The following is a 112,456-nucleotide window of genomic DNA, read 5'->3' on the forward strand; positions in this document are numbered from 1 at the left end:
CAGGCCGGCCGCCGTCCACGGACGCCGGACGGGCTGGAAGGGGTACAGGCCGGCCGCCGTCCTCGGACGCCGGACGGGCTGGAGGGGGTGCAGGACGGGGCTCGTCCGGTGCGAGTGGCTGTTGCCGGTGGGGCCGCGTTCACGTTCTCCTATGCCGAGCACGCCGAGTTGCTTACCGCTGCCGGGGCCGAAGTCGTCGTGTTCGATCCGCTTCGGGATGAGCAACTGCCCGACGGGACGCGCGGGTTGGTGATCGGGGGTGGGTTTCCCGAGGTGTACGGGGGTGAGTTGTCGGCCAATGAGGCGCTACGGAAGGACGTCGCCGCCCTCGCGGAGCGCGGCGCTCCCGTCGCCGCCGAGTGTGCCGGGCTGCTGTATCTGGGGCGGGAGCTGGACGGGCTGCCCATGTGCGGGGTGCTGGACGTGCGGGCGCAGATGTCGGAGCGGCTCACTCTCGGCTACCGGGATGCCGTCGCCGTGAGCGACAGTGTGCTGGCCGTCGCCGGTACGCGTATGCGGGGGCACGAGTTTCACCGGACCGTGGTGGAGCCGGGGGCGGGGGCGGCTCCCGCGTGGGGTGTGCGTACGCCACGGCCGCGGGTCGAAGGTTTTGTACAGCGGGGTGTGCACGCCAGTTATCTGCACACGCACTGGGCGTCCGAGCCCGGTGTGGCCCGAAGGTTCGTGGAGAGGTGCCGGACGTCATGAGCAGCAGCAGGTTGATCGGAGTCGGTGTCGGGCCCGGCGATCCCGAGCTGGTGACCGTCAAGGGGGTCAACGCCCTGCGCGCGGCCGATGTCGTCGTGGTGCCCGTCATGGACAGCGGCGAGCGGGGGCGGGCCGAGGCCACCGTGCTGCACTACGTCGGCGAGGAGAAGGTCGTACGGGTCGTCTTCGCGCTGAACGAGCGCAGTGACCGGGGGCGGCGGGAGGCCGCCTGGGACGCGGCGGGGGCCAGGGTGGCCGAGTTGCTGCGCGGGCACGGGACGGTCGCCTTCGCCACCATCGGGGATCCGAATGTCTATTCGACGTTCACGTATCTCGCGCAGACCATCGCCGAGCTGGTGCCGGGGGTGGCCGTGGAGACGGTGCCCGGGATCACCGCCATGCAGGACCTCGCCGCCCGCTCCGGGGCGGTGCTCACCGAGGGGACCGAGCCACTGACGCTGGTGCCGGTGACGGCGGGGGCCGAGGTGCTCAAGGACGCGCTGGGCGGGCCGGGGACGGTCGTGGCGTACAAGTTCGGGCGGCAGGCCGGGGCGGTCGTGGCGGCGCTGCGGGAGACCGGGCGGCTCGACGATGCCGTGTGGGGGTCGGCGCTGGGACTGGACGAGGAGTCCATCCGGCCCGCCGCCGAGCTGGACGGCTCGCCACTGCCGTACCTCTCCACGCTCATCGCGCCCCCGCGCCGGGACGGTGGCAGAGGCGGGAAGCTGTGAGCGGTCGGGGGTCAGCTGGACATGCCCACCACCAGCCAGATGAACGCCGCGCCCGCCACCGTGCACAGCAGCGTCGAGCGGGCCGGGTGCTCGTGGTGGGCCTCGGGGAGGATCTCGGCGGCGGCCAGGTAGAGCAGGACGCCGCCGAAGAGACCGAGATAGCCGCCGAGCAGGGCCTCCGGGATGGTGAAGAAGACCGTGGAGAGGGCGCCCAGGACCGGTGCGCAGGCGTCGGCGACGAGCATCGCTATGGCCCGGCGGCGCGCGTTGCCGTACAGGCTCGTGATCGTGAACGTGTTGAAGCCGTCCGCGAAGTCGTGGGCGATGACCGCGAGCGCGACCGCCGTGCCCATGCCGCCGCCCACCTGGAAGGCCGCGCCGATCGCCACGCCGTCCATCGCGCTGTGGCCGACCATCGCCCCGGCCGCCGTCAGGCCCACCTCGGGCGCCCGGTGACCGTGCTCCTCGCCGCCGTGCGCGGCCTGGCGGAGGGCCAGGGTGCGCTCCACCAGATGGGCCAGCAGGAATCCGGCCACGAACAGGAGCAGGGCGGCCGGTACGCCGAAGACCTCGCGGCCGGCCGCGCGCAGCGCCTCCGGCAGCAGGTCGAGGCCGACCACCCCGAGCATCAGACCGCCGGCCAGGCCCAGGACCAGGTGGCGACGGTCGGTCACGCGCTGTGCCGTCCAGCCGCCGGCCAGCGTCATCAGGAACGCGCCGAGCGCGACGAAGACCGCCATGTGCCCTTGCTATCCGATCGACCCGCCTCAGCGCACATCCAGCAGCACCCGTAACACCCTTTGTCCAGAGAGGACCGAATTTCCATGGCCGATGCCGCCGCCTCTGCCACCGCCGCCGCCACTGGCGCCGCCACCGCCTTCGGCGCCGCTCCCACCGGCAAGGTGACCTTCGTCGGTGCCGGTCCCGGTGCCGCCGATCTGCTGACGTTCCGGGCCGCGCGCGCGATCGCCGAGGCCGATGTCGTGATCTGGGCCGCGAGCCTGGTCCAGGCGGAGGTCCTCCAGCACGCCCGCGAGGACGCGGAGGTTCTCGATTCCGCGACGATGTCCCTCGAAGACGTCGTCGCCGTGTACGAGCGGGCCCGTGCGGAGGGGCTGCGGGTGGCCCGCATCCACTCCGGGGACCCGGCCCTCTGGGGCGGTACACAGGAGCAGGTCGACCGGTGTGCCGGGATCGGCATCGAGGTCGAGATCGTGCCGGGCGTCTCCTCCTTCTCGGCCGTGGCCGCGCTGGCCCAGCGTGAGCTGACCATTCCCGAGGTGGCGCAGTCCGTCGTGCTCACCCGGCTCGGCGGCGGCAAGACGCCGATGCCGCCCGGGGAGGAGGTGCGGGAGTTCGCCCGGCACGGGACCACCATGGCGATCTTCCTCTCCGCCGCGCGCAGCGGGCAGCTGGTGCGCGAGCTGCTGGAGGGCGGCTACCCGACCTCCACCCCGGTCGTCGTCGCCTATCAGGCGACCTGGCCGGAGGAGCTGGTCGTGCGGTGCACGATCGAGACGCTGGAGGAGACGGTCAAGGAGCACAAGCTCTGGAAGCACACACTCTTCCTGGTCGGCCCGGCCCTGGACGCCCAGGGCACCCGCTCGCACCTCTACCACCCCGGCCACTTCCACGGCTTCCGCAAGGCCGACCCGGAGGCCCGGCGGGCGCTGCGCGAGCGGGGGGCCAGTACATGATCACGGTGGTCGGTACGGGGACGGGAGCGTCCCCGGCACCGGAGACGCCGGCCGATGCCGAGCTGGTCGTCGGCGGGCGGCGGCACCTGGATGCCGTACGGCTGCCGGAGGGCGCCGAGCGAATCGTCCTCGGGCCGCTCGCGCCGGCCCTCGACACCATCGGGGAGTACGTCGGCAAGGACCGGCCCGTGACCGTGCTGGCCTCGGGCGATCCCGGGTTCTTCGGGATCGTGCGGGTGCTGGCCGAACGGTTCGGGGCGGAGGCGCTGGACGTCCGCCCCGGTGTGTCCTCCGTCGCCACCGCCTTCGCGCGGATCGGGCTGCCCTGGGACGACGCGGTGGTCGTCAGCGCGCACGGGCGGGAGCCGCGCACGGCGGTGAACGTGTGCCGGGCGCATCCGAAGGTCGCGGTGCTGACCGGGCCGGGCGCCGGGCCCGCCGAGCTGGGCGCCGCGGTGCCCGCGGACCGGCTGCTCGTCGTGGCGAGCGCGCTCGGTGATCCGGGACGGGAGCGGGTGGAGCGGGTCACCCCGGCCGAGGCCGCCGCGCGCGACTGGGGTACGGCCGTGAGCGTCGTCCTCTGCCTCGACGAGGCACGGGCGCTCGGTGCCGTGCGGACCGTGGCGGGCGGCCGGGCGGCACCCGCCGGGTGGGCCCTCGGCGAGGACGAGTTCGCGCACCGCGACTCGATGATCACCAAGTTCGAGGTACGGGCGCTGGCCCTGGCCCGGCTCGGTCCCCGGCTGGGCGACCTGGTCTGGGACGTCGGCGCGGGGTCCGGGTCGGTGGCCGTGGAGTGCGCACGCCTGGGCGCCGCCGCCGTCGCCGTGGAGAAGGCGGCGGACGGGGTGGAGCGGATCGCCGCCAACGCGCGGGCGCACGGGGTGTACGTGGATGTGGTGTGTGACATGGCACCGGATGCCCTGGCCGCACTCCCCGACCCCGACGCCGTGTTCATCGGCGGGGGCGGTGCCGAGCTCCCCGCCGTCGTCACCGCCTGCGCGGCCCGCGCCCGGCGCACGGTGGTGGTCGCGATGGCCGCCCTGGACCGGGTACCTGCGGCGCGTGCGGCGCTCACCGGTGCCGGGTTCGCCTGCGACGGCGTGCTGCTCCAGTCGTCGCGCCTTGCTCCGCTGCCGGGTGACGTGACCCGGCTGGCGGCGACCAATCCCGTGTTCCTGCTGTGGGGGTCCAGAATCCCCGTTTCCGAAGAAGGATCCGAAGAAGGAGTTGCTCAGTGATCGGCCTGATTTCCGCCACCGCGGCGGGGGCGGCGGCGCGCGACCGGCTGGCCGCGGCGTGGCCGGACCGCACGCGGGTGTACGACGGTCCCGTCAAGGACGCCGTACGGTCCGCGTTCGCGGAGTGCGAGCAGCTGGTGTGTTTCCTGGCCACGGGCGCGGTGGTACGGCTGATCGCCCCGCTGCTGGGCGGGAAGGCCACCGACCCGGGTGTGGTGTGCGTCGACGAGGGCGGGCGGTTCGCCGTGTCGCTGGTCGGCGGGCACGGCGGCGGTGCGAACGAACTCGCCGGGGAGGTGGGTGAGTTGCTGGCCGCGCAGCCGGTGGTGACCACCGCGACCGACTCGGTCGGGCTGCCCGGACTCGACACCCTCGGCTTCCCGGTCGAGGGCTCGGTGGCCGCCGTGTCGCGGGCCCTGCTGGACGGCGAACCGGTGGCGCTGCACGCCGAGTCGGCGTGGCCGCTGCCGCCGCTGCCGCTGGCGGAGGAGGGCGCCCACTCCGTCCGGCTGACCGACCGCGCGGTCGAACCAGCCGAGAACGAGGTGCTGTTGCGGCCGCCGTCCCTGGTCGTCGGCGTCGGTGCCGCCAAGGGCGCCCCCGTCGACGAGGTACTCGACCTCGTCGGCACGGCCTTGCGGGACGCGGGGCTGTCGCCTCGCAGCATCGCCGAACTCGCCACCGTCGACGCCAAGGCCGAGGAGCCCGGGATCGTCGCGGCGGCCGCGCGGCTCGGGGTCCCGCTGGTGACGTACTCCGCCGAGGAGCTGGCCGGAGTCCAGGTCCCCAACCCCTCGGACGCTCCGCTCGCCGCCGTCGGCACCCCCTCTGTCGCCGAGGCGGCGGCCCTCGCGCGGGGTGGCGAACTCCTCGTCCCCAAGCGGAAGTCGGCGCGGGCGGACGGCCGGCCCGCGATGGCGACCTGTGCCGTCGTACGGCGTCCTGCGCGCGGGCGGCTCGCGGTCGTCGGACTCGGCCCGGGTGCCCGGGACCTGCTCACCCCGCGGGCGAAGGCCGAACTCCGCCGTGCCGCCGTGCTCGTCGGCCTCGACCAGTACGTCGACCAGATCCGGGACCTGCTGCGGCCCGGCACCCGGATCCTGGAGTCGGGGCTCGGCGCCGAGGAGGAGCGGGCGCGTACCGCGGTCGCCGAGGCGCGCGCCGGGCATGCCGTCGCACTGATCGGCAGCGGGGACGCCGGCGTGTACGCGATGGCCTCCCCCGCGCTCGCCGAGGCCTCCGACGACATCGACGTGATCGGCGTGCCGGGGGTCACCGCGGCGCTCGCGGCCGGGGCGATCCTGGGTGCTCCGCTGGGCCACGACCATGTCTCGATCAGCCTGTCCGACCTGCACACGCCGTGGGAGGTCATCGAACGCCGGGTGCGCGCGGCGGCCGAGGCCGACATCGTCGTGACGTTCTACAACCCGCGCTCCCGGGGCCGCGACTGGCAGCTGCCCAAGGCGCTCGCGATCCTCGCCGGGCACCGCGAACCGACCACGCCCGTCGGTGTCGTACGCAACGCCTCGCGCCCCGACGAGTCGAGCAGGCTGACCACCCTGGGCGCTCTGGACCCCGCGTGGGTCGACATGATGACCGTCGTGACCGTGGGCAACACGGCGACCCGGAACATCGCCGGGCGCATGGTCACCCCGCGCGGCTACCGCTGGCAGGAGAGCGCTCAGGAGGAGGGCAAGTGAACCGGACCGTCCATCCCATCGAGCTGGAGTCCTACCGGCGGCTGCGCGCCCGCCTGGACACCTCGCACTTCCCGCCGCTGACCCGGGCCGTGGTGGAGCGGGTCGTCCACTCCGCCGCCGACCTGGAGTACGCGGCCGACCTGGTGACCGACGAGGACGACCTGGCGAAGGCGCATGCCGCGCTGCACGCCGGGGCGCCGGTCGTCGTGGACGTGGAGATGGTCGGCGCCGGGATCACCCGCCGGGAGACGGTGTGCCGGCTGCGGGACGCCGAGGCCGGGCCCGGCCTGACCCGTTCGGCACACGCGATCCGGCTCGCCTACGAGGAGGTCGGACCCGGCGCCCTGTGGGTGATCGGCAACGCGCCGACCGCCCTGGAGGAGCTGCTGAGGCTGGACGCCTCCCCCGTGCTCGTCATCGGTCTGCCCGTCGGCTTCGTCGGCGCCGTCGAGTCCAAGGCCGCGTTGCGCGAGAGCGGGCTGCCCGCCGTCAGCAACGTGTCCGAGAAGGGCGGCTCGGCGGTCGCCGCCGCCGCGCTCAACGCCCTGCTGTACCACCCCACTTCCGAGGAGACGCTGTGACCACCCCGCCCGCCCTGCTCATCGCCGGCCACGGCACCCGGGACGACGCCGGGGCCGAGGCGTTCCGCGACTTCGTACGGGAGCTGGGGCGCCGTCACCCCGAACTGCCCGTCGCGGGCGGCTTCATCGAGCTGTCCCCGCCGCCGCTCGGCGATGCCGTCGCCGAGCTGGTGGAGCAGGGCGTGCGGCGGTTCGCCGCGGTACCGCTGATGCTGGTCTCCGCCGGGCACGCCAAGGGCGACATCCCGGCCGCGCTGGCCCGGGAGAAGGAGCGGCACCCGGGGATCTCGTACACCTACGGCCGTCCGCTCGGGCCGCACCCTGCCCTGCTGTCGGTCCTTGAGCGGCGCCTGGACGAGGCGCTGGGCGGTTCCTCGCGGGCCGCGCTGGACCGCGCCGACGTGACCGTGCTGCTGGTGGGCCGCGGTTCGACGGACCCCGACGCCAACGCCGAGGTGCACAAGGCGGCCCGGCTGCTCTGGGAGGGGCGCGGGTACGCCGGTGTGGAGACGGCGTTCGTGTCGCTGGCGGCACCGGACGTGCCGAGCGGGCTCGACCGGTGTCTGAAACTGGGGGCGCGCCGGATCGTCGTCCTGCCGTACTTTCTCTTCACCGGGATCCTGCCGGACCGGGTGCGGCAGCAGACCGAGGGCTGGGCGGCCGCGCACCCGGAGATCGAGGTGCGTTCGGCGGACGTCGTCGGGCCCGAGCCGGAACTGCTCGACCTGGTGATGGAGCGGTACCGGGAGGCGGTCGAGGGTGATCTGCGGATGAACTGCGACTCGTGCGTGTACCGGATCGCGCTGCCCGGCTTCGAGGACAAGGTCGGGCTGCCGCAGCAGCCGCACTTCCACCCGGACGACGACGGCCACCACCCTCACGGACACGGACACCACCACCATGGCGGACACGCGCATGCGCACTGAGGACGGTTCCGGCGGCCCCGGAGGCGACAGAGGCTCCGAAGGGGCCGAAGCCTCCGAAGGCGGGCACGATCTGCGCCACCACGGCGACGCCGAGGTCCGGGACGGCGGTACGGCGCTCGTCGACCTCGCGGTCAACGTGCGCACCGGCACTCCCCCGGTCTGGCTGCGGGAGCGGATAGCCGAATCCCTGGGCGGGCTGGCGGCCTACCCGGACGGGCGGGCGGCGCGGGCGGCGGTCGCGGCGCGGCACGGGCTGCCGGCGGAGCGGGTGCTGCTGACGGCGGGCGCGGCGGAGGCGTTCGTCCTGCTGGCGCGGGCGCTGAAGGTGCGCCGGCCGGTGGTGGTGCACCCGCAGTTCACCGAGCCGGAGGCGGCGCTGCGGGACGCCGGGCACACCGTGGACCGGGTGCTGCTGCGGGAGTCGGACGGGTTCCGGCTGCATCCGGCGGCCGTCCCGGAGGACGCCGACCTGGTGGTGATCGGCAATCCGACCAATCCGACGTCGGTGCTGCATCCTGCGGAGGCGATCGCCCGACTCGCGCGTCCCGGGCGGACGTTGGTGGTCGACGAGGCGTTCATGGACTCGGTGCCGGGCGAGCGGGAGGCGCTGGCCGGGCGGACCGACGTGCCGGGTCTGGTGGTGCTGCGCAGTCTCACGAAGACGTGGGGGCTGGCCGGGCTGCGGATCGGGTACGTGCTGGCCGCGCCGGAGACCATCGCCGAACTGGAGCGGGCGCAGCCGTTGTGGCCGGTGTCCACGCCGGCGCTGGCGGCGGCCGAGGCGTGCGTGGCGCCGCGCGCGCTGGCGGAGGCGGCCCATGCGGCGCACCGCGTCGCCGCCGACCGGGCCCATCTGGTGGCGGGGCTCGAGGAGTTCGCGCCGGAGGGGGTGCGGGTGGCGGGACCCGCGGAGGGGCCGTTCGTGCTCGTCCGGATGGCGGAGGCGGCGGCCGTGCGGCGGCAGCTGCGGGTGCTGGGGTACGCCGTGCGGCGGGGGGACACGTTTCCCGGCCTTGACGAGGAGTGGGTGCGGATCGCGGTGCGGGACCGGGTGACGGTGAACCGGTTCCTGCAGGCGCTTGATCAGGCGTTGATGTTGATACGAGCGTGAGGGGAAGGGCCGGGGAACTGCGGGCCGTCGCGCGACTGCGGGTGCGTCGTGGCTGGTCGCGCCCGCGCGGCGGTAGCCGCAAATCGACTACCGCCCCGCGCCCCTTTGGGGCGCGTCAGTGGACGCCTCTAAGAACGCCTGCGGCGCGCCAGGAGAACCGCTCCCCCGCCCGCCGCCAGGAGCGCGAGCGCGCCGCCCACCGCATACGGCGTCACCGAACTCCCGCCCGTCTCAGCCAGCTTCGTCTCCTTCGCCGGGGCGCCCTGGACCTTCACATCGGACACCGGGTCGGCCGGATCGGCGGGATCGGCCGGGGCCGCCGCGGGGTCCGGCGGCGTCTCGCAGGTCGCCTTCGCCAGGGTCAGCGTTCCTTCCACGTCGGCCACGTTGAGCTTGAGCGGGTTGACGGAGACCTTGAGTTCGAGCGCGCTGGCCGCCGCCGAGGTCGACGTCGTCTCGCGCTTGGACAGGTCGAGGCGGACCTCGCCGACGCCGGGGACCTTGACGTCGGTGGGGCCGCCCGCGCTCAGCGTCACACGCTTGCCGAGCACGGTGACGGCGCCGAGCACGTTGGCGTCGGCCTCGGGCCGCCTGCCGGTCTCGCAGACGGCCTTGGACGTGACCGTGTCGAGTTCCACGAGGGACAGCAGGGGCAGGCCCGGCAGGTGCAGCCGGGCATGGGCGAGGTGGACCGAGGCCTCGGCGCGGTCGGCGGAGACCGTCGCCTTCGCCGCGGCGACGTCCGCGCCGAGGACGTGGAACGGCTTGCCGCCGTCCACTCCGTCGAGCGTGGCGGTCAGCGCGGTCCGGTAGGCGCTCTGCGGCGCCCGGACCTCGTTCAGGGAGACCGCGAGCGGGACGTTCACGGTCTTGTCGAGGAGGGAGACGTCGAGGCCGGTGCGCAGGACGACCGCGCTCGCGCGACCTTGGTCGGTGGTCGCGTGTGCGGTGCCCGCGCCGGCCAGGGCCGCGGGACCTGCGGCCAGGGCCGTGGCCGTCGCGAGGGTCGCGAGACGGCGTGCGGGCATACGGAATGTGTCGCTGTTCAAGGTGGTGGGACCCCCAGAGGAAACTTGCTCGGGACCCGCCAAGAATTACGCACTGTGGGTGAACGGGCAGCAATCCTGCGTTACTTCACTCAATAGTGGACTTTCCGTGCGCGTATTCGAGTCTGCAGGCACAGGCGTTCCTTTACTCGACGACCTGCCCGTTCAGCATCACCCGGCGGGGGGACGCGAGGACGCGTACGTCGGCGCGCGGGTCGCTCTCGTACACCACGAGGTCCGCCGGTGCGCCCTCCTCCAGGCCGGGCCTGCCGAGCCAGGCGCGGGCCGCCCAGCTGGTCGCCGCGAGCGCGTCGAGGGGCGGGATCCCGGCGGTGACCAGTTCGGCGACCTCGCCCGCGACCAGGCCGTGGGCGAGGGAGCCGCCTGCATCGGTGCCGACGTAGACCGGGATACCGGCGTCGTAGGCGCCCCGGACGGTGTCGTAGCGGCGTTCGTGGAGCCGGCGCATATGGGCCGACCAGCGCGGGAACCTGGTGTCGCCGCCCGCCGCGAGCTGCGGGAAGGTGGCGATGTTGACGAGGGTCGGGACGATCGCAACGCCGCGGGAGGCGAAGAGGGGGATCAGGTCCTCCGTCAGTCCCGTCGCGTGCTCGATGCAGTCGATGCCGGCCTCGACCAGGTCCTGGAGCGAGCTCTCGGCGAAGCAGTGGGCGGTGACCCGGGCGCCCAGCCGGTGGGCCTCGGCGATGGCCGCCTCGACGGCGTCGCGGGGCCAGCTGGGGGCCAGGTCGCCGAGGTCACGGTCGATCCAGTCGCCGACCAGCTTGACCCAGCCGTCGCCGCGCCGGGCCTCCTGGGCGACGTACGCGACCAGGTCCGCCGGCTCGATCTCGTGGGCGAAGTTCCTTATGTAGCGGCGGGTGCGGGCGATGTGCCGGCCGGCCCGGATGATCTTCGGGAGGTCGTCGCGGTCGTCGACCCAGCGGGTGTCCGAGGGCGAGCCGGCGTCCCGGATGAGGAGGGTGCCGGCCTCGCGGTCGGTGAGGGCCTGTTTCTCGGCGGTCGCCGCGTCCACCGGGCCGTGCGGGCCGAGGCCGACGTGGCAGTGGGCGTCGACGAGGCCGGGGAGGGCCCAGCCTTCGACGGTGCGGATGTCCTGGGTGCCGAAGGGGCGGGCGTAGGAAATACGTCCGCCGAGGACCCACAGTTCGTCGCGAACGTCGTCTGGTCCGACGAGGATCCGTCCCTTTACGTGCAGCACCGCCTGATCGCTCATGGGACGCACGATAGTTCGTCGGGTGCCGGTGCGTCGTGGCTGGTCGCGCCCACGCGGCGGAGCCGCATATTGATACAGCCCCGCGCCCCCTACGGGGCGCTGTCCTGGCCCTCCTCCACATCCGCCATCGCCGGATCCAGCAGCCGTGACAGGAAATGGCGGGTGCGCTCGTGCTGCGGGTTGGCGATGACCCGGTCCGGGGCGCCCTCCTCCACGATCACCCCGCCGTCCATGAAGACCACCCGGTCGGCGACCTCGCGGGCGAAGGTCATCTCGTGGGTGACCACCATCATGGTCATGCCCTCCTGCGCCAGCATCCGCATCACCGCGAGGACGTCCCCGACCAGTTCCGGGTCGAGGGCCGACGTCGGCTCGTCGAAGAGCATCACCTCGGGGCCCATGGACAGCGCGCGGGCGATCGCCACCCGCTGCTGCTGGCCGCCGGAGAGGGAGGCGGGGTAGGCGTCCGCCTTCTCCGACAGGCCCACGCGGGAGAGGTTCTCGGCGGCCACGCGCGCGGCCTGCGCCTTGTCCCGCCGGAGCACCCGGCGCTGCGGCAGCGTGAGGTTCTCGGTCACCGTCAGGTGCGGGAACAGGTTGAACTGCTGGAAGACCATGCCGATACGGCGGCGCACGGCGTCGATGTCGACGTCCGGGTCCGTCAACTCGGTGCCGCCGACGAACACCTGCCCTTGGGTGGGCTCTTCGAGGAGGTTGACGCAGCGCAGCAGGGTCGACTTGCCGGAGCCGGACGGGCCGATCACGCAGACGACCTCGCCCCGGCCGATCCCCAGGTCGATGCCGCGCAGCACCTCGTTGTCGCCGAAGGACTTGTGGAGGCCCTTCACCTCGATCTCGGGTCGGCTCATCGGACGGCCTCCCGGGCCTTCGCCTCCATGCGGCGGACGACGAAACCGAGCGGGATCGTGACCAGCAGGTAGCACAGGCCGGCGACGAGGATCGGCGTGGAGTTGGCGGTCGTACTGGCCAGGTCGCGGCCGTACTTGGACAGTTCGCGCTCCTCCAGGGTGACGCCGAGGAGCAGGACCAGCGAGGAGTCCTTGAAGAGGATCACGAACTCGTTGGTCAGCGGCGGGAGGATGATCCGGAAGGCCTGCGGGATGATGATCGAGATCATGGCGCGGGCGGGCGAGAAGCCGAGCGAACGCGCCGCCTCCCCCTGGCCCTTGGGCACCGCCTGGATGCCGGCGCGGAACGTCTCCGCCAGGTACGCGGCCCCGACCAGGCCGAGGGCGATGGCGGCCTTGCCGTAGGTGCCACCGACGATCTCCGTGCCCGGGAAGGCCAGCGGGACCGCGACGCCGATGAAGATGAAGATCAGCAGGGCGGGCAGGCCGCGGAAGATCTCGATGTAGACGCCGGCGACCCAGCGGTAGGGCGCGACGGACGACAGCCGCATCAGCGCGACCACCAGGCCGAGCACCAGGGCGAAGACGAACCCGGACACGGTGTAGAGCACGGTGTTCTTCAGCGCCAGCGTGATGACGTCCGGGAACATCTGCTTTGCGATGTCCCACTGGGCGAACTGGTTCTGCAGCCGTCCCCAGTCGGCGCCGACGGCGAAGGCGACCACGGCGGCGACGAAGACGACGTACTGCGCACCGCGCGACAGCCGGCACTTCTGCGTCCGGGTCGGGCCCTTCCGGCGGGGCTGGAGTCCGGTGTCCGTGCCGACGGTCATGAGGCGGCGGGGGACGCGGCCGAGGCGTCGTAGGGACCGATCCACTTCTCGTACAGCTTCTTGTACGTGCCGTCGGCCTTGGCGTCGGCGATCGCCTTGTTGACGGCGGCGAGGAGCCTGGTGTTGCCCTTCTTCACCGTGAAGCCGTACTGCTCACCGGTGTTGATGTTGCCCGCGACCTGGAAGGCGTTCGCGTTGGCCTTGTCCTTCAGCCAGCCCTGGACCACCGGGTAGTCGATGACGACGGCCTTGACCTGGCCGGTGCGCAGGCCGTTGAGGACGGCGTCGGAGGACTCGAAGGAGACCGGGTCGAAGCCCTGCTTCTTGACGTAGTCCTCGCCGGTGGTCTGCGCCTGGGCGCCCAGCTGGACCTTCTTGGCCTTGGCGTCGGCGAGCGAGGTGATGCCGCTGTTCCTGTCGACGAGGAGGGCCTGGGTGGCGTCGAAGTAGGGGTCGGAGAAGTCGACGTTCTTCTTGCGCTCGGCGGTGATGGTCATGCCGGCCGCGGCCAGGTCGCACTCGCCGGAGTTGAGGAAGGCGCCGGTCTTGAAGTTCTCGAACGGCGTGTCGAGGATCTGCTGCTTCACGCCGAGGTTCTTGGCGACCAGGTCGATCATCGAGACGTCGAAGCCCTGCACCTTGCCGTCGATCTCCGACTGGAACGGCGGGTACGGCAGGTGGGTGCAGGTGGTGAGCTGCCCGGCCTTGACGAGTACGACCCCGCCGGCGGCCGTCCTGGAGGCGCTGGAGCCGTTGCCGCTCGACGTGCAGCCGGCCACGAGGGCCAGCCCGGCCGCGGCGGTGACGGCGGCCAGTGCGCGAGCCCGGCGGCGCCCGAAGAGCGTGGTCACGAGACCTCCCGTGGGTCTGTGGAGGCTCCCCGCGAAGCTGTGAGGGAGCTTTGGATTCCGATTCTGCGGCTTCCGATTATAAGGAGATGTTTGGGTTCCTCAAACCAAACCCATGGCGGTGAAGCCGTCCGGCCTAAGAAGTCGCCGGTCGGGGGCGTGGACGGGTGCCGGTTACGCTCGCCTTGATCCACCTGTCCGTGACTGAGGAGAGCACCGCCGTGACCCACCCCTTCCTCGATCTGCCCCCGCTGACCGCCGCCCGCTTCGCCGCGATCGAGGACCGGGTGGCCCGCCTGCTGGACACCCGGCAGGACGTCGTGATCACACAGGGCGAGGCGCTGCTGCCGCTGGAGGGCGCGATCAGGGCGGCGGCCGGGCCCGGCACCACCGCGCTGAACGTGATCACCGGCCCGTACGGGCAGACGTTCGGGAACTGGCTGCGGGACTGCGGCGCGACGGTGGTCGACCTCGCGGTGCCGTTCCACACGGCGGTGACGGCCGGTCAGATCCGGGAGGCGTTCGCCGCGCACCCCGAGATCGACTTCGTCTCCCTGGTGCACGCGGAGGCGGCGACCGGCAACACCAACCCGGTCGCGGAGATCGGCGAGGCGGTACGGGCCCACGGCGCCCTCTTCTACCTGGACGCGGTCGCCTCGGTGGGGGCCGAGCCGGTGCTGCCGGACGCGTGGGACGTGGACCTGTGCGTGATCGGGGCCCAGAAGGCGATGGGCGGTCCGGCGGGCGTCTCGGCGGTCTCGGTGAGCGCGCGGGCGTGGGCCCGGATGGCGGCGAACCCGCAGGCCCCGCGCCGTTCCTACCTCTCCCTGCTGGACTGGAAGGAGCGCTGGGTCGACGGCGGCCGCAAGGTGCTGCTGCACGCTCCGGCACAGCTGGAGATGCTGGCGCTGGAGGCGTGCCTGGAGCGGATCGAGGCGGACGGCCTGGACGCCGTGATGGCCCGGCACCGCTCGGCCGCGCTGGCCACCCGGGCCGGTGCGGCGGCCCTGGGCGGCGGCCTGGAGCCGTACGTGTACGCGGAGTCCGACGCGGCACCGGTGGCCACGACGCTTCGGGTCCCGTCGGGTGCGGTGGCGTCGGAACTGGTCGCCGAGGCCCTGGCGGGCGACGGCACCCTGCCGCTGGCCGCGGGCGGGGGCTCGCTGGCCAAGGAGATGATCCGGGTCAACCACTACGGGGTGGACGCGACGGCCGACGCCGTCCGGTCGAGCCTGGCGGCGCTCGGCGCGGGGCTGGCGCGGCGGGGGCTGACGGTGGACCCGGAGGGGGCCCGGCAGGCGGTGGAGTCCGCCTGGCGGCACCCGAATTCAAAGTAATTTGAAATTCCATTTCGGTCGACGGCTTTCCCGAGTTCTCCTGCCCGCTTTTTGCAGAGCTAAACAGAGGGAATTTCATCCGGATTTCAACCCTGTGACGCACTCCACATAGCAGGGCTTTTTGCCCGCTTTGCGGTGGTACATATCGCCAGATACAGGCACGGCAGGTCGAACCACCGATTCCACCTGCCGTGCGTTTTTGCATTTGCCTCGCTAAATTCAATCCGCATGACTGCCCCACAAGCAGACCTGATCGTCGACCGCCCGCTGGTGACCGATGGTGCCGCTCTCTGGCGTATGGCCAAGGATTCCGGAAGCCTCGATCTGAACTCCTCCTACAGCTATCTGCTGTGGTGCCGGGACTTCGCCGGCACCTCGGTGGTGGCGCGCGGCGCGGACGGCGAGCCCGTCGGGTTCGTGACCGGATACACCCGGCCGGACCGGCCGGACACGCTGCTCGTCTGGCAGGTGGCCGTGGACGCCGCTCAGCGCGGGCGCGGGATCGCGGCCCGGCTGCTGGACGGGCTCACGGCCCAGGTGGCCGCCGACCGGCCGCTCACCGCCGTCGAGACCACCATCACGCCCGGCAACACCGCCTCCGAGCGCCTGTTCACCTCGTACGCCGCCCGGCACGGCGCCACCGTCGAGCGCTCGGTGCTGTTCGAGGCCGGTGAGTTCCCCGACGGTCCGCACGACCCCGAAGTCCTGTACCGCATCGGCCCCTTGACCCCCACATCGCACTGAGGAGCCCCCCGTGACCATCACCCCGCCCGACCTCAGCGTCTTCGAGACCCTGGAGTCCGAGGTCCGCAGCTACTGCCGCGGCTGGCCGACCGTGTTCGACCGGGCCCGGGGCAGCCGCATGCACGACGAGGACGGCCACGAGTACCTCGACTTCTTCGCCGGCGCCGGATCACTCAACTACGGCCACAACAACCCCGTGCTGAAACGGGCGTTGCTCGACTACCTGGAACGGGACGGGGTCACCCACGGCCTCGACATGTCGACGGTGGCCAAGCGGTCGTTCCTGCAGACCTTCCAGGACCTGGTGCTGCGGCCGCGCGAGCTGCCGTACAAGGTCATGTTCCCGGGGCCGACGGGGACCAACGCCGTCGAGTCGGCTCTCAAGCTCGCCCGGAAGGTGAAGGGGCGCGAGGCGATCGTGTCGTTCACCAACGCCTTCCACGGGATGTCCCTCGGGTCCCTCGCGGTCACCGGCAACGCCTTCAAGCGGGCCGGGGCCGGGATCCCGCTGGTGCACGGGACGCCGATGCCGTTCGACAACTACTTCGACGGGACCGTGCCGGACTTCCTCTGGTTCGAGCGGCTGCTGGAGGACCGGGGTTCCGGGCTCAACAAGCCGGCCGCGGTGATCGTGGAGACCGTGCAGGGCGAGGGCGGCATCAACGTCGCCCGGCCCGAATGGCTGAGCGCCCTCAAGGTGCTCTGCGAGCGGCAGGACATGCTGCTGATCGTCGACGACATCCAGATGGGCTGCGGGCGGACCGGCGCCTTCTTCTCCTTCGAGGAGGCGGGGATCGTCCCCGACATCGTCACCGTCTCGAAGTCCATCAGCGGCTACGGACTGCCCATGTCCCTGTGCCTGTTCCGGCCCGAGCTGGACGTGTGGGAGCCGGGCGAGCACAACGGCACCTTCCGCGGCAACAACCCCGCCTTCGTCACCGCGACCGCCGCCCTGGAGACCTACTGGACCGACGGCCCCGCGATGGAGAAGCAGACCCGGGCCAAGGGCGAGCAGGTCGAACAGGGGCTCATCGCGATCGTCGAGGAGAATCTGGCCGACGTGCGGGAGTACCGGGGGCGGGGCCTGGTGTGGGGCCTGGAGTTCCACGAGAAGGAGCGGGCCGGGCAAATCGCCGGCCGCGCCTTCGAACTCGGGCTGCTCATCGAGACGTCGGGGCCGCAGGGCGAGGTCGTCAAGCTGCTGCCCGCCCTGACCGTCACCCCGGACGAGCTGGACGAGGGGCTGAGCATCCTCGCCCGGGCCGTCCGCGAAACCGTCTGACCGGAACGGAACAAGCCGTACGGAACAGGCCGGCTCGGCACAGGCCGGCTCGGAACAGGCCGGCTCGGAACAAGGAGGCTGTACACCACCGTGATCGTCCGTTCGTTCAAGGAGATCGAAGGCACCGACCGCCATGTGAGGTCCGCGTCCGGGACCTGGGAGAGCAAACGCATCGTCCTCGCGAAGGAGCGGGTCGGCTTCTCGCTGCACGAGACGGTCCTGTACGCGGGCACGGAGACGTCGATGTGGTACGCCAACCACGTCGAGGCCGTCGTCTGCGTCGAGGGCGAGGCCGAGCTGACCGACCACGAGACCGGGACGTCGTACCGGATCACCCCCGGGACCATGTACCTCCTCGACGGGCACGAACGCCACACGCTGCGCGTCAAGGAGGACTTCCGCTGCATCTGCGTGTTCAACCCGCCGGTCACCGGCCGGGAGGACCACGACGAGAACGGCGTCTATCCCCTGCTGACGGAGGCGGGCTGACCATGGCCACGACCACCGACCTGTACCCGAGCCGCGGCCCCGCCGAGGTCGCCGTCCCCCGCAGGGACCCGGTCGTCTGGTCGGCGCCCGGCGCGCCCGGCCCGATCACCGCGGACCGGCTGGAGGCCTTCGAACGCGACGGCTTCCTCACCGTCGAGCAGCTCATCGGAGACGACGAAGTAGCCGTCTATCAGGGGGAGTTGGAGCGGCTGCTCGCCGATCCGGCGATCCGGACCGATGAACGCTCCATAGTGGAGCCGAAGTCCGAGGAGATCCGGTCCGTCTTCGAAGTGCACCGGATCAGCGCGGTGTTCGCGAACCTGGTGCGCGACGAGCGGGTGGTCGGCCGGGCCCGGCAGATCCTCGGCTCGGACGTGTACGTCCACCAGTCCCGGATCAACGTCAAGCCCGGGTTCGGGGCCGGCGGCTTCTACTGGCACTCGGACTTCGAGACCTGGCACGCCGAGGACGGCCTGCCGAACATGCGCACGGTGTCCGTCTCGATCGCCCTGACCGAGAACCACGACACCAACGGCGGCCTGATGATCATGCCGGGCTCGCACCGGACGTTCCTGGGCTGCGCCGGCGCCACGCCCGAGGACAACTACAAGAAGTCGCTGCAGATGCAGGACGCGGGCACGCCGTCGGACAAGGCGCTGACCGAGATGGCGGCCGAGTACGGCATCAGGCTGTTCACCGGCAGGGCCGGTTCGGCGACCTGGTTCGACTGCAACTGCATGCACGGCTCCACCGAGAACATCACCCCGTTCCCCCGCAGCAACGTCTTCATCGTGTTCAACAGCGTGGAGAACACGACGGTGGAACCGTTCGCGGCGCCGGTAAGGCGACCGGAGTTCATCGGGGCGCGGGACTTCACACCCGTGCGATGAGCTCGCACCTGTTCTGCCCCGACGGAACTGCTGGAGGTCCGGCCGGGCGGGACCGCGCTCGACGTGGGATGCGTCCCGGGCACGGGCCTGCCCACCCGGCCACGTCCCCGGGCTCGGGCTCGGGCTCGGGCTCGGGCTCGGGCTCGGGCTCGGGCTCGGGCTCGGGCTCAGTAGCCGACGGTGAAACGCTCGCCGATGTGCTGAGGTCGTTCGATCTCATCGAGCAGGGCGACCGCGTAGTCCTCGGCGGAGATACGACTGCTGCCGTCCTGGGCGACGATCAGATCCTCCGTGGCGGTGCGGTAGGTGCCGGTACGCTCCCCCGGCTCGATCGTCGCGGCAGGGCTGAGGCTGGTCCACTTCACGTCGCTGACGGTGCGGCAGAAGTCCAGGGCGTCCCCGTGGGCGTGCATGATCTGGAGCAGAGGCTCCGGCAGACCCTCCGCGTCCCAGACCTGCTTGCCGTCCGGCGTGTACAGGGAACCTGCGCCGCCGACCAGGACGAGGCGGGGTTCGTCGCCCTCCAGGGTGCGGATGCCGGCGACCAGGGCTTCGGCGCTGGGCCTGATGGTGGCGATGTGGCCCGGCCCGTCGCCTCCGCCGACCGCGCTGATGACGACGTCCTGGCCCTTGGCCACCCCGGCGACGGCCGCGGGGTCCAGGACGTCACCGGTGACCACCGTCAGGTTGGCGTTGTCCCGGGCGAGCTTCGCCGGGTCGCGTACGACCGCTGTGACCGTGTGGCCACGACGGAGTGCCTCGTCCAGAACGCGGGACCCGATGGTGCCGGTGGCGCCGAACAGGATGATCTTGGACATGCCGGTCTCCAGTTCCCGTTGATCGTCTCAGGGTCCGCAGATTAAGTGAGACCTCCCGTGACGGACATGGGGCATCGGGCCGCTCCAGGTGAACATGACCCGTTCAGGCGACACCGTGTCCTGCGCCGGGTACTTCTCCGGGGTCACCGGCGTGCGCGCCATCCACGCACTCTCCGAGGTGGACTCTGCTGGACGGTTCGTCGGCGCCGGGGCCCCTGCACGGCCTCGCGGGACCGAGCAGGGGCGTGTCCGCGCGCCTCGGGCAGCCGCCTTGACGCCGCGGCGCGGGTGCGGCGGTCCGAGTTCGTCGGGGCGCGGGACCTCAGGCCCGTGCGCCGTGGCGGCCCCCGAGCCGTGTCACAGTGCCGGGTAGTCCGTGTATCCCTCGGCCCCGCCGCCGTAGAACGTCGCCGGGTTCGCGGTGTTGAACGGGCCGCCGGCCTTGAGCCGGGCCGGGAGGTCCGGGTTGGCGAGGAAGAGCTGTCCGAAGGAGACGAGGTCGGCCGTGCCGTCCTCGACGAGGTCGAGGGCCGCCGGACCGGTGGGGCCCTCGGTCGCCGGGTTGAGGACGAACACCCCGCTGAACCGCTTGCGCAGCGCGCTGGTCAGCTCCCGGGTGCCCGGCACCTCCATCACGTGCAGATACGCCAGGCCCAGCGGCTCCACCGCGTCGACCAGCGCCGCGTACGCCGGCTCCGGCTCGGGTTCGTCGATGTCGTTGAACGGGTTGCCCGGGGACAGCCGCAGGGCGGTGCGCTCGGCGCCGACGGCCTCCGCCACCGCCTTGACGGCCGCCACCGCGAACCGGATGCGGGCGGCCGGGGAGCCGCCCCACTCGTCGGTGCGCCGGTTGCTGCCCGGGGCCAGGAACTGGTGGATCAGGTAACCGTTGGCGCCGTGCAGCTCGACGCCGTCGAAGCCGGCCTCGACGGCGGCCCGGGCGGCGGCCGCGTACTCGGCGACGGTGGCGTGGACCTCGCCGTCGGTCAGCGCGCGCGGCTCGACGAACTCCTTCGGGCCCTCGTGGGTGTACACCTGACCGCGGGCGGTGACCGCGGAGGGCGCGACGTTGACCAGCCCGTCCGGCAGCAGGTCGGGGTGGCCGATCCGGCCGGTGTGCATGAGCTGGGCGAAGATCAGGCCGCCGGCGGCGTGCACGGCGTCGGTGACGGTGCGCCAGGCGGCGATCTGCTCGGCGGTGTGCAGTCCGGGGGTGTCGGGGTAGCCCTGGCCGACCGCCGAGGGCTGGATGCCCTCGGTCACGATCAGGCCCGCGGAGGCGCGCTGGGTGTAGTACTCCGCCGTGAGCGCGGTGGGCAGACCGCCCTGCGCGGCACGGCTGCGCGTCATCGGAGCCATCGCGATGCGGTTGGCCAGGCGGTGCCCGGGGAGGTCGATCGGATCGAAGGCAGTGGTCACGGCGTCTCCAGGGGTACTTTAATTGGTCGGCCAAGTAAAACGGCGCCGCCCACTCTACCCCAATCATTGGCCGACCAATTAATTTCCCCGGAGCGGGTCTGAGTAGGCTTCGAGGACGGTTACCCGGAAGTCGGAGAGGTACGGGAGCGACGATGGACGCCACCAAGGAACCGGCGGCGCACGCGGCCGGATGCGGCTGTGTGCTGCCCGCGGCCGCCCAGGGCGGTCCGGTCAGCCACGCGCTGAGCCGGGTGGCGCGGTTGCACCGCACCGCCGCCGCCGGGCTGCTGCGCGGGCTCGGCCTCTACCCGGGCCAGGAGCTGGTGATGATGCACCTGTGGGAGAACGGCCCGGCCCGGCAGGCGGACCTGATAAAGATGCTCGGTCTGGACCCCTCCACGGTGACCAAGATGCTCCAGCGGCTGGAGCAGGCCGGCCAGGTGCGGCGGCTGCCGGACCCTGCGGACCGGCGTGCGGTACTGGTGGAGGCCACCGAGTCCGGGGCCCGGCTGCTGACCGAGGTGGAGCGGGTGTGGACCGCGCTGGAGGAGGAGAGCCTCGCCGGTCTGGACCCGGCCGAGCGCGAGCAGCTGCTCACCCTGCTCGGACGGGTCGAGGCCAACCTGTGGACCCGCAACGCGGCACGGGCCTGACCGGCCGGAACAGGCCGGACCCACCGACCCGCCGACCCACGGACCCGCCCGCCCAGCCCGGTCAGCCCGCGAGGGCGTCGAGCAGGCGGTCCACGTCGGCGGGCGAGTTGAAGAGGTGGAAGGCCGCGCGCAGGTTGCCCGCGCGGTTGGAGACCTCGATGCCGGCCCGGCTCAGCTCGGGCTGACGGCCGCCGAGCCCGGGGACCGAGACGATCGCCGAGCCGGGGGCGGGCACCGGCTCGTGCCCGAGGGCCGCGAGCCCGGTGCGGAACCGGTCGGCGAGGCCTACGTCGTGGGCGTGCACGGCGGCCACGCCGAGTTCCTCGATCAGGTCGAGCGAGCGGCGCAGGCCGGCGAACGTGAACAGGGCGTGGGTGAGGTCGAACCGCCGGGCGGAGTGGGCGAGTTCGGCGACCGGGCCGTAGCAGCTGTCCCACGGCTCCTCGCCCGCGACCCAGCCCGCGAGGACCGGGGTCAGCCCGCCGAAGTCCTCGGGGACCACGAGGAAGGCCGCGCCGTGCGGGCCGAGCAGCCACTTGAAGGAGACGGACGCGGTGAAGTCGTACGCGTCGGCGTCCATCGGCAGCCAGCCGGCGGCCTGGGAGAAGTCGACGTAGGTGCGGGCCCCGTGCGCGCGGGCGGCCTCGCGCAGCGCGGGCAGGTCGGCGATCCGCCCGTCCGCCGACTGGGCCGCGCTGACCGCGACGAGGGCGGTGCCCGGACGGACGGACTCGGCGACGCGCTCCAGCGGTACCGCGCGGACCTTGAGGTCGCCGCGGACGTGGAAGGGGTTCAGTACGGAGGTGAAGTCGTCCTCGGCGGTGAGGACTTCGGCGCCGGCCGGCAGCGAGGCGGCGATCACGCCGGAGTGCGCGGCGACCGAGGCGCCCGCCGCGACCCGGGTGGCCGGGACGCCGGCGAGCCGGGCGTAGCCGGCCCGGCACGCCTCCACGTCCTCGTACAGCGAGGTCAGGGGCCGGCCCTCGGCCCGCAGCAGCGCCGCCTCGTGCAGGGCGGCCACGGTACGGGCCGGCAGCAGGCCGTTGCTGGCGGTGTTGAGGTAGGTGCTCTTCGGGGTGAACTCGGCGCGGACGAGGCTCTCGAACGTCTCCGTGGTCTCCATGCGTCCACTCTGCGGCCCGCAGAACCCTCCGTCCATTGCGGATTTCTACGTGGTTCCGCCAAGCAACGCTTATACGACGGCCCTGACCTGGACTTTCACAACGCCTGCCGCAGCCGCTTGCTCAGTGCTGCGGCACCGCGCACCCGTCCGGCCCGCAGGCCTCGGCGCCGCCCTCGTCGATGAGCTGCAGCGGGGAACGCGCGCCCCAGGCCTGGCTGAGCGCCTGTGTGAACACCTCGGCGGGCTGGGCTCCCGAGACCCCGTACTTCCGGTCGAGGACGAAGAACGGCACCCCGTTGGCACCGAGCTCGGCGGCCTCGCGCTCGTCGGCGCGGACCTCGTCGGCGTAGCGGGACGGGTCGGCGAGCACCTCGCGCACGGCCGCCGCGTCCAGCCCGGCCTCCACGGCCAGCTCCACGAGCCGCTCTTCGCCCTCGCCGAAGACGGACCGCTCCTCGGCGAAGTTCGCCCGGTACAGGATCTGGATCAGCTCGTCCTGACGGCCCTGCTCCTTGGCGAAGTGCAGCAGCCGGTGCAGGTCGAAGGTGTTGCCGTGGTCGCGGCCACGGGTGCGGTACGAAAGGCCCTCGGCGGCGGCCTGTGCGCCCAGGTTGTCCTCGCCGGCCTGGGCCTGCGCCTCGCTCATGCCGTACTTCTTGGTGAGCATGGCGAGCACGGGCTGGACGTCGCCCTTGGCCCGGCCGGGGTCCAGCTCGAAGGAGCGGTGCACGACCTCGACGTCGTCGCGGTGCGGGAAGGCGGCCAGCGCCTTCTCGAAACGCGCTTTTCCGACATAGCACCAGGGGCAAGCGATATCGGACCAGATCTCGACGCGCATGTTGTCGGCTCTCCAGGTAGTAACAAGAAGTCTGTCAACTACCTGAACCTTCAAACAGCCCGCGTCATTCCCCGCCGACCGCGTACCGCAGGTACACGTGGTGATCGCCTTCGGCCGGCGGGTTCTCCGGGTCCGGCACCCAGCCCTGGCGGGCGTAGAAGGCCTGGGCCCGCCGGTTGTCGACGTGCACGTCCAGCACGGCGGTCCGCCTGCCGTCGGCCCGCCACTGCTCCAGACAGGCGGCGTGCAGGGCGGTGCCGACACCGGCACGCCAGTGGCCGGGGTCGACATGGAACTGGAACAGCTTGACCGTTTCAGCAGCGGCGCCCTCCGGCGGGCGGAAGGAGGCGATCCCGATGATCTCGCCCGCTTCCACCACGCACAGCACCTGCCCGTCGGGCCGCTCCACGGCGCCGCGCCAGGCGGCCGTCCAGTCGACGCCGTCGTCCGGGAGGCCGTCCGGGTAGTACGTCGACCGGGCCCGGTGGTGCAGCGCGGCGATCGTGCCCGCCTCCGCGGACAGGGCCGTACGGATCACGCGGAGCCCTTTCGCACTGTCACTGATCATGCAACGGAGGACGCGACCGCGCCTTCGCCGGTTCCGTGCCGGCTGAACTGGGCCCGGTACGCGCTCGGGGTGAGCCCGGTGCGGCGGACCAGGTGGGCGCGGAGCGAGTCGGCGGTGCCGAGGCCGCAGGCGGCGGCCACCTGGTCCATGGGGAGCGTGCTGGTCTCCAGCAACTCCTTGGCCCTTTCGACGCGCTGGTGCAGCAGCCACTGCAGCGGGCTGACCCCGCTCTCGGCATGGAAACGACGGGTGAGGGTGCGCACGGAGACCCCGGCATGCCGGGCCAGGTCGGTGAGGGTGAGCGGCTTGTCGAGGTTGCGCATGGCCCAGCCGCGGGTGTCGGCGCAGGCGGTGCCGCGCTCGGGCGGCAGCGGGGTGTGGGTGAACTGGGTCTGCCCGCCCGGCCGTACGGGCGCGACCAGGGCGAGGCGGGCGACCTCGTTGGCGACGGCGGCGCCGTAGTCGGTGCGGATGAGGTGCAGGCACAGGTCGATGCCGGCGGCGTAGCCGGAGGAGGTGAGGAACGGGCCGTCCTGGGCGTAGAGGACGTCGCCCTGGACCTCGATGTCGGGGTGGCGGCGGCGCAGTTCCTCGGCATGCGTCCAATAGGTGGTCGCCCTGCGGCCCTTGAGCAGTCCGGCCTCGGCGAGCGAGAAGGCGCCGGTGCAGATGGAGGCGATGCGCACCCCCGCGTCGGCGGCCTCGCGCAGCGCCGCCAGCACCCGGGGGTCCGGCGAGTAGAGCTTGCCGGTGCCGGCCACGATCACGGTGTCCGCCTGGCGCAACGCCTCCAGCCCGTGCGGGACGTGCAGGTCGAGGCCGCCCGTCGTGGGCACCGGGCCGGGGTCGGGCGCGCAGATCACCACTGCGTACCCGGGCCCCCCGTCGACCTCGACCTTGTCGAACAGCAGCTCCGGGATGGCGAGGTTGAACATCGACACGGGCGGCGACGCGACGACCGCTACTCGCAGCATGGCCAGAACCTCCGGATGTATGGCGTTCGGGCCACTACTGTACGCCGCGGCCGATCAGCAGCATGGATCCATGCCAACCGACCAGACCCGACGGCCCGCCCGACCCGACGCCCGGAAAGGCGAGTTGAAGGGGAAGGGGCAGGGGTACACCCCCGCCCTCGCCCTGACCGCCGCCCTGCTGGGCTTCGCGCTCATCACCCTCGACGCGTCCGTGGTGAACGTGGCCCTGCCCGCGATCGGCTCGGCGCTCGGCGCCGGCCTGTCCGGACTCCAGTGGACGGTGGACGCCTACACGCTGGCCTTCGCCGCCCTGATGCTCTCCACCGGGGCCTTCGCGGACCGGGCCGGGGCGAGCCGCGCGTACGGCATCGGCATCGCCGTCTTCACCCTCGCCTCGGCTGCCTGCGGCCTGGCCCCGACCCTCCCGGTACTGATCGGCGCGCGCGTGATGCAGGGCGCCGCGGCGGCCGTCGTACTCCCGGCGTCGCTCTCCCTGGTACGACATGCGTACGCGGACCCCGCGCAGCGCACCAAGGCGGTGGCGCTGTGGGGAGCCGGCGGCTCGGTCGCGCTGGCGCTCGGTCCGGTGGCGGGCGGCGCGCTGACCGCGGCCTGGAACTGGCGCGGGATCTTCTTCATCAACCTGCCGCTCGGGGCGGTCGCCCTGCTCCTGCTGGTGCGCGCCCCGCGCTCGGAGCGCCGCCCGGCCCCACTGGACCTGCCCGGCCAGCTCACCGCCGTGGTCACCCTCACCGCCCTCACCTTCGCGGTCATCGAGGGCGGTACGCCGGGACTCGCGGCCTTCGCCGTGGCGCTGGCGGCCGCCGCCCTGTTCGTCCGCGTCGAGCGACGGCAGGCGCACCCGGTCGTCCCGCTGGAGCTGTTCCGGGACGGAGCGGTACGGGTGTCCGTGGCGGCGGGGGTGGCGTGCAGCGTGGCCTTCTACGGCGTGGTGTTCGTCTTCTCGCTCTTCTTCCAGCAGGTACAGGGCCGTTCGGCGCTGTACACCGGGCTGCTGTTCCTGCCGATGTCCGGGCTGATCGGGCTGACCAACGTGGTGTCCGGAAAGCTGACCGCCCGCCACGGCCCGCGGCTGCCGATGCTGATCGGCCAGGCACTGGCCGTGGCCGGCCTGCTGGGCCTGCTGTCCGTCGGCTCCGGCACGCCCGCCGCCGTGGTGGCCGTCCTGCTGGTCCCGATGGCGCTCGGCTGCGCGCTGACCGTGCCGCCGCTGACCGTCGTGATGATGGAGGCCGTACCGGCCGAGCGGGCGGGGCTGGCGGCCGGGGTGCTCAACGCGGCACGGCAGGTGGCCGGCGGACTCGGGATCGCGGTGTTCGGCGCCCTGGTCGGCGGCGGCTTCGCCGCGGGAATGCGGGCGAGTCTGACGTTGGCCGCGGCCCTGTTCGCCGTGACCTTCGTCCTCAGCTTCCGTCGCGCAGGTCGGCCGGCCAGTCGGGCCTGAACTCGATGTGGTCGTACGTCACCACGCACCCCTCCCCCATCGGCGACTGGGTCATGAAGCCGACCAGGGCGTCCTCCGTCTCCTTCTCGCCGCCCAGGGTGAACAGCCGCACGAAGACCCACTTCTTGCCGTCGCGGGAGGCGTGGAAGGCGAGCGCCCGCCCGGTCCGGCTGATCCGCAGCCAGACCGAACTCCCCTCCACGGTGAAGGAGTTGGCGTCGTCGGAGTGTCCCCGGGTGACCACCGTGCAGACGGTGGGCACGTCCGGGGAGTTCTCCAGGCAGAGCTTGGCCCAGGCCCGGTCGCCGACGTGGACGTACAGCACACCGGCGTCGAAGGCGGCACCGAACCCGACGGTGACCCGGGCGATCAGCTGGAAGTCCCCTTCGGGCGCCCCGAGCAGCCGGGGCGCGTCCGAGGCGGGATCCAGCGCCTCCCCGGTGGGCGACACGAACCGGTCCTGCCGGGCCCCGGCCCACCCGGTGAGCACCCCGTCCTCATAGAACCAGTGCCCGTCGGGCCCGTAGGTACGGAGGGAGAAAGGAAGTTCGGGAAGTTCGACGTCCATGGTCGGATTGTGTCAGCAGAACCATTCGACATGCGCACGGCCAACCAACCCCGAAGCCGAGCCTGAGAACCGGGGCAAGCGCAGCCAACCCAAAGGGGCGCGGGGAACTGCGCGACCAGCCACATCGAACCGGCACCCCGCGACGCACCCCGCACCCCCACGGCGCTACCGCTCCAGAACCCCGTTGAACCGCCGAGGAAGCCCCAGGGGATTGTCATCCTTCAACTCCGCCGGCAGCAGAGCAGCAGGCGCCCCCTGATAGGCCACCGGCCGCAGCCACCGCTCAATGGCCGTACCGCCCACGGAAGTAGACGTGGAGGTGGTGGCCGGGTACGGCCCGCCGTGATGCTGGGCCGGGGCCACAGCGACCCCCGTCGGCCAGCCGTTCACCAGCACGCGCCCGGCCAGCGGCGTCAGCTCCGCGAGGATCTCCGCCCCCAGCCCCTCCCCCGCGGCCTCCTCGGCGGAGACGTGCACCGTCGCCGTGAGGTTCCCCGGCAGCCGCGACAGCACCGCCGTCGCCTCGCCCCGGTCCTCGTAGCGGACCACCACGGTCACCGGCCCGAAGCACTCCTCCAGGAGCAGGTCATGGCCCCCCTCCTCGGCCAGGCTGGCCGCCGGCACCGTCAGGAACCCGGCACTCACGGTGTGCTCGCCGCCCGCCCCGGGTGTCACCGGGGTCTCCACGTCGGGGAGTCCGGCGCGCTCGGCGACCCCGGCGACGAAGTTGTCCCGCATCCGGTGGTCGAGCAGCACGCCCGCGTCGGTGTTGCTGACCGCGTCCGTGAGGGACTTGACCAGACCGTCGCCGGCGGCGCCGGCCGGCACCAGCACCAGGCCCGGCTTCACGCAGAACTGCCCGACGCCCAGCGTCATCGACCCGGCGAGCCCGGTACCGATCTCCTCGGCCCGCTCGGTGGCCGCGGCCTCCGTGACGAGGACCGGGTTCAGGGAGCCCAGCTCGCCGTGGAAGGGGATCGGCACCGGACGCGCGGCGGCCGCGTCGAAGAGCGCACGCCCGCCCCGGATGGAACCGGTGAAGCCCGCGGCGGCGACCAGCGGGTGCTTGATCAGCTCGATGCCGGCCTGGAAGCCGTGCACGAGACCGACGACGGCCTCCGGGATGCCGTGCTCGGCCGCGGCCAGCCGCAGCACCTTGGCGACCAGCTCGGACAGGGCCGGGTGGTCGGGGTGGGCCTTGACGACGACCGGGTTGCCGGCGGCCAGCGCGCTCGCGGTGTCGCCGCCGGCGACGGAGAAGGCGAAGGGGAAGTTGGAGGCCGAGTAGACGGCGACGACACCCAGCGGGACCTTGTAGCGGCGCAGGTCCGGGACGGGCGGGGTCGCGGTGGCGTCGGGGTGGTTGATGATGACGTCGAGGAAGGCGCCCTCGTCGACGATGCCGGCGAAGGCCCGCAGCTGGTAGACGGTACGGGCGAGTTCCCCGGTCAGCCGGACGGGGCCGAGCGCGGTCTCCGCGTCGGCGGCCTCGACCAGCCGGTCCTTGGCCGAGTCGAGTCCGGCGGCGGCCGAGCGCAGGAAGGCGGCGCGGACCGTGCGGTCGGCGAGGGAGCCGCGGGCGGCGTGCGCGGCCGTGACGACGGCGTCGACCTCCTCGGCTGTGGCCTCCACCGCAACCTGTTCACGCTGCTTCCCGGTGCGCGGGTCGACACTCCAGACTGGTGCTGCTGCCACCGCGGGTCCCTCCATGATTGCGTCCTGCCGCGATATCCGGGTCATATCCGGGTCATTCACCAGGGACGTTCGATATACTGAACGCTGTCTCTGATGATGAATACACTGTTGGAGACTATAACCTCGGTTTCTCGTCCAACGAAGGGGTCAAGGGCGATGTCGGCAGGCGAGACAGGCGGCGGGGCACAGGTCAAGTCCGCGGTACGGACCGTGGAGTTGCTGGAGTACTTCGCCGGCCGGCCCGGTATGCACTCCCTCGCGGCCGTCCAGGAGGCCGTCGGATATCCCAAGTCCAGCCTCTACATGCTGCTGCGCACACTGGTGGAGCTGGGCTGGGTGGAGACGGACGCGACCGGCACCCGGTACGGCATCGGGGTACGGGCCCTGCTGGTCGGCACGTCGTACATCGACGGCGACGAGGTGGTCGCGGCGGCCCGCCCGACCCTGGACCGGCTCTCCGACGACACCACGGAGACCATCCACCTCGCGCGTCTCGACGGCACGAACGTCGTCTACCTGGCCACCCGCCAGTCCCAGCACTACCTGCGCCCCTTCACCCGGGTCGGCCGCCGCCTGCCCGCGCACTCCACCTCGCTCGGCAAGGCGCTGCTCGCCACCCACACCGACGAGCAGGTCCGCAAACTGCTGCCGGAGACGCTGCCCGCGCTCACCGAGCACACCATCACGGACCGCGAGAAGCTCATCGAGGAGCTCCACCAGATCCGCGAGCAGGGCTTCGCGATCGACCGCGAGGAGAACACGCTCGGGCTGCGCTGCTTCGGCGTGGCGATCCCCTACCGCACCCCGGCCCGCGACGCGATCAGCTGCTCGGTCCCGGTGGCCCGCCTCACCCCGGCCCACGAGCAGATGATCAAGGACGCCCTCTTCGACGCGCGGGACCGCCTGACGCTGGCGACGCGCCGGCTCTGACCCGGCGGGGTTCGCATGAGCGGACGATGAGAAATCCGGCCGCAGGGAACGGACACCCCGTCTTCGCTCGTCTGTCTGAGCGGGATGAACAAGACGATCAGGCGGGCGTCCGTCTTCGCGCTGCTGCTCGTGCTCACTCTGCTGGTCAGGGCGACATGGGTGCAGTTCTACGACGGCCAGGCCCTCGCGGACGACACGGACAACCGGCGCAACGCCATCGAGACGTACTCACAGCCGCTCGGGAACATCATCGTGGCCGGTGACTCGATCACCGGCTCGGCCAGGGCGTCGGGCAGCAGCGACCTCAAGTACAAACGCACGTACACGAACGGCAAGCTGTACGCGGCGGTGACGGGCTATGCCTCGCAGAGCTATGCCCCGACCCAGCTGGAGGGCATCTACCAGGACCTGCTCAACGGCACCGACAGCCGGCTCAAGACGGTCATGGACACGGTCACCGGCGAGCGCGCCGAGCCGGGCAACGTGATCACGACGATCGACCCGGCCGTCCAGAAGGCGGCGTACCGGGCGCTCGGCGGCAAGAAGGGCGCGGCGGTCGCCGTCGACCCGGAGACCGGCAAGATCCTGGCGGTCGTGTCGACCCCGTCGTACGACCCCTCCTCGCTCACCGACGCCAACACCGCCGGCACGGCCTGGAAGAAGCTGACCGCCGACGGCGACAAGCCGCTCACCAACCGGGCGCTGCGCCAGCCGCTGCCGCCTGGCTCGACGTTCAAGCTGGTGGTCGCGGCGGCCGCCCTGGAGGACGGTCTCTACGCGAACGTCGACACGAAGACCGACAGCCCGGACCCGTACACCCTGCCCGGCACGACGACCCCGCTGAAGAACGAGAACACCTCGGCGCCCTGCGAGAACGCCTCGATCCGCACGGCCCTGCGCTACTCCTGCAACAACGTCTTCGGGAAGATGGCCGTCGACCTGGGCCAGGACAAGGTCAGGGCGATGGCCGAGAAGTTCGGCTTCAACGACGACAAGCTGGACGTGCCGGTGCGGGCCTACGCCAGCGTGTACCCGTCGAACATGGACAAGGCCCAGACCGGCCTCTCCGGCATCGGCCAGTTCGACGTCACGGCGACCCCGCTCCAGATGGCCATGGTGTCGGCCGCCATAGCCAACGGCGGCAAGCTGGTCTCCCCGCATATGGTCTCGCAGATCACCGACAGCGGCGGTGACGTGCTGAAGGACTACGACGACGAGGCGGGCGGCAAGCAGATCGTCAGCTCCTCGACCGCGGAGCAGTTGCAGTCCGCGATGGAGACGGTCGTCAAGGACGGCACGGGCACGAACGCGCTGATCGACGGCGTGACGGTGGGCGGCAAGACGGGCACGGCCCAGCACGGCGAGAACAACAGCAAGACGCCGTACGCCTGGTTCACGTCGTACGGCAAGTCCGACAGCACGGGCAAGGAGGTCGCCGTGGCGGTGGTGGTCGAGCAGTCGGACGCGGCACGGTCGGAAGTGAGCGGCAACGGGCTGGCGGCGCCGGTGGCGAAGGCCATGATGGAAGCGGCGTTGAAGAACTAGGGGGTTCTCTGCGCGATCGGCCGCGGGTTTCGTCGTGGCTGGTCGCGCAGTTCCCCGCGCCCCTTACGGGGCGCTTCACTCACGGTGTTACTTCACACCCAGCACCTGCTCCACCGGATCAATCGCGAAGTACACCAGGAACAACGCCGAAACGGCCCACAGCAGCCAGTTGACCTCCTTCGCCTTCCCCAGCACCGCCTTGATCACGACGTACGCCAGGAACCCCGCCCCGATGCCGTCCGTGATGGAGTAGGTGAACGGCATCGCGGCGATCGTCAGGAACGCCGGGATCGCGATCTCGTACTTGTCCCAGTCGATGTGCTTGACGTGGGTCATCATCAGGAAGCCCACGGCGATCAGCGCGGGCGCAGCCGCCTGGAGCGGGACGATGGTGAGCAGCGGTGTGAGGAACAGGGCCAGGCCGAACAGGCCGCCGGTGACGAGGTTGGCGAACCCGGTGCGCGCGCCCTCCCCCACCCCCGCCGCCGACTCGATGTACGCCGTGTTCGAGGAGGCCGAGCCGAGGCCGCCGGCCACCGCCGCCGCGCCGTCGATGAACAGCACCCGCCCGATGCCCGGCACCTGCCCCTGGTCGTCGAGCAGCCCGGCCTCCGCGCTGATGCCGACGATCGTGCCCATGGCGTCGAAGAAGTCGGACAGGATCAGGGTGAAGACCAGCAGTACGGCCGTCAGCACACCGGCCTTGCCGAAGCCGCCGAACAGGCTGAAGTGACCGACGAGCCCGAAGTCGGGCGTGCCCACGATCTTGTCGGGGATCTTCGGCGTGGTCAGGCCCCAGCTCTTGACGTCGGCGGCGGAGTTGATGACGATCGCCACGACGGTCATCGTGACGATGCTGATCAGGATCGCCCCCTTCACCTTGCGCGCGACCAGCGCGATGGTCAGGAGCACGCCAACACAGAAGACGAGCACGGGCCAGCCGGTGAGCCGGCCGACGGCACCCAGCTGCACCGGCACGGTGGTGTCCGCGGCGTCCGGGATCCGGCTGACGAAACCCGCGTCGACGAAGCCGATGAACGCGATGAACAGGCCGATGCCGACGCCGATCGCCTGCTTCAGCTGTTGCGGGATGGCGTTCATGATCGCCTTGCGCAGGCCGGTCAGGACGAGCACACAGATCAGCAGGCCTTCGAGGACGACCAGGCCCATCGCGTCGGACCAGCTCATCAGCGGCGCCAACTGGAAGGCCACGACCGCGTTGAGGCCGAGTCCGGCGGCGATGGCGAGGGGCAGGTTGCCGCCGACACCCATGATGACCGTCATCACACAGGCCACCAGCGCGGTGGCGGTGACGAGTTGGCCGGTGTCGAGGGTGTGGCCGAACTTGTCCTTGGCGCTGCCGAGGATGATGGGGTTCAGGACAAGGATGTAGGCCATGGTGAAGAACGTGGCGAAGCCGCCGCGTATCTCACGGCCGAAGGTGGATCCTCGTTCGGAGATCTTGAAGAACCGGTCGACGCCGTTCCCGGCAGGTGGCGCGGCCCCCTGCGGCCGGGCCGCCTTCTGCGTCTCGGACATGGTCGTACTCCTCGTCCCCTGAGCGTGCGTGTGCGGATGCTGGCTGGATTGTTCCCGCGCTGAACCTGTTTCAGGTTTTTCCCGTGTTACGGAATCACCCTCGGTGTGGTTCGGTGGACCACACCGCGTCCGGCCCCTCGCACGAAACACATCGAACCCCCGTACGACGCACACGAAATGATCACTGCTACGCTCCGGATCTCGCCGGAACGTTCCTCCGGATACTCACAAGCCACCGCATGTCATCTACATGACACAGAATCCCTGACAGAAGAGGTCACCCGTGGGCTCAGTCGTCGACGACGCCGCCTCCGTGGAGTTCCATGCCTTCTTCGAACGCCACTACGCCGAACTCTCCCGTCTCGCCCATCTGCTGACCGGTGAGGCGGACGCCGCCGACGACCTGGCCGCCGACGCCCTGCTGGCGCTGTGGCACCGCTGGGACCGGGTGCGGGCCGCCGACCACCCGGTCGCCTACGCCCGGGGGGTCGTCGCCAACCTGGCCCGCACCCGTATCCGCAGTGCCGTGCGCGAGCGGCGCCGGATCGCCCTGTTCTGGTCGCACCGCGAGGAGACCGCCGAGAACCCGGACGTCGCCGGAGTGGTCGACGTGCAGGGGGCGCTGCGCCGGCTGCCGTTCCGCAAGCGGGCGTGTGTGGTGCTCCGGCACGCGTTCGACCTGTCGGAGAAGGACACCGCGCTCGCCCTGGGGATCTCGGTGGGTACCGTTAAGAGCCAGACGTCGAAGGGCATGGCGGAGCTGCAGCGGCTGCTCGGCGACTCGCGGGGTGTTCCGCAGAGGGTGCACGCCGCGATGGCGCCGCGGACCGGTGAGAGCGGAGGAAGGAACCGATGAGGCAGCAGGACGTGCACGACGAGCTGCGCGCCCGGCTGCACGAGGCGGCCGAGGCGCACGAACCCGACCGCGCCCGCATCCTGGCCCGGGTCGAGCGGGGCATGGCCGCGCAGGCCCGCCCGAACCATCGCGCCACCCTTCCGCCCGTGTTCGGCTGGGTCCGGGTGGTCTCCGCCACGGCCGCGGTCGCCGCGGTCCTCGGGGTCGGCGGCTACGCGGTCGCCTCGGCCGTGAAGGAAACGCCCACCGAGAAGACGGTCGCGGTCTCGCCGACGCCCTTGTCGTCCCCGGACGCGACCAGCCGCCCGCCGTCCCGCACAGCCACCCCGCCGGCTTCCGGGGTGCCCTCGAAGAACACGTCTCCCAGGGCGAGTTCGACGCCGTCGTCGACCCCGGAGGCCTCCGCCACCCCCGCGGCACCCGTCGCGAAGGGCGAGGAGGACGGCCCGCTCTGGTCGGACGGCTCGGTGGACCCGCACAGCAACGACTTCTGGGCACAGTCCAACGTGACCCTGAAGACCTCCGGGCAGCTGACGGCACTCACCGTCCAGCTGAAGGTGGCCCAGACAGGCGGGGTGTCCGACGCCGGAGCCTGGCGCTCGCTGCCGGAGACCGACTTCACGCAGTCGGTCACCGAGCAGGACGGCTTCCTCGTCTACACGTGGACGCTCAAGCCGGGCAGCAAGGTAGCGGTCGGCGAGTGGGTGTTCGCGGGCCAGTACAACCACAAGCAGGGCGGCCGCGACGCGAAGAACGACACCTACACGATCACCGGCACGGTGGCCGGCAAGCAGTACGCGGTGACGGGCGACTTCGCGACGCACACGACAGCCGACGGCGACTCATAGGGAAACGGCGCCACTCCGCGCCCCGTCAGGGGCGCTGGGGGTACCCCCGGCCGAAGGTTGGGGGAGGAACTGCGCGACCAGCCACAACGAACCCGCGGCCTCAGTTCATGGTCGCCCCGATGGCGGTGGAGCCCGTAGTCAGGAACGTGGTCGCCGGCAGCGAGCCGTCGGAGCCACGCGCCCCGTACGCACTACTCGCGTCGGTGGACTTGAACGCGGGCGTGCCCACCCCGCCGTCCCAGCTGTTCGCCGCGGACACCGCCCTGGACCCCAGCTTGTCCGCCCCGCCCTTGTCGCCCACCGCGAGGTTCCGTGCCAGCCGGGCCTTGCCGGTCTCGAAGAAGAACCCGGCCTGGGCGTTCGCGTAGGCCGTGTTGCGGTTCAGGACGATCGCCCCGGTGTTGGAGTTCTCGGTGAACCCGTTCAGCGTGTTGTCCCAGGCCGCGTTGTCGTTGACGACGTGCGCGACGGCGACGCCCCCGCCGCCCAGCTTGAACCCGTTGCCGTTGCCCTCGAACGCGGAGTCGTTCCAGCGGTTCTTGCCGTTGCCGAAGGCCCAGCTGTGCTCGATCCGGACGGGGGACGAGAACTGCCACAGGTCAAGACCGTCGTCCGAGTTGTCGTACAGACGCGCGCCGGTCACCTTGTTGCCCGTGCCCGAGCCGAACTTGATGGCGATGCCGTCGGCGTTCTGCCCGTGCCCGGCCTTGTCGTAGTTGCCGTAACTGTCCAGGTTCTGGACGAGGTTGTTCACCGTGTTGTCGCCGCGCAGCGTGAACCCGGAGTCGCCGTTGTCCGCGGTGACGAGGTTCCTGAAGATCCCGCCCGTGGACGAGGTGGCGACGAAGCCCTGGGCCGGGGAGTTCTGGAAGGTGAGGTCCTGGACGGTCCAGTAGCTGCCGTAGATCCCGGTGAGCCACTGGCCGGCGGGCAGCTTGGAGCCGTCGATCCTGACCTTCTCGCCGCTGTATGCCTTGAGCGTGATGCGGTTGGAACTCGTGCCGCTGACGGTCGACTTGAGGGTGACCGTCGGGTAGTAGGTGCCCGCACGCACCTGGATGACGGCACCGGCGGTGGCGTTCGCGACGGCCGACTGCAGTTGCGCCGTGGTGGAGACGGTGACCGTGCTGGTGGCGGCCTGGGCACCGCCGTTCGACAGGCCGAGGTAGACGCCTCCCGCCCCCGCGGCGACGGCCACCGCCGCGGCGATCGAGAGGGTACGCGTCCTGCGGTGGCGTCCGGTGCTGAAGCGCACTGGCCGTTCCTTTCCTTGGCGTCCTTGACGTGCAGGACGTGTTCGACGAGGGAGCGAAACGGGCCGGAGGGGCCGCCCCGGCCCGTTTCTGTCTCCCAGTCGCCGCCGCGGCCGGAAAGGGTTGCCGACTTTCTCGGCTACGACACGAAGTACGTCGGGTTCGGCAGCTTGTACGTGCGGTTCGCGTAACCGCCGTCCAGGTCCGAGTACTGGTCGCCGAAGTTGGCGACGACGTCGTACCCGAGGTCGTCCTCGATGTGCTTGCGCGTACCGGACTTGTACTGCACGGTCGTGCAGGTCCAGGTGCCAGGGGTGGCGCAGGCGCTCAGGTAGGACGGCGGGTTGGCCTTGTCCTTGAGGAACATGTGGGCCGCGTCGAGGTTGACGTCGGCGCCGATCTTCTTCAGGTTCTCGACGGCGGCGGTGCGCTGCGCCTCACTGAGCCCGGAGTTGTAGAAGACCTCGACGCCCTGGCTCTTCGCGTACTGGACCAGCTCGGCGCTGCCGAACACGCCAGGCCGGTCGGCCTTGTTGACGTAGTCGGCCCACGTGGTCGAGTTGTACGTGTAGTTGTAGCGCTTCTCGTAGTCGAGGCTGAGCAGCAGCGTGTCGTCGATGTCGAAGACGACCGCGGGCTTCTTGCCGTGGCGGTGCGCCTTGCGCGCGGCCCGGTCGATGTAGGTCTTGGCGTCCGCGTCGATGCGGGCCAGGTCCTTGGCGTAGGGGCTGGTCGGCGAGGCCTGGTAGACGCCGTTGGCGTCGGCGGCGGTGCCGTAGTAGGTGTCGATGTCCTTCACCAGGAGCCCGATGTTGTACGGCTCGTGGGTGGAGTTCGCGGTCGACTGGCCGGCCGTGGCGGCACCGGCGCCGTAGAGGGCACCGCCGGCGACCGCACACACGGTGGCGATCGCGGCGAGACGAAGTGACTTATGCATGACAGGGTTTCTACGCGCGTCACCCGGGTGGGCGCGAGACCCGTTGCCTGATCGATATCTCATCGGCGGGCAAAAAACAGGTCAAGCGCCCTGGAGGGAGTCCTTCCGTTTCTCCGGTTCAGTTCATGGTGGCCCCGATGGTCGTGCTCCCCGTCGTCAGGAATGTGGTGGCCGGCAACGAGCCGTCCGACTGGCGGGAGTTGTACGTCGTCGAGGCGTCCGTCGACTTGAAGGCCGGGGTGCTGATGCCGCTGTCCCAGTTGTTGCCGGCGGACACCACCGAGGAGCCCTTGCTGACCAGCCCGCTGCCGTTGCCCACCGCGAGGTTCTTGCCGAGGCGAGCCGCGCTGGTGGCGAAGTAGTAGCCCCAGTTGCCGTTGGCGTAGGCGGTGGTGCGGTTGATGACGAGCGCGCCGGTGTTGGAGTTCTCGGTGAACCCGTTGCCGGCGTTGCCCCAGGCGGCCGAGTTGTTGACGACGTGCGCGACCACCTCGCCGTCGCCGCCCAGCTTGTAGCCGTTGCCGTCCCCGGCGAACGCCGAGTCGCTCCAGCGGTTGACGCCGTTGCCGAAGGCCCAGGTGTGCTCGACGGTGACCGGCGAGGAGAAGGACCAGAAGTCGATCCCGTCGTCCGAGTTGTTGTACGTCCGTGCCCCGGTGATCAGGTTCCCGGTCCCGGAGCCGAACTTGACTGCGATCCCGTCGGCGTTCTCCCCGTGGGTGGCCGCGTCGTAGTTGCCGTACGAGTCGATGTTCCTGACGGTGTTGTTGACCGTCCCGTCCCCGGTGAGCGTGAAGCCGGAGTCGCCGCCGTTGATGGTCTTGATGTTGCTCCAGTCGGTGCCGGTGCAGGACTGGCAGACCACCGCGCTGTCCGGGGAGTTCTGGAAGGTGATGTCGGAGACGTTCCAGTAGTCCGCGGTCAGTTTGAAGATCCAGGAGCCGGAGGGCAGCGAGGAGCCGTCGATCTTGACCGTCTCCGAGCCGTACGCGGTGAGCGTGACCGGCGCGGCGGAGGTGCCGTTGACCGTGGACTGGAGGGTGGCCGTCGGGTAGTACGTGCCGCCGCGGACCTGGATGACCTCACCGGCGGTGGCGTTGAGGATGGCGTTGGACAGGTCGGTGGAGTTGCTGACCACGACGGTGGCCGCGTGCGCCGGGGTGGCGATCACGGCGAGTCCCAGCGATGCCGTGGTCACCGCGAGCGCGGTGAGGGTGCTGATTCGACGCATGACGTGCGGGTCCTTTCGTCGATCAGGAGAAGCGGACGGGATTCCAGTCGCCGAGGTAGGTCGCGGGGGTGTGCGACGCGGCCTCGGCGTCGGTGAGCTGGGGCCGGTTCTCTGGGACGGTGATCACCGCGCCCGGCCCGGAGTTGCGGTACTCGGCGAACCGCATGGACTGCCAGGGGTAGGCGTCCCGCATGTTCGTGTAGGGCGCGACGGGGTCGATCCCGGGGCCGATGAGACTGTTCCGCACGACCAGCGAGGGCCAGGCGGTGGTCTCGTACGTCGGCACCCAGGGCCGCGCCAGCTTGTACGCCCCGTCCTCCGCGCCGGAGGAGAACCGGCAGCGGACGGCGAGGAACCCGTGCGGGTTGGCACGGGCGGTCGAGGGGGCGAACACCATGCCCTTGGGGGTGAAGGTCACGTCCCGTTGCAGGGTGCGGAAGTGGCAGTGGGCGTACACCGCGGTGGCCCGCCCGAAGACGAAGTCGACGTCGCCCTCGATATGGCAGCGGTGGAAGAACTGCCGGCCGAAGGTGCCGAGTTCGGTGGTGTCGGCGAACAGGGTGTCCTGGTGGGCGAGGAACCGTACGTTCTCGACATGGGTGCGGTCCCCGGTCAGGTAGGCGGCGACGGCCTGGGTCCCGGTGATGTCCGGGTGGTCGGCGCGCAGCCAGTCGTTGGCGAGGGTGAGGTCGCGCACCCGGAGCCCGGCGGCGGCCGAGGTGAAGGTGGCCGAGCCGGCCGTGCCGTAGGTCCCCGAACCGTCCGGTCGCCGCGTCCCGTTGGCGTTGTCGTGGACGATGACCGCGGCCCGGGGATCGCGGCTCGCGCCCCGCAGCGTCAGCTCCTCCCTGTCGGCGGGCACGTTGACGACTTCGCGGTACGTCCCCGGGTGGACGACGATCGTCCAGCCGGGGCCGGGCACCGCGTCCACGGCCGCCTGGACGGAGTCACCGGGCCGGACGTGCAGGGTGCGGCGCTCGCCGGTGAAGGCCGAGGCCGATCCCATGGCCAGCGCGGCCGCTCCGGCGGCGAGGAGTGCGCGTCGGGTCGGCACGTCAGCACTCCTTCCACGGGGTCCAGTCGCCGAGATAGGTCTCCCGGGTCGCGGACCGGGCCTGTTCGGCGGTGAGCTGGGGCCGGCTCCCGGGGACGGTGATCGCCGCGCCGGGCCCGGAGTTGCGGTACTCGGCGAAGCGCTGGCCCTGCCAGGGGAAGGCGTCCGACATGTTGGTGTAGGGGGCGACGGCGTCGATGCCCGGGCCGAGCCAGGAGTCGCGGACGACGAGCGAGGGTCGGGCCGTGGTGTCGGAGCTGGGCACCCAGGGGCGGGCCAGCTTGTAGGCGGCCTGCGGGACCGCGCCGCTGATCCGGCTCCGGCTGACCAGGTAGCCGTACGGGTTGGCGTTCGCCGTCGAGGGGGCGAGGACGAACCCGTAGGGGGCGGCCGCCAGGTCGGTACGGTCCAGGGTGCGGAAGTGGCACCCCTCGTACACCGCCGTGGCCCGCCCGAAGACGAAGTCGACGTCGCCCTCGGCATAGCAGTGCGCGAAGTACTGCCGGGCGAAGACGCCGAGGGCCGTCGAGTCGGCGTACAGGGTGTCCTGGTGGCCGAGGAACCGGCAGTGGTGGAAGGCACTGCGATCGCCCTGCACCTTGAGGGCCACCGCCTGGGTGCCGGTGATGTCGGGGTGGTCGGCGCGCAGCCAGTCGTTGGCGAAGGTGATCCAGCGGGCGGTGAAGCCGTCGGCCTGCACGGTGGTGGTGGCGGAGCCGGTGGTGCCGTACGTCCCGCCGCCGGGCCTGGGGGTGCCGGCCGCGTTGTCGTGGACGATGACGACGTCCCGCGGGTTCTCGGTGGCGCCGATCCAGGTGGCCTCGGTGCGGGTGGTGTCGACGGCGACCGTCTCCCGGTAGCCGCCCGGGGCGAGGACCAGCGTCCAGCCGCTGCCGGTGGCCGCGGTCACGGCGGCCTGGACGGTGGTGAAGTCGCCGCGGCCGTGCGGGTCGACGTACAGGGTCCGCGGGGTGCGGCGGCGCTCCGGGGAGCCGTACCGCCCGAAGGGGCGAGGGGTGGCGTGCGCGGGGAGGGCGGCCAGTGCGAGCGCGGCGCCCGCCCCGGCGCCCGCCAGCAGGACACCCCGTCTGGACAGGGGGAGGTGGAGCGAGGACATGCGGGTGCTCCTCGAAGAGGGAGAGGGGTGGCGGTACTCCTTGCCGTGGGGGGTGGGGCCGGGGCGGACCGCGTCGAGCGCCCCGGCCGCGACGGACGCGCGTCAGCGCAGGTGACCGGCGCCCGCGCCGCAGTCGACGATGCGCGGCACGGCCGGAGCCGGATCGACCTTCGTCCGCAGGGTCGGGGTCCAGGTCGAGCCAGCCGTCAGGATCTCCGCCGGGATCTGCGCGTTGTGGACGGCGATCAGGTCCGTCGGCTCACCGTTGACGTAGTTGTCGTCGGCGGTGAGCGTCGACTCGTTCCACTTCTTCAGGATCGAGCCGGCCCTGACGGTGTCGGGCAGGGTGAACGCGTTGTGTTCCGCCACGAGTTGGGACTCGATGCCGATGCCGTAGCTGTAGCCGTAGCCGTCCTCGGCGACGAAGTGGTTGTTGTAGGAGTCGACCTGCCCGAACCGCACCCGGGGCGCCCGCTCCACCAGGTTGCTGAACAGGTTGTGGTGGAAGGTGACCTTGAGGTGCCCCCGGTCGACGGCCGCGGTGGACGCGCTGTCGCTGTTGCCGATGAGGATCGTCTTGTCGTGGTCCGCGAAGACGTTCCAGGAGGCCGTGACGTAGTCGGCGCCCTTGACGATGTCCAGTTCGCCGTCGTGCTGTTCGTAGATCCGCCCGAAGTAGTACGGCAAGGTGCGGTCCGGGTGGTCGCCGTCGGTGAACGTGTTGTGGTCCATCCACACGTGGGTGGACCCGTAGACGACCGCGCTGTCGTACTCGGAGTTCCAGTTGCCGTCCGCGGTGTCGGTCGGGTCCCACTGCGGGAAGCAGTCGAGGGGGCTCTCGAAGGTCAGGTTGCGGACGATGACGTTGTCGACGGCCTTGATCTGCAGGCTGGCGCCCTTGAAGCCGGCGTCCTTGCCGATGCCGACGATGGTGGTGTCGGCCGGGACGTACGCCTTGATGTAGGCGTCCTGGGCGGCCTGGGAGGCGCGGCGCAGCCCTTCCGGACTGTCGTCGGGCTCGTTGTCGAGGTTGGTGGAGTGCCCCCAGGCCTCGGGTGAGTACTTGGCGAGGTAGGCGTCGAAGTCGTAGCCGGGCACGGCGAACGAGTCGCAGCTCGGCCCGTCGGCGTCGATCGTCCCCTCGACTCTGATGATCTTCGGCGCGCTGCCGCCGTCGGCGAGGGCGGCCTTGAACCCGTCCCAGGTGGTGACGGTGTAGACGTGCGCGGCGTCGGCGGCGGACCCGCCGGTGGTCCCGGTGGTGGCCGCGCCCCAGCCGTCGTTCGCGGCCGGCACCTGCCGGTCGAGCGCGACCCGGTGGGCTCCGGCGGCCTGGGCGTTTCCGGTCACGGCCAGCACCAGAGCCGTGCAGCCCACGGCTGCGATCATGACGCGTCCATGACATCTCTGTTTACGCACTGTGCGGGTCTCCTCAGCTTGCGGGTGGCCAGGTGATCCAGGACGTGGGGATGTCCTTGTGCAGCCGGATGACGTCGTGCCGGGCCAGCACCCGGGTGCGCAGCAGCTCCTGCGCGACGAGCCGGGCCACGGCGATGGCCCCCGGCGGGTTGAAGTGCGTGTTGTCCTGCTCGGTGTCCGTCCAGTTGAAGTACGTCTTGGTCGCCTCCACCCCGAGCGACTGCCACAGCGCGAGCGACAGCGCCTCGACGTCGAGCAGCGCGACGCGTTCCCGAGCGGCGAGTGCGCGCATCGCCGCCGGGTAGTCGCCGTGGGTCGGCACGGCGTTTCCGCCTGCGTCGAACCGCCGGCGCTCGACGGGCGTGGCGAGAACCGGCCGGGCGCCGTGCGCACGGGCGCCTTCGACGTAGAGCCGCAGGTAGTCCTGGTAGGTGGTCCAGGGCTCGGTGTACCGGGTGGGATCGTCGCTCTTCTCGTCGTTGTGCGCGAACTGGACGACCAGCAGATCGTGCGGCCGGATGGTGGCGAGGACGGCGTCGAGCCGCCCCTCGTCGACGAAGCTCTTGGAACTACGACCGTTGACGGCTTGGTTGGAGACGGCGATCTCCTCCCGGAGAAAGAAGGGAAGGGCCATTCCCCATCCGGTCTCGGGAGCCGCGTCGGCGAATTTCTGGGCGGCGGTGGAGTCTCCGGCGATGTAGAGAGTGCGATGGTTCCTGTCGGGAGCACGGCCGACAAAAGGAACGGCGGCAAGGGCCGCGGAAGTTACCTGTCTGCGCGTAAGGGACACGTGCGTCGCCTTCCAAACAAGGGACGAGGTTTCTTACCCAGGGGCGCGGGGAACTGCGCGACCAGCCACGAAAAACCCGCAGCCCCCCACAGCCGCAACCACCCGAGCTCTCAGTGATGTGCCTTCCAGTCCGCCTGAGCCTTGTCGAGCTGGTCGGCCAGCGTGTCCAGGAACTCCTTCGCCGTCATCTTCCCGAGCAGCACCTTCTGGAAGTTCGGCTCGTTGTCGGCCTTGGAAATGGTGTTCCAGTCCGGCAGGTAGTAAGGAAGCTGCACGATCTTGGTCGACGCCCCGTTCAACGCCTCGGCGGCCAGCTTCGTCGGCTCCGACGCCTGGACCCAGGCATCCTGCGCGGCCTCGTTGTTCGCCGGCACCTGCCCCGCCGACTCGTTCCACTTGCTGTCGGCCTCGTGCGAGGCGGCGAACTCGACGAACTTCCAGGCGGCGGCCTTGTTCTTGCCGGACTTGAAAAGGCCGAGACCGTCCACGGGGTTGGAGACCTGCACCCGGGTGCCGTCGTCCAGCGTCGGATTCGGAATCCCCTTGAACTTCCCGCTCAGCGCCTTCTCGTGGTCGGCATAGGAACCGAGGTTGTGGCTCAGCATCCCGATCGTGCCGGAATCCCACTGCGCGACCATCTTGGTGAAGTCGTTGTTGACGTCGGCGGACGGGGTGTCCTTCTTGTACAGCCCGACGTACTTCTCAAGGGCGGCGACGTTCTCGGGATCGTTGACGGTGGTCCTGTCACCGTTCCAGAAGGAGGTGATCCCGCTCTGCCCGTACATGGCGTCCAGCGCCTGGGCGATGGATCCCTCGCCGCCCCGGATGGTGTACCCGAACCTGTTCTTCGCCTGGTCGGTGAGTTTGCCGGCGGCCGCGTAGAACTTCGTCCAGGTGGTCGGCGGGTCCAGCTCGGCCGCGCTGAACAGATCGGTCCGGTACCAGAGCGTGCCGTTGTTCGCGGAGGTGGGCACGGAGTACGTCTTTCCGTCGCCGCCCGCGGACTTCACGCTGTCCAGGAACTTCTCGTTGAGCTTGCCGTTCAGCGCGCTCTTCGCGAGCCGGCTGTCCAGCGGCTCCAGCGCCCCCTGCGCGGCGATCTCCGCGAGCATCGCGGTGCCGACCCCGCCGACGTCGGGCAGCCCGCCGCCCTGGATGGCGGTGTCGTACTTGGACTGGACACTGGCCGCGGGCACCCCGACGTACTTGACCTTGATGTCGGGGTTCTGCTTCTCGAAGTCGGCGATGATCTCCTTCCAGACGTCGGTGCGGACACCGCCGTTGTTGTCCCAGAAGGTGATCGTGCCCTTCCCGGAGCCCTCGCCGCCCTTGTCCCCCGCGCTGCCGCTGCCGTCGTCACCGCAGGCGGTGGCGGTCAGCACGAGTACGGAACCCAGGGCGACGGCGATGGCCGCGCGCCTGCTTCTGCGGATGCTGCTCTTCATTGATCGGCTCTCTTCTGTCTCTTCTTCGGGTCGCTTCGTCGGGATCCAGCGGAGAAAGGGAGCTGTGGAGTGGTGAGGAGACGGCGCCCGCGGCAGCAGGCCGTCCGTCAGCTGTGCGCCTCGTTCGGCGGTGCCCAGGGGGCGCCGAGCTCGGAGTAGAGGGAGAGGGTGTCGGCGCAGGCCGCGACCAGTGCGTCGATGCCGGTCACCACCCGGCGCTCCGCCTCGGGCAGATAGCGCCAGGCGTCGGCGGGCAGCGCGGCCGGGTCGCCGGCCAGCCGGATCGCTTCGACGACCTTCATGAAGGCGCCGGTCGCGTCCGGCTCCACCAGCAGGGCGGCGCCGGTGGTGAGATGGTCGGCAAGGTTCTCCAGCAGGTCCGTGCTGCCGTACTCGATCTCCTCCGGGCCGTGGCCCGCCCGCTGCACCAGCACCCGGTCCTGCTTGTACCAGTGGGTGATCCGGCCACCGGTGCCGTGCACCAGGACGTACGGGTCTCCCGGCTCCTCGGCGCAGAGCGTGGCGGCGACCGTGACCGGGCCGCGCGCGGTGGTGACGCGGACGCAGGAGGTGTCGTCGGACTCGATGTCGTTGGCGCGCAGCAGCTCGGTCTCGATACCGGTGACGTCCTCGGCGCGGTCGGTGCCGAGCAGGGCCAGGCCGGTGGCGACGGCGTGCGCGAGGGGGTTGGTGAGGACCCCGTCCACGACGTCGACGCCGTTCAGCCGCCGCTTGCCGGCCCAGGGCGCCCGCCGGTAGTAGGACTCCGGGCGGGCCCAGGCACCCGCGCCGCCCACTCCCACCACGTCACCGATGGCGCCCTCCGCGATCAGCCGCCGGATCGCGGGCACGGCGTGCGAGCCCAGCGACTGGAAGCCGATCTGGCAGGCCACGCCGGCCTTGGCGACCCCGTCGGCCATCCGCCGGAACTCGGCGTACGACGGCGCCGGCGGCTTCTCGAGGAGCACGTGCACGCCCCGCTCGGCGGCCGCCAGGGCCAGGTCCGTGTGGGTGGGGATCGGTGTGCAGATCACGGCGATCCGTGCGCCGGTCGCATCGAGCAGGGCGCCGAAGTCGGCGGACTGGGCGGGCTGCCCGAGCCCCTCCGGGAGCTCGTCCGCGTCCAGCGGGGTCAGCTCGCAGATCCCGGCGAGCCGTACGACGCCCTGCTCCTGGAGCCGGCGGATGTTCTCCAGGTGCCAGCGGCCGTGGCCGCGCGCGCCCGCCAGGACGAGGTCGATGGTCATGGGGTCCTCCCTGCGTCGTCGATCTTTGCGTGCAGGGTAAGCGTTTGCCCCGGGCCGCCCGTGAGGTGTCTCATCCCTTCACCGCCCCCGCGCTGAAGCCGGTGATCAGCCACTTCTGGATGAAGGCGAAGACGATCACGACGGGTACGGCGGCGATGATCCCGCCCGCGGCCAGCGCGCCCAGGTCCACGCTGTCGGAGCTCATCAGGGTGTTGAGGCCGACGGGGATGGTCTGCTTGCTCTGGTCCGACAGGAACATCAGGGCGAACAGGAAGTGGTTCCAGGCGTGCACGAAGGCGAAGGAGCCGACCGCGATCAGCCCGGGCCGCAGCAGCGGCAGGACGACGATCCGGAAGGCGGTGAGCCGGTTGCAGCCGTCGACCCAGGCCGCTTCCTCCAGGGAGTACGGCACGTTCCGGATGAAGCCGCTGATCAGGATCATCGACAGCGGGAGCTGGAAGACGGTCTCGGCAATGATCACACTGCCGAGAGAGTTGATCATCTGGAGCCGGGCGAAGATCTGGAAGAGCGGGACGAGGAGCAGCGCGCCCGGCACGAACTGGGAGCAGAGCAGGGCGAGCATGAAGCCGCGCTTGAGCCGGAAGTCGAAGCGGGCGAGGGCATAGCCGCCGGCCAGCGCGACGACCGTGGTCAGCACCAGGGTCGAGACCCCGACGTAGACGCTGTTGGTGAAGTAGGTGCCGAAGCTGCGCTCGGTCCACACCTTCCGGAAGTGGTCGAAGGTGACCGGCCAGGGGACGAGGGAGGTGGAGCCGGCCGGGCGGAGGGCGAAGAGCAGGATCCAGTAGAAGGGGATCAGGGTGAAGAGGAGGTAGATCCCGAGGGGGAGGTAGATCTGCCGGCGGGGGACCTCGTCCCAGGCGCGGCGCTTCTTCCCGGGCCGGACGGGCTCGGACACGACGGACTCGGCCGCGGGGGCGATCTCGGTGATCACTTCGCCTCGCCTCCGAACTTGCTCAGCCGCAGGTAGACGACGGAGCAGAAGAGCAGGATCACGAAGGCCACCGTGGTCAGTGCGGACGCGTAGCCGAAGTTGTGGGCGTCGACGCTGGTGTTGGCGATGTAGAGGGGAAGGGTCGTCGTCTCCCCCGCCGGACCGCCTCCGGTCAGGGTGTAGAGCAGGTCGACGTTGTTGAACTCCCACACCGCCCGCAGCAGCGTGGACAGGACGATGGCGTCCTTGAGGTGCGGCAGGGTGATGTGCCAGAACTGCTTGAGGCGGCTCGCCCCGTCGACTTCCGCCGCCTCGTACAGGTCCTTGGACACGGACTGGAGGTCGGCGAGGATGAGGATCGCGAAGAAGGGGACGCCCCGCCAGAGGTCGGCGACGACGGCCGCCGGAAAGACGGTCGAGGTGTCGGAGAGCCAACTGGTGCCGTAGGACCCGATCCCCGCGTCGGCGAGATAACGCGTGATGCCCGTCTGGGAGTTGTAGAGCAGCACCCAGATCGCCGAGGTCAGCACACCGGAGACCGCCCACGGCGAGAAGACCAGTGCCCGTCCCAACGCCCGCCCCGCGAAGGTCTGGTTGACGATCAGCGCGAGCGCGAGCCCGAACAGCAGCTGCAACCCGACTTCCACCACGACCCACTTGGCGCTGAAGGTCAGTGTGTCCCAGAACTGCGGGTCGTGCGCGAAGGCCTGCGTGAAGTTGCCGAAGCCCGCGAAGCCGTTCCGCCAGGGCTTGGTCGGGTTGTAGTTCTGCAGGCTGTAGTAGAAGACGCTGAGCACCGGGTAGGCGATGAAGCCCAGCATCAGCAGGGCCGCCGGGGCGATCAGCAGGTACGGCAGCCTGCGCGGCGTCGCGGAGGCACGGCGCGGCCGGGGTGGCGCGGGCGGTTTCGCCACGGCTGCGGCTTGGGCCATGACCTGTTCTCCGTTCGCAGTGGGGCACTTACAGTGAGTGCAGGAAGCGCTTGCTAGATGCACGTGGTTGAAGCGCTTCGACGATCGTCAGAGAGAGTCAGCCCGCGTACGGGTCGGGCACTTCTCCCGGCCGGGCCAGGAACTCGAAGTCGCAGCCGGTGTCGGCCTGGGTGATCTGCTGGTCGTAGAGCGCGCCGTAGCCGCGCCCGTACCGCGGGGGCGGCGGCGTCCACGCGGCCCGACGGCGCGCCAGCTCCTCGTCGTCCACGTCGAGCCGGAGGGTGCGGGCCGCGACGTCGAGGGTGACGGAGTCCCCGGTGCGGACGAGTGCGAGGGGTCCGCCGACGTACGACTCCGGCGCGATGTGCAGCACGCAGGCGCCGTAACTGGTGCCGCTCATCCGGGCGTCGGAGATCCGCACCATGTCCCGCACGCCCTGCTTGAGGAGGTGGTCGGGGATGGGCAGCATGCCGTACTCGGGCATGCCGGGGCCGCCCTTGGGCCCGGCGTTGCGCAGGACGAGCACGCTGTCGGCGGTGATGCCCAGCGACGGATCGTCGATGGTGCGCTGCATGGTCCGGTAGTCGTCGAAGACGACCGCCGTTCCGGTGTGCTTGAGCAGGTGGGGCTCGGCGGCGATGTGCTTGATGACCGCGCCGTCCGGGCAGAGGTTGCCGCGCAGCACCGCGACTCCGCCTTGGGCTGCCACCGGGTTGGACCGCGGCCGGATGACGTCGTCGTCGTGCACCCGGGCGCCGGCGAGCTGCTCGCGGTAGGTGTCGTACGACACCGTGGGCCGGTCCAGGTGGAGCAGGTCGGGGATGCGGGAGAGGAAGCCGGGGAGGCCGCCCGCGAAGTGGAAGTCCTCCATGAGGTACCGCCGGCCGCCGGGGCGGACGTTGGCGAGGACGGGCACGGTGCGGGCGATGCGGTCGAAGTCGTCGAGGGTGAGCCGCACCCCCGCGCGTCCGGCCATGGCGATGAGGTGGATGACGGCGTTGGTGGAGCCGCCCAGCCCGAGGACGGTGGTGACGGCGTCCTCGAAGGCCTCGGGGGTGAGGAGCCGGGAGAGCCTGAGGTCCCGGTGGACGAGTTCGACGACGCGCATCCCGGATCTGGCGGCCATCCGGTCGTGCCCGGAGTCGACGGCCGGGATGCTGGACGCGCCCGGGACGGTCACGCCGAGCGCCTCGGCGGCGGCGGTGAGGGTGGAGGCGGTCCCCATGGTCATGCAGTGACCGGGCGAGCGGGCGAGCCCGCTCTCCAGCTCCGCCATCTCGCAGTCGCCGATGAGACCGGCGCGCTTGTCGTCCCAGTACTTCCACATGTCGGTGCCGGAGCCGAGGACCTCGCCCCGCCAGTGCCCGGGGAGCATGGGGCCCGCGGGCACGAAGACGGTGGGCAGGTCGACGGAGGCCGCGCCCATGAGGAGCGCCGGGGTGGACTTGTCGCAGCCGCCCATCAGCACGGCCCCGTCGACCGGGTACGACCGCAGCAGTTCCTCGGTCTCCATGGCGAGGAGGTTGCGGTAGAGCATGGGGGTCGGCTTCTGGAAGGTCTCCGAGAGGGTGGCGACCGGGAACTCCAGCGGGAATCCGCCCGCCTGCCAGACACCCCGCTTGACCGCCTGCGCCCGGTCACGGAGGTGCACATGACAGGGGTTGATGTCCGACCAGGTGTTGAGGACCGCGATGACCGGCTTGCCGAGGTGCTCCTCGGGGAGGTAGCCGAGCTGGCGGGTGCGGGCGCGGTGACTGAAGGAGCGGAGCCCGTCGGTGCCGTACCACTGGTGGCTTCTCAGCTCTTCGGGCCGCTTGCGCGGGATGTTCCCGCCGGCGTTCACAGGGACCATCCGGCGGCTATGGCGGCGACCTCGGCGCGCCGTTCCTCGGGCAGCAGCCTGCTGGGCGGGCGGACGTCGCGGCGGCAGAGGCCGAGGGAGGCAAGCGCTTCCTTGACGACGGTGACGTTGTCGGCGGAGCCGTTCGCGGCGCGGAGTTCCTCGAAGCGGCGGATCTGTTCCCAGACCTTCATGGCGGCCGGGTAGTCTCCCGATCGAAGCGCTTCGATCATATTCAGCGAAACGGCCGGGGAGACGTTCACGAGGCCGGAGGTGAAGCCGGTGGCGCCGGCCGAGAAGTAGGAGGGTGCGTAGGGTTCGGCGAGCCCCGCGACCCAGACGAAGCGGTCGAGCCCCGCGTCACGGGCGAAGGCGGCGAACTTGGCGGCGTCCGGGACGGCGTACTTGACGCCGATCACGTTGGGGCAGGCGTCGGCGAGTTCGGCGAGGCGGGCGCCGGGGAGCTGGGCGTTGCGGACGTACGGGACGACGCCGAGGTCGGGGACGGACGCGGCGATGGCCCGGTGGTAGTCGACCCAGCCGGCCTGCGAGACGTACGGGTGAATGGGCTGATGGACCATCACCATGTGTGCGCCGTGCTCGCGGGCGTGCCGGGCGGAGGCGACGGCGGTGGGGATGTCGTGCCCGACGCCGACGAGGACGGCGGCCCGCGCCCCTGCCTCGGCGAGGGTCGACTCGGTGACGAGCTGCCGCTCCTCGGGGGCGAGGGCGTAGAACTCGCCGGTGTTGCCGTTGGGGGTCAGGGTGCGCACGCCGCCGTCGAGGAGCCGGCGCAGCAGGGCCCGGTGGGCGTCCTGGTCGACGCTGCCGTCCACGGCGAAGGGGGTCACCGGGATGGCCACCACGTCGGCCAGGGCCGCCCGTTGGGTCTCGAACGCCACGCTGCTCATTCCTGGCCTTCCTGGTCGGCCGCCCGGGGGAACGCCCGGTCGACGAAGGACGCGATGTGGGCGTGCAGGGTGCGGGCGGCACCGTCGGCGTCGCCCGCGAGTGCCAGCCGCAGGATCTCGCGGTGCTCACCGGCCTCCTGTTCCCAGGAGGGGGAGGCGGCCCAGGCGACGGCGGAGACGAGGGCGGCCTGGTCGCGGACCTCGTCGAGCATCCGGCCGAGGAGCGGGTTGCCGCACGGGAGGTAGAGAGCGCGGTGGAAGTCGCGGTTGGCGAGGGAGCGTTCGGCGGTGTCGCCGGCGTCGTCGGCGCGGGTGAGGGCGTCACGCGCGGCATCGAGGGAGGCGTCGCGCCGCACGGCCCGCCGGAGGGCCTCGGGTTCCAGGAGCAGCCGTACGTCGTAGACCTCGCGCGCCATGTCCGCGTCCACCATGCGCACCGTGACGCCCTTGTACTGGCTCATCACGACCAGCCCGGTCCCGGCGAGGGTCTTGAGCGCCTCCCGCACGGGGGTCTTGGACACCCCGAACTGGGCGGCGAGCTCGGTCTCCACCAGGGCCTGACCCGGCGTCAGCTGCCCGGTCAGGATGCGGTGTTTGATCGCGTCCAGCACGAACTGCGTACGGGACGGAATCGGCATGGGCACAGAGGTCATGCGCGCCTCTCGGGGTCACGTATCAGGTGCGGGACCTGATCTGACGTATCTGATCTCGCGTATCGCGTCTCATATATGACGTATGAAGTGCGACGCGGATGAAGGTAGGAGGACGGCCGTGTTTCGTCAATGCTTCTGACAGAGGTGGCCGGTGCGGGCAGCGCCGGCCCCCTGCCCGTGGGGCGACTGCTTACGTCCTCGCGGTGCCGTTGCGCAGCACGTTGACGACGAGGTCTCCGTCGGACGAGGTCTCCACGACGATCCTGTGCCGCCCGTCTTCCGCGGTCATGCGCCGGTGCGCCACCCGCCCCCTGCACCCGATGGTCATGATGGTGCTGAAGCCGTCGAGGGGCGGCGTGTGGTCCAGGACGAGACGCAGGAGCATGGTCCGGGACTGCCACACGGACCCGACGATCCAAAGAAGCTGCTGGTCCGTGATCCCGTCCTGCCCGAGGTCCCGCAACTCCATGAAGCCCAGCGCCGCGTGCGCCTCCTGCCAGGCGTCCGGGTCGTCGTTCAGCATGCGCTCGATCGTGGCGGAGTCGGTCGTGGCGACGAAGCAGGGGTCCTGGAGGAGGTCCCGGACGGCACCGACGTCCGCGGCGTGGGCCGGCAGATGGGCACGCAGGTAGAGGTCGGCGGGGCGGTCGTTCTGCTCCTGGTATCGCTCCTTGAGTTCCTCCCGCAGCGCGGCGGCGATGTCCTCGCGGGCGCGTGCCGGTGCCGTGGCGCGGAGTTCCTCGGCGAATGTCTCGTGATACAGCCGGTAGACGGTTCGCCCGGCGGAGTCGAGCGCTTCCACCAGGAAGGGGCCGGCCACTTCGAGCAGCCTTCGGACATCCCTGCTGTGGAGTGGTTCGCCGTTGTTGAAGACCTTCGCCATCACCCGTGGCCACAGCCGTCCGCCCCACGGAAGTCCCGCTCCGTGGGAGAAGGCCAGGCCGCTGAGAAGAGCCGCCATGGTCCTGAACTCACCGTCGTCGGAGCACCTCGCGCGTAGCGCCTCGCGGAACAGCCGCCCGATCGTCCGCGGGTCGGCGCTCGGCGTACCGTCCTCGGTCTCGGGGCCGAGCGGGTCAGGAGAAGGTCCGTGCGCCGCCGTCGGCCACTGCGCCAGCAGACGGACCAGGAGACGGTTGCCGTGGGAGCGGGCCACGATCGCCCCCGCCTGTTGCGAAGCCTCGTCGGCGGAGCGGACCGCTTCGCCTCCGGGACCGTACGGATGGAGCAGCAGCCGGGTGGCGTAGGCGTGCAGGTCGGCTTCACTGTTCCATCGAGGGTCGTCCAGGTCGAGGTGCTCGCCGGGGCCCAGCTCGGTGAGGAGTGCGGTGGGCACTGCCGTGATCACGCGCATCATGGGCAGTTCGGCCAGGTCCCGCAAGAGCTCGGCGATTTCCCCGGGGCGTTCGGAACCCGCCGTTTCGGGTGCCTCACCCACGGCGTCGACCAGCAGGACGAACGGGCGAAGGCGCCGGCGCAACAGGGTTTTGAGTGGGCCGTAGTGCGTTTCAGGAGCGACACCCTCGGCTATGGCGACCTCTCTGACGAGGTCGTCCCGTGATTTGTCACGTGCGTCGACGAGAGCGACCGTCAGCGGTGGCGGTTTGCCCGGCTCTCCGGTCTCCGCCTTCATCAGCCGCCGGAATTCCGTCAGCAGCGCCGTCTTTCCCGTTCCCGGTGCTCCGGTCACCGCGAGCGGGCGGCTTGTGTCCTCGGTGTGGAACACCCAGGTCCTGAGGTGATCGAGGGCCTCGGTGCGACCGGTGAAGCAGCCCGCCCCCGCTGCCCGCTTCTCGTTCGGGGGCAGCGCGCTGTGGGACCAGTTCCTCAGTTCCGCGACGCTGACGGACTCCGGCGGAGCGTCCGGATCGTAGCGCGGGTTGGGGAGAAACGGCGGATCGTCGCGGTCGGTCAGCAGCGTTGCGAGTGTGGCGTCCTGTTGGTCGTGACCCTGTTCCTTGAGTTTCTCACTGACAACTTCGACGACCGTCTCCAGCAGCAGCTTCCTGGAGCGTATTCCACCGCACTCGCCACTCCCGATCGCGCTTTCCAGTGCGGTACGGAAGGCGGAATCGGCGGCCCTCTGGTATTTGCGCGCGGCGGAGATGATCGAAAAAGAGACCAGCCTGCCGTTGAACGCCTCGTTCTGCCTGCCCATGTCGAGGGCTGCCTGGTGGGCGACTTCGCGTATGGCGTCGGTCGCACCACGGGCCGCGTAACAGGTGTCGACTACGAGCAGCAGCCGCCGTACATTGCGCTCGGTGAAGATCCGCACCAGGTCCTCGGTGGGCAGAGCCGTCGAGGTGGGCTTCATGCGCCGGCTGTCCGGGCACATCAGGTAGTGGCGGTCGCCTATGTGTTCTCCGTGACCGGCGTAGTAGACCACGACCGTGTCGGCTCCCGTGAACGGTTCGTCGCCGGGGGACACCAGGTGGGTGCGCACCTCTTCCGCGGTTCTGTCGAGGAACGGTTCCGGCGGGCGGGGTTCGTAGGCGAACTCGCGAGTGAACAACTCGGTCATCCGGATGAGGTCCTCTTCCACGCCCGTGAGCGGAGCGAGTTGCCGGTCCGCGTGGTAGTCCGCCGCGCCCAGTGCGTAGAAGAGCCGACGCACAGCTTGTGTCATCGCCTCGGCCTCTCGTTTCAGGAGTCGGCAGCGATACGGTCCAGAACCGCCTGGATGATCCTCTGCTGCTGCTCCGGCGTCGCCCTTGTGAGTTTCATTTCGACGCCGTCCACGGAAATCTCCACCGCACGATCCGTACGCGTCATCCAGTTGAACAGGGAATGCAGCAGGTCCCGCAGCCAGCCGATTTCCTCCAGCCGCACGAACAGTGCGCCGACCACCGCCAGGGCTCCTCGCGTAACGGGAGCACCGGGCTCCGCCTCCTCGAACAGGAGGTCGACATCACCCTTGCCGGAATGAGCGAGTTCCGATTTCAGATCTTCGGCGAACTCACTCAGGTCGCTGGATTCTTCGCCGGGTTGCTGCTCGATGAAGAGCTTTACGTCCACGGGAACCATCCCCCACAGCGGGTCAGGTGCGGCAGAAGACGACGAGATCAGACGGATCGTACCGTGAACTCCTTATGCCCGAGGGGAAGTTGGCGGAATCGGCCCATGGCCCGTGGCGGTGAACGGTATTGGGTGGAAAGCAGGGAATGCAGTGCGGTCCTGGGAACCGGCGGGTGGAATGCCGCCGTGTCGCGAGCACACCGTGTCGAGCACACCGTGTCGCGAGCACACCATGCCGCGAGCACCTCAGAAACCCCTCGCCTCCCCCTCGCGCGCCACACTGGTGGGCCGTCCCGACACCACTCCCGCCCGGGCGGCCGCCATCTCCCGGGTCAGTGCCGGCCCCACATGGGTGATGAGCAGTTCCCGCGCCCCCGCCTCCCGGGCGATCCGTCCCGCGTCCTCCGGGGTCAGATGAACCCGTTCGCCCCCACGATGCCTGTCGAGGTCGGCCTCGCACAGGAAGACATCCGCCCGGACGGCCAGCTCGGCGAGGGCGGCGCACGGTCCGCTGTCTCCGGAGTACGCGAGCACGCTCCCCTGGCACTCGGCGCGCAGCCCGTAGGCCTCGGTGCCGTGGGCCACCGCCCGGGTGGCGAGCCGCAGGTTCCAGTGCTGGACGGCGTGGCCGTCGTACAGCGGCCGGAAGTCGAACACCCCGCCCAGGAAGCCCAGATCCGGCCGGCCGAAGAAGCCCGCCAGCCGCTGCGCGCACTCCTGTGGCGCGTAGACCGGGATCGGTGCGGCCGGTGTCAGTCCGCCGAAGGCGTAGGCGTAGGCGGCGGCCAGCAGATCCGCACTGTGATCCGCGTGCAGATGCGAGATCCAGATCGCCGTGAGCCGCGCCGGGTCCGTGTGCCGCTGCAGTTCCGCGAACGTCCCCGTCCCCGCGTCCACCCACACCTCGGCGCCCCCGCCCCGCACCAGGTAACCGGAGCACGGGCGCCCGGGCCGAGGGCAGGGAGAGGCGGTGCCGAGGACGGTGAGGCTCAATGGCATGGCGAGGAGAGTACGGATCCGGGCCTCCGCCCGCTCACTGATCGAGCTCTTTCACGGCTTGGCCCCCATGGGCCGGCCTCTCACCGCCGACCCCCTTTCGGCCTGCCCCTCAGGGCTTCCATCCCGGGTCCCGGCCGCTCAGGCCCACCGCGCGGTCCAGCAACCGCGCGCCCTCCGGCACCGGCACGAGGGGGCCGAACGGGCCGCGGTCGCCCGCCGCCGCCATCCGCAGGAAGCCGTACGCCGCCTCCAGCGCCGCCGGGTCCGGGACGTACTCCTGGCCGGTGGCCCGGGCCAGGTCCCAGCCGTGGACGACCAGTTCGTCGGCGGCCACCGCGCCCGCCACCCCGCCGGGCAGGTCGACCCCGCCGGCACGCGTCATGCCGTCCCACGCGGACGGGTCCCGCCAGGCCTCCGCCAGTGCGTCGAGCGCCTTGGGCAGTTCCTGCCGCCACTCCGGTCCGAGTACCGGCAGCGACGCGTCGGGGCGGTGGTCGGTGGTGGTCCCCAGGTTCTTGTGGGCCGCGTCCCGGAAGGCCACGGACAGGCCCGCCACATGGCCCAGCAGGTGGCGGACCGCGTAGTCCGGACACGGCGTCGACTCCGCGAGCTGCCCGTCCGCCACCCGCTCCGCGAGTTCCGCCACGATCCTCGCCTGCGGGCCCAGGTCGATCATGGTCGTACCAGTCATTGCGCTGCCTCCCGGTGCACCGGCTCGGTCGCCGTCTGCTTCAAGGGGTGGACCGGGCCGCCTTGCGAAACTCATCGATCCGCCATACCGACACCCCGCCCAGGAAGCACCACAGCGCGATCACGGGGTCTCAGATCGCACACCCGAACGACGAGTCGAGGAGGAACGGGATCAGCGGCGAGCCCTTGATGTCGTGGACGATGTCCCACGTCGTGTGCATCAGCCAGCCGACGCCGATGAAGGTCCAGGAGTCCAGGCCGCGGTAGGCGACACCGGTGGCCAGTGCGGTGAACGCGAACTCCCAGCCGCCCAGGCCGCCGCCGCTCAGGTACGCGGCCCCCGCGCCGGCCACCATCACCGCGTTGAGGCGGCGCCGGTGCGGTTCGCGGATGAGGGACATGAGGAGGACGTAGCGCATGAAGCCGACCGTAAAGTCGCGGCCGTACCCGCCCCATGGGCATGACGGACAGGTTCCGACGGATTCCCGCCGGACTATCCGCACCGCGTTCTAAGGCACCTGCCCGATCCGGTCACCCCCGCCTTAGATCCACGATGACCAGGCATGACACCCACCTCATGGGCCGTGGCCCGCCTGCTCCGCGACCGCAACGCGGCCCTGTACCTCACCGGCGTCGTGGTCTCCGGCTTCGGCACCTCCGCGCTCTGGCTCGTCTCGGGCGTCTGGGTCAAGGACCTCACCGGCTCCGACGGCCTCGCCGCCCTCTGCACCGCCGCCCTCTGGGCCCCCACCCTCCTCGGCCCCGTCCTCGGCACCCTCGCCGACCGCGTGCGCCGCAAACCCCTGGTGATCCGCACGAACCTCGCCCTGGCCCTCCTCCTGCTGTCCCTCTGGACGGTCTCCTCCCCTGCCGACGTCCGGCTGCTCTTCGCCGTCCTCCTCCTCTACGGCGCGGCGGGCGTGGTCGAGGACGCGGCCGAATCCGCCCTCGTCGTCGCCGCCGTCGACCCCGCCCTCCTCGGCGACTTCAACGGGCTGCGGATGACCGCCCGCGAGGGCATGAAGCTGGTCGCCCCGCTGACCGGCGCCGCGCTGTACACGGCGTACGGCGGGCCGAGCGTGGCGTTGCTGGACGCCTGCACCTTCGTGCTGGCGGCAGGGCTGTGCGCGCTGCTCCGGGTGCGGGAGGAGCGGCCCGAACGGGCGCGCGGCACCTGGCGGGGGCAGACCGCCGAGGGGGTCCGGCTGCTCTGGGCGCACCCGGCCCTGCGGCCGCTGGTCCGGGCCGGCGGCGCCACGATGTGCCTCGCCTCGCTCGGCAGCAGCCTGAACTACGCCGTGGTGGACGCCCTCGGCCGCTCCCCCGCCTACACGGGGGTGATGTACGCCGTCCAGGGCGTCGGCTCGGTCGGTGTCGGGCTGGTCTCCGGACCCCTGCTGCGGCGGCTCGGGGAGCGGCGGTTCGCGGCGTACGGGATCGCGCTGACGGGGGTGGCGGTGGCGGGGCGGGTGGTGCCATGTGACACAGCACTCCTCGCGTGCAGCCTCGCGGCCGGTCTGGGCCTGCCCTGCGTCCTGATCGCCGCCTACACCGCCGTACAGCGCGAGATCCCGGCCGCCGCGCTGGGGCGGGCGACCGCGACGGCCGACACGCTGATGTTCACACCGAACGTGATCGGACTGGCCGTCGGGGCCGCCCTCGTCGAACTCGTCGACCACCGGCCGCTGTTGCTGCTCCTCGGCGGCGCGCTGCTGGCGACCGCCGGGTCACTGGCTCAGCGCAACGCCTCCCGCACCGCCGCCAGGTCACCGTCGGACGCCAACCCGGCGTGATACAGCCGCAGTTCGGTGGCGCCCCGGTCACGGGCACGCGCCGCGTCGGCCGCGAGGGTCCCGGGGCTGCCGCCCATCCCGGAGACCACCGTGAAGTTGGCGGCCAGGACGGTGTCGTGCCGCGCGTGCTCGGCGAAGGGGGCCAACAGGGCCGTACCGCCCGCGCACGGGACCACGACGCCGTCCGCGACGGACAGGATCCAGGCCGGGTCCACTCCGGCGTTGGCTCCGCAGTGGTACGTCACCGGGTCCGCGTGCAGGAGCACCTGGAAGCCCGCGGGCGCCGCGGCGCGTACGGCGGACACGGCCGTCTCCTGGAGTGTGCGGGCCTGTCCGTCGCGCCACGCGCGCGTGGCGGCCGCCACCGGCTCGCCGAGCAGCTTCTCCACCGTCGGCCAGCCGGCGTCGTCACCGGCGCCCCGCCAGAGCGGCTCCAGGGCCTCCCGTACAGCGGCGGCCAGCTCGTCGGCGGCCAGGCCCTGTTCGCCGTACCCGGTCCGGCAGGTGGGGCAGAAGCAGAGCGCCATCAGGTACTGGCCGGCGCCCCCCAGGCCGACCCCGGCGGTCTTGTCGTGGGCGTGCAGGTGCTGGAGGCCGTACCAGCCGAGGGACTCCAGTTCGGTGCCGGCCGCGCCGGGGCGTACGGCGGCCTCGGCGGCGAGGTCGGCCAGGTACGCGCGCGTGGCGGGCTGGGCGATGCAGGGTGCCCAGGGGTAGCGGTCGCCGTAGGCGTTGACGACCGAGGTGTCCGGATGCTCGGCGCCCAGGCGGGAGTTGTGGGCGAGGATCACCCAGGTGTGGACGTCGAGGCCGGCGCCGCGCAGGGCTTCGGCCGCCTCGCCGTAGGCGTCGCCCGGTGCCCAGTCGCCGGCCGGGTAGGGGCGCAGTGCCCGGCCGGTCCAGCGGTCGTCCGCCGGGTAGTAGACGGCGGCGTGTTCGGCGGTGACGATGCGGTGGCGGGGGTGGCGGGGGGTCAGTGCCCGGGTGGAGTGGTAGGCGGAGGCGAGGGTCGCCTGGTGCACGCCGAGCCCGGCGATGCGGTCCGCGGCCTCCGGGTCCCCGGTCACGTCCCAGGGGTAGACGAACGCCGACGCCTTCAGCCGGCCTTCTCCGGACGCGCGCGATCGTCCTGCTCCGGTCGCGCGCGATGGTCCTGCTCCGGTCGCGCTCACGCGTCCTCCTCCAGCAGCGCGTACCCGCGCTCGATCAGCTGGGCGAGCTGCTTCACGTGGTCCTCGGCCGGCTCGTGCAGCGGGGGGCGGACCTCGCCGACCTCCAGGCCGCGCAGCCGTACCCCGGCCTTGACGAGCGAGACGGCGTATCCCCGGCCCTGGGCGCGGAGTTCGACGAACGGGCGGTAGAAGCCGTCCAGCAGGCGCTCGGCCGTCGCCCTGTCCCCGTCGCGCAGGGCGGCGTGGAAGGCGAGGGCGATCTCGGGGACGAAGCAGAAGACGGCGGAGGAGTAGAGGTCGATGCCGATGGCCTGGTAGGCGAGCTGGGTCTGTTCGGCGGTGGGCAGGCCGTTGAAGTAGAGGAAGTCGCCCGGGACCTCGGTGCGGACGGCGCTGACGATGCGCTGCATGAGGTCCAGGTCGCCGAGGCCGTCCTTGAAGCCGATGATGCCCTCGGTGCGGGCGAGTTCGACGACCGTGGGCGGGGTGAAGACGGCGTTGTCCCGCTGGTAGACGATCACGGGGAGGCCGGTGGCCGCCGCCACTTCCCGGTAGTGCCGCAGCAGGCCCTCCTGGCCGGCGACCACCAGGTAGGGCGGCATGGCGAGCAGGCCGTCGGCGCCCGCGGCCTCGGCGAGACGCGCGTAGCGTACGGCGAGCGCGGTGCCGTAGCCGGCGCCGGCCACCACCGGTACCCGTCCGTCGGCCGCCGCCACGGCCGCGCCCACGCAGGCCTCGAACTCCTCGGGCAGCAGAGCGTGGAACTCCCCCGTGCCACAGCAGGCGAAGACGGCGGCGGCGCCGGCCTCGACGCCCCGGCCGACATGCTCGCGGTAGGCGTCGAGGTCGAGGGAGCCGTCGGGGCCGTAGGCGGTGACGGGGAAGAAGAGCGGCCCGCGCGGGTCACGAAGCCGGGCGGCGAGAGGGGCTGGCGTCACGGGCGCTCCCTGTCGAGGCGGTCGACACCGTTCGCTGCAGAGCAGATCGACAAGGCGATGCATGTCTCTGATCGATGTCTATATTCATGAACGTGACCACGTTACGAGGCAGCCTCCGGGCCGGTCAAGGCGACAAACGACCAACAGTCGAGCGGATTCCCGCACTCCACGGCACACTTGACTCGGCACGTGACACCTCCCTAGCGTGTCCATGAATGTGAATTCCATACACGGATGCGACCGGCACTTGATCCAAGGAGACCGTGGATGCCCACTCCCCGCACGCTACTGCTCACCGGTGCCGCCGGCGGACTCGGCACCCTGATGCGGTCCCTGCTCCCGGAGTACGGCTACGAGCTGCGCCTGTTCGACGTGCGCCCGATCGAGGGCGAACCGGACGCGATCACCGCCGATCTCGGCGACACGGCGGCGCTGCGCGAGGCGGTGCGGGGCGTGGACGCCGTGCTCCACCTCGCGGGGATCTCCCTGGAGGCGCCCTTCGAGAAGATCCTCCGCTCGAACATCGAGGGCACCTACAACCTGTACGAGGCCGCCCGCCAGGAGGGCGTCCCGCGCATCGTCTTCGCCTCCTCCAACCACGCCGTCGGCTTCACCCCGGCCCCGGGCGCGGGCGACCCCCTCATCGCGATCGACACCCCGCGCCGCCCGGACACCTACTACGGCCTGTCCAAGGCGTTCGGCGAGGACCTCGCCCAGCTGTACTGGGACAAGCACGGCCTGGAGACCGTCTCCGTCCGCATCGGCTCCTGCTTCGCGGAGCCGGCCGACGTGCGGATGCTCTCGGTGTGGATGAGCCCCGCCGACGGCGCCCGTCTCTTCCACGCGGCCCTGACCGCCGGGGAGGTCGGCCACACCGTCGTCTACGGCTCCTCCGCCAACACCAGGCTGTGGTGGGACCTGAGCACCGCGCGGGCGCTCGGCTACGAGCCGCAGGACGACTCCGAGCAGTTCGCCGCGAAGCTGATCGCCGAGCACGGCGAGCTGGACCCGGAGAACCCGGCCCACACCCACCTGGGCGGCCGCTTCGTGAACGACCCGCCGATCTGGCCGTACTGAGGACGTTCCGAAACCGAGGACGTACCGAAGCCCAGGACGTACCGAAGCAGTACCGAAAACCATCGTTCGAAACAGCGGACGGGCACCGAACGGGCCCGTCCGCTTCCGATTCGGGCACAGATCATGCCCGATCTCACGTCACCCACAGCAGCGCCCCAGGTCCGAGACGGGCACGCCTGAGCGCAACCGGGCGTATACGGGCAGCATCGGGTTCGCAACAGGCCTGGTCAGGGCCGTGCGCCGGAGGTACAACTTCCCCCATGGCCCGAACGGGCAGCTCCACAGGGAAGTGGGTGACGGTATGACCACCAGGACGGCGGAAGAGCGCCAGCGCGAGATCGTGCGGGCCGCCCGGACCACCGGTTCCGTGGACGTCACCGCGCTCGCCGCGGAACTGGGCGTGGCCAAGGAGACCATCCGGCGCGATCTGCGCGCGCTGGAGGACCACGGGCTGGTGCGGCGAACCCACGGCGGCGCCTACCCGGTGGAGAGCGCCGGTTTCGAGACCACGCTCGCGTTCCGGTCGACCAGCCATGTCCCGGAGAAGCGCCGGATCGCGTCCGCCGCCGCCGAGCTGATCGGCGACGCCGAGACCGTCTTCGTCGACGAGGGCTTCACCCCCCAGCTCATCGCCGAGGCGCTGCCCGGGGACCGGCCGCTGACCGTGGTCACCGCGTCCCTGCCGGTGGCGGGCGCGCTCGCGGAGGCCGAGAACGTCTCCGTCCTGCTGCTCGGCGGCCGGGTCCGCTCCGGCACCCTCGCCACCGTCGACCACTGGACGACGAAGATGCTCGCCGGCTTCGTCATCGACCTCGCCTACATCGGCGCCAACGGCATCTCCCGCGAACACGGCCTGACCACCCCCGACCCGGCGGTCAGCGAGGTGAAGGCGCAGGCGATCCGGGCCGCGCGCCGCACCGTGTTCGCGGGCGTGCACACCAAGTTCGGGGCGGTCAGCTTCTGCCGGTTCGCGGAGATCGGCGAGCTGGAGACCATCGTCACCAGCACCCTGCTGCCCGCCTCCGAAGCCCACCGCTACTCACTCCAGGGCCCCCAGGTCATCCGCGTCTGACACCCCGCCGACAGTCCCCGAGCCGCAGTACTCCACGCCCGCGTGAACACGTTATATCCCCATAAGTTCCCCAGTTCTCCCCATCAGTTTCTCCAGGAGCACCCCATGCGAACCCAGAGCCGCAGAACGCCCCGCGCCCTGTTTGCGGTGGCCGCCGCAGGAACGCTGACCACCTCGCTGCTCGCCGGCTGCTCGGGCGCCGGCGCGGGCGGTGGTTCCTCCGCCCACTCCATCAACGTCCTGATGGTGAACAACCCGCAGATGGTGGAGCTGCAGAAGCTCACCGCCGCCAACTTCACCAAGGACACCGGGATCAAGGTGAACTTCACCGTGCTGCCCGAGAACGACGTCCGCGACAAGATCAGCCAGGACTTCGCCAACCAGGCCGGCCAGTACGACGTCGCCACCCTCTCGAACTACGAGATCCCGATCTACGCCAAGAACAACTGGCTGGAGCCGATCGACTCGTACGTCAAGAAGGACACCGCCTTCGACCAGCAGGACATCCTCAAGCCGATGCAGCAGGCGCTCACCGCGGCCGACGGCAAGCTCTACGGAGAGCCGTTCTACGGCGAGTCGTCCTTCCTGATGTACCGCAAGGACGTCTTCCAGAAGAAGGGGCTGACCATGCCGGCCCATCCCACCTGGCAGCAGGTCGCCGACCTGGCCGCCAAGGTGGACGGCGCGGAGCCCGGTATGAAGGGCATCTGTCTGCGCGGGCTGCCGGGCTGGGGCGAGATGCTGGCTCCGCTGACCACGGTCGTCAACACCTTCGGCGGCACCTGGTTCGACAAGGACTGGAAGGCGCAGCTGGACGCCCCCGAGTTCAAGCAGGCCACGCAGTTCTACGTCGACCTGGTCCGCAAGCACGGCGAGGCCGGCGCCGCCCAGTCCGGCTTCGCCGAGTGCCTGAACGACACCACCCAGGGCAAGACCGCGATGTGGTACGACGCCACCTCCGGCGCGGGTTCGCTGGAGGCCACCGGCTCCCCGGTCAAGGGCAAGATGGGCTACGTCCCGGCGCCGGTCGAGAAGACCGACAGCTCCGGCTGGCTCTACACCTGGGCATGGGGCATCCAGAAGGCGTCCAAGAACCCCGACGACGCCTGGAAGTTCATCTCGTGGGCGTCCAGCAAGGGCTACGAGAAGCTCGTGGGCGAGAAGGCGGGCTGGGCCAACGTGCCGGCCGGCAAGCGCACCTCGACGTACGACATCCCGGAGTACCGCAAGGAGGCGGCCGCCTTCGCGGACGTCACCCGGGACGCCATCGCCAGCGCCAAGCCCAACGACCCGGGTGTGCAGCCGCGGCCCGCGCCCGGCATCCAGTTCGTCGACATCCCCGAGTTCACCGACCTGGGCACCAAGGTCTCCCAGGAGATCAGCTCCGCCGTCGCCGGCCAGCAGTCCGTGGACGACGCACTGAAGAAGGCACAGAAGCTCGCCGAGGCCGTAGGCAAGAAGTACGAGGGATCATGACCGCCACCGCCTCCGCCCGGGTCGCCGCCGCCTCCGCGCGGCCGGCGCCCCGGCCGCCCTCCGACCGTCTGCGGGCCTGGGCCACCCGGGCCCCGCTGCTGCCCGCGCTGGTCTTCATGATCGTGGTGACCCAGCTGCCGTTCGTGGCGACCGTGGTGATCTCGTTCTTCGACTGGAACGCGCTCTATCCGAAGGACCGCCACTTCACCGGCATCGACAACTACCGCCAGGTCCTGACCGACCCGGACCTGCGCCACTCGGTGTGGACGACGGTCCTGCTGACGGTCACCGTGGTGCTGGTCAGCCTGGTCCTGGGACTGGTGGTGGCGCTGCTGCTGAACCGGAAGTTCCGGGGCCGGGGCGTGGTCCGCACCCTGATGATCGCCCCGTTCCTGATCGTCCCGGTCGCGGCGGCGCTGCTGTGGAAGCACGTGCTCTACAACCCCGAGTACGGCCTGCTCAACGGCCTGCTGCACTACGTCGGCGGCCCCCAGCCGGACTGGATCTCGGACAACCCGCTGATCGCGGTCGAGGCCGCCCTGGTGTGGCAGTGGACGCCGTTCATGATGCTCATCCTGCTGGCCGGGCTGCAGAGCCGCGACCAGCAGCAGCTGGAGGCGGCCCGGGTGGACGGCGCGAGCGACTGGCAGATCTTCCGCTACCTGACCCTCCCGCATCTGCGCCGGTACCTCGAACTCGGCGGCCTGCTGGGCTCGATCTACATCGTGCAGAACTTCGACGCGGTCTTCACGATCACCTCCGGTGGCCTGGGCACCGCCAACCTCCCCTACACCGTCTACCAGAGCTTCTACCAGGCGCACGAGAACGGCCTCGCCTCGGCCGCCGGCGTCGTGGTGGTCATCGGCTCGATCATCATCGCGACCTTCGCCCTGCGTGTGGTGTCGTCGCTGTTCCGCGAGGAGGTGTCCCGCGCATGAACACCGCCCTGAACGTTGTCCGACGCAACGGACTCGGGCTGGTCGCCTGGCTGACCGGGATCGTGTTCTTCCTGCCCATCGCCTGGATGGCGCTGACGTCCTTCCACTCCGAGGCGGACGCGGCGACCAACCCGCCGTCCTTCACCGCCGCCCTCACCCTGGACAGCTACCGCGAGTTCTTCGGCGTCGGCGGCGGGGCGAGCCCGTGGCCCGCCCTGATCAACTCGGCGATGGCGTCGGTGGTCTCGACGCTCTTCGTCCTCCTGCTGGCCTTCCCGGCGGCCTACGCGCTGTCGATCCGCCGGGTGCGGAAGTGGACGGACGTGCTGTTCTTCTTCCTCTCCACGAAGATGCTGCCGGCCGTGGCGGGCCTGCTGCCGATCTACCTCTTCGCGAAGAACGCCGGGATGCTCGACAACATCTGGCTCCTGGTCATCCTCTACACCTCCATGAACCTGCCGATCGCGGTGTGGATGATGCAGTCCTTCCTCGCCGAGGTCCCGGTCGAGGTCATCGAGGCCGCGCGGGTGGACGGGGCCCGGCTGCCGACGATCCTCGCGCGCGTGGTCGCCCCCATCTCCCTCCCGGGCGTCGCCGCCACCGCGCTGATCTGCTTCATCTTCAGCTGGAACGAACTGCTCTTCGCACGTGTGCTGACGGGCGTGGTCGCCGAGACCGCCCCCGTCTTCCTGACCGGCTTCATCACCAGCCAGGGCCTGTTCCTGGCGAAGGTGTGCGCCGCGTCGCTCGTCGTCTCCCTGCCGGTGCTCGCCGCGGGGTTCACCGCCCAGGACAAACTCGTCCAGGGCCTGTCCTTGGGAGCCGTCAAATGAAGGCCGCCGTCATCGAGTCCGTGGGCCGCGCCGTCGTCACCGAGGTCCCCGACCCGACACCGGGCCCCCGCGAGGTCGTCGTGGAGGTGGCCGCGTGCGGCCTGTGCGGCACGGACCTGCACATCCTCCAGGGCGAGTTCGCCCCCAAGCTGCCGATCGTGCCGGGCCACGAGTTCGCCGGCGAGGTGGTCGGCGTCGGCTCCCAGGTGACCGAGGTGGCGATCGGCGACCAGGTCGCGGTCGACCCGTCCCTGTACTGCCACGAGTGCCGGCAGTGCCGCAGCGGCCACAACAACCTCTGCGAGCGGTGGGCCGCGATCGGCGTGACCGTGCCGGGCGGGGCCGCACAGTACGCGGTGGCCCCGGTCGCCAACTGCGTGAAGCTCCCCGAGCACGTCCGCACCCAGGACGCGGCCCTCGTCGAGCCCTTGTCGTGCGCGGTGCGCGGCTACGACATCCTCCAGTCCCGGCTCGGCGCGCACGTCCTCATCTACGGCTCCGGGACCATGGGCCTGATGATGCTGGAGCTCGCCAAGCGGACCGGCGCGGCCAGCGTGGACGTGGTGGACCTGAACCCCGCCCGCCTGGAGACCGCACGGCAGCTCGGCGTCTCCGGCTCCGCCGCGAACGCCGACGAACTGGACCGCCCGCGGGGCTGGGACGTGGTGATCGACGCGACCGGCAACGCGGCGGCGATCCAGGACGGCCTGGAGCGGGTCGCCAAGGCCGGCACGTTCCTCCAGTTCGGCGTCGCCGACTACGCCACCCGGGTGACGATCGACCCGTACCGCATCTACAACCAGGAGATCACCATCACCGGCTCCATGGCCGTCCTGCACAGCTACGAGCGGGCGGCGGAGCTGTTCGCGAACGGCGTCCTGGACCCGGACGTCTTCATCAGCGACCGGCTCCCGCTGGACAGCTACCCGCAGGCGCTGGAGCAGTTCGCGGCCGGCGTGGGGCGGAAGATCGTGGTGGTGCCGTAGAAGTTTAAGGGAACGGTAAAGAGAGGTCGTTCGTTCACCCGGCATGACAGCTATGACCCCTGGCTCGAACATCCCTCTCCCCGCCCCCCGGGTGGCGGTGGACGTCGCCGCTCCGGTGCGGCTCGACGTGTCGGGCCTGCTGCTCACGGGCGACGGCAAGGTGCGCTCCGACGACGACTTCATCTTCTACAACCAGCCGAACGGGCCCGGTGTGACGTACCGCTCCGGCGGCGGTACGTCCCCGGACGCGATCATCGTCGACACGGCCGCCCTGCCGCCCGGCATCGAGAAGATCGTGGTCACCGCGAGCCCCGACGCCGCGGGCCAGACCTTCCAGGGCATCGAGCCGACGGCGACGATCCGCAACGCGGACGACGGCTCGGTGCTGGCCACCTTCACCCCGCCGCAGCTGGGCACGGAGACGGCCCTGGTGGTCGTGGAGATCTATCTGCGGGGCGGCGCGTGGAAGGCCCGCGCGGTGGGCCAGGGGTACGCCGACGGCTTGGCCGGTATCGCGACGGACTTCGGCGTGACGGTGGAGGAACCGGCACCCGCCCCGGCGGCCCCGGTCGCCCAGCCGACTGCCCCGGTCGCCCAGCCGGCGGCTCCGGTCGCCCAGCCCGCGCCCCCCGCGGCTCCTCCGGCCCCGCCCGCGGCACCCGCTCCCGGCGCCGGGAAGATCAACCTCGACAAGGGCAGGGTCAGCCTCCAGAAGAACCAGACCGTGTCCCTGGTCAAGGGCGGCCGCCCGCTGCTCTCCCAGGTCAAGATGGGCCTGGGCTGGGAGCCGGCGTTCCGCGGCAAGGACATCGACCTGGACGCCTCGGTCATCGCGTACGGCCCACAGCGCAACCACGTCGACAGCTGCTACTTCGGCAAGCTGTCCATCCTCAACGGTGCGATCAAGCACTCCGGTGACAACCTCACCGGCGAGGGCGGCGGCGACGACGAGGTGATCGTGGTCGACCTCGGCCGGATCCCCCCGGAGGTCACCGGCCTGGTCTTCACGGTCAACTCGTTCTCCGGCCAGAAGTTCACCGAGGTCGCCAAGGCCTACTGCCGCCTCCTGGACGCCGCGACCGGCGAGGAACTGGTCCGCTTCGACCTGACGAGCGCCGAGGCGCAGACGGGCGTGATGATGGCGAAGCTGATCCGCCAGTTCTCCGGCGAGTGGGACATGACGGCGATGGGCTCGTTCGTGAAGGCACGGACGGTACGGAACATGGTGAAGCCGGGGTCGGAGGCGCTCTGACCCGGGCTCGGTGACGGGTGTGCGGCCGTGGGCGCTACGGCCGCAGCCCCTCCGTGAGCAGTGACAGATAGCGCCGGATCTCCTTGCCCTGCCCGTTGGCCAGTTCCGACGCCGTGGCCAGTCCGTGCGCCAGGCGCAGGACTTCGATCGGCTCGATGTCGGAGCGCAGGGTGCCCTCCGCCTTCGCCGCGTCCACCAGGCGGGTCGCCGCGCCGCGGACCGTCACACCGCAGGCCGCGACCGTGGCCGAACTGCCGTCCGTGACCGCGGAACCCAGCAGCGCCTTCAGGCCACGCACCTGGATGGTGGCGACGCACAGTTCGTTCAGCCACTCGGTCAGCGCCGCGCCCGGCGGAAGGACCGCGGCGAACTCGTCGGCCTTCGCCGCCAGCCCCTCCAGCCGGTCCACGAACGCGGCCTCCAGCAGCGCCTGCCGGGTCGGGAAGTGCCGGTAGAGCGTGCCGGAGCCGACACCCGCCCGTTTGGCGATGTCGTCAAGCGACGCGTTCTCCCCCTGCTCGGCGAAGGCCTCGACGGCGACCTCCAGCAGTCGCTCGTAGTTGCGGCGAGCGTCCGCGCGCATGGGCCTGACCTGCGTCATCCAGTTACTCCTTGCGAACCGGGGACTCTCTCCGTATCTTATCGAACACTAAACGGAGACAGTCCCCGCTTAATGTCGTGCGCTCCACGGGCAGCCCGTCTGCCCGTACTTCACCATGCCCGCGCCGGGGACGCACAGACCGGGAGAACCTCATGTCCGCCCCGTCCAGCCCGTCCGCCCCGTCCGCCCCGTCCACCGCCGCCGACACCCCGCCGGACTCCCCGCACCCCGCCAGGCTCGGCTCCGCCCTCCTCGTCATCGTCACCGCCTACATGATGGTCGGCGTCGACTCCACCGTCGTCAACGTCGCACTGCCCGACATCCAGCAGGGCCTGGGGTTCAGCCGTACCGGCCTGTCGTGGGTGCTCAACGCCTACACCCTCGCCTTCGGCGGTCTGTTACTGCTCGGCGGGCGGGTCGGCGACATCGTGGGCCGCCGTCGTACGCTCGGCGCCGGAGCGCTGGTGTTCGCGCTGTCCTCGCTGCTCGGCGGAGTCGCCGCGGAGGGCGGCTGGCTGCTCGCGGCACGCGCGCTGCAGGGCGTCGGCGCCGCGCTGATCGCCCCCAGCACCCTGGCCCTGATCACCACCAACTTCCCCCCGGGCCCGCGCCGGCACCACGCCCTGAGCGTCTACTCCTCCATGGCAGGCATCGGCGGCTCCGCCGGCCTGGTCCTGGGCGGCATGCTCACGTCCTGGGCATCCTGGCGCTGGGCCCTGCTCATCAACGTGCCCATCGGCATCGCCCTGTTCGTGGCCCTGCCCCGGTTCGTCGCCGAGACCCCGCGGCACGCGGGCCGCTTCGACCTCGCGGGCGCGCTGACCGGGACGGCCGGGATGACCTCGCTGGTGTACGCGTTCATCCGGGTGTCGGAGGAAGGCTGGACCGACGCCCAGTCTCTGCTCGGCTTCAGTTGCGCCGTCGCGCTGCTCTTCGGCTTCGCCCTGATCGAGTCCCGGGCCGGCCAGCCGATCATGCCACTGCGGCTGTTCGGCGACCGGGACCGGGCGGGCGGTTATCTCACCATCATGCTGCTGCCCGCGGGCATGTTCGGCGCCTTCTACTTCCTCACCCTGATCTGCCAGCAGGTCCTGGAGTACAGCCCGTTGCGCGCCGGGTTCGCGTTCCTGCCCATGACCCTGGCGATGTTCACCATGGTGCGGCTGCTGCCGCGGCTGCTGGCCCGTCTCGGGGCCAAGCCGGTGCTGCTGACCGGCATCACCCTGCTGGTCGTCGCCGGCGGCTGGCTGTGGCGGCTGCGGCCCGGCGACGGCTACGTCACCGGGCTGCTCGGTCCGCTGCTGCTGCTCGGCCTGGGCGTCGGCCTGAGCTTCATGCCGCTCAACGCGACCATCCTCGCGCGCATCGAGCCCCGGGAGGCGGGCGCCGCGTCCGGGCTGCTGCAGACGCTGCAGTGGCTCGGCGGCACCGTCGGACTCGCCGTCCTGGTCACCGTGTACGGCACGGCGACCAGGCACGCGACCGGCACCCCGGCTGAGATTCTCACCCACGGCGCCGCACGTGCCTTCGGCATCGGCGCGTTGGTCGCGGTGGCCGCGTTCCTGGTAGCGGCGTTCGTGATCACGGCGCCGCGGAAGCAGGCGGGCTAGCTGCACGCGTTGCTGGGGTCGCGTTTCGACTGCTGCGCCGTCGTGGCTGGTCGCGCAGTTCCCCGCGCCCCTGACGGGGCGCGGTCGGCAGCGCCCCGAATGGGCGCGGGGGTGGTTATGATGTTCGGGATGCGCCGCGTGGGCGCGACCAGCCCCCACGCACCCGCAGCCGACCACCGGCGCACCCCGGCAGGACGATCGGCAAACCGTCTAGAACAGAGCGCTGTAGGCGTTCAGCGCAGGCTGTCCACCGAGGTGGGCGTAGAGCACTGTCGAATCCGCGCCGATCTCGCCCCGCTCGACCAGGTCGACCATTCCCGCCATCGACTTGCCCTCGTACACCGGGTCGGTGACCATGCCCTCGGTGCGGGCGGCGAGGCGCATCGCCGCCAGGGTGGTGTCGTCCGGGATGCCGTAGATCCCCGCGTGGTAGCGATCGTCCAGCTCCACGGTCAACTCACCCTTGACTCCGATGAGTTCGCCGGTGCGCCGGGCGATCCGGGCGACCTGTTCGCGGGTCTCGGCGGGCTTGGCCGAAGCGTCTATGCCGATGACCCGGCGCTCACGGCCGCCCGCCTCCTGCAGTGCGCCGAACCCGGCGACCATGCCGGCCTGCGTCGACCCGGTCACCGAGCAGACGACGACCGTGTCGAAGAAGACCCCCAACTGCTGCTCCTGCTCGGCGACTTCGTACGCCCAGTTGGCGAAGCCGAGGCCGCCGAGCGGGTGGTCGGAGGCGCCGGCCGGGATCGCGTACGGCTTGCCGCCCGACTCCTCGACCTCACGCAGTGCCAGTTCCCAGCTCTCCTTGAACCCGATCCCGAACCCGGCCCGGACCAGCCGTACGTCGGCCCCGGCCAGCCTGCTTATCAGGATGTTGCCGACCTTGTCGTACACGGAGTCCGGCCACTCCACCCAGCTCTCCTGCACCAGCACGCACTTGAGCCCGGCGCGGGCGGCCACGGCGGCGACCTGGCGGGTGTGGTTGGACTGCACCCCGCCGATGGAGACGAGGGTGTCGCAGCCCTTGGCGATCGCGTCGGCGACCAGGTACTCCAGCTTGCGCGTCTTGTTGCCGCCGTACGCGATCCCGGAGTTGCAGTCCTCCCGCTTGGCCCACAGCGCGGCGCCGCCGAGGTGGGCGGTGAGGCGCTCCAGGGGGTGCACGGGCGAGGGGCCGAAGAGGAGGGGGTAACGGTCGTAGGAGGAAAGGGACATGGGGTGCCTCCTGATGGCGTGGTCAGTCGGTGGTGTCGGCGTCGGCCAGGTCGGACAGGGTGCGCCAGATGTCGGCGGTGACCTGGACCGCCGCCTCCGTGTCACCGGCCGCGCACGCCTCGATGAGCCGTTCGTGCAGGCCGGCCGAGCGGCAGGAGCCGCCCTCGCCGAAGCGGCGGCGCTCCAGGCGGCGGATGAGGGGGGTGTAGCGGGCGACGGTGGCGGCGGCCGCGCGGTTGCCGGCCACCCGGACCAGTACGTCGTGCAGTTCGTCGTCGGCACGCAGGGCCTCGTCCACGTCGCCCGCCTCTACGGCGGCGGCGAAGCGGACGTTGGACACGCGCATCTCGTCCAGGTCCGGGTCCCGCAGCCGGGGTACGGCGGTCCGGGTGACCAGCTCGTGCATGGCGCCGACCACGGCCGCCGCGTCCCGTACCTCGGCGGCCACGACCGGGGTGACCCGGGTGTAGCTCTGCGGCTTGCTCTCCAGGAGCCCCTCGTCGACGAGGCGCGCGAACGCCTCCCGCACGGGCGCCCGGGACAGCCCGAGCCGCTCCGCGAGCTCGGCGTCACGCACCACCGCGCCGGGTTCGATCTCCCCGGCGACGATGGCGTCCCGGATCGCAGCGTAGGCGCGGTCGCGGAGCAGGGTGCGGGGGACGGGTCGTAGGGCCTCCATGAACTGAAATGTTAGATATCAGTGGCGTCGCGGACAAGGGTCCTGGGCACACGAAAGTGGCCCGCACCCCCCGTGAAGGTGCGGGCCACGCTCATCGGCCGGCGGTCAGGCCGCCGTCTCCCACGGCCAGTCGGCGTCCCGGGCCGCCTCCAGCAGCGGGACCATCCGGAACGCCGCGTCCGAGAGGCCGCCGAAGGTGTGCCGGTTGGCCTTGCCGGACGGGCCGTGGCCCGCCCGGTAACCGGCCAGGTTCCAGGTGTAGACCGGGATGTGCGCCGGGACCTGCTGGGTCGGGTCGCCGTGCCGGTGGTACGCGTACTGCTCGTCGGTGACGATCAGCACCCGGTCCTGTCCCCGGTAGTGGGAGCGGATCGCCGAGGTGGTGTCGGTGCCGCCCAGGTCGCCGAAGCGGTCCAGGACCTTCAGCACCGACTCGCCCCGCTCGAAGCCCAGCCGCTTGCTCGTCGTGCCGAACTCGACGAGGTCCGCGTCCGCCGCCCGCAGCGCGAGCGCCGTGCCGAAGATCGCCGCCGCGTCGGCCCGGTTGAGCTCCGAGCGCTCGGAGAGCCGCGAGTAGAACATCGAACCCGAACGGTCCACGAGCACCAGCGTCCGCCCGGGCAGCGCGGGCACGTTGGCCAGCGAGTGGCCGAGCGCCTGCTCCAGCGGGTACGACCAGCGCAGCGACGGTGCGTGCCGGTACGCGGCGAGGTACCGGAACGGGAACTGCCGCGACCGCGCCACCTCCGCCGGATCTGCGATCCGCGCCGCGACCGTGGCCGCGGCCTCGTCACAGACGCCGGCCTGGTCGAAGTTCCGGAGGTTGCGGACGAGCGCCATGGCCCCCATGGACGGGATGACCGCCTCCCAGGCGGCCTTGTCCATCGGACCCTGGAGCCAGCCGGCCAGCGCCTCCCAGGTGAGGCCGGCCGCCGCGAGCCGCTCGGCGCCACCGGGCTCGGTGACGACCGACCGCCGCCGCGCGACGGGCAGCGCCATCAGCTCCCGGTGCGCGCCGAGCACCGGGCTCGACGCGGGAGTCACGGCGGTGTCGGGATTGTGCCGCCGGTCCAGCGCGTACCGGAACAGCTCGCCCTGCCACGGCTTGTCCGGGTCCGGCGCCGCGTGCACCAGGTTGAGGATGTCGCCGAAGCGGTACCCCTTGGACGCGGTGTCGTACTTGAGCAGCGACCTGCCGTGGTAGAGCCGTCGTACGGCGTCGGCGATCCCCCGCTTGACGGGCTTGGGGATGGCGCGACCGTACGTCGCCGTCCAGTAGGCGAGCAGTTCGCCGGGCTCGTCGGGCCGCTGGAGCACGGAGGCGACGACCTGACGGTTCGAGGGACCGCCGGTCGCGCCGACCGCCAGCCGGGCGTGCACGTACTCCGCGGCGCCCACGATCGAGGCGGTCCGCATGTTGCCCTCGCCACGCAGCCAGCCGAGCAGACCGGCCGTCCACGCCGGGTCGGTGACGGCGAGCTCGCGCAGGAGCTCCGCGAACCGGTCGTCACGGTCGGCGCCGGACTCGTAGAAGGTCTGCTGCGAGACGAAGTTGGCGACGGCGAGCAGGAAGAGCTCGGACCGCGCGTCCCGCTCCCGGCCGCGGCCGCCCTCGTAGGTACGGAGCACGCGTCCGGTGGAGGTGACCCGCGAAACGGGCTGCGCCCGGGCCGCCTTGGTGTTGAATCGCGCCATGGTGAATTCCCCCCGAATTCATTGGAGTTTCGGAGGAGGCGCGGCAGAAGGAGGGTGTCCGAGTTCGGGAATCGGCGGCGGAACACAACCTGGCGCGTCTGCCATTCCGCCACACCGGCCCTGGGCCGATGACGGGATTCGAACCCGTACCCCCTTTCGGGGACCAAGACCTGAAGTAACCGCTGCCTTCGCACCGGACACCCACCATGAGCTGCGCCTCCCGAGTTCAAGAACACACGCACCGGGAGGTGCATGAAGTTTTTGGTGTCCAGAGATCGAAGTCGGCGGAACCGACGTGGTGCTCTAGCCCCTGAGCTACACCGGCGCGTTGTACCGGTGGCGGGACTCGAACCCGCGGTCGCCCCATTAGAAGTAGAAGTAGGTCCTGCCTTCGCACCTGGACATGCACAACTTTAGGAGGCGGGCCGCGGGACGGGCGAACGAATTAACTAGCCGCGCTGCTGGCGCTTCCAGGGCCCCGTGATCGCGAGCATGATGCCCGGGGTCTGGATGTTGGCGTACAGGGTCCGGCCGTCGGGCGAGAAGGTGACGCCGGTGAACTCGCTGTACTCGGGCTCCTCTTCGGTGCCTGCGTTCAGCTCGTTGCGGGCGATGGGGTAGGTACGCCCGCTCTCGGTGGCGCCGAACAGGTGCTGGAGGCCCTCGCCGTCCTCGGCGATGACGAGACCGCCGTACGGGGAGACGGTGATGTTGTCCGGGCCGTCGAAGTCGCCTTCCTGGGACGGGTCCGGGTTGACGCCGATGCGGACCTTGAGCGTGAGGGTGCGGCGCTTGGGGTCGTAGAACCACACCGAGCCGTCGTGCTGGACGGGGCTCTCCGCGCGGGCGTACGAGGAGACGATGTACACGCCGCCGTCGCCCCACCACATGCCCTCCAGCTTGCGGGCGCGGGTGACCTGGCCGGTGCTGAACTGCTTGCGGACGGAGATGGTCTTGGCGTCGCGGTCCTGGACGTCCACCCAGTCGACGCCGTAGACCGTGCCGATCTTTGTGGCGCGGGAGAGGTCGTCGACGAACTGGCCGCCGGAGTCGAAGCACTTGAAGGCCTGAAGCGTGCCGGCGTCGTCGGCGAGGGTGCGCAGCTTGCCGCGGCCGTGGTGGAAGTGCTCGGGCGGGGTCCAGCGGTAGAGCAGGCCGTTGGGGTTGGAGGCGTCCTCGGTCAGGTAGAGGTGGCCGCGCTTGGGGTCGACGACGACGGCCTCGTGGGCGTACCGGCCCAGCGCCTTCACGGGCTTGGGGTTCCGGTTGGCCCGGCGGTCCTCGGGGTCGACCTCGAAGACGTAGCCGTGGTCCTTGGTGAAGCCGTTGGTGCCGGTCTTGTCCTCGGTTTCCTCGCAGGTCAGCCAGGTGCCCCACGGGGTGTTGCCGCCCGCGCAGTTGGTGGCGGTGCCGGCGATGCCGACCCACTCGGCGACGTGGCCGCCGGGGCGGACCTCGACGACGGTGCAGCCACCGGCGGCGGCCTGGTCGTAGACGAGGCCCTCGGTGAGCGGAACGGGGTACTTCCAGTTGGCGCGGGGGCCGGCCAGCTCGTGGTTGTTGACGAGGAGGGTGGCGCCGCGCGGGCCGTCGAAGGTGGAGGTGCCGTCGTGGTTGGAGGGGGTGAACTCGCCCGACTCCAGCTTGGTGCGGCCGCTGTACGTGATGATGCGGTACTTGAAGCCGGCGGGGAGCGCGAGGATGCCGTCCGGGTCGGGCAGCAGCGGTCCGTAGCCGACGCCACCGTGCCCGTGCGCCGCGTCGGCCGCGTCGGCGGCCTCGGTCTCGGTGGCGGCGAGGGCATTCGGGGCGGTGGCCAGGGCGCCGACGCTGCCCGCCAGCGCGACACCGGCACCGGTGAGGGCGGATGTCCTGGCGAAGTCCCTGCGGGTGAGCGACATGGTGTCTCCTGTGACGTTCGGAGTGCCGTGGAGGGTGGCGGACCTCAACTCGGCGCACACGCTCCCGCCCGCCCCTGAACTCCGGTTGAACGCAGGGCGACATCGCAGTCGTCTGTTCCATGAATCCGTAAGCGCCGCCCCACGGCAACCAAAAGCCCCACCCAAGAAACACACCACAGAGGTCAACGTTTCCCCCGCCCGCAGGATGGCTCCCCGCCGCCCGCCTCCCCACCGCCCGGCCCCTTCGCCGCCACCCGGCCTTCCCAACCACCCGGTCTCTTCACCGCCGCCTGAACTCTTTTCCGCCGCGACGGCGCCCAGCCCAAACGACGGCACCCGGCGGTGCCCGGCCACCCGCACACCCCCACCGCACCGGCGCACACCCGCAACAGCCCGCGCCTCGATCCCTTTCCGCCGCTACGGCGCCCAGCCGAAACGGACGCGCCCGGCGGTGCCGACCCCCGCACGCGCCCCGGCCCCTTCGGCGCTACCCCCCGTGCTGCGACCGTGCCTTGAACGCCGCCTTGCGGGCCTCCTTGGCCACCTTCTTGTCCGGGTGGAGGCGGCCCATCGCCTCGAGTACGTCGGCCGTGTCCGGGTGTCCGACCCGCCATGCCTCGGCGAAGAACCCGCTGTGCTGCTGGGCCAGGCCCTCCACCAGCGCCTGCAGCTCCTCGGAGTTCCCTTCGGCGGCCAGCTGCGCCGCCACCGTGTCGATGGTCAGCCAGAAGATCATGTCCTGGGAGGGCGCCGGCACGTCGGCGGCACCGCGTTCGGCCAGCCAGACCCTCGCCAGGCCGCCCAGTTCGGGGTCGTCGAGGACTTCGCGAAGGGCGGGCTCGGCCTCGGGGCCGAGCAGGGACAGCGCCTGCTGGCAGCGCAGCCGCCGCAGCGGGGCGCCCGCGTCCGCGCCGCGCGCGGCGGCCAGCAGCTCCCGGGCCGCGGCGAGCGATTCCCGGCGGGCCAGCCACTGCTCGGTCTCGGCCTGCGCAGCCCCCTGCGGAAACGCGGCCGTACCGTCGAGCAGCGCGTCCGCGCCCTTGTCGGCGAGCTCCCCGACCGCCGGCGCCTCGAAGCCGGCCTCCAGCAGCCGCGCCCGCAGTCCGTACGCGCCGAGCGGGGTGAGCCGCACCATGCCGTAGCGGGAGACGTCGGCCTCGTCGACCGGCCCCGCCGCCGGCTCCTCCTCCGCGTCGGCCATCAGCGCCTCGTCGACCGGCTGGTACTCGACGAGCCCGACCGGCTCAAGCAGCCGGAACTGGTCGTCGAGCCGCATCATCGCGTCGGAGACCTGTTCGAGGACGTCGTTGGTCGGCTCCCCCATGTCGCTGGGCACGATCATCGACGCGGCGAGCGCGGGCAGCGGCACCGGCGCCTCGCCGGGACCGCCCTCGCTCACGGTCAGCAGGTACAGGTTGCCGAGGACGCCGTCGAGGAAGTCCGCCTCCCCCTCGGGGTCCCAGCCGAGTGACGAGAAATCGACCTCGCCGCCCTCGTCGAGCGCATCGACAATTCCGTCCAGGTCGGGCACGCTCGCGTCGGCGATCACGGTCTCCAGCGCGGCCTGCCACACCGCGAGGACGTCGTGCGGCGAGCCCCCGAGCAGCGCCAGCTCCTCCCCCGCCGCCACCGTGCCGGCCTCCTCGTCGGCGATCTCGACGAGTCCGGCGTCCAGGGCGACCCGCCAGGCCTCACCGGCGTAGGCGGCGGCGTCGTCCCCGGTGAGTCCGAGCGCCTCGGCCGCGGCCGGGAGCTGCTCCTCGACCAGTCCGCCGCCCGCGTCCACGCGGGTGTCGGGACCGGCCCAGCGGGCGAGCCGGGCGGCCCGGGCGAGCAACGGCGTGGACAGCGCGGCATGCGCCAGCTCCGCTTCGGAAAGCAACTGCACCGGCGGCAGGGGGGCGCTGTCAGACATCGGCTGGTTCTCCTCGGACGCCTCAACGGTCGTACGGCGACATGGACACCGTACCGACGGCCGTACGACCACCTGAACGCCGTACGGCTCAGCCGCTCAGCCTAGACGGATTTCCACCCATGCCGCCCGGTTCATCTCCCCGCCGGACCTCGCACATGGCTGAAACCTTGACAACTGCCTTGATCAGGCAGGAGATTGACGCGCGTAGAAAACGGGGGGACAACTGTTCACTCTGTATCTACGCGTGTCATATCCGCGTCACATGGCGTACATGAACCTGTCATGAACGCTCCATAAACCGCCCTCGTCCCGGCGCTTCCGTATGTCCCCGGAGGGATTCCCTTGCCGAGCAGGTCTTCCGCGCGTCTCGCCGCGCTCACCGTCGCCGCCGTCTGCAGCGCGGCGTCCACCGTCGCCCTCACCTCGCCCGCCCAGGCCGACGGGCTGCGTATCCACGACATCCAGGGCACCACCCGTACCTCGCCGTACGCCGGCCAGAAGGTGACGGACGTCCCCGGCATCGTCACGGCCACGCGCACCTACGGCTCCTCGAGAGGTTTCTGGCTCCAGGATCCGACGCCGGACGACAACCCGGCCACCAGCGAGGGCGTCTTCGTCTTCACCAGCTCCACCCCGAAGGTCGCGGTCGGCGACTCCGTCACGGTCACCGGCACGGTCTCGGAGTACGTCCCGGGCGGCGCCTCGACCGGCAACCAGTCGCTGACCGAGATCACCAAGCCGACGGTCACCACCGTCTCCACCGGCAACGCGGTCCCGGCGCCGGTCGTGATCGGCAAGAAGTCGGTGCCGAGCGCGTACACCCCCACGGGTGACACGGCCGCGAGCGGTTCGGTCAACGGCCTGACCCTGCAGCCGAAGAAGTACGCCCTGGACTACTACGAGTCCCTGGAGGGCATGAACGTCCAGGTCAAGGACGTCCGCGTGGTCACCGCCACCGACCCGTACGCCGAGCTGTGGGTCACGGTGAAGCCGCACGAGAACCGCACCAACCGCGGCGGCTCGCTCTACCGCTCCTACCGCGACCAGAACACCGGCCGCCTGCAGATCCAGTCCCTCGGCTCGACCGCCGACTTCCCGGCGGCGAACGTCGGCGACACGCTGACCGGCGCCACGACCGGCCCGATGGACTACAACCAGTACGGCGGCTACACCCTCGTCGCGAGCGCGCTGGGCACCCTGAAGAGCGGTGGCCTGCAGCGCGAGACGACGAAGAAGCAGTCGCACGGCGAGCTGGCGGTGGCGACCTACAACGTCGAGAACCTCGACCCCTCCGACGGCACCTTCGCCGCGCACGCCGCCGCGATCGTGAACAACCTCCAGTCGCCCGACATCGTGTCCCTGGAGGAGATCCAGGACAACAACGGCGCGAAGGACGACGGCACGGTCGCCGCCGACGTGACGGTGAACAAGCTGATCGACGCGATCGTCGCGGCGGGCGGCCCGAAGTACGAGTGGCGTTCCATCAACCCGGTCAACGACCAGGACGGCGGCGAGCCCGGCGGCAACATCCGCCAGGTCTTCCTGTTCAACCCGGAGCGGGTGTCCTTCGTCGACCGCGCGGGCGGCGACTCCACCACCGCGGTGGGCGTCACCAAGGTGCACGGCAAGGCCCAGCTGACGGCCTCCCCCGGCCGTGTCGACCCGGCGAACTCCGCCTGGACGACCAGCCGCAAGCCGCTGGCCGGCGAGTTCGTCTTCCAGGGCAAGACGGTCTTCGTGATCGCCAACCACCTGAACTCCAAGGGCGGCGACCAGGGCCTGACCTCGCAGTACCAGCCGGTGGTGCGCAGCTCGGAGACCCAGCGCCACGCGCAGGCGACGCTGGTCAACGCGTTCGTCAAGAGCATCCTCGACGTCCAGAAGGACGCCGAGGTCATCGCGCTCGGCGACATGAACGACTTCGACTTCTCCGGCACCACCAAGATCCTGGAGAACGGCGGCGCGCTCTGGTCGGCGATCCAGTCGCTGCCGACGAAGGAGCGCTACACCTACGACTACCAGGGCAACGAGCAGGTCCTGGACCAGATCCTGATCAGCAAGCAGATCCGCGGCAACGGCGACTTCGAGTACGACAGCGTGCACATCAACTCGGAGTTCCACGACCAGATCAGCGACCACGACCCGCAGGTGCTGCGCTTCCGCCCCTGACGGCCCGACGGCCCGACCGGCTGGCTGACCGGCTGACCGGCAGGCCGGCCGGGTTCAGGACTGGCTGTACACCCCGTTCAGCCAGTCCTGCCAGGCGGTCTCGTTCGCCTCGGCGTCGGCGTCCGGCGCGAAGTCGTGGATGCTGATGCCGACCGGGGCACCCCAGTGGTTGCGCCCGAAGAACCGGACGAGGGCGTCGTCGGTGCGCAGTCCGATGAAGTACGGGTCGCGGTAGTCGACCACCGCGTCCAGGGCCCGCCCGCCGGGCCCGCGGACGCTCGCCTTCGCGCCCTCGGCCAGGTCGTCCGGCAGGCCGAGGGCGCGGCCCACGGCGGTGAAGGCGTCCGGCGCCTGGGACGCCTCCGGCCCGTTCAACTGGGCGAAGCTCACCGGGCGGGGCGCGAAGTGGGTGAGGTACTCGCGCAGGGTGTGCAGGTAGAAGTCGGTGTGCCGGCTCGCGCCGTCGTACTGGTTGTCCCAGTCGTCGGTGAAGATCCCGCTGTGCACATAGCGCACCCAGGCGCGGCGGCCGCCGTCGCGCTCCTCGATGACGTGCTCCAGCTGGTTGGCGCTCTGGGTCGGAAAGCCGACGTCCTCGCTGCGGGTGACCAGGTGGTGCGGCGGGTCGTAGGCGGTGACGGTCGAGCCGAAGGCCGCCGTGCCGCCCACCCGGGGCTCGGGCGGCTGCATCGGCCACAGGTATCCGCCGGTGCCGTGGGTGATCGCCTCCCACACCTCTCCTGGCGTGGCGTCGACCTCGAACTCACGGACGATCTCGAATTCCTTGGACATGGGGACTCCTGCTCAGCTTCCGAGTGCGGGACGGTCCTCGGCCGGGGGCCGGGGCACGTCCTTGTCTGCCGGGTCTGCCGGACGGCTCTCGCCCTCGGCCGCGGGGCGGGTCTCGTCCTCGGCGGCGGGCCGGGGCTCGCCCCCGACCGCCGAACGGGCCGCGCCGTCGGCCGCGGGCCCGGTCCCGTCCCCGGCTGCGGACCGGGACTGCTCCTTGACGGTCGGATGGACGGCGACCACGATCCGGTGGTCCCGGCCGGCCTCCGCGTCGGGTGCGTCGTACTTGCGGATGAGCGCGCTCACGCCCGCCGTCAGCTCCTGTACGAAGGCCGCGCGGTCGGCGGCGGAGGCGAAGCGGACCTCGCCGTCCAGCGCGTAGGTCGCCAGCCGCTTGCGGGCCTTGGCCGCCCCGCTGATCAGCATGCCGACATCGCGCACCAGGCGCGCGCCGAGCGCGAGCAGCCAGCGTGCGGAGAGCTGGTCACGGAAACGGTCCGGGTCCGGCTGTACGGCGGGCAGGGCGGCCGGCGAGATGACGTACGACGCGGCGGTCGCACGCATCAGCCGCTCGTTGACATTGCCCTTGCGCCGCTCGCCCGCCAGCTCGACCAGGCCGTGCCGCTCCAGCGCCTTCAGGTGGTAGTTCACCTTCTGCCGGGGCAGCCCGACCCGGCCGGCGAGCATCGCGGCCGACGCGGGCGCGTCGGCCAGTTCGGCGAGCAGCCTGGCCCGTATGGGGTCCAGCGACACGGCCGCTGCCTCGGGGTCCTCGATCACGGTGACGTCCAGCATGGCTTCACCGTCTCACCGAAAACTTTTTTTGTCCATGCAGGTGGAGTTTTCGGCGGGACGTCGTCGGCGTCCGCCCTCAGCCCTGTTCCCCCCGCTCGCCGAGCCGGGCCAGCTGGCTCTGGAACCAGTCGAGCCGGGCCTGCAACAGGGCCGCCTCCGCGACCAGTTCGGGCACCCCGAACCCCTCGCCCGCCACCGGCAGGCCGTCGCCGTCCCCCGCACCCCCGGCGATCACCCGCAGCCCCTGCCCCGCCAGCCGGGCGAACCCGGCGAGCGAGACCGACGTACGCGCCCGTACGCAGCCCGCACAGGCGGCCGCGAGGGCACGCCAACCGGGCCTGCCCCAGCCCGCGTCGGCGAGCGCGACGGCCGCCGCACCGCAGGCGCACGGCCCGACGGCGGCGGTCCGCACCCGCTGCCGGGCGTAGCGGAAACCGCGCTCGAAACGGATGTAGGCGCCGAGGACGGAGACTTCGAGCAGCACCGCCGCCCGGTGCTCGGCGGTGCACAACAGGGCCTCGGCGACCTCGCGTTCGTGCACACAGTGGAAGCCGCAGTCGCACAGCCGCGCGGGCGGGCGGTGCCGTCGGCCGTAGACGCAGGACGCGTCGTCCAGCACTCCGTACGGCAGCGCGCCGCCCAGCGACACACCGGTGAACCCGGCCCGTGCGCCGTCCTGGGACAGCATCGGGTGGGCGATCTTGTAGCCGGTCGGCGGCTCCGTCGGGCGTTCCGCCGGGAGCCGCAGCCTCATCGGGCGGCCGGGGCCTCTTCGGACGCGGACGCGGCCCGGGGTTCGCGGGTCTCGTGGATCTCTTCGTCGAGTACGGGGAGTTCGGGTACTTCGCCGTGGACGAGCGGCCGCTCCTCAGCGACCCCGGTGGCCAGTGCCTTGCCCAGCTTCATGGTGCCTCCCATGACCCATGACCTGCCGTCGGTGACCGTCCGGCCCATAGTGACCCATGAGGGGCCGAGTTGGACACAGGGCCTCCGGTCTCCAGGAGGCCGACAACTTAGCATTGCTAAGACGTATCAGGTAGAAGAATTAAGTAGAGCTAAGCTGTCGTGCGGCCGAGACTACCCCCATGACGAACCCACGCGACACCGCCCGCTCGCCTCGCCCCTTCGGCCGCACCCTCTGCGCGATGGTCACCCCCTTCACCGACACGGGCGCGCTCGACCTCGACGGCGCGCGGCGGCTGGCCGCGCATCTGGTGGCGGAGGGCTGTGACGGTCTGGTGCTGAACGGCACCACCGGCGAGTCGCCGACCACGTCGGACGCCGAGAAGGCGGAGCTGATCGCGGCCGTCCGGGAGGCGGTGGGCGAGCGGGTGCCGCTCGTGGCGGGCGTGGGTACCGCGGACACCCTGCACACCGTCGAGCTGGCGCTGGCGGCGGAGAAGGCGGGCGCGGACGGGGTGCTGGTGGTGTCGCCGTACTACAGCAGGCCGCCGCAGGACGCGCTGGAGGCGCACTTCCTGGAGGTGGCCGAGGCGAGCGGGCTGCCGGTGATGCTGTACGACATCCCGGGCCGCACCGGCACCCGGATCGAGCCGGAGACGCTGGTCCGGCTCGCCGCCCACCCCCGGATCGTGGCCGTGAAGGACTGCTCCTACGACTTCCTCGGCGCCCAGAAGGTGCTGGCACGCACGGACCTGGCGTACTACGCGGGCTGCGACGAGCACATCCTCGCCCTGTACGCGGTGGGCGCGGCCGGCTGTGTGAGCACGGTGGCCAATGTCGTCCCGGCCCGGATCGCGGCGATCCTGGACGCGTTCGACGCGGGCGACACCGCCCGCGCCACCGGACTCCAGCTGGGGGCCACGCCGTTGATCGAGGCGATGATGGCCGCGGGGCTGCCGGGCACGGTCACGGCGAAGACGCTGCTCGCCGGGATCGGCCTGCCCGCGGGCCCGGTGCGGGCACCGCTGCGGCCCGCCGGCCGGGAGGCGGCCGACGGGCTGCGGGCGGTGTACGAGGAGCTCGGGGCGGGCTGATCAGGAAACAGAGGCAGAACGCCCGGAAGGATCACCCATCGGATTCTCTTCAAGAGAACCACCTCGCTTCGAGACAGTTGGGAATCGAAGTCGCCGCATCCGGCATTCAAGCTGAGCCATCGTCAGAAGTGGTAGCATTTTGGTTGTGGCTAGAGGCGATCGCAGAGAGTCGCTGAACCTTCGGGTCCCCCCGGACTTGAAGCGTCAGATCGAGGACTACGCCGACCGGGCGGGCATCTCGATCAACGCTGCCTCATGTGTTCTCCTCACCGACGCCCTGCGTCTTGACCGGAGGCGCACTGAGTGATCAGGGCATACAAATTCCGGCTGCGCCCCACCGTCCGGCAGGCACAAGCACTCACCGAGATGCTGCGGGATCACTGCTCGCTCTACAACGGCGCCTTGCAGGAGCGGCGAGACGCCTACCAACACACGACGAAGACGAGCATCAAGTATGTTGACCAGTCCGCGCAATTGAAGGAGATCCGAGCGTTCGACCCGGAGCGTCAGGGCCGCTGGTCGTTCAGCTCACAACAGGCCACGCTACGCCGTCTGGACAAAGCATTCCAGGCGTTCTTCCGCCGTGTGAAGAACGGTGAGACGCCTGGATACCCGCGTTTCAAGGGTGCCGGACATTTCGACACGGTGGTGTTCCCGAAGGACGGGGACGGATGCCGCTGGAACTCCACTCCGCACGACCGCCAGACACGCGTCCGCCTCCAAGGCGTCGGGCACGTACGCGTCCACCGGCACCGGCCCGTGGAGGGCCAAGTGAAGACGATCAGTGTCAGACGTGAGGGGCGGCACTGGTACGTCGTCCTCGCCTGCGACAACGTGCCCGCCAGCCCCCTGCCCTCCACCAGCAGCATCGTGGGCATCGACATGGGCACAGTGCACTTCTTCACCGACTCAGACGGTAAGCACGCCGAGAACCCGCGTTTCCTCCAAGCCTCCGCCGAAGAGCTGGCCAAAGCGCAGCGGCACCTGGACACCTTCCCCAAGCGCACCCGTGAGCGAACGAAGAAGCACCGGGCCGCCGCCCGGAAGGTCGCCCGGTTGCATACCGAGATCCGGCACCAGCGCTTGGACCACCACCACAAGACCGCCCGCTTGCTCGTCCAGGACCACGACGTCATCGCGTACGAGCGACTCAACACCGCGGGCATGACCAAGGCACCCCCACCCAAGCCGGACCCCGCCACGCCCGGGACCTTCCTGCCGAACGGCGCTGCCGCGAAGGCCGGGCTCAACCGCATTATTCTCGACGCGAGTTGGGGGCAGTTCCTCAGAATCCTGGCGAACAAGGCTGAGAGTGCCGGTCGCCGAGTGGTTGAAGTGGACGCCCGCAACACCTCTCGTACGTGCCCCGAATGCGGGCACATCGCGAAGGAGAATCGCGTCACGCAGGCAAAGTTTGAGTGCACGGCGTGCGAGTTCACAGCAAACGCGGACCATGTCGGCGCACTGAACGTCCTCAGCAGGGCCGGGCTGGTCCTCTGCGACGCTGCTTGACTAAGCGGCGTAGGAAGCCTGCGCGTTTAACGCGCGGGTGGAGTCACCGTCACCTTCTCTTCCCGTGGCCCATCTCGTGCCCGGCTCTATGTCCGTGTTGACGCCTGCGGAGCAGCGCCGCTATGCCTGCCCGGCACGCGACTATTCACCGGCGCTGCGCGCGCCCGCTGCCGTACGTTGGCCCCGTGAGCCGCCCCCTGCTGTTCCTGGACGTCGACGGCCCCCTCAACCCGTACGCGGCGAAGCCCGAGCGACGCCCCGCGGGATACACGACGATCCGGGCGACCGTCCGCCCGGGGCGCCCGCTGCGGGTGTGGCTGAACCCGTCACACGGCCCGGCGCTGCTCGCCCTCGGTTACGAGCTGTGCTGGGCGACCACCTGGATGGCCGAGGCCAACCGCTGGATCGCGCCCGTCGTAGGGCTCCCCGAGTTGCCGTACGTCGACTTCGGCCGGGGCCTGCTGGCGGAGCGGCCGGACGGGGTCCACTGGAAGACGGAGGCGATCGTGGCGTACGCCGCGGGGCGCCCGTTCGCCTGGGTGGACGACGAACAGAGCCCGGCGGACACGCTGTACGTCCGCGCCCACCACCCCGGCCCGGCCCTGCTGCACCACGTCGACCCGCGGATCGGGCTACTGGAGGCCGACTTCACCGCGCTGGCGGAGTTCCGGGCGACCATGCCACAGGACGGCTGAGCGCCCTCCCGCCGACGTGACGGAAGGGCGCTCGGCACCTCGGAACCGGGTGCGTCAGTTGTGGCTGTGCAGGATCTCGTTCAGGCCGCCCCAGACCGCGTTGTTGGGGCGGGCCTCGACGGTGCCGGTGACCGAGTTGCGGCGGAAGAGGATGTTGGAGGCGCCGTTCAGCTCGCGGGCCTTGACGATCTGCCCGTCGGGCATGGTGACGCGGGTGCCCGCGGTGACGTACAGGCCGGCCTCGACCACGCACTCGTCGCCGAGTGCGATGCCGACGCCCGCCTCGGCGCCGATCAGGCAGCGCTCGCCGATGGAGATGATCACGTTGCCGCCGCCGGAGAGCGTGCCCATGGTGGAGGCGCCGCCGCCGATGTCCGAGCCGTCGCCGACGACGACGCCGGCCGAGATGCGGCCCTCGACCATCGAGGTGCCGAGCGTGCCGGCGTTGAAGTTGACGAAGCCCTCGTGCATGACGGTGGTGCCCTCGGAGAGGTGCGCGCCGAGGCGGACCCGGTCGGCGTCGGCGATCCGCACGCCCTTCGGGGCGACGTAGTCCGTCATCCGCGGGAACTTGTCGACAGAGGTCACCTGGAGGTGCAGGCCCTCGGCGCGGGCGTTCAGCCGGACCTTCTCGATGTCGTCGACGGCGACCGGGCCGAGGGAGGTCCAGGCGACGTTGGCGAGCAGGCCGAAGATGCCGTCCAGGCTCTGGCCGTGCGGCTTCACCAGGCGGTGCGAGAGCAGGTGCAGGCGCAGGTAGGCGTCGTGGGTGTCGAGCGGCTTGTCGTCGAGGGAGGCGATGACCGTACGGACCGCGACGACCTCCACGTTGCGGCGGGCGTCAGGGCCGATCGCCCTGGCCGCACCCTCGCCGAGGAGTTCCACGGCCTGCTCGGCGGAGAGCGTCTCGGTGCCGGCCGGGCCGGGCTCGGCGACCAGCCCGGGGGCCGGGAACCAGGTGTCGAGAACAGTGCCGTCGGCGGCGATCGTGGCAAGCCCGGTGGCCACGGCGCCGGTGGTGCGAGGAGCAGTCGTGTCGGTCATGAGGGAAACCTAACCGGCCGGGGCCCGCGCAGGCCAACCGGCGACGGGGGTGTCTCAGGTCGCGGGCGGCCCGCACTCCCCTCGTGGTGCGGGCCGCCCTGGTTCGCAGGTGTCAGCCGCGGTCGCCGGCCTCGTCCACCACGGCCTTCGTGATGATCGAGTTGCCGCCGACGACCTTGTCGCCCTCGACCATCCGCATGCCGACGATCCGGTACGTCTGCGGGTCGATCAGCCACTGGTCCCACATCGTCCGGCCGGTCTTGGGGTTGTCCTCCCGGCCGTAGCCGAGCGCGATCACCCGGCGCCCGGAGGCGGTCTCGACCAGGTGGTCGGTGAGGTCTCCGCCCGGCAGGGTCGCGAGGGCGCGGTAGAGCGAGGCCAGTCCCTTCGGCGGCATGACGTCGGCGGTCAGCAGGACGCTGATCTCGCCGTAGTCGTTGCGTGCCTGGGACTCGCCCTTGGCGTCGGCGATGGCGTTCGTCTCCCGCAGGGCCTTCAGCGTCTGCTCGCCGTCGGCCGGCAGGGCGGCCAGCACCCGGTACATCTCGCGCGGCGAGCGGTCGTCGCCCTCCCCGCCGTTCTCCAGGTGCATCTTGGTGACGCTGAGCTTGCGGTGCTTGCCCGAGGTGTCCAGCCCAAGGTCGGCCATGGCGGTGCCGTCGTACCTGAGCCAGCTCTCCCGGGGGCCCAGCAGCACCTTCATGGGGCCGGTGGCGTTCTTGGCCTGCTCGTTCAGCGGCTCCTGCATGCTCTTGGTGTAGATCCACTGTTTGGCCGTGGGTACCGCGGCGTCCGGCTCCGTGTCGAGCACGTCGGCCGCCCGGCGCAGGAACTCGGCCGCGCTCACCCCCTTGAGCCGCAGGCTCGGTGCCGCGGTCGGCGAGGCCGCCGGCTCGACCTTCCGCCCCGTGCCGCCGCCCAGCAGCAGCGAGACGGTGACGGCGACGGCGGTCACCGCGGCCACCACCCCGATGATCACGAACTCCCGCCGCTGCCACAGCGCCCGGCGCCGCTCCCCGGCCAGCGCCGCCTCGACCAGCCGCGTCCGCCCCGGCGCGAGCCGCGCGCGGTCGGGCACGGGCGCGTCGGCCCGCAGCTCGCGCACCTTGGTCATCTCGTCCATCGCTACGCCACCTCCGTCGCGTCGCTCACGAATGCGGGATCGGCACCCAGCGCCGTACGGACCTTGCGCCGCGCCCGGTTGAGCCGGGAGCGGACCGTGCCGACCGGGATGTCCAGCGCCTCGGCGACCTCCTGGTAGGTGAGTTCGGCCCAGGCGACGAGCAGCAGGACGTGCCGGTCGCCCGCGCTCAGCGCCGCGAGGGCGCCGGCGAGCGGTCCCTGGGCGGCGATCCGGCTGTCGGTGTCCTCGACCCAGAACTCGCCCCAGGAGACGGCGACGGGGTCGCGCCCGGTGCGGGCCAGCGCCTTGAGCGCGCGCACCTCGGTGCGGCGCTGCCTGCCGATGAGGTTGCCCGCGATGCCGTACAGCCAGGGGCGGGCGTTGGGGCGCGTCAGGTCGTAGCGCGAGCGGATGCGGAACGCGGCCAGGAAGGTGTCCGCCGTGATGTCGTCGGCCCCCGAGTCGCCCAGGCGGCGGGCCGCGTAGCGGTGGATGTCGGGCGCGTACCGGTCGTAGAGCAGGGCGAACAGTTCCGGCTGCTCCAGCGACTGGGCGACGATCTCCGCGTCGTCCTCCGTCCGTGTCGTGGACGGTGGTGGTCCGCTCACAAGGCTCCCCCTGGTTCGTCGGTGCGTGCGTGTCACCTGCTGTTCCCCGGTGGGGGCGGGAGAGTTCACGGTTTTCCGCAGAAGAATCGCGGCTTCCGGGAGGAGACCGCACGACGGCGAACCACCGGGGCGATCAGGGAATCACCCGCGCCAGCACCTCCCGCGCGTACTCCTCGTCGTACGGAACCCCGGTGAGCAGCACCTGCAGGCAGATCCCGTCCACGAGCGCGACGAGTGCCCGCGCCGTGAGGGGGTCGGTACGGCGGGCGAGCCGGTCGGCGAGATCCTCGGCCCACTCGGCGGCCACCGGGCGCAGGGCGGGGCGGCGCAGGGCGGCGAGGTAGAGCTCGCACTCCAGCTCGACGCCGGTGCGGTCGCCCGCGAGCCATTCGCCCATCAGGCCCGCGAGTTCGGTGGCCAGGTCGGCGTGGGGGTCCTCCAGACCGCCGCGCGAGGCGACCACCTTGGCGAAGCCCTCGTTCGCCTGCCGCAGCGCGGCGACCATCAGTTCGTCGAGGGTCTTGAAGTGGTACGTCGTCGAGCCGAGCGGTACGTCCGCCTCGGTGGCGACCGAGCGGTGGCTCAGCCCGGCCAGGCCCTTCTCGCCCACCACCCGGATCGCCGCCTCGATGATCCGCTGCCGGCGCTCGGGGTCGTAACGGCGGGGCATCAGTGCGCGCCTCCCAGGTTCAGGACCACCACGCCGCCGACGATCAGCAGGATCCCGGCCACCTTGACCAGGGTCAGTGCCTCCCCGAACAGCAGCAGGCCCAGCACGGCGATGGCGGCGGTGCCGACCCCGGACCAGATCGCGTACGCCGTGCCGATCGACAGCGTCTTCAGCGTCTGGGCCAGAAGCAGGAACGACACCACGTATCCCAACCCCGTCAGCAGCGACGGCCAGAACCTGCTGAAGCCGTCCGCGTACTTCATCGCCGTCGTGGCGGCGACCTCGGCGGCTATGGCGCCGGCGAGCGTCAGATATCCCATGTGTACGAGTGTACGCAACGTTGTGTACGGCTGTACATAACAGTGGGCGGCAAGTCGGCTCCTGGACGGCACCGAGAACGGCATTCCAACCCCCGTGCGCCACACGAAGATGTTTAATTCTCATAGAAACCGCTAGCTGAAACGGCTCCCCACGGCCCCGCGACTCCACTAGTGTGTGCACCTCTGTGATCCACCATTGCTTCACAGTTCACCCACCCCACCTTCACACCCCCGGCTGCCGCTGCCTTGGCGCCGCTGGAGGAAACGCGCATGCCAGAAATAACCCCCCAACCCCCGCCGCATCCCTCCTGGGAGAACGGCTGGGCCCCCGACACCTCCCGGGCTCCCGGAACCCGAAGACTCTGGCTGGCGGGCACGCTGGCCGTCGCCACCGTCGTCGCCTGCGTCACCGCGATAGCCGTCAGCCACAACGCCCCTGACAGGGCGTCATCGGCTGGTCCCACGGCGTCCGCGAACACCGACAACGGCCCCGGTCTGCTCTCCTTCGCCTCGCCGTCGGCGTCGGACACGACCGCCCCGCCCAAGGGCACGTCGGGGATGTCGGCGACCTCGCCGACCGCGACCGCGTCCGCGTCCACCACGGCGACGGCCACCGCCGGCGCCGGCGACGGCGCCGGTCCGAAGAGCTCGCCGTCCAGCGCGAAGCCGTCCAAGTCCACGCCATCCAAGGGCAGTTCGGGCGGCTCGGCACAACAGCCCAGCACCTCCCAGAAGTCGGTCCGCTCGGTCAACTACCCGGACCGCTACTGGCATGTGAGCGACGGCTTCGTGAAGCTGGACGCGCCGGGCGGCTCGGAGTCCCGTGAGGACTCCACGTTCACCGTGGTCAAGGGCCTGGCGAACAGCTCCTGCTACTCGTTCCGGACGTCCGACGGGAAGTACCTGCGGCACCGCAACTTCCTGCTGCGCGCCGACGGCAACGACGGCTCGTCCCTGTTCAAGCAGGACGCCACCTTCTGCGCCCGGACCTCGTCCTACTCGGGCGCGGTCATGCTGGAGTCGGTGAACTACCCCGGCCGCTACCTGCGCCACCAGAACTTCCAGCTGAAGCTGGTCTCCTACCAGAACAGCGACCTGTACCGCGCGGACTCCGCGTTCCGGTTGGTGGACCCGCTGGCCTGAGCGAACACACGCATGCGAAAGCGGCGGCACCTTCCAGGTGCCGCCGCTTTCACGTACGCGGTGTCAGACGTTGAACCCGAGCGCCCGCAGCTGCTCACGGCCGTCGTCCGTGATCTTGTCGGGGCCCCACGGGGGCATCCAGACCCAGTTGATGCGCAGTTCGTTGACGAGGCCGTCCGTGGCGGACTTGGCCTGGTCCTCGATGACATCGGTCAGCGGGCAGGCCGCAGACGTCAGGGTCATGTCGATCGTCGCGATGTTCGCGTCGTCGATGTGGATGCCGTAGATCAGGCCGAGGTTGACGACGTCGATGCCCAGTTCGGGGTCGACGACGTCGTACAGCGCCTCGCGGAGTTCTTCCTCCGAGGCCGGCTTCATCTCAACGGTCTCGCTCATGCCGTCTTCCTTTCGGCGTCGGCGCCACCCAGCGCCTGGGCCGTCGCGTCCTTCCACGCCATCCAGCTCAGGAGGGCGCACTTGACCCGGGCCGGGTACTTGGAGACACCGGCGAACGCGACCGCGTCCTCCAGAACCTCCTCCATCGCGTCGTCGGGCTCCAGCCGGCCCTTGGACTGCATCAGCTCCAGGAAGGTCTCCTGGATCTTCTGCGCGTCGGCCAGGTCCTTGCCGACGAGGAGATCGTTGAGCACGGAGGCCGAAGCCTGGCTGATGGAGCAGCCCTGGCCCTCGTACGAGACGTCCTCGATCGTCGTGCCGTCGTACTTCACTCGGAGGGTGATCTCGTCGCCGCACGTCGGGTTCACATGGTGCACCTCGGCGTCGCCATCCCTGAGACCACGCCCGTGCGGGTGCTTGTAGTGGTCCAGGATGACTTCCTGGTACATCGAATCCAGCTTCACGGTTTCAGCTCACGCCCTTCAGCCGAAGAAGTTCCGAACGTGCTCCAGGCCCTCGACCAGAGCGTCGATCTCGGCCGGAGTGGAGTACAGATAGAACGACGCTCGCGTGGTCGCAGGAATTCCGTAGCGCAGGCAGACGGGGCGGGCGCAGTGGTGGCCGACCCGGACCGCGATGCCCTGCTCGTCGAGGACCTGGCCCACGTCGTGCGGGTGGATGTCCCCGAGGGTGAAGGAGATCGCGGCGCCCCGGTCCTCGGCCGTGGTGGGGCCGATGATCCTCAGGTCCGGGACCTGCTGGAGGCGCTGGACCGCGTACTCCGTCAGCGCGTGCTCATGGGCGAGGATCTTGTCCATGCCGATGGCGTTCAGGTAGTCGATCGCCGCACCGAGGCCGACCGCCTGCGCGATCGGCGGGGTGCCCGCCTCGAACTTGTGGGGCGCCGGGGCGTACGTCGACGAGTGCATCGACACGGTCTCGATCATCTCGCCGCCGCCGAGGAACGGCGGCAGGTCCTCCAGGAGCTCCTGGCGGCCCCAGAGGACGCCGATGCCGGTCGGGCCGCACATCTTGTGGCCGGTGAAGGCCACGAAGTCGGCCTGGAGGGCCTGTACGTCCAGCGGCATGTGGGGCGCGGCCTGGGAGGCGTCGATGCAGACGAGGGCGCCGACCTCCTGGGCGCGGCGCACTATCGCCTCGACCGGGTTGACCGTGCCCAGGATGTTCGACACCAGCACGAAGGAGACGATCTTCGTCTTCTCGGTGATGATCTCGTTGATGTTGGACAGGTCGAGGCGGCCGTCGTCGGTGAGCCCGAACCACTTGAGCTTCGCGCCGGTGCGCTGTGCAAGGAGCTGCCACGGCACGATGTTGGAGTGGTGCTCCATCTCCGTGATGACGATCTCGGTCTCGTGGTCCACCCGGTAGGGCTCGTCGGCCCAGCCCAGCATGTTCGCCACGAGGTTCAGCGACTCGGAGGCGTTCTTGGTGAAGATCACCTCGTCGCGGCTGGGCGCGTTGATGAACTCGGCGACCTTGTCGCGCGCGCCCTCGTACATCGCCGTGGCCTCCTCGGCGAGCACATGCACACCGCGGTGGACGTTGGCGTTGTGGCGCTCGTAGTACTCGCTGAGGGCGTCCAGTACCTGGCGCGGCTTCTGGCTGGTCGCCGCGTTGTCCAGGTACACGAGCTTCTTGCCGTCGTGGACCAGCCGGTCCAGGACGGGGAAGTCCTTGCGGATCGCCTCGGTGTCGAGGAGGCCCGGCAGTTGTGTCACGCGGATACGCCGCCCTTCGTGTAAGCCTCGTAGCCCTCGTCCTCCAGCTTGTCGGCGAGCTCGGCGCCGCCGGACTCGACGATCCGGCCGGCGGAGAAGACGTGGACGAAGTCGGGCTTGATGTAGCGCAGGATGCGCGTGTAGTGGGTGATCAGCAGGGTGCCGACCTCGCCGGTCTCGCGGACGCGGTTGACGCCCTCGGAGACGATGCGAAGGGCGTCGACGTCGAGGCCGGAGTCGGTCTCGTCGAGGATCGCGATCTTCGGCTTGAGCAGTTCGAGCTGGAGGATCTCGTGGCGCTTCTTCTCGCCGCCGGAGAAGCCCTCGTTGACGTTGCGCTCGGCGAAGGAGGAGTCCATGGAGAGGCGCTCCATGGTCTCCTTGACCTCCTTCACCCAGGTGCGCAGCTTGGGGGCCTCGCCGCGGATCGCGGTGGCGGAGGTGCGCAGGAAGTTGGAGACCGAGACGCCGGGGACCTCGACCGGGTACTGCATCGCCAGGAACAGGCCGGCGCGGGCGCGCTCGTCGACGGACATCTCCAGGACGTCCTCGCCGTCGAGGGTGACGGTGCCGCCGGTGATCGTGTACTTCGGGTGACCCGCGAGCGAGTAGGCGAGGGTGGACTTGCCGGAGCCGTTGGGGCCCATGATGGCGTGCGTCTCGCCCTGCTTCACGGTGAGGTCGACGCCCTTGAGGATCTCCTTCGTGGCGTTGTCGGCCTCGACGGTGACGTGCAGGTCTCGGATTTCAAGCGTTGCCATGGGTGCCTCAGGACTCCTGGGTGAGGGAGACGAGCACGTCGTCCCCTTCGATCTTTACGGGGTATACGGGGACGGGGCGCGTGGCCGGGAGGCCGGACGGCTTGCCGGTGCGCAGGTCGAAGCTGGAGCCGTGCAGCCAGCACTCGATCTGGCAGTCCTCCACCTCGCCCTCGGACAGCGAGACGTTGGCGTGGGAGCAGATGTCGTAGATGGCGAACACCTCTCCCTCGGTGCGGACGACCGAGACCGGCGTGCCGTCGAGTTCCACCCGCTTCGGGGTGTCCTCCTCCAGCTCGCTCAGCCCGCAGGCGCGTACGAACGCAGTGGACGTCATGCGACCGAGGCCTCCAGCTCCTCCTCGATCTTGGCGAGCAGGCGCTCCTCGATGTCGGCGACACCGATCTGCTGGACCAGCTCGGCGAAGAAGCCGCGGACGACGAGGCGGCGGGCCTCGTGCTGCGGGATGCCGCGGGCCATCAGGTAGAAGAGCTGCTCGTCGTCGAAGCGGCCGGTGGCGGAGGCGTGCCCGGCGCCGACGATCTCGCCGGTCTCGATCTCCAGGTTCGGCACCGAGTCGACCCGCGCGCCGTCCGTGAGGACCAGGTTGCGGTTCATCTCGTAGGTGTCGGTGCCCTCGGCCTTGGCCTCGATGAGGACGTCACCGATCCACACCGCGTGCGCGTCGTCGCCCTGGAGCGCGCCCTTGTAGGCGACGTTGGACTTGCAGTGCGGGGTGTTGTGGTCGACAAGGAGGCGGTGCTCCTGGTGCTGCCCGGCGTCGGTGAAGTACAGGCCGTACAGCTCGGCCTCGGCGCCGGTGCCGGCGTAGGCGACGCGCGGGTGCAGTCGTACGACGTCACCGCCGAAGGTGACGACCACGGACTTGAAGCTCGCGTCCCGGCCGACCAGGGCGTTGTGCTGGGCCACATGGACGGCCTTGTCGTCCCAGTCCTGGACGGAGACGACGGTCAGCTTGGCGCCGTCGCCCAGCACGTACTCGACGTTGGCGGCGGTGACCACGTCACCGGTGTGGTCGATGACGACGACGGCCTCGGCGAAGGCGCCCAGCTCGATGACCTGGTGGCCGTAGGAGACCCCGCCCTGGCCGTGCACGCTGATCCGGATCGGCTCGGTGAGCACCGTGTCCTTGGGGACGGTGACCACGCCGGCCTGCTCGAAGGCGGAGTACGCCTGGGCGGCGACCCGGTCCACCGGGGTACCGGCCCGGCCGAGCCGGGGGTCGTCGCGGCCGACCAGCTCGACGGTGACGCCCTCGGGGGCCTCCACCGCGACCTTCAGGCCGTCGCCGGACGCGACCGCCGTGCCGTCGTGCAGCCCGCGCAGGCGCTCCAGCGGGGTGAACCGCCACTCCTCCTCGCGGCCGTGCGGGACCGGGAAGTCCGCGACGTCGAAGGAGGGGGGCGCGCTCATGCGCGTGGCGACGGTCGACTCGGCGGCCACCGCGATGGCGCCGGCGGTGGTGGAGCCCACCGGGGTGTTCTGAGCCTCAGCCATGGCTGTCGGTCTGCTCGCTTTCTTACGTGAGTGGCTTGACGGTGACGGCGGTGGCTTAGCCGACCGCGCCTTCCATCTGGAGCTCGATCAGCCGGTTGAGCTCGAGGGCGTACTCCATGGGCAGCTCCTTCGCGATCGGCTCGACGAAGCCGCGCACGATCATCGCCATCGCCTCGAACTCGGTCAGACCGCGGCTCATCAGATAGAAGAGCTGGTCGTCGGAGACCTTGGAGACGGTCGCCTCGTGGCCCATGGACACGTCGTCCTCGCGGACGTCCACGTAGGGGTACGTGTCGGAACGGGAGATGGTGTCGACGAGCAGCGCGTCGCACAGCACGTTCGACTTGGAGCCCGCGGCACCCTCGCCGATCTCGACGAGACCGCGGTAGGAGGTACGGCCGCCACCGCGCGCCACCGACTTGGAGACGATGTTGGAGGAGGTGTTCGGCGCCATGTGGACCATCTTGGAGCCGGCGTCCTGGTGCTGGCCCTCGCCCGCGAAGGCGATGGAGAGGGTCTCGCCCTTGGCGTGCTCGCCCATCAGGTAGACGGCCGGGTACTTCATCGTCACCTTGGAGCCGATGTTGCCGTCGATCCACTCCATGGTGGCGCCCTCGTAGGCGACGGCGCGCTTGGTGACCAGGTTGTAGACGTTGTTCGACCAGTTCTGGATGGTCGTGTAGCGGCAGCGGGCGTTCTTCTTGACGATGATCTCGACGACCGCGGAGTGCAGCGAGTCCGACTTGTAGATCGGGGCCGTACAGCCCTCGACGTAGTGCACGTAGGCACCCTCGTCGACGATGATCAGGGTCCGCTCGAACTGGCCCATGTTCTCCGTGTTGATACGGAAGTAGGCCTGGAGCGGGATCTCCACGTGGACGCCCGGTGGGACGTAGATGAAGGAGCCGCCCGACCACACGGCGGTGTTCAGCGAGGCGAACTTGTTGTCACCGACCGGGATGACGGTGCCGAAGTACTCCTTGAAGAGGTCCGGGTGCTCCTTCAGCGCGGTGTCGGTGTCGAGGAAGATGACGCCCTGCTCCTCCAGGTCCTCGCGGATCTGGTGGTAGACGACCTCCGACTCGTACTGGGCGGCCACGCCGGCGACCAGGCGCTGCTTCTCGGCCTCCGGGATGCCCAGCTTGTCGTAGGTGTTCTTGATGTCCTCGGGCAGGTCCTCCCAGGACTCCGCCTGCTTCTCCGTGGAGCGCACGAAGTACTTGATGTTGTCGAAGTCGATGCCCGACAGGTCCGAGCCCCAGTTCGGCATGGGCTTCTTCTCGAAGAGGCGCAGGCCCTTGAGGCGGAGCTTGGTCATCCACTCGGGCTCGGACTTCTTCGCGGAGATGTCCCGGACGACGTCCTCGTTGATGCCGCGCTTGGCGGAGGCGCCGGCCGTGTCGGAGTCGGCCCAGCCGTATTCGTACTTGCCCAGGCCCTCGAGCTCAGGGTGGGCAGTCTCCGTGGGGAGAGTCATGCGGGGTTCCTCCCGGCCGTGCTAGCAGATGCGTCAGTGGAAATCTTGGGGATGAACGTCGTGCAGACGCCGTCGCCGTGCGCGATGGTCGCCAGTCGCTGGACGTGCGTTCCGAGCAGTTCGGCGAAGATCTCCGTCTCCGCCTCGCACAGCTGGGGGAACTGCTCCGCGACATGGGCGACCGGGCAGTGGTGCTGGCACAGCTGCTCGCCGACCGGTGCGGTGCGCGCCGTTGCAGCGTACCCGTCCATGCTCAGGGCCTTGGCCAGCGCTTCGGTGCGCTCGTCGGGGCTCACGCTCTCGATCGCCTTGCGGTAGGCACTCGCCTGGGCCATGATCCGGGCCCGCGCGAAGGCGGTGACCGCCTCCTGGCCGCCCCCCTGCTCGGCGATCCAGCGCAGCGCGTCGGCGGCGAGCTTGTCGTACGACTGGTCGAAGGCGTCCCGGCCGCAGTCGGTGAGGACGAAGACCTTGGCGGGCCGGCCGCGCGTCCGCGCGCCGTACACCCGCTGCTCGCGCGCCTCCACGACGTCGTCGGCGACCAGGGCGTCCAGATGCCGGCGTACGGCCGCCGGGGTCAGGCCCAGGCGTCCGGCCAGCTCGGTGACGGTCGAGGGGCCGTGGTCCAGGATCGACCGCGCGACCCGGTTGCGCGTCGAGCGCTCACCGGTCGCTAGCTCCTCCTGCGGGGTCCCCGTGGGGGTCTCCCGAGCCTCGCCGACGTTTTTCACAACGCCATTGTTGCGTAATTCCTCAGAGCCAGGCAAGCGGCGTCCGGGCGACCGGACGGTGCCCTGCATCACTTAGGCATACCTAACCTTCCACCTGGCCTGACCTGCGGAAACGATCTTTGATCGATCATCCTCGGCCAATTCGGTGGCGTTCCACGGCCCCCTCCGGAACACTCCGGAACCATGCCCACACCGCCCCCCACCGGCCCTCTTGTCACGCGGGACGCCCTCGCCCAACAGCTTCACCAGCTGGGTGTCAAGACCGGCGAGACCCTCCTCGCACACACCTCGCTCAGCTCCCTCGGCTGGGTGAACGGCGGAGCCGTGGCCGTCGTCCAGGCCCTCCTCGACGCCCTCGGCCCGGACGGCACCCTGGTGGTCCCCACCCAGACCGGCGACCTCTCGGACCCCGCGGTGTGGGGGAATCCTCCGGTGCCCGAGGAGTGGTGGGCCACGATCCGGGCGACCATGCCGTCGTACGACCCCCGTACCACCCCCGCGCGCGGGGTCGGCGTGATCCCGGAGACGGTGCGGAACTGGCCCGGCGCCCTGCGCAGCGCCCACCCGCAGACCTCCTTCTCGGCCGTCGGCCCCCGCGCGGCTGAGATCCTCGACGGCCACGCCCCCGACTGCCGGCTCGGCGAGCGCAGCCCGCTGGCCCGGCTGGAGAAGCTGCACGCGCGCGTGCTCATGCTCGGCACCGGCTACGCCACCTGCACCAGCTTCCATCTCGCCGAGTACCGGATCCCCTCCCCACGCGTCCGGGTCGGCCGCCCCACCGCCGGCGGCGGCTGGGAGGAGGTCACCGAGGTGGCGATCACCTCCGACCGCTTCGACGAACTGGGCTACGACTTCGAACGCGACCGCCCGGTGGTCGTCCGCGGCCCGGTCGGCGCGGCCGAGGCCCGGCTCTTCCCGGTGGCGGAAGCCGTGGCCTACGCCGAGCGGTGGCTGGCCGTACACCGACCCCGTGAGAAGGAGATCTAGCACCCGGCCGTCCGGGTGACGGCAGCCGTACCTAGACTCTGTCACCATGCGAAGTGAGCCGGTGGTCCAGGTGCGGGACCTGGTGAAGCGGTACGGCACCAAGCCCGCTGTCAACGGCCTCGATCTGGTCGCCGAGGCCGGCGTGACCGCCGTACTCGGCCCCAACGGGGCGGGCAAGACGACCACGATCGAGACCTGCGAGGGGTACCGCAGGCCGGATTCCGGCACGGTGCGCGTCCTGGGCCTCGATCCCGTGCGGCAGTCCGCCGAGCTGCGCCCCAGAGTCGGCGTGATGCTCCAGTCCGGAGGCGTCTACTCGGGCGCCCGCGCCGACGAGATGCTGCGGCACGTGGCGAAGCTGCACGCGCATCCGCTGGACGTGGACGCGCTGATGGAGCGACTGGGCCTCGGCAGCTGCGGCCGGACGTCGTACCGCCGTCTCTCCGGCGGCCAGCAGCAGCGCCTCGCGCTCGCCATGGCCGTGGTCGGACGCCCGGAACTGGTCTTCCTCGACGAGCCGACGGCCGGCCTCGACCCCCAGGCCCGCCGGGCCACCTGGGACCTCGTCCGGGACCTGCGCACCGACGGTGTCTCGGTCATCCTCACCACCCACTACATGGACGAGGCCGAGCAGCTCGCCGACGACGTCGCCATCATCGACGCAGGCCGGGTGATCGCCCAGGGCTCCCCCGAGGAGCTCTGCAAGGGCGGCGCCGAGAACACCCTGCGGTTCACCGGCCGCCCCGGCCTCGACGTCGGCTCGCTCCTCAAGGCACTGCCGGCCGACTCCACGGCCGCCGAGCTGACCCCGGGCTCCTACCGGGTCATGGGCAAGGTCAACCCGCAGCTGCTGGCGACGGTGACCTCGTGGTGCGCCCAGCACGGCGTGATGCCCGAACGCATCTCGGTGGAGCGCCACACGCTGGAGGACGTCTTCCTGGAGCTGACCGGCAAGGAGCTGCGCTCATGAATCCGGCTCGCACAGAGATCGGCCGGGGGTCCGGGGGTCGCCCCCCGGGAAGGCACAGTCTGGAGCTGACCGGCAAGGAGTTGCGCTCATGACCACCGCGACCGACACCGACACCGGCACCTACGCCCCCCGGCCGGGTGCCGCCCCGCTCCCCCGCATGATCGCGGCGCAGGCGGCCCTGGAGACGAGGATGCTGCTCCGCAACGGCGAGCAGCTGCTGCTGACGGTGGTGATCCCGACGCTCGTCCTCGTGCTCTTCAGCTCGGTGGACGTCGTCGACACCGGATCCGGCAAGTCGGTCGACTTCCTGGCCCCCGGCATCCTGGCCCTCGCCGTCATGTCCACGGCCTTCACCGGCCAGGCCATCGCCACCGGCTTCGAGCGCCGCTACGGAGTCCTGAAGCGCCTCGCCTCCTCCCCGCTCCCCCGCTGGGCCCTGATGACGGCGAAGACCGCGTCGGTCCTGGTCACCGAGGTCCTCCAGGTGATCCTCCTGACGGTGATCGCCTTCGCCCTGGGCTGGTCCCCGCACGGCAACCCCCTCGCCGTCCTGCTCCTCCTGGTCCTCGGCACGGCCGCCTTCTCCGGCCTCGGCCTCCTGATGGCGGGCACCCTCAAGGCGGAGGCGACCCTGGCCGCCGCCAACCTGGTGTTCCTGCTGCTGCTCGTGGGCGGCGGGGTCATCGTCCCGCTGGACAAGTTCGGCGGAGCCCAGCACGCACTCGGCCTGCTCCCCATCTCCGCCCTCTCGGACGGCCTGCGGGACGTGCTCCAGCACGGGTCCGGGATGCCGTGGGGTGACCTGGGCATTCTCGCCGTGTGGGCGGTGGTGGCGCTGGGGGCGGCCGGGAAGTTCTTCCGCTGGGAGTGACGGACCGACGGTGGCGGAGTGAAAGCCGTCGCCAGGCCACGTGAGTGACGTTCGCGCCCAGCGGGAAAAGACGCTCCGTGTACGAGTCGGCGGAACTCCCCAGCGCTCTGCAGCCGTTGCTGCACGACGTCGTGATGTGCGTGGCGGCCCCGGCCTTCGTGGCATCGCCGCGGGACGGACAACTGCGCGGCCTGAGGGCGGAGGGCTTCTACGGCCACGACCGCAGGCTTCTGCACACGGTCTGTCTGCTGATCGACGGACGCGAGCCCGAGCCGATCGGCGTACAGCCGCTGGGCCCCGACCGGGTGCGCTTCACCTCGGTCCACCGCTATCAGGGCGACCCGACCGACGATCCCACCCTCATCGTCGAGCGGGTGCGGGTCGCCGGCCAGGGCGAGTTCATCCAGCTGAGAAACGTCGGTACGGTCACCCGCCCCCTCCGCCTCGAACTGGCACTGGCGACCGACCTCGCGGACATCGCCGACGTCAAGCGGGGCCGTCCGACGCCCACCGTGCCGTGCACCGCCTCCGGGGACGGCGGCGGTCTGCGCTGGCAGGCCCCGGCGGGCCTGGCCGAAGTCCGTGCCGCGGGCGAGGCGGAGGCACCGGAGGTCACGGACGGCCCGGAGGGCGGTACCTTCGCCTGGCCCCGGATCGTGCTGCGGCCGGGTGAGGACTGGCACACCCACGTCAGCGTGACCGGAGGCGCGGTCCCCGCTCCGCCGGGTCACCCCGGCGCCCCGCGGTCCCCGGCCCCCTGGGCCGAACCCCGGGTGGCGGGCGACCCCCGGCTGGTGGCGCTGGTCCGCCAGGGCCTCGACGACCTGGGGGCCCTGCGGCTGGCCGATCCGGACCGCGGAAGGCGAACGGCGGGCGGCGCCGAGGACCAGTTCATAGCGGCGGGATGTCCCTGGTACCTGACGTTGTTCGGCCGCGACTCGATCTGGTCGGCGCGCATGATGCTGCCGCTGGGCACGGATCTGGCCCGCGGCACCCTGTGGGCCCTCGCCCGCCGCCAGGGCACGGCCCACGACGTGTTCCGCGAGGAGGCGCCCGGCCGCATCCTCCACGAACTGCGCCCGGCCGACGCCGAACACGGCCACGGCCTGCGCCTTCCCTCCCGCTACTACGGCTCGGTGGACGCGACCCCGTTGTTCGTGTCGCTCCTGGTGGACGCCTGGCACTGGGGGCTGCCGGAGGACGAGGTGGACGCGCTGCTGCCGTACGCCGAGCGCGCCATGGAATGGGTGCTGGAGACCTGCGCCGGGGACGAGGACGGGTTCCTGCGCTACTACCCCCGGGCGGGCGGGCTGCGCCACCAGTCGTGGAAGGACAGCGAGGACGCGGTCCGGGACGCGACCGGCCGCCGTATCGAGCCGCCGCTGGCGCTGTGCGAGGTGCAGGGGTACGCCTACCAGGCGGCGACGGGGCTGGCCGAGTTGCTCTCGGCCCGGGGCCGTCACGACTCGGCCGTGCGGCTCCGCACCTGGGCGGACGCGCTGCGCAAGAGCTTCGCCGACGCCTTCTGGCTGTCCGCGCGGCTCGGTCCGGCCCCGCGGTACGTGGCGATCGCCGTCGGCCGGGGGCTGGAGCCGGTCAGCGGGCCCGCGTCCAACATGGGCCAGTTGCTGTCCACCGGCATCCTGGACGCCGACGGCTGCCAGGACGTGGCGGCATGGCTCGCGTCGCCCGAACTGAACTCCGGCTGGGGGCTGCGCAGCCGCTCCTCCGCTCTGCCCGGCTTCAACCCGCTGAGCTACCACAACGGCTCGGTCTGGACGCACGACACCGCGATCGCGATCCAGGGCCTGTCCGCGGCGGGCCGCCACCAGGAGGCGTACGACCTGACGACAGGCCTGCTCGACGCGGCGAGCCACTTCGAGTACCGGATGCCGGAACTGTACGGCGGCGACAGGCGCACGCGGGGAGCTCCCGTTCCGCTCGCCTACCCTGCCGCCTGCCGTCCGCAGGGCTGGTCCGCCGCGTCGGGGGTCGCCCTGCTCGGCGCCCTCCTGGGTCTGAGGCCGAACGCCACGGACCGCGTCCTCCATGTCACCCCCATGGCGCAGGAGCGCTCCGGAGCCGCGTCGCTGATCCGCGGGGTCGAGGGCATTCGCCTGGCCGGGCGGAGCATCACCGTCCGCACGGATCACCCGACGGACGGCATCTCGGTCGAGGGGCTTCCCGAGGGGTGGCGGCACTCGACAGCCTGATACGGCCGACGGGCCGGCCCTGTGTCACGGCCGGCGAAGCGGAAGGCGCGAACACTTCTCGTAGGCCGACAGCAGAGGGGGCAGGCAACGACTCTCCAGATCGAATTCCGCCATCACTCGCTTCCTCGCCGCATTGCCGACGCTCCGCGCGACGGCCGGCGAACGGAGCAGCTCGACGATGCGACTCGCGAGAGCCTCCGCATCGCCCGGCGGCACGAGGAACCCCGTGGAACCGTCCCGGCCCACTCCCTCGGCAAGGCCGCCCACGTCGGAGGCGATCACTGGACGCGCCGAGCACATCGCCTCCAGCGCCGCAAGACCCATGGGCTCGGCGAACATCGACGGACACACCACGACGCGGGCCCGCCGATACAGCTCGTGCATTCCGTCCACAGCCGCCCGGTCGAAGGTCACGTGATCCGCGATGTTCAGATCCTTGGCGAGCCCCGTCGCCTCATCCCTGAAACCGACCTTTTCGCCATGGAAATCGACAGAATTCGGCGTATCCATGAGAACAAGGCGCGGACGCACCGGGAGATCCTCGCGCAGGACTCGCTGCATGGCCTGCACCGCCATCCTCGCTCCCTTGTCGGGAATGAGACGGGCAGGCAGAAGGACGAGCGCTTCCTCGCCCGGCGCCGGGTCGGGGAGTTCCGGAACACGCAGGAAGGACTCGGCGTCGATACCCAGATACATGAGTTCCGCGTCGGTCACTTCGAGCACGTCCGCACAGGCATCGAGGAGAAACCCGGAGACCGCGAAGTGCGCGTCGAACTCACCGCAGGCCCTGGCCAGGGCCACACTCGCGGGATCACTCCAGATGCTGTGATACGTGTGCAGCAGCACCAGGCCGAGGCCTGCTCTGAGGTCGAGCAGCGCCTCCGCCGGCGCGGCCGAGAAGTGGTGAAGGTTGTGGCCGTGGACCAACCGGGTCCGCCTGTCCGCCAGTTCGCGGCGGAACCACCTGCGCAGTTCGCGCCGCTCGGCAGCGCTCCCGGAGGCCCGGGACAGATCGAGCCCCGGGTGCTGCAGCACCTCGATCCCGGCCTCCCGGGGCCTGCGAACCTCCGATGTCCCCGTGAACACCGTCACCCGGTGCCCCGTTCTGGCGAGCAGCCTGGAGCAGTTCCAGAGGTACGACTCCACACCGCCGACCGTCGGCGGGAACGCCCAGTGGACGAAGGCGATGTTCAACGCCTTCGGGGTCTGCTGATCCGACTCCTGCCACATTGCCGCCTCCGGGCACCCTTGCCACCGTGCTCGGGCCACACCCGGTGAACGGCAGAACAGACTTCCGCGCGCCGGGATCGTATTCCACCGACAGGGCCCCGGGGGCCCGAACTCGCGGTTTAACGAAACCATTGCCCGACAGGTTGCGCACCGCAGAAGTAGGGAAAAATGAAGATTCGACAACATTCGCCCTGAGCACGGGGGGAATCCTGCGGCAGCGGTGCGGATTCGGGGGAATCACATGCGCGCTTGGGTGATCACTGTCTCTGCCGGTGCGGGAACCGGAACCACCGCGTTCATCGCGGTGGCCGTGAAGGCCGCCGACTCCGGGAGCGCTCTGCTGTGGTGGCTGTCCGCGGGTGCGGGGCTGATCGCGGGGCTGGCCGGCGGCATCGCCACACAGGTCGCCCGCAGGTCCGGCGCGGAGTCCACCCCGGACGCGCAGGCGAGCACGCTCCAGGGCCCACCGCACAACCTGCCCGTGCTCAGCATGTACTTCACGGGCCGCACCGCCGAGACCCAGCGCATCGTGAGTGTGCTGCGCGGCCCGGACCGCGGACGTCGCCGGGACGAGCGGCCCGTGCCCCGCGTCGGTGTGCTGTACGGGGCGACCGGCGCGGGCAAGTCCGAACTCGCCGTGGCCTACGCCCGCACCCAGTTGACCCGGCACTCCCTGACGTGGTGGCTCAACGCCTCCGGCCCCGACGCGCTGCGTACGGAGCTGCTGGAGTTCGCCCAGTACGTGGGCATCCACGACCAGGCGAGCAAGAACGTCGTCCTCATGAACCTGTGGCGCTGGCTTCGCGACCAGCGCAACTGGCTGCTCGTGTACGACGGGTGGCCCGCCTACGAGGACGAACTGCGCCGCCTGCTGCCGTCGGAGGGCGACGGCGAGGTGCTGATCACCACCCAGCAGAACCAGGGATGGGACGGCCTGTGCGCGAGCCCCATAGAACTCCGGGTCTTCCCCGAGAGCGAGGGCATCGAGTTCCTGGTACGGCGCCTCGGTGTGAAGCCCACTCAGGCCGCGGAAGAGGCCTGCACCCGGCTCGGCCGCCAGCTCGGCTGGCTGCCACTGGCCCTCGAACAGGCGGCGGCCTACATCGTCCAGGCGGAGACGACCGTGATCGAGTACCTGCGGGACCTGCCCGGAGGAGCTTCGGTCGAGGACACCTTCCGGCTCGCCATCGCACGCATCTCGGAGACCTCGCCCGCCGCGGTGGATCTCCTGCGGCTGTGCACGTTCCTCGCCTCGGAGGACGTCCAGAAGATCACTCTGATGCAGTACCGGTCGGTGCTGCCGGTCCGCCTGCGGGCGGTCATGGCCGACCCGGTCACCTTCAACCGCGAGGTCCTGCTGCTGGTCGACCACTCCCTGCTGACGCGCAGCGGCGACTGGCGCGACGGGTCCGCCGCCTACGGCATGCATCCCCGCGTCCAGACACTGATCCACGACGGACTGAGTCTCGCCGAGCGCCTGGAGTGGTCCCAGGCCGCGGTCCGGCTCGTGGAGGCATGCTTCCCCATGACTCCGGACCTGCTGGCGTCCAGGCCGGTGTGCGAGCGGATGATGCCGCACGTGGAGGCCGTCATCGACAAGCTCGCCTGGGGCGACGACACCGGCGGCGGGCTCGGCGCGTCCCAGGACCCGGAGGCCCTGGCCCGGCTTCTGCACCGCGTCGGCGCGTACCAGGAACACCGCTGCGACTGGGTGCGCTCCCTGGACTTCTTCGAACGGGAGGCAGAACTGCGCGAGATCGGGAACGGCGACGGCCTCGGCCGCGCCGCGGCACGGTACGCCGTGGCCCGTCAGCACTATCTGCTGGCCAGTCTGGACGACGCCGAGCGGGAGTGCCGCCTCGCTCTCCAGCTCTGCGACGGCCGCGAGGAGGAGGCGTTTCTCCGGTTACGGGCCAGCTGCCAGCGGCAGCTGGGAGGCATCATGCGTGAACGCAACCGCTTCTCGGAGGCGCTGGCGGCGGTCCAGACCGCGGTCGAGATCTACGAGGGTCAGGCATGGCGCGAGGAGAGCCTCGACTGGGCCGTCGCCGAGCAGGAGATCGGCCTGATCCACCGGAACGCGGGGCATCTCACCCAGGCCGCCGACCACTACGAGCGGGCGGAGCGCCGCATACCCAGCCGAGGCATCCAGGAGCCCCCCGACTACACGGTGTTCCGCGCCATGCTCCGGCGCGATCTCGGAATCGTCGCCCAGGACAGGGGGCAACTGGAGCACGCGGAGGAGCGGCTGACCGAGGCGCTGGCGGTGTTCGGCGCCCATCGGGGTCCGGAGGACTTCGAGACGGCCCAGATCGCCAAGTTCCTGTCGGACGTACTGCGCCGGCGTAGCGAGAGCCACCGGGACGAGGCGCGCCGGAGCCTTCGCCTCCTCCGCCGTCGAGACCTGCGCCGCAGGGCCCGCACCGAACTGGACCAGGCCGACCGGCTCCTCGGTCCGGTGGTGGAGCTGCACCGCAAACGCAGCGAGGCGGAGGAGCACAAGTACGCGGCCTGCCTCAACAAACTCGGCTCCTTACGTCTCGCGCAGGGACGGTCGGCCGATGCGAGGAGGATCCTGGAGCAGGCCGAGGAGATCTATCTACGGCTCTACGGCGAGCGCCACTACTACCGTGCCAAGTCGCTGACCAGGCTCGGTCCCGTGCTGCGCGCCCTGGGCGACAGTGCCGCGGCGGAGCGTGTGCTCCGGGAAGCGAACGGGATCTTCCGGGCGGCCCTCGGCGACGACCACCCGGCGCTGACGGCCGTGTGCGAGCACCTGTCCGATTGCGCCTCGGACCGCGGTGACCACGAGGAAGCCGGCCGGCTCCGGCTCGAAGCAGACCGCATCCGCCGGTCGCTGTGACACCCGGATCCCGATCCCCGACCCTCGTGAACACATGCACAAGCGGCCCCCTACCATGGTGCCCGTGCCAAAGCTGACCCCCACCGACCTCGTAGCGGCGCTGCGGAACCCGCTCGCCTTCATTGCCGATCGCTGGACCCCGGATCCCCGGACCGTCCGGCGGGCGGCGCTCGCCGCGCTCGTCATGTCGGTGGTCATCGTGGTCACCGGCGGTGCGGTGCGCCTCACCGGCTCCGGCCTCGGCTGCCCGACCTGGCCCGAGTGCACCGACGGCTCGCTGACCCCGACGACCGCGCTGAGCTACCACAGCGCCATCGAGTTCACGAACCGCATGCTGACCTACGTGCTGTGCGCGGCGGTCGGCTGGGCGATCATCGCCGCCCGGTCCCAGAAGCCGTACCGGCGCAGTCTGACCCGGCTGGGCTGGGCCCAGTTCTGGATCGTGATGAGCAACGCGATCCTCGGCGGCGTCGTGGTGCTCGTCGGCCTCAACCCGTACACCGTCGCCGCGCACTTCCTGCTGGCGACGGCACTCATCACGGTCGCCGTCCTGATGTGGCAGCGCACCCGGGAGGGCGACGGCGAGCCGGGTCCGCTCGTCGGCACGGCCGTGCGGCAGCTGGTGTGGGCCCTGGTGGCCGTGACGCTGGTGCTCATCGCCGCGGGCACGGTGGTGACCGGCGCCGGACCGCACCCGGGCGACTCCGGCGACGTCGAGCGCATCGACGTCAGCTGGTCGGGCGTCGCCGAACTGCACGCGGTCTTCGCCTGGATCGTGGTGTCGCTGACCTTCGCACTGTGGTTCTTCCTCAAGGGCGTCGACGCGCCCCGGGGACCGCGGGACCGGGTCCGCGACCTGTTCCTGATCCTGCTCGGTCAGGGCGTGATCGGGTACGTCCAGTACTTCACCCACCTGCCCACGCTCCTGGTCGGCCTGCACATGTTCGGCTCCTGCCTGGTGTGGATCGGCGTGCTGCGGGTCCTGCTCTCCCTGCGGGAACGCGCCGGCGTCCCGGCCGGCGCCGGCCTGCCCGCTCAGCCGTACGAAGCCGACGCCGCCGACGCCGACGCCGTGAGCGCGTCGATCGCCGGGCCCAGGTAGTCCCGGGTCAGCCGGGCCCGGCGCGCCGTCCACTCCTCGGTGGGCGGGGCGGGGTCGTCGTAGCGGCGGCTCCGGATGTCCTCGACGACCTCGGCGGGGGCGCCCAGGCCGGGCAGCAGGTCCAGGGCCTCGCGTTTGGAGATCAGACGGCCCTCGCGGGCGGTGACGGTGGCGCGGGCGAAGGTGATCATGCCCAGGTCGACCCAGACGTCCTGGGTCCACAGCGGGGCCTTGTCGACGACGGGCCGCCAGTAGTCCCGCTGGTCGCGGAGGACGAAGTCGCCGAGTTCCCGGTCCGTCACCGTTGGCAGCAGCCCCGCGGGCTCCTGGCCGTACAGCACCCGTCCGAAGGCGTGCAGCTCACGCCGGGTCACCAGACCGACCGGCCGTTTGAACAGCTGCTCGTACGCCCAGGTCAGATGGGACCGGGCGGGGTCGGCCGCCGTCGACGGGGTCAGATAGGTGCAGTGCAGGACGTTGGCGAGCGGCAGCGTGCGCAGCCGGGCGTGCACGACGGCGACCTTCCACACGACGGCCGGGGTCACCGGGCCCGGCAGCACCACGATCAGGTCCAGGTCGCTGCGGCCCTCCTGATAGTCGTCGCCCGCGGCGAGCGAGCCGTGCGCCCACACGGCCACGGGGTCCAGCGCCGACAGCTCACGGACGAAGCGGCTCAGTAACGTCTCGGTGTCCACGCGCTCAGTCTGTACAGCTCACTCCAGCCCGTACACCCGTTTCGCGTTTCCCGCCGCGATCAGCCTGGCCACGCGTTGTGCGTCCCCGAGCGACCACGCGCCCTCGGCGACCCAGGTGCCCAGCACCCGCGCGAGGGACTCGCGGAAGAGGCGGGCGCCGACCACGTGCAGTTCGGGCAGGCCGTGGGCGCCGCTGGAGAAGAGGATCTTGCCGAAGGGGGCCAGTTCCAGGATCTCGGCGAGGATCGTGGCGGCGCGGGCGCCGGTGCGGACCAGGGCCGCGCCCGAGTCGGCGTACACGTGCGGGAAGACCCCGGCGAGATGGGCGGCATGGCGGTGGTACGGGTAGCCGTGGAGGAGGACCAGGTCGGTGCCGAGGCCCGCGGTGGCGCGGACGAAGTCGGTGAGCAGGACCGGGTCGGTGCGGTCGATCCGGGCGCCGGGTTCGCCGAGGCCCGCGTGCAGCTGGAGGGGGAGGCCGGAGGCCACGGCGATCCAGAGCAGGTGCCGTAGCAGGACCGGGTCGGTCAGCTCGCCGCCGACCCGGCGGGCCGCCAGCCAGCGGCCGGCCGCGCCTCTCACCTCACCGGGGCCGGGGGGCTCGGGGGCCAGGGCCAGACCGTGCCGGAGACCGGCGACGGAGGTGAAGGCGACCGCGTTCGCCGCCGCGCCGTGCACCGACTCGGCGAGGTTGGCGAGAAAGGACTCGACGGTGCCGGAGGTGTCGGCGACCTGCTCCGCGAGCAGTTCCAGGCGGACGATCTCGCGGGCCTCCGCGTCGCCGGTCGAGGCCATCTCCGTGGGACCCGTGAGGTCGCCGGGGAGGCCGGTGTCGACGAGGTAGGTGGTGATGCCGCTGCCGCGCAGGAGACGGCGGCCGGCCTCCAGTACGCCGAGCTCGCGGCGCCGGGCCAGGTAGCGGGCCGGCGCACAGTGCGGTTCCAGGCCGAGGAGCGGGGGGCACCAGCGTCGTACCGCGAAACCGGTCTGGGTGTCGAAGAGGGTGGTGCCGGCGGCCGGGGGGCCTTCGGTACGGGCGAGCTGGGCCTCGAAGGTGCCGAGGCCGAGCTCCGTACGCAGCACTCCGTGGCAGTACTGGTCCACCAGGTTCGGCGTCTCGATCATCCGGGCTCCCGTGTGGACGGCTGCATGTCCGTCTTAACGGGTGAACCGGGATGGAGGTCGCGGTGTGCGGTCGTTCTTCGGCCGCGGGCCCGGTGGGGGCTCGTCGCGCCCACGCGGCGGAGCCGCATATCGATACAGCCCCGCGCCCTAAAAGGGGCGCCTTGTTCAGCCGCCTACTTGAATGCCCGCCATGCGCTTCCACTCGTACGGGCCCGTCGTCACCTTCGCCGCGAACTCGCCGTCGAAGGACTCGTGGACGGTGATGCCCGCCTTCTGCACTGCCTGCCGGGCGATCTCCGTGCTCGGGGCCACCAGGTCGCCCCAGCCGCCGTCCTCGCCGACGAGGACGATGCGGGCGCCGCGTTCGCCGATGTAGGCCACCTGGCCCTCGGCGCCGCCGTGGGCCTTGGCGAAGGCGCTGATCTCCTTGGCGAGGCGCGCCACCTTGCGCTCGGCCTTCTGGTCAGCCTTCTGCGTGTCAACCTGCTGCGTGTCTGCCATGGACAGGATGCTACTCACGAGTAGATCCACTGGCGAGGGCAGAGCGATGTGATGTGGGTCAGCGCAGGAAGGGGTCGACCGCCACGGCCACGAAGAGCAGGGAGACATAGGTGATCGACCAGTGGAACAGCCGCATCTCCTTGAGCTTCCCGCCCGCGACCTCCGCCTTCGCGCGGTTCTGCAGCCCGTGCGCCTCCCACAGCCACCAGCCGCCCGCCACCAGGGCGACCAGCGTGTAGAACCAGCCGGTGTAGCCGAGGGGAGTGAGGAGCAGGGAGACGCCGACCATCACCCAGCTGTAGATGACGATCTGCTTGGCGACCACCTTGTTGGAGGCGACGACCGGCAGCATCGGCACGCCCACGCGCGCGTAGTCGTCCTTCACCTTCATGGAGAGCGGCCAGTAGTGCGGCGGCGTCCAGAAGAACATGACGAGGAAGAGGATGACCGGCGCCCACGACATGGAGTCCGTGACGGCCGACCAGCCGATCAGCACCGGCAGACAGCCGGCGATACCGCCCCACACGATGTTCTGCGAGGTACGGCGTTTGAGGATCATCGTGTAGACGACGACGTAGAAGAGCAGCGCTCCGAGTGACAGCCAGGCGCTCAGCCAGTTGACGGTGAAACCGAACAGCAGTGTGGAGACGACCGCCAGGGTGATGCCGAAGGCGAGGCACTCGCGCGGGCTGACCATGCCGGTCACCAGCGGACGCTGCGAAGTGCGGTCCATCAGTGCGTCGATGTCCCGGTCGATGTACATGTTCAGCGCGTTGGCGCCGCCCGCCGAGAGGTAGCCGCCGAGGCAGGTGAGCAGCACCAGCGTCAGGTCGGGCACGCCCTGCTGCGCCAGGAACATCACCGGAACGGTGGTGATGAGCAGCAGCTCGATGATCCGTGGCTTGGTCAGCGCCACGAAAGCTTTGACACGGGCCCCGAACGGCCGGTGACTCGGGCTCTCGCTCGCACCGAGTACCCCCGCTGGACGGGATTCGACGGCCGTCACGCACACCCCTGACAGAGACTCCCAGCGAGCCCCGCCGTGTGAACTCACGGTAAGGGCTCGCGCGTACCACGCCACTTTAGACGTTGCCCATACCCCGACCTTCGCGGGGGTGGGGTCGTGTTGGGGGGCGTCTCGGAAGAGGGGTACAGGGGCTCGGTTGAGCAGTCAGATGAGCGGTTCCGTATTCATGTGCCGAATGCCTTCTCGGCCAGTCGGGAGGCGGATCCCCGAGAGTCCCGGCAGTCTGGAAACACTCGAAAAAATGCACGTCCTTACGGGGGTAGGCTCGACAACGGCCGGTGGGCACCCAGTGCACCGGCAGCCGGTGCGGGCGTGTGCCCGAGGACCGGTAACCGAACATGTGGAGAGGAGCCCTGACTCAGGGTGAGCACCAAGCCGACCACCACAGACCTCGACTGGACCGAGTTGGACCAGCGGGCCGTCGACACCGCCCGCGTCCTGGCCGCCGACGCCGTACAGAAGGTCGGCAACGGCCATCCGGGTACGGCGATGAGCCTGGCGCCGGCCGCGTACACCCTCTTCCAGAAGGTGATGCGGCACGACCCGTCCGACCCCGACTGGGTGGGCCGCGACCGCTTCGTGCTGTCCGCAGGTCACTCGTCGCTGACCCTCTACACACAGCTCTACCTGGCCGGTTTCGGTCTGGAGCTGGCAGACCTCGAAGCCTTCCGGACCTGGGGCTCGAAGACGCCCGGTCACCCGGAGTACGGCCACACCAAGGGCGTGGAGACCACCACCGGTCCGCTGGGCCAGGGTGTCGCCAACGCGGTGGGCATGGCCATGGCCGCCCGCTACGAGCGCGGTCTGTTCGACCCGGACGCGCCGCAGGGCGAGTCCCCCTTCGACCACTTCGTCTACTGCATCGCCGGTGACGGCTGCCTCCAGGAGGGCATCTCCGCCGAGGCGTCCTCGATGGCCGGCCACCAGAAGCTCGGCAACCTGGTCCTGCTGTGGGACGACAACCACATCTCGATCGAGGGCGACACCGAGACGGCCGTCTCCGAGGACACCGTCAAGCGGTTCGAGGCCTACGGCTGGCACGTCCAGCGGATCGCCCCGAAGCCGGACGGCGACCTGGACCCGCACGCCGTCTACAACGCGATCGAGGCCGCGAAGAAGGTGACGGACAAGCCGTCCTTCATCGCGATGCGCTCGATCATCGCCTGGCCCGCCCCGAACGCGCAGAACACCGAGGCCGCCCACGGCTCGGCGCTCGGCGACGACGAGGTCGCGGCCACCAAGCGCGTCCTCGGCTTCGACCCGGAGAAGTCCTTCGACGTCGCCGAGGAGGTCATCGCCCACACCCGCCAGGCCGGCGAGCGCGGCGCGGCCGCCAAGGCCGAGTGGGAGAAGTCCTTCCAGCTGTGGCGGGACAACAACGCCGAGCGCGCGGCCGAGTTCGACCGCATCGCCGCGGGCGAGCTGCCCAAGGGCTGGGAGGAGAAGATCCCGGTCTTCGAGCCCGGCAAGGGCGTCGCGACCCGCGCCGCCTCCGGCAAGGTCCTCCAGGCCCTCGGTGCCGTGATCCCCGAGCTGTGGGGCGGTTCCGCGGACCTGGCCGGGTCGAACAACACGACCATCGACAAGAACAGCTCGTTCCTGCCGGCGGACAACCCGCTGCCGGGCGCGAACCCCTACGGCCGCACCATCCACTTCGGTATCCGCGAGCACTCCATGGCCGCGGAGATGAACGGCATCACCCTGCACGGCAACACCCGTGTCTACGGCGGTACGTTCCTCGTCTTCTCCGACTACATGCGCAACTCGGTGCGGCTGTCGGCGCTGATGCACCTGCCGGTGACGTACGTGTGGACCCACGACTCCATCGGCCTCGGCGAGGACGGCCCCACCCACCAGCCGGTCGAGCACCTCGCCTCGCTGCGCGCCATCCCGGGCCTGAACGTGGTCCGCCCGGCCGACGCCAACGAGACCGCGATCGCCTGGCGCGAGATCCTCCGGCGCTACACCAAGGTCTTCGGCAAGGGTGCCCCGCACGGCCTGGCGCTGACCCGGCAGGGCGTGCCGGTGTACGAGTCCAACGAGGACACGGTCAAGGGCGGCTACGTCCTCTTCGAGGCGTCGAACAGCACCCCCGAGGTCATCCTCGTCGCCACCGGCTCCGAGGTGCACGTCGCCGTCGAGGCGCGCGAGCAGCTGGAGGCCGACGGCGTGCCCACCCGCGTGGTGTCCATGCCGTGCGTGGAGTGGTTCGAGGAGCAGGACCAGGCCTACAAGGACGCTGTCCTGCCGCCGTCCGTGAAGGCGCGTGTGTCGGTCGAGGCGGGTATCGGCCTCACCTGGCACAAGTACGTCGGGGACGCCGGCCGCATCGTTTCCCTGGAGCACTTCGGTGCTTCCGCCGACGGCAAGGTGCTCTTCCAGGAGTTCGGCTTCACTGCCGAGAACGTGGCCGCCAAGGCCCGGGAATCCATCGCCGCCGCCCAGCGCTGACGCTATATACGACACGTAGGAGATGTAATTCCATGACAGACGCACTCAAGCGCCTCTCCGACGAAGGCGTCGCGATCTGGCTGGACGACCTGTCGCGCAAGCGGATCACGTCCGGCAACCTCGCCGAGCTGATCGACCAGCAGCACGTCGTGGGCGTCACCACCAACCCGACGATCTTCCAGAAGGCGATCTCTTCGGGCGACGGCTACCAGCAGCAGGTCTCGGACCTCGCCGCCCGCAAGGTCACCGTCGAAGAGGCCATCCGCATGATCACCACGGCGGACGTCCGCGACGCCGCCGACATCCTGCGCCCGGTGTTCGACGCGACCGACGGCCAGGACGGCCGCGTGTCGATCGAGGTCGACCCGCGCCTCGCCCACCACACCAAGGCGACGATCGCCGAGGCCAAGCAGCTGGCCTGGCTGGTCGACCGCCCCAACACCCTGATCAAGATCCCGGCCACCAGGGCGGGCCTGCCGGCGATCACCGAGGTCATCGGCCTCGGCATCAGCGTCAACGTCACGCTGATCTTCTCGCTGGAGCGCTACCGCGAGGTCATGGACGCCTACCTGGCCGGCCTGGAGAAGGCCAAGGACCGCGGCCTCGACCTGTCGCTCATCCGTTCGGTGGCGTCGTTCTTCGTGTCCCGCGTGGACACCGAGATCGACAAGCGCCTGAACAACCTGGGCACCGACGAGGCCAAGGCGCTGCGCGGCAAGTCCGCCGTCGCCAACGCGCGCCTCGCCTACCAGGCGTACGAGGAGGTCTTCTCCACCGCTCGCTGGAGCGCGCTGGAGAACGCGGGCGCCAACAAGCAGCGTCCGCTGTGGGCCTCCACCGGCGTGAAGGACCCGTCGTACAAGGACACCCTGTACGTCGACGACCTGGTCGCGCCGAACACGGTGAACACCATGCCGGAGGCCACCCTCGTCGCGGTCGAGGACCACGGCGGCATCACCGGCGACACGATCACCGGCACGTACGAGCAGGCCCGCGCCGACCTCGACGCCGTCGAGCGGCTCGGCATCTCGTACGACGACGTGGTCCAGGTACTGGAGGACGAGGGCGTCGAGAAGTTCGAGGCGTCCTGGAACGACCTGCTCAAGTCGACCCAGGCGGAGCTGGAGCGCCTGGCCCCCTCGGAGGGCTGAACTCTGTCAAGCAGCAACCCGCTGCGTGACCCC

The 112,456-nt window shown here is 70.8% G+C and carries 104 protein-coding genes and 2 pseudogenes (1 of these 106 cut by a window edge); 42 read left to right on the top strand and 64 right to left on the bottom strand.

The genetic code is table 11. From position 1 onward, the window contains the following. Both ACFWPS_RS17570 and cobI read left to right on the top strand, forming a co-directional pair. Positions 1–708, top strand: a pseudogene (locus tag ACFWPS_RS17570) (cobyrinic acid a,c-diamide synthase); the annotation flags it as partial. Continuing rightward, positions 693–1,439, top strand: coding sequence for a precorrin-2 C(20)-methyltransferase (gene cobI / locus ACFWPS_RS17575; protein ID WP_383705948.1), 747 nt, complete (start codon positions 693–695; stop codon positions 1,437–1,439). The pseudogene ACFWPS_RS17570 and the gene cobI, both read left to right, overlap by 16 nt. Positions 1,440–1,450: 11 nt before the next feature. On the opposite strand, the gene ACFWPS_RS17580 is transcribed toward cobI, so the two are convergent. Beyond that, positions 1,451–2,179 carry a ZIP family metal transporter gene (locus ACFWPS_RS17580; RefSeq protein WP_383705950.1) on the bottom strand — a complete coding sequence of 243 codons (729 nt, stop codon included), beginning with the start codon at positions 2,177–2,179 and terminating at the stop codon, positions 1,451–1,453. An 84-nt stretch (positions 2,180–2,263) separates the two neighbouring features. On the opposite strand from ACFWPS_RS17580, the gene cobM reads away from it, so the two are divergent. From cobM to cobC, 6 genes are read left to right on the top strand one after another with little or no spacing between them, the layout of a single operon-like run. Next, the gene (gene cobM / locus ACFWPS_RS17585; RefSeq protein ID WP_383705952.1) at positions 2,264–3,136 is read left to right on the top strand and encodes a precorrin-4 C(11)-methyltransferase; all 873 of its coding nucleotides are present in this window, start codon (positions 2,264–2,266) and stop codon (positions 3,134–3,136) included. Further along, positions 3,133–4,377 (top strand): precorrin-6y C5,15-methyltransferase (decarboxylating) subunit CbiE, encoded by a 1,245-nt coding sequence (cbiE, locus tag ACFWPS_RS17590; protein ID WP_383705954.1) that lies wholly within the window; start codon positions 3,133–3,135, stop codon positions 4,375–4,377. The genes cobM and cbiE overlap by 4 nt, the downstream gene beginning before the upstream one ends. Then, on the top strand, positions 4,374–6,077 hold the full coding sequence (cobJ, locus tag ACFWPS_RS17595) for a precorrin-3B C(17)-methyltransferase (protein WP_383705956.1): 1,704 nt from the start codon (positions 4,374–4,376) through the stop codon (positions 6,075–6,077). Before cbiE ends, cobJ begins: the two co-directional genes overlap by 4 nt. Next, on the top strand, positions 6,074–6,658 hold the full coding sequence (locus tag ACFWPS_RS17600) for a precorrin-8X methylmutase (protein WP_383705958.1): 585 nt from the start codon (positions 6,074–6,076) through the stop codon (positions 6,656–6,658). The genes cobJ and ACFWPS_RS17600 overlap by 4 nt, the downstream gene beginning before the upstream one ends. Then, positions 6,655–7,584, top strand: a complete 930-nt coding sequence (locus tag ACFWPS_RS17605) for a sirohydrochlorin chelatase (protein ID WP_383705960.1) — start codon at positions 6,655–6,657, stop codon at positions 7,582–7,584. The genes ACFWPS_RS17600 and ACFWPS_RS17605 overlap by 4 nt, the downstream gene beginning before the upstream one ends. Next, positions 7,574–8,695 carry an Rv2231c family pyridoxal phosphate-dependent protein CobC gene (gene cobC / locus ACFWPS_RS17610; protein WP_383705962.1) on the top strand — a complete coding sequence of 374 codons (1,122 nt, stop codon included), beginning with the start codon at positions 7,574–7,576 and terminating at the stop codon, positions 8,693–8,695. The genes ACFWPS_RS17605 and cobC overlap by 11 nt, the downstream gene beginning before the upstream one ends. Before the next feature lie 128 nt (positions 8,696–8,823). Here cobC and ACFWPS_RS17615 read toward each other — a convergent pair whose 3' ends face one another. The 5 genes from ACFWPS_RS17615 to ACFWPS_RS17635 all read right to left on the bottom strand — a co-directional run bounded on the left by ACFWPS_RS17615 (position 8,824) and on the right by ACFWPS_RS17635 (position 13,531). Then, complete coding sequence (locus ACFWPS_RS17615; protein ID WP_383705964.1) at positions 8,824–9,744, bottom strand: SCO1860 family LAETG-anchored protein; 921 nt, start codon at positions 9,742–9,744, stop codon at positions 8,824–8,826. Positions 9,745–9,886: 142 nt separating this feature from the next. After that, positions 9,887–10,978, bottom strand: coding sequence for an amidohydrolase family protein (locus ACFWPS_RS17620; protein ID WP_383705966.1), 1,092 nt, complete (start codon positions 10,976–10,978; stop codon positions 9,887–9,889). 89 nt (positions 10,979–11,067) lie between these two features. Continuing rightward, entirely contained in the window at positions 11,068–11,847 is a 780-nt protein-coding gene (locus ACFWPS_RS17625; protein WP_383705968.1) for an amino acid ABC transporter ATP-binding protein, read from the bottom strand. Further along, entirely contained in the window at positions 11,844–12,680 is an 837-nt protein-coding gene (locus ACFWPS_RS17630) for an amino acid ABC transporter permease (protein ID WP_383705970.1), read from the bottom strand. The genes ACFWPS_RS17625 and ACFWPS_RS17630 overlap by 4 nt, the downstream gene beginning before the upstream one ends. Beyond that, positions 12,677–13,531 (bottom strand): ABC transporter substrate-binding protein, encoded by an 855-nt coding sequence (locus ACFWPS_RS17635; RefSeq protein WP_383705972.1) that lies wholly within the window; start codon positions 13,529–13,531, stop codon positions 12,677–12,679. The genes ACFWPS_RS17630 and ACFWPS_RS17635 overlap by 4 nt, the downstream gene beginning before the upstream one ends. 218 nt (positions 13,532–13,749) lie before the next feature. Here ACFWPS_RS17635 and ACFWPS_RS17640 point away from each other — a divergent pair, with 218 nt between their 5' ends. The 5 genes from ACFWPS_RS17640 (at position 13,750) to thpD (ending at position 18,270) form a co-directional block, all read left to right on the top strand. Then, a complete protein-coding gene (locus ACFWPS_RS17640) occupies positions 13,750–14,865 on the top strand; it encodes a pyridoxal-phosphate-dependent aminotransferase family protein (RefSeq protein WP_383706162.1) in 1,116 nt (371 codons plus the stop codon). Between the two features lie 228 nt (positions 14,866–15,093). Then, positions 15,094–15,609, top strand: a complete 516-nt coding sequence (ectA, locus tag ACFWPS_RS17645) for a diaminobutyrate acetyltransferase (protein WP_383705974.1) — start codon at positions 15,094–15,096, stop codon at positions 15,607–15,609. A 10-nt stretch (positions 15,610–15,619) separates the two neighbouring features. Continuing rightward, a complete protein-coding gene (gene ectB, locus ACFWPS_RS17650; RefSeq protein ID WP_383705976.1) occupies positions 15,620–16,891 on the top strand; it encodes a diaminobutyrate--2-oxoglutarate transaminase in 1,272 nt (423 codons plus the stop codon). A 90-nt stretch (positions 16,892–16,981) separates the two neighbouring features. Further along, positions 16,982–17,380, top strand: a complete 399-nt coding sequence (locus ACFWPS_RS17655) for an ectoine synthase (RefSeq protein WP_383705978.1) — start codon at positions 16,982–16,984, stop codon at positions 17,378–17,380. Positions 17,381–17,382: 2 nt separating this feature from the next. Then, positions 17,383–18,270, top strand: coding sequence for an ectoine hydroxylase (gene thpD, locus ACFWPS_RS17660; RefSeq protein ID WP_383705980.1), 888 nt, complete (start codon positions 17,383–17,385; stop codon positions 18,268–18,270). Positions 18,271–18,437: 167 nt separating this feature from the next. Here the strand turns inward: thpD and ACFWPS_RS17665 are convergent, their stop codons facing one another. Then, on the bottom strand, positions 18,438–19,088 hold the full coding sequence (locus ACFWPS_RS17665; protein WP_383705982.1) for an NAD(P)-dependent oxidoreductase: 651 nt from the start codon (positions 19,086–19,088) through the stop codon (positions 18,438–18,440). Positions 19,089–19,445: 357 nt separating this feature from the next. After that, positions 19,446–20,507, bottom strand: coding sequence for an alkene reductase (locus ACFWPS_RS17670; RefSeq protein ID WP_383705984.1), 1,062 nt, complete (start codon positions 20,505–20,507; stop codon positions 19,446–19,448). Between the two features lie 152 nt (positions 20,508–20,659). Between ACFWPS_RS17670 and ACFWPS_RS17675 the strand changes: the two genes are divergently transcribed. After that, entirely contained in the window at positions 20,660–21,160 is a 501-nt protein-coding gene (locus ACFWPS_RS17675) for a MarR family winged helix-turn-helix transcriptional regulator (protein WP_383705986.1), read from the top strand. Positions 21,161–21,221: 61 nt separating this feature from the next. Here the strand turns inward: ACFWPS_RS17675 and ACFWPS_RS17680 are convergent, their stop codons facing one another. The 4 genes from ACFWPS_RS17680 to ACFWPS_RS17695 all read right to left on the bottom strand — a co-directional run bounded on the left by ACFWPS_RS17680 (position 21,222) and on the right by ACFWPS_RS17695 (position 24,663). Next, on the bottom strand, positions 21,222–22,283 hold the full coding sequence (locus ACFWPS_RS17680) for an aminotransferase class V-fold PLP-dependent enzyme (protein WP_383705988.1): 1,062 nt from the start codon (positions 22,281–22,283) through the stop codon (positions 21,222–21,224). Between the two features lie 121 nt (positions 22,284–22,404). After that, positions 22,405–23,121, bottom strand: a complete 717-nt coding sequence (locus ACFWPS_RS17685) for a DsbA family oxidoreductase (protein ID WP_383705990.1) — start codon at positions 23,119–23,121, stop codon at positions 22,405–22,407. Between the two features lie 64 nt (positions 23,122–23,185). Further along, positions 23,186–23,689 carry a GNAT family N-acetyltransferase gene (locus tag ACFWPS_RS17690; RefSeq protein ID WP_383705992.1) on the bottom strand — a complete coding sequence of 168 codons (504 nt, stop codon included), beginning with the start codon at positions 23,687–23,689 and terminating at the stop codon, positions 23,186–23,188. Further along, positions 23,686–24,663, bottom strand: a complete 978-nt coding sequence (locus ACFWPS_RS17695) for a GlxA family transcriptional regulator (protein ID WP_383705994.1) — start codon at positions 24,661–24,663, stop codon at positions 23,686–23,688. Before ACFWPS_RS17695 ends, ACFWPS_RS17690 begins: the two co-directional genes overlap by 4 nt. 70 nt (positions 24,664–24,733) lie before the next feature. Here ACFWPS_RS17695 and ACFWPS_RS17700 point away from each other — a divergent pair, with 70 nt between their 5' ends. After that, positions 24,734–26,128 (top strand): MFS transporter, encoded by a 1,395-nt coding sequence (locus tag ACFWPS_RS17700; RefSeq protein ID WP_383705996.1) that lies wholly within the window; start codon positions 24,734–24,736, stop codon positions 26,126–26,128. On the opposite strand, the gene ACFWPS_RS17705 is transcribed toward ACFWPS_RS17700, so the two are convergent. Further along, positions 26,088–26,696, bottom strand: a complete 609-nt coding sequence (locus tag ACFWPS_RS17705) for a DUF1349 domain-containing protein (RefSeq protein WP_383705998.1) — start codon at positions 26,694–26,696, stop codon at positions 26,088–26,090. The genes ACFWPS_RS17700 and ACFWPS_RS17705 overlap by 41 nt on opposite strands. Before the next feature lie 165 nt (positions 26,697–26,861). Next, on the bottom strand, positions 26,862–28,391 hold the full coding sequence (locus tag ACFWPS_RS17710; RefSeq protein WP_383706000.1) for an aldehyde dehydrogenase (NADP(+)): 1,530 nt from the start codon (positions 28,389–28,391) through the stop codon (positions 26,862–26,864). Between the two features lie 156 nt (positions 28,392–28,547). Here ACFWPS_RS17710 and ACFWPS_RS17715 point away from each other — a divergent pair, with 156 nt between their 5' ends. Beyond that, entirely contained in the window at positions 28,548–29,321 is a 774-nt protein-coding gene (locus ACFWPS_RS17715; protein ID WP_123978118.1) for an IclR family transcriptional regulator, read from the top strand. Between the two features lie 84 nt (positions 29,322–29,405). Beyond that, positions 29,406–30,866 (top strand): peptidoglycan D,D-transpeptidase FtsI family protein, encoded by a 1,461-nt coding sequence (locus ACFWPS_RS17720; protein ID WP_383706002.1) that lies wholly within the window; start codon positions 29,406–29,408, stop codon positions 30,864–30,866. Positions 30,867–30,953: 87 nt separating this feature from the next. On the opposite strand, the gene ACFWPS_RS17725 is transcribed toward ACFWPS_RS17720, so the two are convergent. After that, the gene (locus tag ACFWPS_RS17725) at positions 30,954–32,405 is read right to left on the bottom strand and encodes an NCS2 family permease (RefSeq protein ID WP_383706004.1); all 1,452 of its coding nucleotides are present in this window, start codon (positions 32,403–32,405) and stop codon (positions 30,954–30,956) included. 283 nt (positions 32,406–32,688) lie between these two features. On the opposite strand from ACFWPS_RS17725, the gene ACFWPS_RS17730 reads away from it, so the two are divergent. Together ACFWPS_RS17730 and ACFWPS_RS17735 are read left to right on the top strand one after the other, a co-directional pair. Beyond that, positions 32,689–33,261: a SigE family RNA polymerase sigma factor gene (locus ACFWPS_RS17730; protein WP_383706006.1), complete on the top strand. Its 573-nt coding sequence runs from the start codon at positions 32,689–32,691 to the stop codon at positions 33,259–33,261. Continuing rightward, complete coding sequence (locus ACFWPS_RS17735; RefSeq protein WP_383706008.1) at positions 33,258–34,109, top strand: hypothetical protein; 852 nt, start codon at positions 33,258–33,260, stop codon at positions 34,107–34,109. Before ACFWPS_RS17730 ends, ACFWPS_RS17735 begins: the two co-directional genes overlap by 4 nt. A 100-nt stretch (positions 34,110–34,209) precedes the next feature. On the opposite strand, the gene ACFWPS_RS17740 is transcribed toward ACFWPS_RS17735, so the two are convergent. The 19 genes and pseudogenes from ACFWPS_RS17740 to ACFWPS_RS17830 form a co-directional block, all read right to left on the bottom strand. Further along, entirely contained in the window at positions 34,210–35,364 is a 1,155-nt protein-coding gene (locus ACFWPS_RS17740; RefSeq protein ID WP_383706010.1) for a right-handed parallel beta-helix repeat-containing protein, read from the bottom strand. A gap of 137 nt (positions 35,365–35,501) precedes the next feature. Further along, positions 35,502–36,299, bottom strand: coding sequence for an HAD family acid phosphatase (locus ACFWPS_RS17745; RefSeq protein ID WP_383706012.1), 798 nt, complete (start codon positions 36,297–36,299; stop codon positions 35,502–35,504). A 118-nt stretch (positions 36,300–36,417) separates the two neighbouring features. Then, positions 36,418–37,530, bottom strand: coding sequence for a chondroitinase-B domain-containing protein (locus tag ACFWPS_RS17750; RefSeq protein ID WP_383706014.1), 1,113 nt, complete (start codon positions 37,528–37,530; stop codon positions 36,418–36,420). Between the two features lie 22 nt (positions 37,531–37,552). Further along, on the bottom strand, positions 37,553–38,536 hold the full coding sequence (locus tag ACFWPS_RS17755; RefSeq protein ID WP_383706164.1) for a pectinesterase family protein: 984 nt from the start codon (positions 38,534–38,536) through the stop codon (positions 37,553–37,555). A 49-nt stretch (positions 38,537–38,585) separates the two neighbouring features. After that, positions 38,586–39,701 (bottom strand): pectinesterase family protein, encoded by a 1,116-nt coding sequence (locus ACFWPS_RS17760; RefSeq protein WP_383706016.1) that lies wholly within the window; start codon positions 39,699–39,701, stop codon positions 38,586–38,588. A 102-nt stretch (positions 39,702–39,803) separates the two neighbouring features. Continuing rightward, on the bottom strand, positions 39,804–41,090 hold the full coding sequence (locus ACFWPS_RS17765) for a polysaccharide lyase family 1 protein (RefSeq protein ID WP_383706018.1): 1,287 nt from the start codon (positions 41,088–41,090) through the stop codon (positions 39,804–39,806). A gap of 43 nt (positions 41,091–41,133) precedes the next feature. Further along, positions 41,134–41,910: a rhamnogalacturonan acetylesterase gene (locus tag ACFWPS_RS17770; RefSeq protein ID WP_383706020.1), complete on the bottom strand. Its 777-nt coding sequence runs from the start codon at positions 41,908–41,910 to the stop codon at positions 41,134–41,136. Positions 41,911–42,020: 110 nt separating this feature from the next. After that, positions 42,021–43,355 (bottom strand): ABC transporter substrate-binding protein, encoded by a 1,335-nt coding sequence (locus ACFWPS_RS17775; protein WP_383706022.1) that lies wholly within the window; start codon positions 43,353–43,355, stop codon positions 42,021–42,023. 107 nt (positions 43,356–43,462) lie between these two features. Beyond that, positions 43,463–44,602, bottom strand: coding sequence for a Gfo/Idh/MocA family protein (locus ACFWPS_RS17780; RefSeq protein WP_383706024.1), 1,140 nt, complete (start codon positions 44,600–44,602; stop codon positions 43,463–43,465). A gap of 70 nt (positions 44,603–44,672) precedes the next feature. After that, on the bottom strand, positions 44,673–45,557 hold the full coding sequence (locus tag ACFWPS_RS17785) for a carbohydrate ABC transporter permease (protein WP_383706026.1): 885 nt from the start codon (positions 45,555–45,557) through the stop codon (positions 44,673–44,675). Continuing rightward, complete coding sequence (locus tag ACFWPS_RS17790) at positions 45,554–46,489, bottom strand: carbohydrate ABC transporter permease (RefSeq protein ID WP_383706028.1); 936 nt, start codon at positions 46,487–46,489, stop codon at positions 45,554–45,556. Before ACFWPS_RS17790 ends, ACFWPS_RS17785 begins: the two co-directional genes overlap by 4 nt. 97 nt (positions 46,490–46,586) lie before the next feature. Next, complete coding sequence (araD, locus tag ACFWPS_RS17795) at positions 46,587–48,341, bottom strand: L-arabinonate dehydratase (RefSeq protein WP_383706030.1); 1,755 nt, start codon at positions 48,339–48,341, stop codon at positions 46,587–46,589. After that, complete coding sequence (locus tag ACFWPS_RS17800) at positions 48,329–49,240, bottom strand: dihydrodipicolinate synthase family protein (RefSeq protein ID WP_383706032.1); 912 nt, start codon at positions 49,238–49,240, stop codon at positions 48,329–48,331. Before ACFWPS_RS17800 ends, araD begins: the two co-directional genes overlap by 13 nt. Next, positions 49,237–49,893, bottom strand: a complete 657-nt coding sequence (locus tag ACFWPS_RS17805) for a GntR family transcriptional regulator (protein ID WP_383706034.1) — start codon at positions 49,891–49,893, stop codon at positions 49,237–49,239. Before ACFWPS_RS17805 ends, ACFWPS_RS17800 begins: the two co-directional genes overlap by 4 nt. A 190-nt stretch (positions 49,894–50,083) precedes the next feature. After that, complete coding sequence (locus ACFWPS_RS17810) at positions 50,084–52,519, bottom strand: caspase family protein (RefSeq protein ID WP_383706036.1); 2,436 nt, start codon at positions 52,517–52,519, stop codon at positions 50,084–50,086. A gap of 17 nt (positions 52,520–52,536) precedes the next feature. Beyond that, positions 52,537–52,908 (bottom strand): hypothetical protein, encoded by a 372-nt coding sequence (locus tag ACFWPS_RS17815; RefSeq protein ID WP_383706038.1) that lies wholly within the window; start codon positions 52,906–52,908, stop codon positions 52,537–52,539. 246 nt (positions 52,909–53,154) lie between these two features. Further along, positions 53,155–53,907, bottom strand: a complete 753-nt coding sequence (locus tag ACFWPS_RS17820) for an MBL fold metallo-hydrolase (RefSeq protein WP_383706040.1) — start codon at positions 53,905–53,907, stop codon at positions 53,155–53,157. Between the two features lie 109 nt (positions 53,908–54,016). Continuing rightward, positions 54,017–54,598, bottom strand: coding sequence for a TIGR03086 family metal-binding protein (locus ACFWPS_RS17825; RefSeq protein WP_383706042.1), 582 nt, complete (start codon positions 54,596–54,598; stop codon positions 54,017–54,019). A 40-nt stretch (positions 54,599–54,638) separates the two neighbouring features. Beyond that, positions 54,639–55,016, bottom strand: a pseudogene (locus ACFWPS_RS17830) (DUF6010 family protein). A 144-nt stretch (positions 55,017–55,160) separates the two neighbouring features. Between ACFWPS_RS17830 and ACFWPS_RS17835 the strand changes: the two are divergent. Further along, positions 55,161–56,390, top strand: coding sequence for an MFS transporter (locus ACFWPS_RS17835; RefSeq protein WP_383706044.1), 1,230 nt, complete (start codon positions 55,161–55,163; stop codon positions 56,388–56,390). On the opposite strand, the gene ACFWPS_RS17840 is transcribed toward ACFWPS_RS17835, so the two are convergent. Both ACFWPS_RS17840 and ACFWPS_RS17845 read right to left on the bottom strand, forming a co-directional pair. Next, complete coding sequence (locus tag ACFWPS_RS17840; RefSeq protein WP_383706166.1) at positions 56,333–57,490, bottom strand: hypothetical protein; 1,158 nt, start codon at positions 57,488–57,490, stop codon at positions 56,333–56,335. The genes ACFWPS_RS17835 and ACFWPS_RS17840 overlap by 58 nt on opposite strands. A gap of 68 nt (positions 57,491–57,558) precedes the next feature. Next, positions 57,559–58,500, bottom strand: a complete 942-nt coding sequence (locus ACFWPS_RS17845) for a 5-dehydro-4-deoxyglucarate dehydratase (protein ID WP_383706046.1) — start codon at positions 58,498–58,500, stop codon at positions 57,559–57,561. Between the two features lie 267 nt (positions 58,501–58,767). On the opposite strand from ACFWPS_RS17845, the gene ACFWPS_RS17850 reads away from it, so the two are divergent. The 7 genes from ACFWPS_RS17850 to ACFWPS_RS17880 all read left to right on the top strand — a co-directional run bounded on the left by ACFWPS_RS17850 (position 58,768) and on the right by ACFWPS_RS17880 (position 66,134). Then, positions 58,768–59,577, top strand: coding sequence for an NAD-dependent epimerase/dehydratase family protein (locus ACFWPS_RS17850; RefSeq protein ID WP_383706048.1), 810 nt, complete (start codon positions 58,768–58,770; stop codon positions 59,575–59,577). 301 nt (positions 59,578–59,878) lie between these two features. Continuing rightward, positions 59,879–60,649: a DeoR/GlpR family DNA-binding transcription regulator gene (locus ACFWPS_RS17855; RefSeq protein ID WP_350786403.1), complete on the top strand. Its 771-nt coding sequence runs from the start codon at positions 59,879–59,881 to the stop codon at positions 60,647–60,649. 105 nt (positions 60,650–60,754) lie between these two features. Next, positions 60,755–62,125, top strand: coding sequence for an ABC transporter substrate-binding protein (locus ACFWPS_RS17860; protein WP_383706050.1), 1,371 nt, complete (start codon positions 60,755–60,757; stop codon positions 62,123–62,125). After that, the gene (locus ACFWPS_RS17865; RefSeq protein WP_383706051.1) at positions 62,122–63,063 is read left to right on the top strand and encodes a carbohydrate ABC transporter permease; all 942 of its coding nucleotides are present in this window, start codon (positions 62,122–62,124) and stop codon (positions 63,061–63,063) included. The genes ACFWPS_RS17860 and ACFWPS_RS17865 overlap by 4 nt, the downstream gene beginning before the upstream one ends. Further along, positions 63,060–63,896 (top strand): carbohydrate ABC transporter permease, encoded by an 837-nt coding sequence (locus ACFWPS_RS17870; RefSeq protein WP_383706053.1) that lies wholly within the window; start codon positions 63,060–63,062, stop codon positions 63,894–63,896. Before ACFWPS_RS17865 ends, ACFWPS_RS17870 begins: the two co-directional genes overlap by 4 nt. After that, positions 63,893–64,882 carry a zinc-dependent alcohol dehydrogenase family protein gene (locus ACFWPS_RS17875; protein WP_383706055.1) on the top strand — a complete coding sequence of 330 codons (990 nt, stop codon included), beginning with the start codon at positions 63,893–63,895 and terminating at the stop codon, positions 64,880–64,882. Before ACFWPS_RS17870 ends, ACFWPS_RS17875 begins: the two co-directional genes overlap by 4 nt. A 52-nt stretch (positions 64,883–64,934) precedes the next feature. Then, complete coding sequence (locus tag ACFWPS_RS17880; protein ID WP_383706057.1) at positions 64,935–66,134, top strand: TerD family protein; 1,200 nt, start codon at positions 64,935–64,937, stop codon at positions 66,132–66,134. A gap of 34 nt (positions 66,135–66,168) precedes the next feature. Here ACFWPS_RS17880 and ACFWPS_RS17885 read toward each other — a convergent pair whose 3' ends face one another. Beyond that, positions 66,169–66,735, bottom strand: coding sequence for a TetR/AcrR family transcriptional regulator (locus tag ACFWPS_RS17885; RefSeq protein WP_383706059.1), 567 nt, complete (start codon positions 66,733–66,735; stop codon positions 66,169–66,171). A 152-nt stretch (positions 66,736–66,887) separates the two neighbouring features. Here ACFWPS_RS17885 and ACFWPS_RS17890 point away from each other — a divergent pair, with 152 nt between their 5' ends. Further along, positions 66,888–68,345, top strand: coding sequence for an MFS transporter (locus tag ACFWPS_RS17890; RefSeq protein WP_383706061.1), 1,458 nt, complete (start codon positions 66,888–66,890; stop codon positions 68,343–68,345). 210 nt (positions 68,346–68,555) lie between these two features. Here the strand turns inward: ACFWPS_RS17890 and ACFWPS_RS17895 are convergent, their stop codons facing one another. From ACFWPS_RS17895 to ACFWPS_RS17915, 5 genes are all read right to left on the bottom strand, one after another. Continuing rightward, positions 68,556–69,563: a 1-aminocyclopropane-1-carboxylate deaminase gene (locus tag ACFWPS_RS17895; protein WP_383706063.1), complete on the bottom strand. Its 1,008-nt coding sequence runs from the start codon at positions 69,561–69,563 to the stop codon at positions 68,556–68,558. 22 nt (positions 69,564–69,585) lie between these two features. Beyond that, entirely contained in the window at positions 69,586–70,242 is a 657-nt protein-coding gene (locus ACFWPS_RS17900) for a GntR family transcriptional regulator (RefSeq protein WP_383706065.1), read from the bottom strand. 105 nt (positions 70,243–70,347) lie between these two features. Beyond that, positions 70,348–71,937, bottom strand: coding sequence for a TROVE domain-containing protein (locus ACFWPS_RS17905; protein ID WP_383706067.1), 1,590 nt, complete (start codon positions 71,935–71,937; stop codon positions 70,348–70,350). Positions 71,938–72,386: 449 nt separating this feature from the next. Then, the gene (locus ACFWPS_RS17910) at positions 72,387–73,838 is read right to left on the bottom strand and encodes an alkaline phosphatase PhoX (protein WP_383706069.1); all 1,452 of its coding nucleotides are present in this window, start codon (positions 73,836–73,838) and stop codon (positions 72,387–72,389) included. Positions 73,839–74,325: 487 nt separating this feature from the next. Then, the gene (locus ACFWPS_RS17915; protein WP_383706071.1) at positions 74,326–75,753 is read right to left on the bottom strand and encodes a hypothetical protein; all 1,428 of its coding nucleotides are present in this window, start codon (positions 75,751–75,753) and stop codon (positions 74,326–74,328) included. 342 nt (positions 75,754–76,095) lie between these two features. Here ACFWPS_RS17915 and ACFWPS_RS17920 point away from each other — a divergent pair, with 342 nt between their 5' ends. Further along, positions 76,096–77,922 (top strand): endonuclease/exonuclease/phosphatase family protein, encoded by a 1,827-nt coding sequence (locus ACFWPS_RS17920; RefSeq protein WP_383706073.1) that lies wholly within the window; start codon positions 76,096–76,098, stop codon positions 77,920–77,922. A 54-nt stretch (positions 77,923–77,976) separates the two neighbouring features. Here the strand turns inward: ACFWPS_RS17920 and ACFWPS_RS17925 are convergent, their stop codons facing one another. The 4 genes from ACFWPS_RS17925 to ACFWPS_RS17940 form a co-directional block, all read right to left on the bottom strand. Continuing rightward, positions 77,977–78,714 (bottom strand): SRPBCC domain-containing protein, encoded by a 738-nt coding sequence (locus tag ACFWPS_RS17925; protein WP_383706075.1) that lies wholly within the window; start codon positions 78,712–78,714, stop codon positions 77,977–77,979. A 12-nt stretch (positions 78,715–78,726) separates the two neighbouring features. Continuing rightward, on the bottom strand, positions 78,727–79,506 hold the full coding sequence (locus ACFWPS_RS17930) for a helix-turn-helix domain-containing protein (RefSeq protein ID WP_383706077.1): 780 nt from the start codon (positions 79,504–79,506) through the stop codon (positions 78,727–78,729). Between the two features lie 76 nt (positions 79,507–79,582). Beyond that, a complete protein-coding gene (locus tag ACFWPS_RS17935; RefSeq protein ID WP_383706079.1) occupies positions 79,583–80,260 on the bottom strand; it encodes a hypothetical protein in 678 nt (225 codons plus the stop codon). Continuing rightward, positions 80,257–80,424, bottom strand: a complete 168-nt coding sequence (locus ACFWPS_RS17940; protein WP_383706172.1) for a hypothetical protein — start codon at positions 80,422–80,424, stop codon at positions 80,257–80,259. Before ACFWPS_RS17940 ends, ACFWPS_RS17935 begins: the two co-directional genes overlap by 4 nt. 167 nt (positions 80,425–80,591) lie before the next feature. Here ACFWPS_RS17940 and dapA point away from each other — a divergent pair, with 167 nt between their 5' ends. From dapA to ACFWPS_RS17955, 3 genes are all read left to right on the top strand, one after another. Next, on the top strand, positions 80,592–81,503 hold the full coding sequence (gene dapA, locus ACFWPS_RS17945) for a 4-hydroxy-tetrahydrodipicolinate synthase (protein WP_383706081.1): 912 nt from the start codon (positions 80,592–80,594) through the stop codon (positions 81,501–81,503). Positions 81,504–81,806: 303 nt separating this feature from the next. Then, on the top strand, positions 81,807–83,015 hold the full coding sequence (locus ACFWPS_RS17950) for an RNA-guided endonuclease InsQ/TnpB family protein (RefSeq protein WP_383706083.1): 1,209 nt from the start codon (positions 81,807–81,809) through the stop codon (positions 83,013–83,015). 185 nt (positions 83,016–83,200) lie between these two features. Further along, positions 83,201–83,710, top strand: a complete 510-nt coding sequence (locus ACFWPS_RS17955; RefSeq protein WP_383706085.1) for a hypothetical protein — start codon at positions 83,201–83,203, stop codon at positions 83,708–83,710. A gap of 54 nt (positions 83,711–83,764) precedes the next feature. Here the strand turns inward: ACFWPS_RS17955 and dapD are convergent, their stop codons facing one another. The 5 genes from dapD to ACFWPS_RS17980 form a co-directional block, all read right to left on the bottom strand. Continuing rightward, a complete protein-coding gene (dapD, locus tag ACFWPS_RS17960) occupies positions 83,765–84,754 on the bottom strand; it encodes a 2,3,4,5-tetrahydropyridine-2,6-dicarboxylate N-succinyltransferase (RefSeq protein WP_383706087.1) in 990 nt (329 codons plus the stop codon). A gap of 112 nt (positions 84,755–84,866) precedes the next feature. Further along, positions 84,867–85,877 carry a CU044_5270 family protein gene (locus ACFWPS_RS17965; protein WP_383706089.1) on the bottom strand — a complete coding sequence of 337 codons (1,011 nt, stop codon included), beginning with the start codon at positions 85,875–85,877 and terminating at the stop codon, positions 84,867–84,869. A gap of 2 nt (positions 85,878–85,879) precedes the next feature. Further along, on the bottom strand, positions 85,880–86,485 hold the full coding sequence (locus tag ACFWPS_RS17970; RefSeq protein WP_383706091.1) for an RNA polymerase sigma factor: 606 nt from the start codon (positions 86,483–86,485) through the stop codon (positions 85,880–85,882). A gap of 133 nt (positions 86,486–86,618) precedes the next feature. Then, positions 86,619–87,155 (bottom strand): TetR/AcrR family transcriptional regulator, encoded by a 537-nt coding sequence (locus ACFWPS_RS17975; protein ID WP_383706093.1) that lies wholly within the window; start codon positions 87,153–87,155, stop codon positions 86,619–86,621. Beyond that, positions 87,155–87,475, bottom strand: coding sequence for a DMT family transporter (locus ACFWPS_RS17980; RefSeq protein WP_383706095.1), 321 nt, complete (start codon positions 87,473–87,475; stop codon positions 87,155–87,157). Before ACFWPS_RS17980 ends, ACFWPS_RS17975 begins: the two co-directional genes overlap by 1 nt. 270 nt (positions 87,476–87,745) lie before the next feature. On the opposite strand from ACFWPS_RS17980, the gene ACFWPS_RS17985 reads away from it, so the two are divergent. After that, a complete protein-coding gene (locus tag ACFWPS_RS17985) occupies positions 87,746–88,618 on the top strand; it encodes an AbfB domain-containing protein (RefSeq protein WP_383706097.1) in 873 nt (290 codons plus the stop codon). A gap of 63 nt (positions 88,619–88,681) precedes the next feature. On the opposite strand, the gene ACFWPS_RS17990 is transcribed toward ACFWPS_RS17985, so the two are convergent. From ACFWPS_RS17990 to ACFWPS_RS18025, 8 genes are read right to left on the bottom strand one after another with little or no spacing between them, the layout of a single operon-like run. Next, complete coding sequence (locus tag ACFWPS_RS17990) at positions 88,682–89,014, bottom strand: metal-sulfur cluster assembly factor (protein ID WP_037743875.1); 333 nt, start codon at positions 89,012–89,014, stop codon at positions 88,682–88,684. Continuing rightward, entirely contained in the window at positions 89,011–89,478 is a 468-nt protein-coding gene (gene sufU, locus ACFWPS_RS17995) for a Fe-S cluster assembly sulfur transfer protein SufU (protein WP_383706099.1), read from the bottom strand. Before sufU ends, ACFWPS_RS17990 begins: the two co-directional genes overlap by 4 nt. Before the next feature lie 18 nt (positions 89,479–89,496). Continuing rightward, positions 89,497–90,753 carry a cysteine desulfurase gene (locus tag ACFWPS_RS18000; RefSeq protein WP_383706101.1) on the bottom strand — a complete coding sequence of 419 codons (1,257 nt, stop codon included), beginning with the start codon at positions 90,751–90,753 and terminating at the stop codon, positions 89,497–89,499. Continuing rightward, on the bottom strand, positions 90,750–91,514 hold the full coding sequence (gene sufC / locus ACFWPS_RS18005; RefSeq protein WP_383706103.1) for a Fe-S cluster assembly ATPase SufC: 765 nt from the start codon (positions 91,512–91,514) through the stop codon (positions 90,750–90,752). The genes ACFWPS_RS18000 and sufC overlap by 4 nt, the downstream gene beginning before the upstream one ends. A gap of 7 nt (positions 91,515–91,521) precedes the next feature. Next, positions 91,522–91,848 carry a non-heme iron oxygenase ferredoxin subunit gene (locus ACFWPS_RS18010; RefSeq protein ID WP_089100905.1) on the bottom strand — a complete coding sequence of 109 codons (327 nt, stop codon included), beginning with the start codon at positions 91,846–91,848 and terminating at the stop codon, positions 91,522–91,524. Beyond that, positions 91,845–93,029 (bottom strand): Fe-S cluster assembly protein SufD, encoded by a 1,185-nt coding sequence (sufD, locus tag ACFWPS_RS18015; RefSeq protein ID WP_383706105.1) that lies wholly within the window; start codon positions 93,027–93,029, stop codon positions 91,845–91,847. The genes ACFWPS_RS18010 and sufD overlap by 4 nt, the downstream gene beginning before the upstream one ends. A gap of 55 nt (positions 93,030–93,084) precedes the next feature. Continuing rightward, a complete protein-coding gene (sufB, locus tag ACFWPS_RS18020) occupies positions 93,085–94,506 on the bottom strand; it encodes a Fe-S cluster assembly protein SufB (protein WP_383706107.1) in 1,422 nt (473 codons plus the stop codon). Continuing rightward, positions 94,503–95,237, bottom strand: a complete 735-nt coding sequence (locus ACFWPS_RS18025; RefSeq protein ID WP_383706109.1) for a helix-turn-helix transcriptional regulator — start codon at positions 95,235–95,237, stop codon at positions 94,503–94,505. The genes sufB and ACFWPS_RS18025 overlap by 4 nt, the downstream gene beginning before the upstream one ends. Positions 95,238–95,420: 183 nt before the next feature. Between ACFWPS_RS18025 and ACFWPS_RS18030 the strand changes: the two genes are divergently transcribed. The 4 genes from ACFWPS_RS18030 to ACFWPS_RS18045 all read left to right on the top strand — a co-directional run bounded on the left by ACFWPS_RS18030 (position 95,421) and on the right by ACFWPS_RS18045 (position 100,278). Continuing rightward, the gene (locus ACFWPS_RS18030) at positions 95,421–96,224 is read left to right on the top strand and encodes an aminoglycoside N(3)-acetyltransferase (protein ID WP_383706111.1); all 804 of its coding nucleotides are present in this window, start codon (positions 95,421–95,423) and stop codon (positions 96,222–96,224) included. A 46-nt stretch (positions 96,225–96,270) separates the two neighbouring features. Further along, positions 96,271–97,194, top strand: coding sequence for an ABC transporter ATP-binding protein (locus ACFWPS_RS18035; protein ID WP_383706113.1), 924 nt, complete (start codon positions 96,271–96,273; stop codon positions 97,192–97,194). Positions 97,195–97,282: 88 nt separating this feature from the next. After that, positions 97,283–98,065 carry an ABC transporter permease gene (locus ACFWPS_RS18040; RefSeq protein ID WP_383706115.1) on the top strand — a complete coding sequence of 261 codons (783 nt, stop codon included), beginning with the start codon at positions 97,283–97,285 and terminating at the stop codon, positions 98,063–98,065. A gap of 77 nt (positions 98,066–98,142) precedes the next feature. Next, positions 98,143–100,278 (top strand): glycogen debranching N-terminal domain-containing protein, encoded by a 2,136-nt coding sequence (locus ACFWPS_RS18045; protein ID WP_383706117.1) that lies wholly within the window; start codon positions 98,143–98,145, stop codon positions 100,276–100,278. Between the two features lie 24 nt (positions 100,279–100,302). Here the strand turns inward: ACFWPS_RS18045 and ACFWPS_RS18050 are convergent, their stop codons facing one another. Beyond that, positions 100,303–101,508 (bottom strand): glycosyltransferase family 4 protein, encoded by a 1,206-nt coding sequence (locus ACFWPS_RS18050; protein ID WP_383706119.1) that lies wholly within the window; start codon positions 101,506–101,508, stop codon positions 100,303–100,305. Positions 101,509–101,761: 253 nt separating this feature from the next. Between ACFWPS_RS18050 and ACFWPS_RS18055 the strand changes: the two genes are divergently transcribed. Both ACFWPS_RS18055 and ACFWPS_RS18060 read left to right on the top strand, forming a co-directional pair. Next, positions 101,762–104,371, top strand: coding sequence for a tetratricopeptide repeat protein (locus ACFWPS_RS18055; RefSeq protein WP_383706121.1), 2,610 nt, complete (start codon positions 101,762–101,764; stop codon positions 104,369–104,371). Positions 104,372–104,426: 55 nt separating this feature from the next. Beyond that, positions 104,427–105,473, top strand: coding sequence for a heme A synthase (locus ACFWPS_RS18060; RefSeq protein ID WP_383706123.1), 1,047 nt, complete (start codon positions 104,427–104,429; stop codon positions 105,471–105,473). Here ACFWPS_RS18060 and ACFWPS_RS18065 read toward each other — a convergent pair. From ACFWPS_RS18065 to ACFWPS_RS18080, 4 genes are all read right to left on the bottom strand, one after another. Beyond that, positions 105,407–106,168 carry a nucleotidyltransferase domain-containing protein gene (locus tag ACFWPS_RS18065; protein ID WP_383706125.1) on the bottom strand — a complete coding sequence of 254 codons (762 nt, stop codon included), beginning with the start codon at positions 106,166–106,168 and terminating at the stop codon, positions 105,407–105,409. The genes ACFWPS_RS18060 and ACFWPS_RS18065 overlap by 67 nt on opposite strands. Before the next feature lie 18 nt (positions 106,169–106,186). Continuing rightward, positions 106,187–107,293: an amidohydrolase family protein gene (locus tag ACFWPS_RS18070; protein ID WP_383706127.1), complete on the bottom strand. Its 1,107-nt coding sequence runs from the start codon at positions 107,291–107,293 to the stop codon at positions 106,187–106,189. A gap of 165 nt (positions 107,294–107,458) precedes the next feature. Beyond that, complete coding sequence (locus ACFWPS_RS18075; RefSeq protein WP_383706129.1) at positions 107,459–107,794, bottom strand: hypothetical protein; 336 nt, start codon at positions 107,792–107,794, stop codon at positions 107,459–107,461. Positions 107,795–107,852: 58 nt separating this feature from the next. Further along, positions 107,853–108,806, bottom strand: coding sequence for a heme o synthase (locus ACFWPS_RS18080; RefSeq protein WP_383706131.1), 954 nt, complete (start codon positions 108,804–108,806; stop codon positions 107,853–107,855). Positions 108,807–109,184: 378 nt separating this feature from the next. Here ACFWPS_RS18080 and tkt point away from each other — a divergent pair, with 378 nt between their 5' ends. The 3 genes in view from tkt to zwf are tightly spaced (at most 32 nt apart) and all read left to right on the top strand, a layout consistent with a single transcriptional unit that may run on beyond the window. Further along, entirely contained in the window at positions 109,185–111,272 is a 2,088-nt protein-coding gene (gene tkt, locus ACFWPS_RS18085; protein ID WP_383706133.1) for a transketolase, read from the top strand. Positions 111,273–111,304: 32 nt separating this feature from the next. Then, complete coding sequence (gene tal / locus ACFWPS_RS18090; protein WP_383706135.1) at positions 111,305–112,423, top strand: transaldolase; 1,119 nt, start codon at positions 111,305–111,307, stop codon at positions 112,421–112,423. A 3-nt stretch (positions 112,424–112,426) separates the two neighbouring features. Beyond that, positions 112,427–112,456: the 5' end (the start) of a glucose-6-phosphate dehydrogenase gene (gene zwf / locus ACFWPS_RS18095; protein WP_383706168.1), read on the top strand. It continues 1,494 nt past the right edge of the window; the window shows 30 of its 1,524 coding nt (coding positions 1–30); the start codon lies at positions 112,427–112,429; the stop codon falls past the right edge of the window.

The organism is Streptomyces sp. NPDC058457, assembly GCF_042720695.1.
In the GTDB taxonomy this organism is placed as follows: Bacteria; Actinomycetota; Actinomycetes; order Streptomycetales; family Streptomycetaceae; genus Streptomyces.

Excerpts from the sequence above, each read along its gene's own strand:
- ACFWPS_RS17580 (WP_383705950.1), bottom strand. The coding sequence starts at position 2,179 with ATGGCGGTCTTCGTCGCGCTCGGCGCGTTCCTGATGACGCTGGCCGGC.
- cobM (WP_383705952.1), top strand. The coding sequence starts at position 2,264 with ATGGCCGATGCCGCCGCCTCTGCCACCGCCGCCGCCACTGGCGCCGCC.
- cbiE (WP_383705954.1), top strand. The coding sequence starts at position 3,133 with ATGATCACGGTGGTCGGTACGGGGACGGGAGCGTCCCCGGCACCGGAG.
- cobC (WP_383705962.1), top strand. The coding sequence starts at position 7,574 with ATGCGCACTGAGGACGGTTCCGGCGGCCCCGGAGGCGACAGAGGCTCC.
- ACFWPS_RS17620 (WP_383705966.1), bottom strand. The coding sequence starts at position 10,978 with ATGAGCGATCAGGCGGTGCTGCACGTAAAGGGACGGATCCTCGTCGGA.
- ACFWPS_RS17625 (WP_383705968.1), bottom strand. The coding sequence starts at position 11,847 with ATGAGCCGACCCGAGATCGAGGTGAAGGGCCTCCACAAGTCCTTCGGC.
- ACFWPS_RS17630 (WP_383705970.1), bottom strand. The coding sequence starts at position 12,680 with ATGACCGTCGGCACGGACACCGGACTCCAGCCCCGCCGGAAGGGCCCG.
- ectA (WP_383705974.1), top strand. The coding sequence starts at position 15,094 with ATGACTGCCCCACAAGCAGACCTGATCGTCGACCGCCCGCTGGTGACC.
- thpD (WP_383705980.1), top strand. The coding sequence starts at position 17,383 with ATGGCCACGACCACCGACCTGTACCCGAGCCGCGGCCCCGCCGAGGTC.
- ACFWPS_RS17665 (WP_383705982.1), bottom strand. The coding sequence starts at position 19,088 with ATGTCCAAGATCATCCTGTTCGGCGCCACCGGCACCATCGGGTCCCGC.
- ACFWPS_RS17675 (WP_383705986.1), top strand. The coding sequence starts at position 20,660 with ATGGACGCCACCAAGGAACCGGCGGCGCACGCGGCCGGATGCGGCTGT.
- ACFWPS_RS17680 (WP_383705988.1), bottom strand. The coding sequence starts at position 22,283 with ATGGAGACCACGGAGACGTTCGAGAGCCTCGTCCGCGCCGAGTTCACC.
- ACFWPS_RS17685 (WP_383705990.1), bottom strand. The coding sequence starts at position 23,121 with ATGCGCGTCGAGATCTGGTCCGATATCGCTTGCCCCTGGTGCTATGTC.
- ACFWPS_RS17690 (WP_383705992.1), bottom strand. The coding sequence starts at position 23,689 with ATGATCAGTGACAGTGCGAAAGGGCTCCGCGTGATCCGTACGGCCCTG.
- ACFWPS_RS17695 (WP_383705994.1), bottom strand. The coding sequence starts at position 24,663 with ATGCTGCGAGTAGCGGTCGTCGCGTCGCCGCCCGTGTCGATGTTCAAC.
- ACFWPS_RS17700 (WP_383705996.1), top strand. The coding sequence starts at position 24,734 with ATGCCAACCGACCAGACCCGACGGCCCGCCCGACCCGACGCCCGGAAA.
- ACFWPS_RS17705 (WP_383705998.1), bottom strand. The coding sequence starts at position 26,696 with ATGGACGTCGAACTTCCCGAACTTCCTTTCTCCCTCCGTACCTACGGG.
- ACFWPS_RS17715 (WP_123978118.1), top strand. The coding sequence starts at position 28,548 with ATGTCGGCAGGCGAGACAGGCGGCGGGGCACAGGTCAAGTCCGCGGTA.
- ACFWPS_RS17720 (WP_383706002.1), top strand. The coding sequence starts at position 29,406 with ATGAACAAGACGATCAGGCGGGCGTCCGTCTTCGCGCTGCTGCTCGTG.
- ACFWPS_RS17725 (WP_383706004.1), bottom strand. The coding sequence starts at position 32,405 with ATGTCCGAGACGCAGAAGGCGGCCCGGCCGCAGGGGGCCGCGCCACCT.
- ACFWPS_RS17735 (WP_383706008.1), top strand. The coding sequence starts at position 33,258 with ATGAGGCAGCAGGACGTGCACGACGAGCTGCGCGCCCGGCTGCACGAG.
- ACFWPS_RS17745 (WP_383706012.1), bottom strand. The coding sequence starts at position 36,299 with ATGCATAAGTCACTTCGTCTCGCCGCGATCGCCACCGTGTGTGCGGTC.
- ACFWPS_RS17750 (WP_383706014.1), bottom strand. The coding sequence starts at position 37,530 with ATGCGTCGAATCAGCACCCTCACCGCGCTCGCGGTGACCACGGCATCG.
- ACFWPS_RS17755 (WP_383706164.1), bottom strand. The coding sequence starts at position 38,536 with ATGGGATCGGCCTCGGCCTTCACCGGCGAGCGCCGCACCCTGCACGTC.
- ACFWPS_RS17760 (WP_383706016.1), bottom strand. The coding sequence starts at position 39,701 with ATGTCCTCGCTCCACCTCCCCCTGTCCAGACGGGGTGTCCTGCTGGCG.
- ACFWPS_RS17765 (WP_383706018.1), bottom strand. The coding sequence starts at position 41,090 with ATGATCGCAGCCGTGGGCTGCACGGCTCTGGTGCTGGCCGTGACCGGA.
- ACFWPS_RS17775 (WP_383706022.1), bottom strand. The coding sequence starts at position 43,355 with ATGAAGAGCAGCATCCGCAGAAGCAGGCGCGCGGCCATCGCCGTCGCC.
- ACFWPS_RS17780 (WP_383706024.1), bottom strand. The coding sequence starts at position 44,602 with ATGACCATCGACCTCGTCCTGGCGGGCGCGCGCGGCCACGGCCGCTGG.
- ACFWPS_RS17790 (WP_383706028.1), bottom strand. The coding sequence starts at position 46,489 with ATGGCCCAAGCCGCAGCCGTGGCGAAACCGCCCGCGCCACCCCGGCCG.
- araD (WP_383706030.1), bottom strand. The coding sequence starts at position 48,341 with ATGGTCCCTGTGAACGCCGGCGGGAACATCCCGCGCAAGCGGCCCGAA.
- ACFWPS_RS17800 (WP_383706032.1), bottom strand. The coding sequence starts at position 49,240 with ATGAGCAGCGTGGCGTTCGAGACCCAACGGGCGGCCCTGGCCGACGTG.
- ACFWPS_RS17805 (WP_383706034.1), bottom strand. The coding sequence starts at position 49,893 with ATGACCTCTGTGCCCATGCCGATTCCGTCCCGTACGCAGTTCGTGCTG.
- ACFWPS_RS17810 (WP_383706036.1), bottom strand. The coding sequence starts at position 52,519 with ATGACACAAGCTGTGCGTCGGCTCTTCTACGCACTGGGCGCGGCGGAC.
- ACFWPS_RS17820 (WP_383706040.1), bottom strand. The coding sequence starts at position 53,907 with ATGCCATTGAGCCTCACCGTCCTCGGCACCGCCTCTCCCTGCCCTCGG.
- ACFWPS_RS17825 (WP_383706042.1), bottom strand. The coding sequence starts at position 54,598 with ATGACTGGTACGACCATGATCGACCTGGGCCCGCAGGCGAGGATCGTG.
- ACFWPS_RS17835 (WP_383706044.1), top strand. The coding sequence starts at position 55,161 with ATGACACCCACCTCATGGGCCGTGGCCCGCCTGCTCCGCGACCGCAAC.
- ACFWPS_RS17850 (WP_383706048.1), top strand. The coding sequence starts at position 58,768 with ATGCCCACTCCCCGCACGCTACTGCTCACCGGTGCCGCCGGCGGACTC.
- ACFWPS_RS17855 (WP_350786403.1), top strand. The coding sequence starts at position 59,879 with ATGACCACCAGGACGGCGGAAGAGCGCCAGCGCGAGATCGTGCGGGCC.
- ACFWPS_RS17860 (WP_383706050.1), top strand. The coding sequence starts at position 60,755 with ATGCGAACCCAGAGCCGCAGAACGCCCCGCGCCCTGTTTGCGGTGGCC.
- ACFWPS_RS17865 (WP_383706051.1), top strand. The coding sequence starts at position 62,122 with ATGACCGCCACCGCCTCCGCCCGGGTCGCCGCCGCCTCCGCGCGGCCG.
- ACFWPS_RS17870 (WP_383706053.1), top strand. The coding sequence starts at position 63,060 with ATGAACACCGCCCTGAACGTTGTCCGACGCAACGGACTCGGGCTGGTC.
- ACFWPS_RS17875 (WP_383706055.1), top strand. The coding sequence starts at position 63,893 with ATGAAGGCCGCCGTCATCGAGTCCGTGGGCCGCGCCGTCGTCACCGAG.
- ACFWPS_RS17880 (WP_383706057.1), top strand. The coding sequence starts at position 64,935 with ATGACCCCTGGCTCGAACATCCCTCTCCCCGCCCCCCGGGTGGCGGTG.
- ACFWPS_RS17885 (WP_383706059.1), bottom strand. The coding sequence starts at position 66,735 with ATGACGCAGGTCAGGCCCATGCGCGCGGACGCTCGCCGCAACTACGAG.
- ACFWPS_RS17890 (WP_383706061.1), top strand. The coding sequence starts at position 66,888 with ATGTCCGCCCCGTCCAGCCCGTCCGCCCCGTCCGCCCCGTCCACCGCC.
- ACFWPS_RS17895 (WP_383706063.1), bottom strand. The coding sequence starts at position 69,563 with ATGTCCCTTTCCTCCTACGACCGTTACCCCCTCCTCTTCGGCCCCTCG.
- ACFWPS_RS17900 (WP_383706065.1), bottom strand. The coding sequence starts at position 70,242 with ATGGAGGCCCTACGACCCGTCCCCCGCACCCTGCTCCGCGACCGCGCC.
- ACFWPS_RS17905 (WP_383706067.1), bottom strand. The coding sequence starts at position 71,937 with ATGGCGCGATTCAACACCAAGGCGGCCCGGGCGCAGCCCGTTTCGCGG.
- ACFWPS_RS17910 (WP_383706069.1), bottom strand. The coding sequence starts at position 73,838 with ATGTCGCTCACCCGCAGGGACTTCGCCAGGACATCCGCCCTCACCGGT.
- ACFWPS_RS17915 (WP_383706071.1), bottom strand. The coding sequence starts at position 75,753 with ATGTCTGACAGCGCCCCCCTGCCGCCGGTGCAGTTGCTTTCCGAAGCG.
- ACFWPS_RS17925 (WP_383706075.1), bottom strand. The coding sequence starts at position 78,714 with ATGTCCAAGGAATTCGAGATCGTCCGTGAGTTCGAGGTCGACGCCACG.
- ACFWPS_RS17930 (WP_383706077.1), bottom strand. The coding sequence starts at position 79,506 with ATGCTGGACGTCACCGTGATCGAGGACCCCGAGGCAGCGGCCGTGTCG.
- ACFWPS_RS17935 (WP_383706079.1), bottom strand. The coding sequence starts at position 80,260 with ATGAGGCTGCGGCTCCCGGCGGAACGCCCGACGGAGCCGCCGACCGGC.
- ACFWPS_RS17940 (WP_383706172.1), bottom strand. The coding sequence starts at position 80,424 with ATGGGAGGCACCATGAAGCTGGGCAAGGCACTGGCCACCGGGGTCGCT.
- dapA (WP_383706081.1), top strand. The coding sequence starts at position 80,592 with ATGACGAACCCACGCGACACCGCCCGCTCGCCTCGCCCCTTCGGCCGC.
- dapD (WP_383706087.1), bottom strand. The coding sequence starts at position 84,754 with ATGACCGACACGACTGCTCCTCGCACCACCGGCGCCGTGGCCACCGGG.
- ACFWPS_RS17965 (WP_383706089.1), bottom strand. The coding sequence starts at position 85,877 with ATGGACGAGATGACCAAGGTGCGCGAGCTGCGGGCCGACGCGCCCGTG.
- ACFWPS_RS17975 (WP_383706093.1), bottom strand. The coding sequence starts at position 87,155 with ATGCCCCGCCGTTACGACCCCGAGCGCCGGCAGCGGATCATCGAGGCG.
- ACFWPS_RS17980 (WP_383706095.1), bottom strand. The coding sequence starts at position 87,475 with ATGGGATATCTGACGCTCGCCGGCGCCATAGCCGCCGAGGTCGCCGCC.
- ACFWPS_RS17985 (WP_383706097.1), top strand. The coding sequence starts at position 87,746 with ATGCCAGAAATAACCCCCCAACCCCCGCCGCATCCCTCCTGGGAGAAC.
- ACFWPS_RS17990 (WP_037743875.1), bottom strand. The coding sequence starts at position 89,014 with ATGAGCGAGACCGTTGAGATGAAGCCGGCCTCGGAGGAAGAACTCCGC.
- sufC (WP_383706103.1), bottom strand. The coding sequence starts at position 91,514 with ATGGCAACGCTTGAAATCCGAGACCTGCACGTCACCGTCGAGGCCGAC.
- ACFWPS_RS18010 (WP_089100905.1), bottom strand. The coding sequence starts at position 91,848 with ATGACGTCCACTGCGTTCGTACGCGCCTGCGGGCTGAGCGAGCTGGAG.
- sufD (WP_383706105.1), bottom strand. The coding sequence starts at position 93,029 with ATGGCTGAGGCTCAGAACACCCCGGTGGGCTCCACCACCGCCGGCGCC.
- sufB (WP_383706107.1), bottom strand. The coding sequence starts at position 94,506 with ATGACTCTCCCCACGGAGACTGCCCACCCTGAGCTCGAGGGCCTGGGC.
- ACFWPS_RS18030 (WP_383706111.1), top strand. The coding sequence starts at position 95,421 with ATGCCCACACCGCCCCCCACCGGCCCTCTTGTCACGCGGGACGCCCTC.
- ACFWPS_RS18035 (WP_383706113.1), top strand. The coding sequence starts at position 96,271 with ATGCGAAGTGAGCCGGTGGTCCAGGTGCGGGACCTGGTGAAGCGGTAC.
- ACFWPS_RS18040 (WP_383706115.1), top strand. The coding sequence starts at position 97,283 with ATGACCACCGCGACCGACACCGACACCGGCACCTACGCCCCCCGGCCG.
- ACFWPS_RS18050 (WP_383706119.1), bottom strand. The coding sequence starts at position 101,508 with ATGTGGCAGGAGTCGGATCAGCAGACCCCGAAGGCGTTGAACATCGCC.
- ACFWPS_RS18060 (WP_383706123.1), top strand. The coding sequence starts at position 104,427 with ATGGTGCCCGTGCCAAAGCTGACCCCCACCGACCTCGTAGCGGCGCTG.
- ACFWPS_RS18070 (WP_383706127.1), bottom strand. The coding sequence starts at position 107,293 with ATGATCGAGACGCCGAACCTGGTGGACCAGTACTGCCACGGAGTGCTG.
- ACFWPS_RS18075 (WP_383706129.1), bottom strand. The coding sequence starts at position 107,794 with ATGGCAGACACGCAGCAGGTTGACACGCAGAAGGCTGACCAGAAGGCC.
- tal (WP_383706135.1), top strand. The coding sequence starts at position 111,305 with ATGACAGACGCACTCAAGCGCCTCTCCGACGAAGGCGTCGCGATCTGG.